The following is a 115,343-nucleotide window of genomic DNA, read 5'->3' on the forward strand; positions in this document are numbered from 1 at the left end:
CTAAAACGCCACTCCACATCAAAAGGCTTCTCTTTAAAGACACCGAACATATCTTGACAGTAATCAGTTAAATTAAATGAATCGGGGAGCTTATAACTAAGTTCTAAAATATTAATCTGTTCTATATTATGCAAAATAAAATGATGGATCTGTTGTCCATAATAGTTATCGCTGTGTCTTGCTAAAAGGTAATGATTTCGTTCACTATATAAAATTCCGTAAGGCTCTAAAGTGTTATGGCTATATTTTCCACTATTTTTGTTGTAGTACTTTATTTTTATTTGTTTTTTATTAAGCAAAGCGTTTCGTAATGCATTGAGTATTTCTGCATCTAAATGAAACTGAGGACCAGGACGAAAGGCTAATCCTTCAATTTTCAATAACGCTTCTGTTTCATCTTCAAGGTTTCTTTTACGTTTTTGAGATTGTAATAAATTCTTAATTTTCGTTTCTAAACTAACCAGTGATTTAGCTTGCTCGTGTAAATTATGTTGTTCTAAAAAATTCACACTAGCCTGCAAGGCTGAAAGCTCTTGCGGGGAAAAAGTAAAAAGCGCATTCATCTGTTGAGATGAAATCCGCCATCGCTTGCAGCGCCCATTTGTTGAATACTCTTCCATATTTGGAAAATAATCACGCAATCCAGCACACATACGTTGTGCTGTTCGTAGTGAAACGTTATAACGCCGTTGGATCTCATCTAACGATAATCCTTCAGCACTATTTTGCAATTCGAAAGCAAGATCAAATAAATCCCATGATTTTTCGTACATTTTTATTTCCCTACACATTTATTAAATATGACAAAATCTGTCGTTATTTTATATTAAGATAAACAATAATAATAACAAAGTAGATATTTATGATGATAATCAATCAAAAAGACTTAGCTATAATTAATCAAGCAAAAAAAGTCATGAAAAAATATATACAAGTAGGGAAAAAGATATCCACAATAGATCATGTTAAGGATTATTTTATATTTCATTTAGGATTATACGATTACGAGGCTTTTTGTGTTTTGTATTTAGATAGTCAAAATAGAATTATTGCATTAGAGGAGCTATTTCGTGGCACTATTAATGAGTCAAGCGTTTACCCTCGAGAAATTATAAAGCAGGTATTATATCACCAAGCAACGGCCATCATTTTGGTTCACAATCATCCAAGTGGCGATAAAGAGCCTAGTTTATTGGATATCTCAGTAACCGCTAAAATTAAAAATGCATTAGCGTTTATCGATGTTATCGTATTAGATCATTTGATTGTTGCTAAAGATAACGTTATTTCACTAAAGGAAAATACAAAATATAACTTGATGAATCTGTTTAATTGATATTTAGCTGACTATCTGACGATTAAAACATCAAAAAATCCATTAATGGAATTTATTTGTTTTTTTAATCCTAAAAAGGTATTTAATTATTATTTTAATCTCAGACAATGATAATCATGATTTTTTATATTAGATATTTCCAGCATGGTAAAACTTGCAGCGTCAAATACAGATAAAATAGTCGGTAAACGAATACAACTGCGTCGTAAAGAAATGGATTTGACCGTTGCTCAACTTTCCGAAAAAATTAACTTATCTCCACAACAATTAGCGCGTTATGAAAGAGGTGAAAATAAAATCAACTTCGATCATTTTGTTAAAATTGCAGAACACCTAAAAACACCAATAAGTTGGTTTTTTATTGATTTTGATACCTATCTTAATGGTTCGGTATTAAATAATAAAATAGGTGAACAGCAACAAAGTTATGAAACGAAATATACCGACAAACAACATAATGATCTTGATGTCCGCTTATTGCAACACTGGCGACAATTATCAATCGAACAAAAACGAGCATTTATACTATTTTTAGATACCTTAAAATAAACCTAAATAATATAATGAAACAAAAAAACTAGCGCCTAATTATTCAATAGGCTATAGTCTTGGTGCTTTTATAGTAAGTTTTCATTTGTTGTATGAGTAAGCAATCATAAAAAAGATAAATAAAACATAATCGTAATCGGCAGGCGAAACGTAATGTGCTATAATTTTAAGCACATTAGCACAAGCAAACTTATGTCTTAAATCATTCCAAACACTTAATCAACAAAGGTCAAAACGTCCGAAACCACCGCACTTAATTTATTCTATTCACCAAAGCAAAAAAGGCCTGATTTTCCGCCCAAAAATCGGTCAGGAAAGGTATTGATTTTATTGAAGTTTTTTCTATCTGTTTTTTAACAAAAACCGCCTTATAAAAACACAATAACCCATCCCAAAAACGATGATTATGTTATTTGTCCTATTCCGGCGTCAGAATGTGCCGACAACAGAGCGAGGTCAGCACGCCAAACAGGGATGTTTGCGTCGGGAACGCATCACAAACGGTGCGTTAAGACCGAGCGCCGGCATCGGACAAATTTGTCTGGAACAAATTTGAACATCTGAGCACAGCGAAGATGGCCTCGTAGAGGCGAGTATCAGGATGATACGAGTAGTGCCGCAGGCCACATTCTGCAGCCAAAGCGTGGGTTGTCAGGGAATTCGCTTTAATTCCCTGACTCGGACGTGGTCACTGTAACTATTTTGTTAGCTAAAGGTCAAAACGTCCGAAACCACCGCACTCCATTTATTCTATTCACCAAAACAAAAAAGGCCTGATTTTCTGCCAAAATCGGTCAGAAAAGGTATTGATTTTATTAAAGTTTTTTCTGGCTGTTTTTTTAACAAAAACTGCCTTACAAAAACACAATATCACTCCCCTTGATTTGTCAAAAACAATTGAAGCGATGGATTTTGTGTTTCATTATGAAAACCATAACCCAGTTCGGTCAAATGTTCATCAAATTCACTATTACTATTTTCACTAATTTCAAACGCGGCAAGCACTCGACCATAATCGGTGCCATGGCTACGATAATGGAACATTGAAATATTCCAATTAGTGCCTAATGTTTGTAAAAATTTAAGCAAAGCGCCTTGTGATTCTGGGAATTCAAAGCTGTACACTTGCTCTTGTAGTGGTTTGCATGGTTTGCCGCCAATCATGTAGCGTACATGCAGTTTTGCCATTTCGTCTTCGGTTAGATCGACAACTGGGTAACCTGCAGCAGTAAGCTCTTGCATGATGTCATCTTTTTCGTTGCTTTGTGCTATTTTGATACCGACAAAGATGTAAGCAGACTTTTCGTCATGATAGCGGTAATTAAATTCAGTCACTGAGCGCCCACCAAGAAGTTGGCAGAATTTTAAGAAGCTACCTTTCTTTTCTGGGATTGTGACGGCTAAGAGTGCTTCGCGTTTTTCGCCAAGTTCGCAACGTTCTGATACATAGCGTAAGTTGTGGAAATTTAAGTTCGCTCCCGATAATATGTGAGCAAGGTTTTCGCCACTGATGTTGTGCTGTTCTACGTATTTTTTTAGCCCTGCTAGTGCAACAGCGCCAGATGGTTCGGCGATTGCACGGACGTCGTCAAACAGGTCTTTTACTGCGGCGCAAATTTCGTCGCTATCGACGGTAATAATATCATCAATATATTGTTGGCAAAGTCTGAATGTTTCATCACCAATTCTTTTGACAGCCACGCCTTCGGCAAAGAGTCCGACACGCTCTAAATCAACAGGATGACCTGCATCTAATGCGGCTTTTAAGCAAGCGGAGTCTTTAGGTTCGACTGCAATAACTTTAATTGATGGCATGATTTGTTTAATTAATACTGCAACACCCGCAGCAAGGCCACCCCCGCCCACGGGTACAAAAATACGATCAAGTTTGGCGTTTTGTTGTAATAATTCCATGGCAATACTACCTTGCCCAGCAATTACCAGTGGGTGATCAAACGGTGGAATAAAGATGCGTTTTTGCTCTTTTGCAAGTTCCATGGCTTTGGCTTTGGCTTCGTCAAAATTGGCGCCATAAAGGAGTACTTCGCCACCAAAGCTTTTGACTGCTTCAACTTTGATATCGGCAGTTGTTAGTGGCATGACGATTAAAGAACTGATGCCTAATTTTGTAGCCGAAAAAGCTACTCCTTGCGCATGGTTGCCAGCCGATGCGGCAATAACGCCACATTTGCGTTCTTCTTCACTTAAGCTGGCTATCATGGCTTGTGCACCACGGATTTTGAAACTGTGGACGAGTTGACGGTCTTCGCGCTTGACAAAAATTTGGTTGTTTAATCGTGTTGAAATTTTTTCCATTTTTTCAAGCGGGGTGACTTCGGCCACGTCGTATACGGCGCTACAGAGTGTTGCTTTTAAGTAATCAGCACCAGTAAGCTTGTTATTTTGTTGTTTCACGTTAACCACCTAGTTTGCTTTTATCACGAACGGCACCTTTATCTGCACTTGTTGCTAAACTTGCGTAAGCTTTTAGTGCATAAGAGACATAGCGATCGCGATTATGAGGGGTAAAAGCTTTGTCGCCACGGGCAAGTTCGGCTACTCGGCGGCGTTCAAGTTCGTCTTCTGGGACTTTTAATGATAATTTGCGATTTGGAATGTCAATATCAATAATATCTCCATCACGTACAAGACCAATTACACCACCATTTGCAGCTTCTGGTGAGATATGGCCAATAGATAAGCCTGAAGAGCCACCCGAAAATCTGCCATCGGTAATCAGTGCGCAGGCTTTGCCAAGCCCCATTGATTTTAGGTAGCTTGTTGGGTAGAGCATTTCTTGCATACCAGGGCCGCCTTTTGGACCTTCGTAAATAATGACAACTACATCGCCAGCTACCACTTTGCCTCCTAAGATGGCATCAACAGCATCTTCTTGGCTTTCAAATACTTTGGCAGGTCCTTGGAAAATTAAATTTTCAGCAGCAACGCCTGCGGTTTTAACTATTGCGCCATCTTGTGCAATATTGCCATAGAGCGTTGCAAGCCCGCCGTCTTGACTATAGGCGTGAGCTTTATCGCGAATACAACCATTTACACGGTCATCGTCAAGTGAATCCCAATAGCAATCTTGCGAGAACGCCTTGGTTGTGCGAATGCCAGCAGGCCCACTGCGATACATTTTTTTGACCGCTTCGTTGCTGGTTTGGGTGATATCGTATTGGGCAAAAGTTTCTTGCAACGATAAGCCTAGTACGTTGTGAACGTTACGGTTGAGTAGGCTAGCTTTGTCTAATTCAGACATGATTGAGACAACCCCACCTGCTCGGTGTACATCTTCCATATGGTATTGGGCTGTACTTGGTGCCACTTTGCATAGGTGTGGAACTTTGCGTGATAGTCTGTCGATATCTGACATGGTGAAGTCGATTTCGCCTTCTTGGGCTGTTGCTAGCAGATGTAAAACAGTGTTGGTCGATCCCCCCATGGCGATATCTAATGACATGGCGTTTTCATAAGCGGCTTTGGTTGCGATAGCGCGCGGTAGGTAAGATTCGTCATCATGCTCGTAATAGCGTTTGGTAATTTCAACAATACGTTTTGCCGCTTGTAAAAAGAGTTGTTCACGTTGTTTGTGGGTAGCAACTAATGAGCCATTGCCCGGTAGTGAAAGCCCTAATGCCTCCGTTAAGCAGTTCATGGAATTGGCGGTAAACATGCCTGAGCAAGATCCACAAGTTGGGCAAGCTGATTCTTCAATTGCTTTGCTATCTTCGTCACTAACATTGGGGTTAGCACTTTGGATCATGGCATCGACCAGATCTAATTTAATAATTTGATCGGAAAGTTTGGTTTTACCTGCTTCCATTGGGCCACCAGATACAAATATGGTTGGGATATTTAAACGAAGCGAAGCCATTAACATGCCGGGGGTGATTTTGTCGCAGTTTGAGATGCAGATCATGGCGTCAGCACAATGCGCATTAACCATATATTCAACAGAATCAGCAATAAGTTCACGCGATGGTAATGAGTACAGCATACCACCATGCCCCATGGCGATGCCGTCATCAACGGCGATGGTGTTAAATTCTTTGGCAATACCACCTGATGCTTCAATTTGTTTGGCGACAAGTTGACCAATGTCTTTTAGATGGACATGCCCAGGTACGAATTGGGTAAATGAGTTGACCACCGCAATGATGGGTTTACCAAAGTCTTCATTTTTGACGCCAGTTGCACGCCATAATGCACGAGCTCCAGCCATATTTCGACCTTCGACTGACGTTGCTGAACGATATTTAGGCATTTCTTGCTCCCAAGTTTTTATTATGTAAACGATTTAGTTTTGTCTCGAAAATAAATCGGTATAGTTAATTCGATGTTTAAAACAAATCCCCACTAAGCTAGTTAGTGGGAGTGATTTTTTTATTTAACTGGATCTAACCAACCATATTTATCTTCGGTTTTACCATTAAATAAGCCAAAGAATGTTTGTTGGATTTGTTTGGTGATTGGACCACAGCGACCAATGCCAATTTGAATACGGTCAACACTACGTACTGGTGTGATTTCGGCCGCAGTACCTGTCATAAAGACTTCGTCAGCTAAATAAAGTGATTCACGAGATAGTGTTTGTTCGCGTACTTCAATGCCAATGTCGCGCGCTAGCGTTAATACTGCATCACGTGTGATGCCCGGTAGCGCAGAAGATGAAAGAACTGGCGTGTATAAGATACCGTCTTTAATGATAAATAGGTTTTCGCCAGCACCTTCAGATAGGTGACCATGTACATCTAACGCAATACCTTCTTGGAAACCATTGGCTCGTGCTTCAGAACCAATTAATAATGATGATAAATAGTTACCACCTGCTTTAGCCGCTGCAGGAATGGTGTTGGATGCAACACGGTGCCATGATGAGACCATTGCATCAATACCTTGGTCTAAGGCCTCTTCGCCTAGATAAGCACCCCATGGGAATGCGGCAATCATGACATCGGTTTGATAACCAGCAGGAGGATTTACTCCCATGCCAACATCACCAACAAAAACTAATGGACGGATATAAGCACTTTTTAAATTATTTTTTTTGATAGTTTGGCGAGTCGCTTCCATGATCTCTTCAAGCGAATAAGGTACAGGAAAACGATAAATCTTGGCTGAGTTTAATAATCGTTGAGCATGTTCTTTGTGGCGAAAAATAGCCGGCCCTTTGTGTGTGTCATAACAACGGACACCTTCAAATACCGATGTGCCATAATGTAAGGCGTGTGACATGACGTGTACTTTGGCATCTGCCCATGGAACCATTTCGCCATTAAACCAAATATAATCCGATTTTGCTGTAGAACCCATTTTGTTTTCCTCTTAATTTTTATTTGATAAGCATCTATTTTGCTTTAAGTATTTTTTAACTTGTTATTAAATAATAAGTTGTTTTTAATTTTTTATTATTCAATCGCAATGACATCTTCTAATTTTGCGACTTGATTTTGTAATGTCGAAAGCGTTCTTTCGGTGGTTAATTTTAGTGTCATTATCAATGTGTTGTTTTCGATTGTTTGCATTTGCATTGATTTGATATTCCCACCACGATGACGGATTACGCGTAATATTCGTTCTAGCGTTCCTAAATTATCATGCGCTTTTATAGTCAATTGATATTGCGTTTGTTCATTCATTATTTACTCCTTACCACTTTTATCTAACATGTTTTCATTGGCAGCGCCGGGCGGTACTAGTGGCCATACGTTTTCTAATTCATCTATGCAGACATGTAACAGGTAAGGGCCCGTTGAGTTAAATAGGTTATCAAGCGCCGTGTCAATTTGTGACTTTTTGCTGATGCTTTGCCCCGGTATGTCAAACGCTTTGGCTAACATTAAAAAATCAGGGTTATCAGATAGATTTGTTTCGCTGTATCTTTCGTTAAAAAATAGCTCTTGCCATTGGCGAACCATGCCTAGTCGTTGGTTATCAATTAATACTATTTTTATTGGGAGTTGTTTGCGTTTGATGGTGGTTAATTCTTGAACGTTCATCATAAAAGAACCATCGCCCGATATGCAAATAACGCAGTCATTTGGTCTTGCCATTTGCGCACCAACAGCGGCAGGTAAACCGAATCCCATTGTGCCAAGCCCACTTGATGTAATAAAGTTTTGTGGGTGAGTAAAGCGCATATGCTGGGCTGTCCACATTTGGTGCTGTCCAACATCAGTTGTGATAATGGTGTCGGTCGATTTACGTTCCGATAGTTTTTTTAATAATGCTGGCGCATAGATAGCCTCGCCCGGGTGATCGTAACGGGTTGGATGCAATGCTTTTAATTCATTAATTCTTTGGTGCCATGCGTTTATTGATACGGTTTGGTTTAGAAGCGGTAAGACTTGCTTTATGTCTCCTTGCAATCCTAAATGGGTTTGGCGTAATTTGTTGATTTCGGCTTGGTCGATATCAATGTGTAATACTTTTGCATGTCGTGCAAATTCGTTAAGGTTGCCTGTTACTCTGTCATCAAAGCGTACCCCTAGGGCGATTAATAAATCGCATTCTTGTACCGCTAAATTAGCCGCTTTGGCACCATGCATACCAATTAATCCTAAATAGTAGGGGTTATTAAGGTCAGCCACACCAAGCCCTTTTAGTGTTGATACACTTGGGATGTGAGTTAATGCCATGAAGTCTCTCAGTTCAGCTATTGCACCAGAAAGCCCAACACCACCACCAATGTAAAGTATTGGTTTTTGGGCTTGGGTGATCATTTGTTTGGCTTGGTTTATATAATCAGGCAGGATTGGATATAATTGGGTGTTATCTTGAGTTATTTTTGATAAGGATGGCGATAAATAATGTTGGTAGTCTAAATTCGCAAGCTGTATATCTTTGGGTACATCAATCAATATTGGTCCCGGCCTGCCAGCACTGGCTAAGTTAAATGCCTGCTCTAAGGTGTTGGGTAAGTCTTTGGCATCGTCAATTAAGTAGCTGTGTTTGGTGCAGGCTAGTGATAATCCTAATACGTCCACTTCTTGAAAGGCGTCAGTGCCAATAAGTTTAGTGGGTACTTGGCCTGTTATAGCAACAATTGGTACTGAATCAATTAAGGCATCGGCAAGACCTGTAATGATGTTAGTTGCACCAGGGCCAGATGTGGCAATACAAACGCCGGTTTTTCCGGTTGAGCGGGCATAGCCAATTGCCGCCATAGCCGCACCTTGTTCATGTCGGCATAGTACATGCTCGATGCCGCTATCATAAAGCGCATCGTATAGAGGCATAATTTGTCCGCCGGGATATCCAAAAACGGTGGTAATGCCTTTTTCCTTTAAGGTTTTTACTATCCACTGTGTTCCTAACATTGATACCTCACTTGTTCCTTTTTGCCCATTAATTGTTCATAAAAAAACCCCCGCTTTTTGGGAGCGGGGGTTTTTGAGTTATGTATGAACATATTTTTAATTCAAAAACGCCCCCGCGTTGGAATAATGACCACGCTGACAATAATGTTGATGAGGACGATTTTGAGTGAAAACTTCATAATGTTATTATATGGTTAAATTTTCTGTTATTTTTAAAAATTATTGTTAACAAAATACTCGTTTTAAAAAAAAGTGCAACAGTTTTTTGTCGTTTTTATTATACGGTATAAATAACATATAGAAAAATTTAAAGAAAACATTTGTTTTAGTATAAAAGTTCAAGTTTTGAGGGTTGTTTTGGTGTTTTTACTGATTTAGTATATAAATAGTAAGCATAAGTAATATTCAGAAATATTAAATATCTAAAACGTTAAAAAGAGATATCAGTATGAAAATATTGCAACTAAGTGTTTTTGTTTTTTTTAATCTATTTTTAGTAAGTTGCGATAATGTTAAGAATCCTTCGCAAAATGTGTCTACTACGGACTCGCAAAATAGCGATCTTAATGATGCTCAGAATTCAGTGATTGAACCAATAAAAAAAACGTTACCAATTGATATTGATGAGCTTACTACATTAGTGGATATATCAAGAGATCATGATACGATTAATTATACCTATAGTGTTAAAAACACACCTGAACAAGCGCTATTATTGCCAAGTACTATTGATACTATTCGTAAAAAACTACTCAAAGCGTATTGCAATAATAGTGATGAAATGAAAGAGCTAAAAAAAGATTTTCCTGATGGTGTTAACTATCACTACGATATTAATAATCAAGAAATTATAATAATTGAATTAAAATCAACAGATTGCAATAGTAATTAGCCATTTTTGACATTTACGATCACTAGCTTAGTTAATTTTAATTTGCTACACTAAATCAGGTGAAAAATTATGTAATATACATGGCTTTGATACGACTAATTTCACTGATCTCACCAAGCCCAATCAAAGTCTCCCTTAATGAATTTTAGTCTTGATTTTTAATTTATTTAAAAATTTGGAGGATGTTACTAAGTAACTGAGTTCAGTTCTAAAAACAAGAGTCCCAACCTTAAGTCATATAATTTATTAAATTTATTAATTATTTTTAATATTGATATAAGTACACATAGGAATTTGTGAGTATTAATCGATTTTATTTAAATCATATGGAAGTAGCATGAAAATATAGATTAAATTAGGAGCAAATTATGCGTAAACAAATCTATAACCCACTTACAAAATATCATCATGACAAGTTTCCAAAACAAAAACAAGTTGCACCTGCTTTACAGTGTGAAATGAATCCAATTCCTGATTGTGGTGAAAAGAGTTATCAAGGTCACGGTCGCTTAGAAGGGCGTAAAATGCTAGTTACTGGCGGTGATTCTGGGATTGGGCGTGCAGCGGCGATTGCTTATGCTAAAGAAGGTGCCGATGTGGCAATCAATTATCTTCCTTTTGAGCAAAAAGATGCTGAAGAGGTTGCTAAAATTATTGAAGCCGCGGGGCGTAAAGCCGTTTTAATTCCCGGTGATTTAAGTGATGAGGCTTTTTGTAAAAAATTAGTTGATGAAGCACACCATAAATTAGGCGGATTAGATAATTTGACATTGGTTGCAGGTAAGCAAACTGCAGTTGAAGATATTATGAAGCTTACCACCGAGCAAATTAAAAAAACTTTTGAAGTGAATGTGTTTTCACTTTTCTGGGTCACTAAAGCGGCTTTAGGGTATTTAAAACCGGGTTCAACCATCATTACAACATCCTCTGTTCAGGCTTATCAACCTAGTGGTAATTTATTAGATTATGCTGCAACTAAAACAGCTATTATCGCGTTTACTCGTGGCTTAGCTAAGCAATTAGCGCCAAAGGGCATTCGTGTAAATAGTGTGGCACCAGGTCCAGTTTGGACACCACTACAAATCTGTGGAGGTCAGCCAAGTGATGTTATCCCTGAATTTGGTAAACAAACTCCACTACAAAGAGCTGGACAACCGGTTGAGCTTGCTGGTGTTTATGTGCACTTAGCGTCAGAAGAATCAAGCTATACAACTGGCGAAACCTATGGTGTTACAGGTGGTATGCATATTAACTAATTAATATCTGTTAGCGCAAAATGGCTTGTCTAAGTCATTTCGCTGACAGTGCTAGATTTGATTAATTTATTTTAAATAAACGGACTATGATAACTTGATTCATTGTAGTCACATATAAAATAGAAAACAAAAAGGATAATAAAATGAAACTTTTTAAAGTGATCTCTTTAGCTGTAGTGGGACTTTTTTTAGTTAATTGTGATAATTCAAAATCAACAGCTAATGATATGAAACAAAAAGCGCAACAAACAGGTTCAGAAATTAGCGATAAGGCCAATCAAAAGGGATCAGATGTTAGCGAAAAAGCCAAACAAATGGCTTCGGATCTTAGCGATCAAGCTAAGCAAACAAGCGCTGCCGTTAGTGATAAAGCCAAAGATTTGTATGAGCAAACAAAATCGGAAAGCGAAGAAATTATGAATAAGCTAAAAGATGGCAATTATAGTGTAGCTCAAGATTTGGTGGTTAAAGCAATTAAAACAAAACTACCTGTAGTTGTTGATCAAAACACGACTTTAGTTGATGTGTCAAAAGGTAATAATGTTATTGATTATAAATATACAGTAAAAGATATAACTAAAGATGCGTTACAAACCGAAAGCAATCAAAAAAGTGTACGCACTAATTTGCTTGGGCTTTATTGTAGTAATAATGCCAATATGAATACACAACGGTTAGTATTCCCTGAAGGCGCTAGTCATAGTTACTATATTAATAGCGAAAAAGTCTTGACGTTAGATGTAAAACCAAGTGATTGTGGTGCTAACCAATAATGGTTGATTAATGACAAGAATGTTTAATTTATTTGGTAGTAAAAGGGCTCTATTTGAGCCCTTTTTTATTGGCATGAGTTACATTATGGTTGGGCTTTCTTCTAGTATGTCTGACCAGTTGGTTATTAAATTTGCTAGGATTTTGATGCCTTGTTCTATTTTTTCCTCTGGTACTGTGACAAAAGCAAGTCGCATACAATTAGTTCGAATAGCATTGGCAAAAAAAGTTTCACTGGGTACAAAAGCGACTTTATGTTGAATGGCTTCGCTGAGTAGTTCAGTTGCATTAATATTTTTGGGTAATTCAATCCAAATAAACATGCCACCTTCAGGTTTGTTCCAAGTAACTGTGGTAGGCATGTATTTTTGTAATGCCTTTAGCATTGCTTGGCAACGGTGACCATATAATTTACGGATAGTAGGGATATGGTTATCAAGAAAACCATCTTTTATCACATGGTAAGCAATACGTTGAGTTAGGCTTGGTGTATGTAGATCTGCTGCTTGTTTTAGTTGTACTAATTTGTTGATTAATTTTTCATTGGCTACGATATATCCAAGGCGTAGTCCAGGCGCTAAAATTTTTGAGAAAGATCCCAAATAGATGGTGTTTTCTGGTGCTAGTTTATATAAGCTTGGTAAGCGGTGACCTTGATAATCTAACTCCCCATAAGGATCATCTTCGACCAATGTGAGGTTGTTACGAATTGCCTTTTCTGCTAATTGTTGTCGTCGCTCTAATGATAAACGACGTCCTGTAGGGTTTTGAAAGTTAGGGATAATATACATAAAATTGGCATCGGACGCAGTTTTGTCGTTAAGTTTTTCTGGAATAATGCCTTTTTCATCGCTTTCTAGAGAAATATACTCGGGTTCATATTGAGTAAAAGATTGTAATCCACCTAAATAGGTTGGGGTTTCAACTAGGACTTTACTTCCTTTGTCTATCAATGCTTTACCAATAAGATCTAAAGCTTGTTGAGAACCTGTTACAATTAAAACTTGATTGGGTTTAATGTTGGTGTGATCGCGACGAGATAAATATTCAGCTAACCAGATGCGTAAGGGGGCATAACCTTCGGTTGGACCATATTGCAAAGAGCCACTCATTTCATCCGCAGTAATAATGTGGTTAAAGGCATTTTTTATTTCTTGGATCGGAAAGGTATTTGGCGAAGGTAGGCCTCCAGCAAATGAAATTACATCAGGTTGTTCGGTAATTTTTAAAATCTCACGAATAGCGGAGCTTTTTAATGCTATAGCTCGGTTAGATAGTTTCCACAACATAAATACACACCTTAATTTTTGTTGATAGTTAGTTTTATTAGTTCGTCACTATATCTTGACCAATAATGCTTTTGTTTAAAATGATTTGAATATCGACAATATAATATGGCGTATTTAATTTGTCATTAAAACAAATTAAACAATTTAAGAGTGTTTGAGGTAATTAAAGTGACTCGCATAAAAAAAACAGGGCAATTGCCCTGTTTGTGTGTCATTTTATTCGAGTTCTTTGCCTTTTGTTTCAGGTATTAAAAAGACAAATGCAGCAGCCGATAATAAATAAGCGGCAGACAGTAAAGCTAATGCGTAGCTAATTGAGTAAACGGTGGCTAAATAAGCAATTAGTACTTGTGATACACCGGCAATGCCTCGACCGACATTGAAAATAATATTTTCAGCACTTGAACGGGCATCTGTTGGGTAATGTTCAGCAAGTAGCGCGCCATATCCACCCATCATGCCATTGACAAAGAAGCCAATTACTGATCCAAAGATAATTAATATAAACATGTCGGTTTGATGAAAATAGAACCAAATTGAAACGGCGGATATGAATAAAAAGAAGATATAAGAAGGGCGACGACCAAACTTATCACATAACCAACCAAAAATTAGAATTCCTAATGACATACCTATAGTGGTTGAAATAGTCCAAAACATAGTATTTTTAAATGGCAATTTGAGCTCAGTTGCAATCATATTTGGCATCCAAACCATAAGTCCATAAAAACCGAAGTTTTGTACTGCACAAGCGATGGTTAATCCTATTGTGGTTGCTATGGTTCTTGGGTTTTTAAATAATTTGCCAACGGCTATTTTGTTTTTGTTTTGGTCTTTTAGATTTTGCCAGATTTCTGGTTCTTTTAGACCTTTACGTGTCCAAGCGACAAATAGCGCAGGTAGCACACCCATGGCAAAAGCCCAGCGCCAACCATGAATTTCACCAATAAAATTGACGGTTAATGCGGCTAAAATGATACCGACTTGAAAGCCTAATGCAACGATAGATGTTGCTCTTGAGCGTTTATTTTTAGGCCAGCTTTCAGAAACTAAAGTCATGCCAATCCCAAATTCACCACCTAGGCCAAGTCCGCTTAAAAAGCGAAATATTAAAAAGCACTCGTAATTAGGTGAAATTGCACATAATCCAGTAAAAAGAGAGAATATCAAAATAGTCCATGAAAAGACCCTTACTCGACCATATTTATCGGCAAGTACACCAAATAAAATGCCACCTAATACGGCGCCAAGTAAGGTTACTGAGGTTAAAGTGCCTAAATCTGTTTTTGTTAAGTTGAAGCTGACTGAAATTAGACTAAAACAAACACCTAAAATCATCATATCCATGCCATCTAGTGCGTAACCAACAGTAGATGCAAATAGGGTTCTTTTTTGATATGGAGTTGTGCATTTGCTTTCACTTTCTGCTTGCAGGACTGCGTTTGCTTCGGTTTTCATGTATACCTCTAGTTTTTAAAATTAGATAGTTACTTAAAATTTCCATTTTATGATGTTTAATTTTTGATTAAACGGCAGGTAAATTAAAGCGGGCCAAGTATATCCTTAAAAGTTAAAAAAAGCCAAGCTTAAAGCTCTAAATAGTCGTTTTATCTGCCGATTTTATTATCGGCAGAGATGTTATGTTATTCTTCGGCAAAGTACCAATAGCCTTTGTTTACAAAATCGTGCATGACTTGCAGTGTGTTTTTATCTTGTAACTGCTCGTAATAGAGTGTTTCAGTTTTACAAAGAAGATCAATGACGGGCATTGGTAGATTAATTTGTTCGCCATGGATGTAGCCACAATCGCCCACCTTAAGGATTCGAATACTTGGTACTCGGTTTAGTTCTGCTCCATTTTTTAGTAGCGATTCAAATTCGTTATAATCGTATGGTGGTTCAACTGGTACAATATTTAAATCGTGCATTGGTAGTGTAATGTGTTTACCGAACCAATCGTTAAATAACTCTGGTTTTTTGATTAAATCGATGATTTGATCTTGTAGTTTTGTTAGTTCATAAGGCTGAACTTGGTATGGATCTTTAGGTCGTTTTAAATCTGGATCTTGATAATAAATACCATTTGGCAGATTATCAATGACATAATCGGCAAAGCTACTTAATAGCTCTTGTGAGGTTCGTGTCATAAAACCAACAGAATAACTTAGTGATTCACCAATGGATGTGCCATTATGCGGACAACCTAGTGGAATGTATAAGATGTCGCCAGCGGTGATTTCTTCATCAATGATGGGTTGATATTGTTCAACATGTAATAATGCTTTATGTGCATTAAATTGTTTATAATGTTGGTTGCGATCGCCAACTTGCCAACGCCTGCTACCCATTCCTTGAATAATAAATACATCATAATTATCGATATGGGGACCAACGCCAGCACCTTGTGTTGCGTAAGAAATCATTAGATCATCAAATTGCCATTGTGGCATGCATTTAAAAGGCTCAAGTAGGGTGGCTGCTTGCTCGTGCCAGTGATCAACAGCTTGTACTAGCAAACTCCAATGATCTTCGCCTAAGTTATCATATTGAGTAAATGGTCCAAATCTAGCATCCCAAACCCCATCTTTATTAGAAACAATACGGCTATCGATTTCTTCTTCCATCGCTAGGCCAGCGAGTTCGTCTGGTGTAATAGGATCAATAAAATGCGCAAATGCTTTGCGTAGGATTACCGGTTTTTTTTGCCAATAGTTTGTTAAAAAATCATCCCAATCAATGGCTAATTTATAATTCATTTAATTTTCCTTGAAGATTGAATAATTGACAAAAGTTAGATGTGGTCTTTTGCGCTATCTCTTCTAAAGAGACACCTTTTAAAGCAGATAAATATTGCGCAACTTCACGAACATAAGCGGGTTGGTTTTCTTTGCCTCGGTATGGAACGGGGGCAAGATAAGGTGAGTCGGTTTCGATCAAGATACGATCAAGCGGTACATATTTGGCAACTTCGCGTAGAGCTTCGGCATTTTTAAAGGTGATAATCCCTGAAAATGAGATATAAAAACCGATATCTAATAGTTGTTTTGCTGTTTCGATATCTTCTGTGAAGCAGTGCAACACGCCAGAATGAACATGCTCATTTTTTAAGATTGTTAAGGTATCTTCTTTGGCATTACGTGTATGGACAATGACGGGCTTACTTAGTTTTCGACCTAATCGAATATGCTCTTTAAAATTCTCTTGTTGTTGCTCTAAATTGTCTTGTTGGTAATAATAGTCAAGACCTGTTTCACCTAGTGCTACGACGTTATCTTCTTGGGCTAACTTTTGAAAACGCTCGGCATCGTATATTTCGTCATCAAGATTAAGTGGGTGAATTCCACACGAAAAAGAGCATTGGTTTTGATAAGGTGTAAGCTTATGTTTCATAGATTCATAGCCCGACAGTGTTGTTGCCACGCTTAGGCAATGTTTAACGTCGTTGTTGGTAGCTTCTTGTAATACATCTTTGATAGATTTAGTACTAAGGTCTAAACTATCTAAATGACAGTGAGAGTCAATTAAAAACATAAAAATCTCTTTTTTTATTTATCTGAATGTTGTTCAAAATCACGAACAGGTTTTATTGTCGACCACGAACGGCAAGCAGGGCATAACCAGTAGATTGAGTTAACTGTGAATCCACATTTTTGACATCGGTAATTGGGCACAGTTTTTATCTGTTCGCCAACCATGTTTCTTAAAAGTAAAAGGCTTTCTTTGGCTTTACCTTGTTCTGCATCAGCAACATGATAGTTCATTAGTCGATAAAATCCTTTTAAGTTAGGATGTTTAAGTAATTCACGATACATGAAGTATTGTGCAGAATCTAAACCTTTTTGTTTTTCAATAAGATCAGCAAGCATCAACTCGGCAACATTACCGGTATCTTGATCGACACATAATTGTAAAAATTGCTGAAATGAATGTTGGTTATTTAGTTTTAAATAACACTCTTTTAATAAAGGTAGTGCTTCGCCAACAAAAGCTTTGTCTTGTTGCAATATTTGTTGAAAAGATTGGATAGCTTGCTCTGTTTTATCTTGTACCATAAGAACTCGACCCAACATGAGCGAAGTGCGAGCACATTTAGCATCAGCCATTGCTGATTTTTGTAATAAGCTATTTGCCTTATCAAGATCATCATTAGCAATAGCTTGTGATGCTAGTTCACAATAAAATTGTGCGATATCGGTTTTGTATTTTTCATTGCCAAGTTTGACTAGTCTAGTTGCCATATTGATGGCATTTATCCATTCACTGGTTGATTGGTATATGATGATAAGTTGCTGTAATGCTTGTTGTTGAAAGTCTTCTTCATCAATGAGTTGCAAAAACATCTCTTCGGCACGATCGTAAAGACCTGCAACCATATAATCACGCCCCAGTTGTTGAATAGCTAATAATCGTTGTTCAAATGTTAAAGACGAGCTTTCTAAAAGTGCTTGGTGAATGTGTATCGCTCTATCAAGTTCCCCCCGAGAGCGAAATAGGTTTCCTAATGTTAAATGTGCTTCAAGTGTGCCATCATCTTCTTTTAACAGGTCTAAGAAAAGATCGACAGCTTTGTCTTTTTGGTTAGACAATAGAAAATTTAAACCATCTACATATTCACGAGATAGTCGGTTAGATTCGTTTAGATGTTTTTGTTTTGCATTTCTGTCGCCCATATACCAGCCGTATGCGGCGGCAATGGGAAGTAGCAGAAATAACAGTTCAAACATAGTAATCTAATTCTTAATTGGTTTTAGTTAAGTTTGTTTGTTGATGATTAGTTACGCCTTCATCATATTTTTTTTGTAATTTATTTAGTTTACGTTTTGTTGATGAATGTTGGAATTTAGATTTTAAAAAGAATACGCCTGTTAATACCCAACCAACAATAAAACCGGAACCAAATAAAATGGCTAACAATACCGATAAGCGGATTTCAGTTTTAGCTATTAAATAATTAAAAGTTACTATTTGATCATTAGCTGAACCTATTGCTATCGAGATAGCAAAGATGATAATTATCAATAAAATTGATATAACAAATTTCATAATGTTGACCTTTCTTTTTAGTTAAGCAGTTATCAATGATATTCAAAAATTATTTGTCTACTATATGCCATTTTCTAGCATAAAAATAGCTGATTAATGAAATTATCCAAGCAATTAATATGCTTGTTATTAGATCAATCGGGCTGTGCATTCCTAGGTATAGCCGGCTAATTTCAATTAATATCGACCAAATAATGGTAATTGATACTATCACATAATGCTGTTTAAATTTAAGTAATGTTAAAGCCAAAAATGCCCAAGTCACAGCAAATAAAGTATGTCCAGAAGGAAAAGCAAATCCAGTTTCATTTTGCCAGTGGTTAGATAACCAACTTGGAATTGTGGATGAATTTTTAAATAACTGCTCAATAAGTTCCTTTCTTTCTGATTCTGATTTCGAATAAAATTGTTGGTTACTAATATTAAATTCTTTTGCCATCCAAAGTACATAAGGTCTTGATTCGGCAGTCTGCGATTTTAAAAAACTTTTAATTGTCTGCCCACTTAATATTGCGCTAACAAGAAGTAACCATAATAATATAATTCTTTTTTTCGTTTTACTGGGTAATAATAGACAAAATACTAAGAATAAAATTGTTGATGTAATTATTGCCCAAGGAAAACTTGCTGTTTCAGTTACTACGAATAAATATTTAGATGTATCATTTAATGATGCTGGTTGCCAATGCCAATTTATAGCTATAATAACTAAAGGCACAACTAAGAAAATAGCCAATATGGCTATTGTTTTTTTTATTACTAACCCCATTTATAAACTCAATTAAGTACAAATTGCTTAATATTTTAGCATATAAGATAGATTTATTTTTATAAAATCTTAGCTATGTTTTATTTAAAACGGAGACAATAATGCAATTAAAACGTGTTGCACAAGCGAAACTACCAACCCCATGGGGATGTTTCACTATTGTAGGATTTGAAGAAATTGCAACAAAAAAGGATCATGTAGCATTGATTTTTGGCGATATTTCTGGCGATATACCCATTCTTACAAGAATTCATTCTGAATGTTTAACCGGTGATGCGCTTTTTAGTTTACGCTGTGATTGTGGCTTTCAGTTAGAAGCGGCCTTAAAACAAATAGCAAAAGAAGGTAAGGGAATTTTAATTTATCATCGTCAAGAAGGGCGTAATATTGGTTTATTGAATAAAATTAGAGCTTATGCATTGCAAGATCAAGGTTTAGATACGGTTGAAGCTAATGAACAATTAGGTTTTGCGGCGGATGAGCGCGATTTTACTTTATGTGCAGACATACTGACTTTACTAGGAGTATCACAAATTCGTTTATTAACCAATAACCCAGAAAAAATAAGAGTGCTTGAGCAGTCTGGCATTAAAATTACGCAACGAGAACCATTGGAAGTTGGCGAAAATCCAGATAATGAACACTACTTAGAAACCAAAGCCAATAAAATGGGGCATTTACTTCATTTGCATCACAGTCATTGCAATCATTGATAATTTAAGTAAATAATAACCTAAAATCTCAAAATATATTTTATATTTTGAGATTTTTAAGCGTCTTAATATCTAAAAAATGTTTTTAACTTATTTTGCCATTAATTGGGTCATGTTAAAATCAGTCCTTATCACATCGTAGCACGCCACCATTAGCAATCTGATCTTTTGATATTTCATGCATGATGATTTGAACTGCTTCGGGTTTGCAGTTAAGCGTTTCGACAATGGCATTTGTTACACGTTTTGCCATTTCTCTTTTTTGTTCTATAGTGCGACCTTCTAAAAAATCGATGACAACGTTTGGCATAGATATCTCCTAGTGATTAAGTTTAGCAAGCTGTTCATCCGTTAACGCGATTTCATCGTTATGGCATATGCAAATACCACATTTTATAATTTTTTCGGCGATGGTTTTGGCTTCATCTAATGAATGCATTTTATAAGTGCCACATTGATATTCATTTAATTCTGGGATCTGATTTTGCGATTTAACATTTAATACATCATGCATTGATTTTAACCATGCATCAACTATTAATGTTTCGTCTGGCTTGCCAATTAAGCTCATATAAAAGCCTGTACGACATCCCATCGGTGAAATATCTATTATTTCAACTTTATCACTGTTAAGATGGTCGCGCATAAAGCCTGCAAATAAATGTTCTAATGTATGAATCCCTTTTTCAGGTAGATTATCTTTGTTTGGAATAGTAAATCGTAGATCAAATACAGTAATATTATCACCTTTTGGGGTTGCCATTGTTTTTGCAATTCGTACAAAAGGGGCTTTCATCTTGGTGTGATCAACTTTAAAACTATCTAGTAAAGGCATAACTTCCTCCTTGTTTTTTGATACTTTTTTTAATCAATCGATTAACGAGTACCAGTGGGGTTTATTTTTACTGAGCAAGTAAATTTAGCATTTCTTGTTCATCAATAACTTTGATGCCCAGTTCTTGGGCTTTATTTAGTTTCGAACCGGCGGCCTCTCCAGCAATGACTAGATCGGTATTTTTCGATACACTGCCCGTTACTTTGGCGCCAAATTGTTTTAATTTCTTTTTGGCTTCGTCTCGAGTTAAAACTGATAATGTTCCAGTTAATACTATAGTTTTACCAAAAAACGGCGAGTCAGTATTAAGTGGTTGCATTTGCGGATTAACATCTTGCCAGTGAATACCAATTTCATTACTGGTTAATTGTTCAATGACATTGCGATTATGCGGTTCTTGAAAAAAGTCTATAATGCTTTCTGCAATGACAACGCCAATATCGTTTACCATTTGTAGCTGTTCAAGTGATGTGTTTTCAATTGCTGATAAATTGCCAAGTTGGTTAACTAGGTTTTCGGCAGTCACTTCGCCTACATTTGGTATACCGAGTGCAAATATAAATCGGCTTAATGTGGTATTTTTAGATTGCTCTAATGCATTTAATAAATTATTGGCAGATTTTTCACCGATTTTATCTAAACTACATAGCATTGGTAGATTTAGTTTATACAAATCAGCAGGCGTTTTGACATAGTCTTTATCAACGAGTTGCTCAATGACCTTGTCACCCATTCCTTCTACATTCATTGCTTTTCGTGACACAAAATGTTTTAAAGCTTCTTTACGTTGCGCTGGGCAAATTAGACCTCCGGCACAACGTGATATAGCTTGGCCTTCGTCTCTAACTATTAGTGATCCACAAATAGGGCAGTAAGTTGGGAATATGATCTCTTTTGTGTCTTTAGGTCTCTTATCTAATATAACGGCTACAATTTTAGGAATTACATCACCAGCTCGGCGTATTGTTACATAGTCGCCTTCGCGAACACCTAAACGAGCGATTTCATCAATATTATGTAGTGTTGCGTTACTCACAATAACACCAGCGACTGAAACTGGTTCAAGTCTTGCAACTGGTGTAATTGCACCTGTTCGTCCGACTTGAAAGTCTACTTTGTTTAATTGTGTAATTTGTTCTTGAGCAGGGAACTTAAATGCAGTAGCCCATCTTGGTGCCCGAGCAACAAAACCAAGTTCGTTTTGTTGTTCAATGCTATTAACTTTGATGACCACGCCATCAATATCAAAACCTAGCGACATGCGTTGTTCGCCAATTTTATTAAAGTAGGCTAAAGCAGCTTGTGCACCTAGCTGTTTTTGCACTTTATCGCTAACAGGTAAGCCCCAAGCTTTGAATTGCATTAAACGGTCGTAATGGGTATTAGCCAATGTAGCGCCTTCGACAATACCAACCCCATAGCAAAAGAATGTTAATGGTCGTTTAGCTGTAATTTTTGGATCTAACTGTCTTAATGATCCAGCCGCTGCATTACGTGGGTTGGCAAAGATTTTTTCGTTATGCTTTTGGGCGTCGGCATTAAGTTTTTCGAAGCCTTTATGCGTTATAAATACTTCACCGCGGACTTCTAGCCGAGTTGGAATGTTGTCTCCCCTTAGAGTGAGCGGAATTGTTTTGATGGTTCTTACATTTGCTGTTATATCTTCTCCTGTTGTTCCATCACCTCGGGTTGCAGCCTGTATAAAGTGTCCATTTTCGTAAAGTAGGCTAACAGCAAGTCCATCAAGTTTGAGCTCACAACAATATTCAACTTTCTCAGTATCACTTAAATGAAGACGATCTTTAATTCGTTTGTTAAATGCAATAAAACTAGCTTCATCAAAAACATTATCAAGTGATAACATAGGTATTTTATGTTTGATTGATGCAAATTGTGCTAATGGGACTCCACCAACTCGCTGGGTGGGGGAGTCGGGTGTAATAAGATCTGGGTATTGTTGCTCTAATGTTTGAAGTTGTTTTATTAATTTATCATATTCAGCATCGGGAATTTCTGGCGTATCGAGTACATAATAGCAGTATTCATGATGCCTAATTAGGTTCCGTAGTGAAATCAATTGTTTTGCTATATCTTTAATCGATTCAGATAAATTTGTTGAGTTTTCGGCTTTATTAGATAGTGACATAATAATAGGCTCTTAAATTAAAACGTAGGGTTTGGGGAAATCATTACAATTGCATTAATTTAACTGTGAATAATGCATAGCCAAATTAAGTCATTTAAATAAATACGTTTAATATTTATTTGTAGTCACCAACCTAGATTGGTGACGTTTTGTTAAAGATTTGCTGAAAATATTGTGGCTAAATTTCGTTACAGGCCTTTTTTATTCGATCTTTATAGCTGTCAATCTTTTGTGGCGTTAGCATGTGATGTTCATCATCTAATACCACACCGTTTACATCATCTGCTATGCGTTGCGCTGTCTGTAACATTAATTTAAAGTTTTGTTGGTTGTTGCCTTCTGTCGGTGCAACCATGAAAATAGATACTCCAGGGGTGGTAAACTCATGCATTGTTTCAGGATCCAAATAGCCTGGTGTGACCATATTGGCTAAACTAAATAATATTGGACCATTACCAGCAGGATCTACATGGCGGTGGAAAATTCGCATATCGCCAAACTGAAAACCTGATTGCATAATACTAGCGAGTAATACATCACCTTGTAGTAATTTTCCGTTAAGACCAGTGACATTTAACACGATAATTTCGGTTTTGGATTGTTCTTCGTTAATGTTTAATGTTTTTTGTTTATTGTCATTAGTATTAACTTGTTTTTCTTTTGTAATTTGCGCTGGCTCAAGTTCCTTTTCGTCTTCAAAAAGATCACGATTAATGTTAATAACAGGTTCTTGCACTTTGTCTGCATGAGACTCTTGTTGATCGTCGTTATCAACAAATAAATCTTTTTGTTCAGGTTTATTATCTTGTTTTTCTATCGCTTCATCTATAACTACATTACTTTCAACAGTCTCATTATTTTTTGTTGTTTTAGGTTTGAGTAAAATGACATCATCATCTTCAATTTCAGTCATAGATAAGTTTTGATGTTTTTGAGTTTTTTGTCCAAATTCTCCTTTTTTATTTGAACTAAAAAGCGAAGAACGTTCTTTTCTATTGATCCAAAATCCGTGGATAAGCAATGCAATAATGACCAAGGATGCAACAACAATTAGAACAATACGTAAATTATCCATAATAACCATCTCTGTATTAAATTAAATATAGACTCAAATTATTTAATCATATTTTAAAAAAAAATGATTACGGAGCACTGCAATGTAAATTTTTACTTTAATCTTAGCAATTTTCATTAAAGCAACCGTATCTTATATTCGTAGTATAACATTTTCTTTAAGATACTTTATAGCACAAAAAATTAGTTAGTCTATATTACTTTATTTATAGCAATAATCATAATTATCAATATATTTTTTTAATATGATGACTCACTTAGTTATTTTTTAGAACTCTGTGCTATTAAGAGATAAAGCTACTTACAATCTATACATATTTTTTGTAAAATTACCGATCACTTTTGAATAAGAATTATTATTAAAAAATAAAATAATTATTAAGTTTACTGAGGTCATTTTTATATGAGATTTAACAAGCTATTATTAGCCTTGCCAGTGGCGTGCGTCGGTCTGCTTTTATTAACAAGTTGTGATAATGGTAAATCACAAAACGGTAATAATCAATTACCGAAAGTAACTGTGTTTAAGGTTGAACCGTTAAACTATACTCTAAAAATTAGTTTGCCGGGTAGGGTTGTTGCATCTCAAATTGCTGAAATTAGACCTCAAGTCGGCGGTATTGTTTTAAAGCGTGAGTTTGACGAAAGTTCAAATGTTAAGGCAGGACAGTCACTTTATCAAATCGATCCAGCTATTTATCAAGCTAATTATGATAGTGCTGTTGCTAGTGTTGCTAGTGCCAAAGCAAATGCGAATATTGCACAGCTTACACTAAAACGTTATGCTGGGTTACTAAATACCAAATCAATCAGTCAACAAGATTACGATAAAGCAGCAGCCGATGCTAAACAGGCAGAAGCCGCTGTATTAGTTGCACAAGCTGCTGAGCATACAGCTAAAGTTAATTTAGAGTATACGAAAGTGTATTCACCAATTGATGGATATATAGGTAAATCAAGCGTAACTGAAGGTGCATTAGTCGCAGCTGGTCAGTCAACACCGCTTGCATTAGTTCAACAGCTAGATCCGATTTATGTCGATATGACAGAAGCGGCTACTCGTTATAATAAGTATCTTCAAGATGAAAATGTTATTTATGAGCCAGCAAAAGGAAATAATGTAGAATTATTTTTTAACGATGGTTCAAAATATGCTCTATCAGGTAATATTAAATTTTCAGATATGACTGTAAACGAAACTACAGGTACAGTGACATTACGCTCTCAATTTGCCAACAATGAAAACAAAATTTTACCAGGTATGTTTGTTAAACCGCAAGTGACATTAGGTTATATTAAAAATGCTATACTTGTTCCACAACAAGGTATTACCAGTAATAAACAAGGTCAGTACACTGCAAAAATTTTGAAATCCGACAATACAATTGAATATCGACAAGATATTCAAGTTTATACTGGTATCGGTGGTTATTGGGTTGTGACAAAAGGTATTGATGTTGGTGAACAAGTCATCGTGACAGGCTTACTTAATTTGACGGGTGTTGAAATGGGGAAAACCATGAAAGGTGAAATGGTTGGCGATCCGACAACGCTTACTCAAGGACAGTTAGATAGTATCATCCAAAAAAGCATGAAATAAAACAGGGGTAGATTGAATTATGGCTAAGTTTTTTATTGATAGACCTGTTTTTGCATGGGTGATTGCTATCATGATGATGCTAGGCGGTGCTTTATGTATAAAGCTGTTAGCCGTTGAACAGTATCCTGATATTGCACCACCAGCCGTGACAGTGAGTGCAACCTATCCTGGTGCTGATGCGCAGACTATCGAAAACACTGTTACTCAGTTGATTGAGCAGAATTTAACTGGGTTAGATAATCTCATTTATATGAAATCAACCAGTAGTGCACAAGGTGTTGTTCAAACAACGTTAACCTTTGCGCCTGGGACTAATCCCGATTTTGCTCAGGTGCAAGTGTTAAATAAAGTTGAAAGTATTAAATCCCGTCTGCCTGAAAGTGTGCAAAAAAATGGAGTATCAGTAGCTAAAAACAATACTAACTTTTTAAAAGTTGTTGGTTTTTACTCAACGAACCCAGAAAAAACACAGTCAGATATTGCTGACTTTGTTTATTCTACTGTGCAAGATCAAATTAGAAGAGTGCAAGGTGTTGGTGATACACAGTTATTTGGTTCTGAATATGCAATGCGTATCTGGCTTGATCCAAATAAATTGACTTATTACAATTTATCCATTGAGGAAATTATAACTGCTATCCAAGCGCAAAATGCGCAAGTAACGGCAGGACAATTAGGCGCCTTACCATCAACCGAAGGGCAAGAACTTAATGCAACAATTACCGCGCAATCGCGTTTAAAAACGCCTGAACAATTCCAAAATATTCTTGTTCGAGTTAATACTAATGGTTCTAATATCTTATTAAAAGATATAGCTACAGTTGAAATTGGTGCATCTGATTACAACTTTATTTCTCGTTATAACGGTAATGCATCAGCTGGTCTTGGGATATATTTGGCAACAGGTGCTAACCAATTAGATACATCTGATAAGGTTGATAAAAAATTAGAAGAGTTATCTAAAATCTTCCCTGAAGATATCAAATATGCTTTTCCATATGATACAACTCCATTTGTTAAATTATCAATTAGTAATGTAATTCACACGTTAATTGAAGCAATTGTTTTGGTTGTTATTGTAATGTATGTGTTTTTACAAAACCTACGTTCTACACTTATTCCGACTATTACTGTACCTGTAGTATTGTTAGGTACATTTGCGATTCTTTATATTTGTGGATTTACTATTAATACCTTATCTATGTTTGCGATGGTACTCGCTATTGGATTGTTGGTGGATGATGCCATTGTTGTTATCGAAAACGTTGAGCGGATTATGCATGATGAAGGGTTATCACCTTATGATGCAACTGTTAAGTCGATGGAGCAAATCACTTCAGCATTAATAGGTATTGCGGTTGTATTATCTGCTGTATTTGTGCCGATGGCATTTTATGGTGGGGCAGCAGGTGGAATATATCGTCAGTTCTCGATTACCATCGTAACAGCGATGGGATTATCAGTATTGATGGCTATTATATTGACACCAGCACTTTGTGTGCAGATTTTGAAAGCACCATCTAAAAGTAAAATTAGAAAAACTTCATTGGGAGAAAAATTAGAATCAGTACCACCGTTTACTTGGTGCTCAAAAGGAACTCAGTTTTTCTTTAAATGGTTTAATAATTTTTATGACAAAAGTTTACGCTCTTATGAAAAAGGAGTTATTAAGGTTATTCGTAATCCAATAATTGCTTTTGGTTGCTATGCTTTGATATTTGTTGGATTATTATTTGGATTTAACCGTTTACCTACAGGTTTTTTACCAGACGAAGATCAGGGGGTTCTTTTTGTTATAGTTGAATTACCTCCAGGTTCGACATTAGAACAAACGATGTCAGTATTAAATAAGGCATCTGATTTTTATACCCAAAAAAAGGCAGATTCTGTTGATGAAATTTTTACTGTTGCAGGTTTTAGCCCGGTGGGACGTGGGCAAAATATGGGGATGGGTTTTGTTCGATTAAAAAATTGGGAACAACGTAAACGAACTGATCAAAAAATTGATGCTTTGGTTAAAAGTGGTAGAGAACTTACTTCTAGTACAACTGAAGGACGGGTAATTGTTGCCAATTTACCTGCCGTACCTGCATTAGGTATGGCCAATGGCTTTTCATATGTACTGAAAGATACTGCTGGTTATGGGCATGATGCGTTGGTCGGTGCATTTTTCCAAATGTTGGGGCAAGCTTCTGCTCATCCAGAACTACAACAAGTGAGACCAGGGAGTATGCTTGACATTCCACAGTACAAAATTAATGTTGATTTTGAAGCTGCACAAGCATTGGGTGTTTCGGTCAATTCAGTCAATACGGTATTGTCGACAGCGTTAGGTTCTGCTTATATTGATGACTTTGTTTACAATAATCGAGTTAAAAAAGTGTACCTACAATCTGATGCTCCATATCGTATGTTACCTGACGATTTTGGTTATTGGCATGTTAAAAATAGAAACGGTGAAATGGTACCATATGATGCATTTGCTACAACGACAAAAACTTATGGTTCACCATCACTCGTTCGTTATGACGGTGTATCAGCAATGGAAATAAGTGGTTCGCCAGCTCCTGGAATGAGTTCTGGACAAGCAATGGCTGTAATGGAAGATCTATCAAAAAATTTGCCTAAGGGTTTTACCTTTGATTGGACTTCTATTTCTTATCAAGAACGCCAAACAGGCTCACAAACTACAACGCTTTACTTTATTTCAATTATCGTTGTGTTTTTATCATTAGCGGCATTATACGAAAGTTGGACAGTTCCTATTTCGATTTTATTTATTATTCCACTTGGTATTTTAGGCACAGTTTATGCAACTATGTTTAGAGGTCTTGATAATGATATTTACTTTATCGTAGGGCTATTAACGACAATGGGTCTATCTGCAAAAAATGCTATCTTAATTGTTGAATTTGCTAAAGATGCTATCGAAAAAGAAGGAAAATCATTAATTGATGCAACGCTTGAAGCTTGTCGCTTGCGTCTACGTCCAATATTAATGACATCATTTGCCTTTATTCTTGGTGTATATCCGTTAGCCTCTAGTAGTGGTGCTGGGTCTGCTGGTCAAAATGCAGTAGGTACAGGTGTAATTGGTGGCATGTTAGCCGCAACATTTTTAACCATATTTTATGTTCCACTGTTCTTTTTGTTTGTAACAAAACTATTTACTAAACATAGAAATAAAGTCGTATTATTAACTAACCGTTCGAAAGTGAAGTCTGAATAGTTGGTTTTATATGCATGAGTTAGATTGTATGGCTTGTGCTGAAAATTAAGATATTAAGAAACAAAATGCGCCAATTTAATGGCGCATTTTTATTTATAGATATTTGTTAAAAATTAATATTAAGTTTTTACTTACGAGACTTTATTAGTTGTTGGCTAGTGTGAGCGTGGGTAATTGCTATAGCTAATGCGTCAGCAGCATCAGCTTGAGGGCTAGCTGGTAATTTTAATAGTAATTTGACCATATGTTGCACTTGAGTTTTATCGGCAGCGCCAGTTCCCACGACAGATTGCTTAACTAAGCGAGCGGCATATTCAAACACAGGTAGATTATTATTTACTGCTGCGACGATGGCTGCGCCTCTTGCCTGACCTAACTTTAATGCAGAGTCGGCATTACGTGCCATAAAAACTTGCTCGATTGCAAACATATCAGGTTGAAATTGTAAAATAATTTCACTGACACCAGCATATACACGTTTTAATCGGGTCGGTAAATCATCAATAGCAGTTCGAATACAGCCACTGCCAAGGTAAGTGAGTTGACGTCCCGTTTGTTGGATTACGCCGTAACCAGTCAAACGAGAGCCAGGATCGATGCCAAGAATAATGGCCATTAGAGTGTTGCTGCCACCTCGTCTGAAACTTCACCATTATGATAAACTTCTTGAACATCATCACAATCTTCAAGCATATCAATTAAACGTAATAGCTTTGGTGCAGATTCAATATCAAGATCCACTTTTGTTGATGGAATCATAGATACTTCAGCCGCTTCGGCAACTAAACCTGCTGCATCAAGTGCATCTTTAACTTCACCAAAAGTTTCAGGCGTAGTAAATACATCAATAGCACCATCATCATAAGTCACAACATCATCGGCACCTGCTTCAAGTGCTGCATCCATGACATTATCTTCATCTGTGCCAACAGGGTATGAAATCACCCCTTTTTTAGTGAATAAATATGAAACTGAACCATCAGTACCTAAGTTACCACCTGATTTAGTAAAGGCGTGTCTCACTTCTGATACAGTACGGTTTCGGTTATCACTTAAACATTCAACCATGACAGCTGTACCTGCGGGACCATAGCCTTCATAAATAATTGTTTCCATATTGCTATCATCTTCACCGCCAACGCCACGTGCAACGGCTCGATTCATGGTATCACGAGTCATATTATTCGATAATGCTTTATCCATTGCAGCACGTAGTCGTGGATTTGACGCTGGATCGCCACCACCAAGTTTTGCTGCAGTTACCAACTCACGAATAATTTTGGTAAAGATTTTTCCGCGTTTTGCATCTTGTGCTGCTTTGCGGTGTTTGGTATTGGCCCATTTACTATGACCTGCCATAAAATTCTCCAGATAATAATTTAAAAATCACCATATTTTAGCAAATATTTACCTAAAATTCATCATCAATATACTGATAAGTTTTTACGTTCTGTAAAATTATTATTTAATAACAATGAGTCTATTTTTAATTATATTTAGGAGTTACTCGCGTTGTTTACAGTAATTAGATAAGCTACTGTATTAAATATAAATAAAAAAATTAATATAATCAGCCAAATAGTTAGCATTCAACAGATAAAACGTCTTATGAGTTTTTATAAGGTTATTTTAACTATGAGATGAAAACAACTCGGATTTCTCTACATATTATAAATTTTCAAAAGTGTATGCTTAGCTGAATCATTTCACATTGATCAAGATCACAAGTTTAATTTTTATATATTGCAACCATGACCTATCCGGTAGATGATAAGTATCGAAACGTTTCGATATTGGTTATTATTCAACTATCCAAGGATTATGTTATGTATAAAGGTCAATTGTTTAATTCTGAAATTATTCAGGTCCTATCCAAAATGGGGCATACAGATCAAATTGCGATAGGTGACGCTGGCCTACCCATTGCAAGCGATACTCCACGAATCGATTTAGCAGTGACTTACGGTGTACCATCATTTATTCAAGTTTTCCAAACAGTGTCAAAAGATATGCAGATTGAAAAAGTGATATTAGCTGAAGAAATTATTAAACGAAATTGTGAAATGCATAAGCTAATACTAGAACAAATTAAGAAACTTGAACAGGTCCAAAATAGCAGTATAGAAACTATTTATGTCAGTCATGAAAAACTAAAACTTCAAACTCGTCACTGTAAAGCTGTTATTAGAACTGGTGAATGTTCACCATTTGCTAATGTAATTTTACAGTCTGGTGTTATTTTTTAAACCTCAGTTATAAAGCTAAATAATGAGTGATTTATGAACGATAATCTTTTACAGCTTATAAATATTCACAAATCCTTTCCAGGTGTAAAAGCACTTGCCGGAGTTAATTTAACTGTACGCGCAGGCCAAGTTATGGCTTTGATTGGTGAAAATGGTGCAGGTAAATCAACTTTGATGAAAGTTTTAACTGGGATTTACCAAAAAGATGAGGGAGATATTATTTATTTAGGTAATAAAGTGAACTTTCATGGACCTAAATCTTCACAAGAAGCTGGGATAGGTATAGTTCATCAGGAATTAAATTTAATTCCACAACTCAGTATTGCTGAAAATATATTTTTAGGGCGTGAATTTACCAATAAATTCGGTTGTATAGATTGGAGAAAAACATACGCTCAAGCCGATAAGTTACTCGCCGAACTTCATCTAAATTATGACAGTCGTCGTTTAGTTAGTGACTTATCTATTGGTGAGCAGCAAATGGTTGAAATAGCTAAAGTTCTTAGTTTTAATTCTAAAGTAATTATTATGGATGAACCTACTGATGCGCTTACAGATACTGAAACAGTTTCTCTTTTTGAAGTAATAAAAAAACTTAAAAAACAAAATTGTGGTGTGGTTTATATATCGCATCGATTAAAAGAAATTTTCGAAATTTGTGATGAAGTAACTGTATTACGTGATGGGCAATTTGTTGGCGAAAAAAAGATTGATCAATTAAATGAAGATACGTTAATTGAAATGATGGTTGGTCGAAAGCTTCAAGAACAATATCCAAGAATTAATGTACCTCGAGGTAACATTGCATTAGAAGTTAAAAATTTAAATGGTGTAGGGGTGAATGATATTAGTTTTAGTCTTCATGAAGGTGAAATACTTGGTATTTCAGGTTTAATGGGGGCAGGGCGAACGGAATTAATGAAAATGATTTATGGTGCTAACCCTGCTAAGTCAGGTGAAATCATTGTAAATAATAAATCAGTTAAAATCAGTTCACCGCGTGACGGTTTAACAAATGGTATTGTTTATATTTCTGAAGATCGTAAAAAAGATGGACTAATTTTAGGCATGTCAGTGAAAGATAATATGTCACTTAATGCTCTAAATTATTTTGCCAGCAAATTTAAGAAATTACGTTTAACTGAAGAACAAGAAGTAGTTAAAGACTTTGTAGGATTATTTAATATTAAAACACCGTCAATTAATCAAACAATTGGATTCTTATCTGGTGGTAATCAACAAAAAGTTGCTATTGCCAAAGGTTTAATGACTCGCCCAAGCATATTAATTCTAGATGAACCGACACGAGGGGTAGACGTTGGAGCTAAAAAAGAGATTTATCAACTTATTAATCAATTTAAAGAGCAAGGTTTAAGTGTCATTTTAGTTTCATCAGATATGCCAGAAATACTGGGTATGAGTGATCGTATTTTAGTTATCCACGAGGGAAGAGTGACAGGACACTTTTTAAGTTGTGAGGCAACACAAGAAAAAATTATGGCAGCAGCCGTTGGAAAAACACAGGAGAGCGCTGATGTTGCAAAATAAAACATTTAAGAACATATTAATTGAACAAAAGTCCTTAATCACTTTACTGGTTTTAATTGCTATTGTTTCTTGTTTAAGTGATAACTTTTTTACGTTAAATAATTTTTTCAATATATTACAGCAAACTTCAATTAATGCGGTTATTGCTGTTGGGATGACTCTAGTCATTTTAACTTCTGGAATTGATCTAAGTGTAGGATCAATATTTGCTTTAACAGGTGCAATTACTGCTTCTATGATTGGTGCAGATATTTCCCCTTTTGTTGCTATTTTTGTCTCTTTAACTTTAGGTTGGTTATTGGGTGCTTTTTCGGGGCTTATTATAGCTAAAGGGAAACTTCAAGCTTTTATTGCCACCTTAGTTATGATGCTTATTCTACGGGGTGTAACACAGGTTTACACTAAAGGTAGTCCTATTTCTACCGGTAGTAATGATAATTCTGAATTATTTGAATGGGTTGCATTTGGTCGAGTGCTAGGCATTCCTGTGCCAATATTAATTATGACTCTTGTTTTTATCTTTGCATGGTACTTATTAAAATATACTCGCTTGGGTCGCTATATCTATGCACTTGGTGGAAATGAGGCTGCAACTCGTCTTTCAGGAATTAATGTTGATCGGGTAAAAATTATTGTTTATGCCATTAGTGGCTTACTTTGTGCTCTTGCGAGTACTATTGAAGTGGCACGATTATCTTCAGCACAACCTACAGCGGGTACAGGTTATGAAATGGATGCAATAGCTGCTGTTGTTCTTGGTGGTACTAGTATGTCTGGGGGACGAGGAAAGATTATAGGAACATTGGTAGGTGCTTTAATTTTAGGCTTTTTAAATAATGGATTAAATATGTTGGGTGTGGATGCTTATTACCAAATGATTGTAAAAGGTGTTGTTATCTTATTAGCAGTTTTAGTCGATAAAAAGACCAATAAATAGTTGCCTTATAAGAGGTGTCTTATTCTAGGAGAAAGTTATGAAATTCAGAAAAATTTTTACAGCCATTGTTGCCATTACATTAAATTTTTCTTTTGCCTCTCAAGCGTTAGCAAAAGAAAACATAGCTTTAGTTGTTTCAACCCTTAATAATCCTTTTTTTGTTAATTTAAAAGAAGGTGCAGTAAATAAAGCTAAGGAGCTTGGTTATGAATTAGTGATATTAGATTCACAAAATAATCCCGCTAAGGAACTTGCAAATGTTGAAGATACTATTGTCAAAGGGACTAAAGTAATTCTTATTAATCCTACTGATTCAGAGGCTGTTGGTAATGCAGTACTTGCTGCAAATAAAGCGGGCATTCCTGTTATAACACTTGATCGTGCTTCCGTTAAGGGAGAGGTTATTAGCCATATTGCATCGGATAATGTTGCAGGAGGTAAAATGGCTGGTGATTTTATTTTTCAAAAATTAGGTGCTAGTGCAAAAGTGATTCAATTACAAGGTATAGTTGGTACTTCCGCTTCTCGTGAACGTGGTGAGGGCTTTACCAACTCAATGAAAGATAACCAATTTACTATTTTAACAGCACAACCAGCTGATTTTGATCGTGCCAAAGGTATGAATGTTATGCAAAATTTATTAACTGCTTATCCTTTAGTGCAAGCGGTATTTGCAGAGAATGATGAAATGGCATTAGGGGCTGTACGTGCAATTCAAACTGCTGGACGAAATGATATTTTAGTGGTTGGCTTTGATGGTACTGAGGATGGTATTAAATCTGTTGAACGTGGAAAAATGGCAGCAACGGTAGCTCAACAACCAGAAAAAATAGGCTCAATAGGTATTGAAATTGCAGATAAAGTTATAAAAGGTGAAAAAGTTGATACAAAAATCCCTGTAGAATTAAAACTTATCACTAAATAAACCCCTTTAGGACGCATTCTAGCGTCCTATTGCTATGTGATTATGGAGTAGTTATATGAATTTAAATAAATTAATTGTTATTGGTAGCGTAAATATTGATCATATCTTAAATGTAAATGAATTTCCTAAACCAGGCGAAACATTAAAAGGTTCAAACTATAAAATTTCATATGGAGGTAAAGGTGCTAATCAAGCTGTTGCTGCTGGGCGTTTAGGTGCTAACGTTCAATTTATTGCCGCAGTGGGAGATGATGATTTGGGTAAGAAATTTAAGCAACAATTAGAAAGCGATCATATAGATACCCATACTGTTGCTGTAGTTGAAAGCAAAAATACCGGTGTTGCATTGATTCTAGTCAATAAACAAGGAGAGAATCAAATTGCTATCCATGAAGGAGCAAATTCAGCCGTTACACCTGAATATGTAGGTCAATTTGAAGATGATATAATAAAAGCAAATGCGGTATTAATGCAACTTGAAACACCATTACAAACTATAGAGCATGTAGCAAAATTAGCTAAACAAAATAATACCAAAGTAATTTTAAATCCAGCACCTGCACAAAGTTTATCAGATGATTTACTTAAACACATTGATATCATTACACCAAATGAGACAGAAGCTGAGTATTTAACAGGTATAAAAATTGTTACAGAACAAGATGCACAAAAAGCATCAGCATTTTTACATAATAAGGGTATTAACACCGTTATTATTACACTTGGTAGTAAAGGCGCTTGGGTAAGTTATTGTGGTAAGGGTGAAATCGTGTCAGGATTTCGTGTTAGAGCTGTTGATACTATTGGTGCCGGTGATACCTTTAATGGTATGTTAGTAACTGCCTTATTAGAGGGAAAAGTACTCAATCAAGCTGTTAGATATGCTCATGCCGCTGCGGCACTATCGGTGACTAAAGCGGGAGCACAGACATCAGTGCCAACGCGTAATGAGGTGGAAGATTTCATTAAATTACAAGGTTTATAAAAGAGCAATAAAAACTTGGTTACAATAAAAGATGTCGCAAAATCTGCGAATGTATCAACTTCAACTGTTTCTCATGTTATCAATAATGATCGTTATGTTAGCCCTGCTATACGTGAAAAAGTTGAGTTGGTCATCAAACAGCTGAATTATACCCCTTCAGCTATTGCTCGCAGTTTAAAAAGCAATAAAACTTATACCATTGGTATGTTGGTGACAGCAAGCAATAATCCTTTTTTCTCAGAAGTAGTGCAAGGTGTTGAGCGTAGCTGTTATGAGCTTGGTTATAATTTGATTTTATGTAGTACCGAAGGTGATCATCAGCGCATGCTTGATAATATTGAACATTTACTGCAAAAGCGTGTTGATGGTTTACTGGCTATGTGCACTGAAACTTATTCAATTCCAAAGCAGATATTTGCTCGATATCCCAAGCTTCCTATAGTGATGATGGATTGGAAACCATTCGATGGTATGTGTGATATTATTCAAGATAACTCTTTTTTTGGTGCCATGATTGCTACACAATATCTGATTAAGCAAAACTACAAACAGATAGCTTGCATCACTGGTCCTTTAAATAATACTCAAGCTCAATCTCGCCTACAAGGATATCGCCAGGCTATGCAAGATGCTAATTTAGAAATTTTAAGAAAGTATGAAGCGCAAGGTGACTTTCAATTTGCATCAGGAATTGTTGCTATGCAAAATTTATTAGAACTATCTATTCCCCCCCAGGCTGTGTTTTGTTCTAATGATGCTATGGCTATTGGTGCTTATCAAGCACTTTATCAAAATGGTCTTGAAGCAGGAAAAGATATTGCAATTATTGGTTATGATGATATTGAAATTGCACAATATATGACGCCACCTTTAACTACCATCCATCAACCAAAAGAAGAATTAGGGCAATTGGCTGTTGAAACATTATTAAATCGATTTCATAACCCTACAGATTCACTCCATACATTAACTTTAACACCTACATTAATTAAACGTTTGTCTGCTTAGTAAACATTATAAAAGTAGATCATTGAATGAATTTTGTAATTGTTTTCTAAAATAGAAAAAAAGCACCTTATATTAAGGTGCCTTTTTATATTATGAATATGTTAAATAATAGATGATTAACTCATTCCGTATTGTTTTAATTTTTTGCGAAGTGTACCGCGGTTGATACCAAGCATATTTGCTGCTCGAGTTTGATTGCCACGTGTATATTGCATAACCATATCAAGGAATGGATGTTCAACTTCAGCTAACACTAATTCATAAAGATCTGTAGGATCTTCACCATTTAATTGAGATAAATAGTTTTTTAAAGCTTGCTTTACGGAATCTCGTAATGGCTTTTGTGTTATTTGGTCCTGAGAATTTACAGTTGTAAATTTAAGTGCTGCAGCTGTAACGCGTTGTTCTGACATAGTATTCTTAACTCTTTGGGTTGTTTCTAATTTGACTAAAAAATGCTTTTAGAGTGTTTACTTGCTCACTTGTATTGCTAAGTACACTAAATAAGCGCCTGAATTGATCGCTGTCAGCATAATTCTTGGTATACCAATTTACATGCTTTCTGGCAATCCTTAATCCTTTGTATTCTCCATAAAATTGATAAAGTTCATCAAGATGTGACAATACAACTTGTTCTACTTCATCAATACTTTTATTTTTCTGTAACTGTCCATGTGCTAAATAGAATGCAATTTCTTCAAATATCCAAGGTCGCCCCTGTGCCGCTCGGCCGATCATTATAGCATCAGCTTGCGTATATTGAAAAACATCTTTTGCCTGTTCAGGTGTACAAATATCCCCATTGGCAATTACAGGAATTGTAACTTTTTCTTTAACTGCCTTAATAGAATCATATTCTGCCACACCATTGAATAAGCAAGCACGTGTTCTTCCATGAATAGTAATTGCCTTTATGCCACAGTCCTGTGCAATTTGTGCGATTTCTATGCAATTTCTATGATCTTTATTCCATCCAGTCCGCGTTTTTAATGTTACCGGAACATCAACTGCACCGACAACTTTCTGCAAAATTTTTTTAATAAGTTCTGGATACTGCATTAAAGCAGATCCTGCCAATTTTTTATTGACCTTTTTAGCTGGGCACCCCATATTGATATCAATCAATTGGGCGCCATGTTTAACGTTAAATTCTGCAGCTCTAGCCATTTCGTCGGGATCAGAACCAACAATTTGTACTGCACGAACACCAATATCCTCGCTTGCAATCATCCGCAGAGCTGATTTATCGGTATGCCAAACATCCGAATTTGCTAAAAACATTTCTGAAACTGTCATACCAGCACCAAACTGATAGCACAAATTACGAAATGGTTTATCGCTGATTCCAGCCATTGGTGCAGCAATTAAATTATTTTTTAATTTAATCTCACCAATGCTAAGCAAATTAAGGCCGGCTATATTACGCATTTTTTCTCTAACTTAAAAGGGGGTAACGTTATTTTTTTAATTTTTTTTACCAGTGATGCGGCACCACTCTTCCTGTTCAACAACAGGATCTAATGTAAAATGAGGTTGATAAGCCATGCAAACACTCGGTGATTGAGTCGCTAAAATACCCGATAAGCCTAGCTTACCTTGTGGTTTTATTAATTTACTTATATGTGGTTCAAGCTCTTTTAACGGACCGGCTAAAATATTGGCAACGAGGATATCTGCTTGTAAATTATCAGGGATATCTTTTGATAAATAAAGTTCTAACCTTTCGCTGACATCATTACGCTGCGCATTGTCACGGCTAGCTTGAATAGCTTGAGGATCGATATCGATACCAATTACTCGCTTTGCACCTAATTTAAGTGCTGCAATTGCTAAAATACCAGACCCACAACCGTAATCAATTACTAATTTATCTTTCAGATCTAAGCTATCCAACCAAGTTAAGCATAATGCCGTTGTGGGATGAGTGCCCGTACCAAAAGCTAAACCAGGATCTAACATAACATTAACTGCGTTTGTATCGGGTACATCACGCCAACTTGGACAAATCCAAAGTCGCTTACCAAATTGCATAGGATGAAAGTTATCCATCCATTCACGTTCCCAGTCTTTATCTTCTAGTTGTTCAATCTTATAAGAATATTGAGCAAGATTTAGTATAGATTTTAATTCATTGATATCTGTTTGAGCATCATATAGGCCAATAACATCGGTATTACCCCAAAGTTTAGTTTCACCGGGTAATGGTTCAAATACAGGAGTATCATAAGTATCTTGAAATGTGACAGATACTGCGCCTGATTCTTCTAATTGCTCGCTAATTTGTTCGGCAATATCACTAGTTGTATTAATTTTGAGTTGAATCCAAGGCATAATTTTTCCTTTTATTGCCAAACATATTGGCTATAATAAAAACAATAAATCCAATAGTTAAAGATGGTATTATTGGGTGGAGAGATAATAGTTTAATATCATAACTTGCTAATAATGTATAACTCACAGCGCCAGTTAACATTGAGCAAAGCGCCCCTGTAGCGTTAGCGTTTTTCCAATATAACCCAAGCACTAACGGCCATAGAAAAACAGCTTCAAGCCCTCCAAAAGCAAGTAAATTTAACCAAATAATCATGTCAGGAGGAGTCCATGCAGCTAAAATAAGCAATCCACCAAAAATATAAGTGATAGTGATTGATATATGAGTGAGAAATTTATCGCTAAAATTAACATGAGGTTTGATGTTTAAAAATAGATCTTTAATAAGAACTGATGATACTTGTAATAACTGAGCATTAATAGTGGACATGATCGCAGCAAGAGGTGCCGCCAAAAAGATACCTGCTGCAAAAGGAGGTAATACATTTATGATCAATGTCGGCACTATTTGATCTGGAATTGTTAAATCACTAATAATAGCTCGGCCTAAAGCGCCAGATAAATGCATGGTTAGCATAATCACAGAAACAACAATAGTACCAATAATAATTCCTTGATGCACGGCTTTGCTATCTTTATAGGCCATACAACGCACTGCTGTATGAGGTAAACCAACCACACCAAAACAAACCAATATCCAAAATGATGCCATAAACGGCAAGTCCATGAAATTATTGGGCCCTTGTGGTGTTAAAAGTGCAGGATCAATTTCCATTAATCGATCAACTATTGTCGTAATTCCACCGCCTGCATAGATAATCGCACCAAGTAATAATATTGCGCCAATAATCATTACTAAACCTTGAAATGCATCATTCAAAATGCTGGCTCTAAAACCGCCAAATGCGGTATAAACAACAGTACCAATACCAAATATTAATAGCCCAGTATGATAAGGAATACCTACTGATGATTGTAGTAATCGAGCCCCGCCGACAAATTGTACTGTCATAGCACCAATAAATGCAACGACAAGAGCAATACTTGCAAACCAAACAATGGTCCTACTTTTATAGTGTGCATAAAGCATATCACTTAGTGTTATTGCATTATATTTTCGCGCTAAAATGGCGAATTTTTTACCTAAAATACCAAGTGAAAGTAATACGGTTGGAACCTGAATCATTGATAAAAGTACCCAACCAAGACCATATTTATATGCTGCTCCAGGACCGCCAATAAATGAACTTGCACTAATATATGTTGCAGCAAGTGTCATCGCAAGTAGAAAGCCACCCATTGTGCGATTACCAATAAAATAGTCAGTAAATTGATTAACTTTTTTTCGTTTTACATAAGCATAAATTGATAACGCGAAAACAAAAATAAGATAGATGACAAGTGGTAAAATAATATCAAAATGCATTGTTTAATCACTTAGTTTGTTCTAATAACATATTTTTAAATTGAAATTTTACAATTACCCAACACAGTAATATAAAACCCAAAGGTACCATGATACATGACAGTTCAAACCATAATGGCAATCCTAAAAATCCTATTTTATCACTAACGCAGTAAGCACAAACGATCCATCCTAGAAGATAAATAAAAGTTAACAATAACGAAAGTTTGGCTTCTTTATTTGCTTGCAGATATCGAGCATCCATATTGGTTTATTGATGAATTGAGGGTGGCTTAGATTAAAAGAAAGTACTTAACTTAGCAAGAGTATTGCGATTTATGCAATATTGTATTTTAAATATATCAATTTTAGCAATATTAAAATTACTATATAGTGGTTGATGTCGATTATAAATAACTCAACGCTTGGAGAGAATAATGTCAAACTATTTTAATACCCTAAATTTACGTGAAAAATTAGAACAACTAGGTCAATGCCGTTTTATGGCTCGTGATGAATTTGCATCTGAAGCTGATTTTTTAAAAGGTAAAAAGATTGTCATAGTAGGTTGTGGTGCACAAGGACTTAATCAAGGTCTTAATATGCGAGACTCGGGTTTAGATATATCTTATGCTTTACGTAAAGAAGCCATTGCTGAAAAACGAGCATCTTGGAAAAAAGCAACTGAAAATGGTTTTAAAGTAGGAAGTTATGAAGAATTGATTCCAACTGCTGATCTTGTTATTAATTTAACTCCAGATAAGCAACATTCTGCTGTTGTGCAAGCAATCCAACCACTAATGAAACAAGGCGCAGCACTTGGCTATTCACATGGTTTTAATATTGTTGAAGTAGGCGAAAAGATCCGTTCTGATATTACCGTTGTTATGGTAGCACCTAAATGCCCAGGAACTGAAGTGCGTGAAGAGTATAAACGTGGCTTTGGTGTACCGACCCTGATCGCCGTTCATCCAGAAAACGATCCGAAAGGTGAAGGTTTAGCTATTGCTAAAGCATGGGCAGCAGCAACAGGTGGACATCGTGCAGGTGTTTTACAATCTTCATTTGTTGCTGAAGTTAAATCAGATTTAATGGGTGAACAAACAATTCTTTGTGGTATGTTGCAAACTGGATCTTTACTTTGTTTTGATAAACTGGTTGCTGATGGTGTTGATCCTGCTTATGCGTGCAAATTACTCCAATTTGGTTGGGAAACAATCACTGAAGCGTTAAAACAAGGCGGAATTACCTTAATGATGGACCGATTATCAAATCCAGCTAAATTAAGAGCTAATGCTTTAGCAAAAGAATTGAAAGTGATCATGACTGATCTTTATCGCAAACATATGGATGATATTATATCTGGTGAATTTTCATCGACCATGATGAAAGATTGGGCAAATGATGATGTTAACCTACTTAAATGGCGTAAAGAAACCGGCGAAACCGCATTTGAAAAAGCAGCTGAATATCAAGGAAAAATTGATGAACAAGCTTACTTTGACCAAGGTGTCGTTATGGTTGCGATGGTTAAAGCTGGTGTTGAACTTGCATTCGAAACTATGCTTGAGTCAGGCATTTTACCAGAATCAGCTTATTATGAATCGTTACATGAATTACCACTCATTGCTAATACTATTGCGCGTAAACGTCTATATGAAATGAATGTGGTAATTTCTGATACAGCTGAATATGGTAACTATCTATTTGCTAATGCCGCTGTACCGTTATTAAAAGAAAAATTTATGCCAATGTTACAACCGGGTGATCTTGGTAAAGCAATTCCTGAAGGTAGCGTCGATAATGCTCAATTACGCGATGTAAACGAAGAAATTCGTAATCATCCAATAGAAGCAATAGGTCGTAAACTACGTAGTTATATGACTGATATGAAGCGTATTAATGTTGCAAGCTAAACCATAATTTATGACTAAATGAAAGGGTGCTGAAAAGCACCTTTTTTTTATGTGTAGAGTTTTCCATAAAAAATTGATCCAAAAGGATCGAAATGGATCTTAATTAGATCTAACTTATATTTTTTGGATCCTTTTATTTGTTATTTAAAATTTTTAAAAATTATATAATTAAATAATTTTTATTTTAAATTTTTATTTATTTTTTATCTAAGTTATGTTATCTTTTTGGCTAAATTTAGTTCAATTAGCGAGGATGATACATCAATGAAAATGGCTTTTCGGCCGACTGATTGTTGGCGTTGGTATTTTGACAGCGAATACGATAGCCTAATGCTTGAAGTTTCATCTGAAATGTTATTCCGTTCTTGTTATCCAAGTAAAATGCTAATTCCTGATGTTTTTGGTGAATTTTCATTTTCTGTTAGCGATGCAACATCTTATTATCAATTTCATGATAGTTGCCAGTCGCTTAATTTGAATGATGCACAAAAAATTGAATTATCCATTAATGCTATTGTTGCGGCTAATTTTTTAAAACCTCAAATGCCTAAAAGCTGGTACTTCTCTCAACAGCCAATGTTATACGTTCCAAAAGTCGCCGATGTTGTCGAGGTGAGTTTGCAAGAAGGTGGACAAAAGGTTTGTTTGATGATTGTCGAGGCGGGTGAAAATGCTTCGCTTTGTATTATTGCGCAGCCTTCTTTTGTTGCTATGAACAAGACGTTCAGTTTTTCTGAAGCTATTAAAGTCATGAATGACAGATTAAAGCCTATGTCGCAATCTTTATCTGAGCAGATGGGATTGGTAGAACATTGTGAATTAGAAGCTATTTCTTAATAGTAAAAATCAAAATAAGTAGAATAATGGACATATCAGTTTCATCCTTTTTTAGGTGATTCGATAGTAATATCTCCTTTAGGAATGCAGCTACAGGCTAAAATTCGATTATTACGTTTTATAGCTGACTGAGTTAATGCACTTATTTCTCCCTTTTTTAAAACAACTGAGCAACGCCCACAAATACCCGAACGACAGGAATAAGGTAATGCTATTTTATGTTGTTCTAACTGCTCTAAAATGGTTTGCTTATTATTACCTTTAATAGTTTTATCTTCAAAAGTAATTGTGCAAAGTTGTGTTTCAGTTTTTATTTCTGGTGGAAAGGTTTTTATATAGTTTTTGGCTACTTGCCTTTCCAATATCTCTATTTTATCGTGAATCGAAATGGTGCCATGATTTCGGGCAATCATATTCATACCGAAATCAATTTGACCTTGTTCATCAGCTCTAAAATATCGTAATGTATTAAGCGGTTCATTATTGGCTAATGGTTTTGCTGAATTGACATCAATTGTTGTTAGTACACAGCGAGTACAAGGTTTAACGATATCAAAAATCACCTCGCCAATTTTGATTGTCTTCCAACCATCTTCAGCAAAAGGGAGTGCTCCTTGAATAATAATATTACCTCGAAATTGCCTAATATCGAGTTGTTCAGGGCATTGATGTTGTAAATAATTAAATGAAGCCTTGTTTAATAACAAATAAGGATAACCATCAGCAAAACTAACCGGTACTTCTGGGTAGCGTTTTGTTCGACGAGTTAATTGTTGGCCAACCCATCGTAATTGCACGTCTTTGTGTAGAATTTTGCTGAAAAATTGATTTACTCGTATGGGAGCAATTTGCGAGGTGAAATGATTTCCCCAAATTTCGGTCGGCTCATTACTTAATGAAAATTCATCAAGATTGAATTTTATCATTTTTGTTGAAGATAGCGAAACGTATACTTCATTTTTTACTATAGATGTTTTGAATTTCAAAAGTTCAGGGTACTGCCTTGCAGTAATGAATGAACCATCGGGTTCACTAAGCATCAAAATACGATCGTGTGCAAAGCCCCCATCGCCAGTATTTGCCGTTGTTAGCGGTATGCCTTGCATCGATTTGATTGGATAGATATAGATCTGATCAATGGAAATCATAATAAATTAAATTAATTATCAATATGTTAGTATGATTATATACTTAATGCTTAATAATTTATATAGTTAAACCTCTAACTTTGTGTAGCTGATCTCTACAATATAATAAAACGTTTTTCCATTTGGGGTGATAACGGTTATTTCATCATCAACTTTATGTCCTATTAATGCTCTTGCTACAGGGCTGTTGATGGATATCCAATTTTTTTTAGGATTAAACTCATCAGCCCCCACAATGCGATAAACGTGTAGATTTCCATTTTTATCTTCTAACTTTATCCATGCACCAAAAAATACTTTACCCTCTTGTCTTGGATCTGGATCGATAATAGTCAATGATTCTAATCGTTTGGCAAGAAAACGAACTCGTCTATCGATTTCTCTGAGTCTTCGTTTACCATAGATATATTCGGCATTTTCACTGCGATCTCCAAGCGCTGCAGCATCTGATACCGCCTGGGTAACTTTAGGCCTTTCTTCTTTCCATAAATATTTTAGCTCACGATCGAGTGCTAAATAGCCCTCTCTTGTTATATAATTAGCTTTTTGCATGTTGAAGATAAATTCCGTTAATTGACAAAATATTCAGAGATACCATGGTAAATAATCAAATTAGTCATATTATAGCTGGTGAACTTATAGTAAAACCAGAACAAGTTTTAGCTGCGATTCAATTATTAGACGAAGGTAGCACTGTTCCATTTATTGCGCGATATCGAAAAGAAGTTACTGGTGGGCTTGATGATACCCAATTACGTAATTTAGATAGCCGATTGAATTATCTGCGTGAGCTTGAAGATCGTAAACAAACAATTTTAAAGTCGATAGAAGATCAAGGTAAATTAACGCCAGAATTAAGTGAACGTATTGTATCAACGTTGAGTAAAACCGAACTTGAAGATCTTTATTTGCCATATAAACCTAAGCGCCGTACTCGAGGTCAAATTGCGATTGAAGCTGGGCTTGAACCGCTTGCTGATGACTTGTGGCAAAATCCTTTATTAAATCCAGAAATCGAAGCAGAAAAATATCTCAATATAGATAAAGGTATCACTGATACAAAATCAGCATTAGATGGTGCGCGTTATATTTTAATGGAAAAATTTGCTGAAGATGCGACATTACTGGCAAAAGTACGTCATTATCTTTGGAATAACGCTCATTTAGTTTCACAAGTGGTGAGTGGCAAAGAAGACGAGGGGGCAAAATTCCGAGATTATTTTTCGCAAAGCGAACTTATTTCTAAAGTTCCATCTCATCGTGCATTAGCTATGTTCCGAGGGAGAAATGAAGGCTATTTACAGCTCTCATTAAATGCCGATCCACAATTTGAAGAGCCACCAAAGGAAAGCTATTGTGAACAAATTATTACTGAATATTTAGGTGTCCATTTTAATGATCAGCCTGCGGATAAATGGCGTAAAGCCGTTATTAATTGGACATGGCGCATTAAAATTTTAATGCACATGGAAACCGAATTAATGACAACATTACGAGAACGCGCCGAAGAAGAAGCGATTAATGTATTTGCTGCCAACTTGCATGATATGTTAATGGCAGCTCCGGCAGGTATGAAAGTGACTATGGGTATGGATCCAGGATTACGTACTGGGGTCAAAATAGCGGTTGTTGATGCAACTGGTAAATTAGTTGCGACTGAAACAATTTATCCACATACTGGGCAAGCCGATAAAGCGGCTATGATGGTGGCAGCGCTTTGTATCAAGTACCAAGTTGAATTAGTTGCTATTGGCAATGGTACGGCTTCGCGCGAAACTGAGCGTTTTTATCTTGATGTTCAAAAAAAATACCCAGAGGTCAAAGCGCAAAAAGTGATTGTTAGCGAAGCTGGAGCGTCAGTGTATTCAGCATCCGAACTTGCGGCGCAAGAGTTTCCTGATCTTGATGTATCGATTCGAGGTGCGGTATCTATTGCTAGGCGTTTACAAGACCCATTGGCAGAGCTTGTTAAAATCGATCCTAAATCAATTGGTGTGGGTCAATATCAGCATGATGTAAGCCAAACTCAGTTAGCTAAAAAACTTGATGCAGTTGTTGAAGATGGTGTAAATGCCGTTGGTGTTAATTTGAATACCGCCTCAATGATGCTACTTGCACGTATTGCTGGACTTAATAAAGTGATTGCCCAAAATATCATTGATTGGCGTAATGAAAATGGACAATTTACCGACCGTAAGCAGTTATTAAAAGTATCACGCTTAGGTCCTAAAGCATTTGAGCAGTGTGCTGGTTTTTTACGGATTATGGATGGTAAAAATCCACTTGATGCATCAGCGGTTCATCCAGAGGCTTATCCTGTCGTAGAGCGAATTTTAGAAAAAAATCATAAATCATTAAAAGAGATTTTAGGTGATACAAATTACTTAAAATCGCTTAACGCAGTTGATTATGTTGATGACCATTTTGGCGTTCCAACTGTAACTGATATTATTAAAGAGCTCGATAAACCTGGACGTGATCCAAGGCCTGAATTTAAAACCGCTCAATTTGCTGATGATATCGAAACGATGGAAGATCTAAAAGTTGGCATGATTATGGAAGGTTCGGTAACCAATGTAACCAACTTTGGTGCTTTTGTGGATATTGGGGTGCACCAAGATGGTTTAGTGCATATTTCGGCACTCTCAGATAAGTTTGTTGACGATCCAAGAACAGTGGTAAAAGCTGGTGATATTGTTAAAGTGAAAGTGATTGAAGTTGATATTCCACGCAAACGTATCGCTTTATCAATGCGGTTAAATGATCCTGCTATTTCGAAAGTTGACAATCGTCAATCTATTAATAAAGGGAGCGTCAATAATACCCAAAAAACGCACACATCGTCGAGTGTCAATAATGCGATGGGTAATGCATTTGCTGCCGCGTTTAAAAAAAATAAATAAACAACATGTTAAAAATTAAGGGACGATTGTCCCTATTTTTTTATTAAAGTCCTTCCGATATATAGCTATTTTAATATTGAATATTATCAATATGAATTTTAGTTCTTTAGCAAAAATCATCAATAATAATCTGTCCAAATATTGATCTAGAACAGATAAGAAAAATGAGCAAACTTATCACCTTACCTAAATCATGTTACAATCAAAAATGGATTATTTCTTAAAAGATTTATCAGAAATAAAAGTAATAGGAAAAGGACTATCAAAAACAATGAAAAAATATTTTAATGTTGTTCCACTGACATTATTGGTTATACTGTCAGGATGTGATAAAAGTAAAGTAAAATTAACGGAAGAAATTAAAGCAACACTGGAAGATCAAGACAAACCAATTTGTTTCTATCTAGGCAAAGTAACATTCCCTTACCTTAAAAAAGATCTCAGTTATCCAGCAAACGAACGATCGGAAGTATGGATAAATAACGAATTAAATCGGCGATTAGAAGTTTTTACAAGCTTAGGTTTATTAGACCGTTCATTAGATGCTAACAACCAAACCACAACCTATCAATTAGCTAAATTAAACAGCGACACAAAATTTAAAAAAGGTAGTTTTTGTTTTGGACAAGTGACTTTAGATAAACTATTTTTTTTAGGTATGAGCAATAATGTAAATTCATTTGCAACAGTCACTTATAATATTGAACAAATTCCTTCTTGGGTTAATAATGATATCTTTAAACAATATTTTTATGCTGGAGAGTTAGACGAAAATAAAAAAGATGCACATTTTGCCTATAGTTACCCTAAACTCATCGATGGGAAATTTCCAAATCAAATATCGTCTGATATTAAGTTAGCTAAATTGGTCAATGGTGAGTTTATCTTTGATAACGATGATTCAGTAAGACAGTCATTTTTTTATAGTGAGGATGAGAACAAATGGGATCAGGAACATTTTACTTATGCATATTACGATAAAGAAAAAGTAGCAAAAATAAGAAAATATTTTTTTTCATATAATCGCATCATTAATGATTGGGGTATAGAATCAGATCCCGTATTATTTGCAAAAGCAAATCCTTCAGAAAATTTAGCTCGCTCAACTAACCAAGTTGTAATGTATTACTTTTTTGATCATGCCCTTACCCAAAATCGTATTAAGTCTGCAACAGGCAATATAAAAAACAAGTTATTGGGTCAATATCAACATTTGCTAGATAATGGCGGCAGCTCTGTTTTTGAAATGAATTTTGATGATAGTGGGTTAGTTACTTCTTTTGTTGAGACAACTAAAAGTTATAATTATGTACTGAAGCGTAGTATTGTCGCTTCTGACGATTTAGAAACAGAACGAACTAGCTGGAAATTTTATGATTATTTTACCATGTCTTTGCCTAGCATAAATCAAAACTATACGAATCCGTTTGCAACCGATAATTATAATAAAACCGATTTATTTGATATTTTCCAAACAGACTATAGAACAAAATTTGTTCAAAAAATGGGGGAGTTAGATAAACTTCGCTCAGTTTCTGTCGGCTACGATGATGAAGATAAGATACTATTTTTTGATAAGAATATGACATTTCAATATAATAATAAAAATCAGTTGATTTCTAGAGTGATCGGTAATGAAACATATACTATGGAGTATAATAAACAAGGTCAGCTAATCAAATTAAAAAAATATGTTGATAACAACAAGAAAGCAACTCTTGAGTGTCAATTTTCTAAACATAATGGAAAAGGTGATTGGATAGTTAAAGAGTGTGATGACCACATGATAACTACACGAACTATTGAATATTATTAATAAATTTCATGATATTTTGATAAGTTACTAAATAAAAATCATTCAATATTAAGCACTACAAAAAAACTGTAGTGCCAACAATAGGGTATAAACCTTGAACACGGCACTACAGCTATGTTAGCTTAGTTACGATTACCGAATAATATGGTGATTATTCTCGAACAATGTATTGCTAATAAACATTTACGCTCAGGCATCCTTAAATAATTTAGTTGTGTATAAATTGTGTTGGTTCATAATCAGATGCATTAATTGGCGAATGTTCCTCAAAATATTGTTTTACAACATCAGCATCTCGATAACCAGTATCCACATAAGTTGGTGAAGTATTGGTTATTGGATAACCATCACCGCCTGCAGCTAAAAAATCTAGTGTAGCAATACGATATGATTTTTGTAAATCAATGGGTTCATTTTTAATTTTTACATCTTTAATATTATCGCCAGATCGTGTTAGAGTGATATTTTTCAGGTGTGGATATCCCCCCGAACCTTGTTTTTTATTGAGTGCTATTTTTAGGTAATCGATTAATTCGCTACCAGTCAATTCAAAATAAACAACACTATTACCAAAAGGCTCAACTTTTAGGATGTCGCGATAAGTAATATTGCCTTCAATTAATGAATCACGAATCATACCACCAGACATAATACCAATGTCAGCCTTGGTTTTTTCGATAAAAGCGCTGAGTAATAATTGTCCCATATTACTTTGTTGATATCTTACAACACTGCGATCACCTTCAAGGCGACCGATTAATTCACCACTTTTAACCAGTAATTGTTGTTTACCTTGTTCTTGATAAGGTTTTAAATTTTCGAGTAATGTTTTATCTTGTAAGATCTCTTTAGTGTAATATTCAAGGCGTTTGGTCCCGTCACCATTATCTACTTCTTTTTTTAGATTGATTGGAATTAACTGGTAATTTTGTAAAGTTATTTTACCATTTAAAAAGACAAAATCAGCACGCCCAACATATTTACCCCATTCATGGGCTTGTACAATCCATGTGCCATTTTGTTTATCGGGTGCGCATGGGGTACCAGGTACATATTCGGTAATGCGTTTATTCGGGCTAGCCATACAAACGGGATTTTGCGAATGACCGCCGACAATCATATCTAATTCGCCACTTTGCAAGCCTCTGGCTAATTCAACATCACCCGGTGCCATCGAGCCATGTTCTCCATTTTCGTAATGTCCCATATGTGTAACAGCAATAATCATATCTGGACTTTCTGTCTTTTTTATTTGGGCAATAACTTTTTGTGCTTCAGGTAATGTTTTTCGAAATTCAACGCCATCAGTATTTTTGGGAGAGGCTAAAAAAATTGTATCATCTGTGGTTAATCCAAATACCGCTACTTTAATGCCATTTAAATCAAACATTTTATAAGCATCAAAAACACGATTATCAGTACCTTTAAAGTAAGTATTGGCAGATAAAAATGGAAAATGGGCCCATTTTTGTTGCTCACGAATAACGGCTAAAGGGTGATCAAATTCATGATTACCCACCGCCATTGCATCATATCCAACTTCATTCATACCCAAAAAATCTGGTTTAGCTTGAAGTACATCTGATTCAGGAACACCAGTATTGATATCACCACCAGATAGAAGCAACACCTTTCCACCTTTCGTGGCTACTTCCTTTCTTATTTCATCAACAACTGTTTTTTGTGCAGCAAGACCATATTCACCGATATCATTTTGCCAAAAACGACCATGGTGGTCGTTAGTATGTAAAATAGTAAATTGATAAGGCTTGTTTTTCTCCCAACTTGGTGTTGTTGATTGTATTGTTGAAGCAGCCGCTATAGCGTTAACTGAAAATAGCCCCAAAACAACAAGCAGTGATATTTTTTTATTCAAATTTGAGTTATACATGGTGCCTCCTAAATCCTTATTGCCAATGATTACTCAGTAATCACTTTATAAATCAATTGTGGTTCATTGGCACAATCACTAATAATAATATTGTCATACAATTTTTGCTTAATCGCATCAAGCTTATCTGTACTAGCATGAATGGTTAACAATGCTTCGCCTTCGGCAACTTGATCGCCCACTTTTTTATGTAACACGATTCCAACCGCTGGATCAATAATGTCCTCTTTGGTTGCGCGTCCAGCGCCTAGTTGCATTGCCGCAATACCAATTTGATCTGCAATAATTTTTGATACATAACCTGATTTAAGAGCCGGTAGGGCAATTTGGTAAGGTGCACTAGCTAGTTTTTCAGGATGATCAACAATAGAACTATCACCACCTTGTGCTTCAATTAAAGTTTTGAACTTCTCGATAGCTTTGCCATTTTTAATGACTTCTTGAAGTTTTGCTCTAGCTTCTTCCAAGGTTTTGGCTTTATTGGCAAGCACAACCATTTGGCTACCTAATGTTAAAACTAATTCAGTTAAATCAGCGGGGCCATGGCCTTGTAAAGTATCAATGGCTTCTTTTATTTCAAGCGCATTACCAATTGCAAAACCAAGTGGTTGTGACATATCTGAAATGATAGCCATAGTTCTACGACCAATTTGGTTACCGATATTCACCATTTCATGGGCTAATTTTTCGGAATCGGCCATCTCTTTCATTAGTGCGCCATCGCCAGTTTTGACATCCAGAACAATGGCATCAGCGCCAGCGGCTAATTTTTTGCTCATAATTGAGCTTGCAATAAGCGGAATAGAATTAACTGTCCCTGTTACATCCCGTAACGAGTATAGCTTTTTATCTGCTGGTGTTAGATTGCCAGATTGGCCAATCACGGCAAGGCCTTTATGATTAACTTGATTAATAAAATCTTGTTTACTTAATTCAATTTTAAATCCTGGAATAGACTCAAATTTATCGGTGGTACCACCGGTGTGCCCAAGTCCACGTCCCGACATTTTAGCCACAGGTACATCTAAGGCTGCAACTAAAGGGGCAAGCACTAATGTTGTTGTATCGCCCACCCCACCTGTTGAATGCTTGTCCACTTTAATGCCTTTAATTGAAGAAAGATCTACTGTATCGCCTGAATGCATCATTGCGCTGGTTAAATCTGCACACTCTTTTGATGTCATACCTTGATAGTAAATTGCCATTAATAAAGCACTAACTTGATAATCGGGAATTTTGCCGTTAGTGTAGTTTGTAATAAAAAATTGTATTTCCTCGGTTGATAGTGCTTTTCCGTCGCGTTTTTTTTCAATAATATCAACAAATCTCATAACGATACTCTCTTATATTGATAATAGGGTGAATCTTTAATTGTTAAATCACCCTAAGTGTAATAGCTTAGTTAGGAAAATGATTAAGAACAAATTAGTCCAAATCACTTGGTGAAAAAGACCAAGGTAATAATTCTCCAACAGTGGTTTCCTGAATTTTACCGTTCATATTGGTCAAAATAACCGGCATATTTTTAGCACAAAACTCGTTAATAACTTGACGACAAGCACCACAAGGTGAAATTGGTCCATCGGTATCACCAATTACCACCAATTTTTTGAACTTACGTTTACCTTCTGATACTGCTTTAAAAATCGCTGTGCGTTCTGCGCAGTTAGTTAAGCCGTAAGAGGCATTTTCAACATTGCAACCTAAAATTGCTTCATCATCTTCAGTAATGAGCACTGCGCCAACTTGAAATTTAGAATAAGGCACATAAGCTTTAGAACGTGCTGTTTTAGCAAGCTCAATTAGTTTTTCTATTTTCATATTTATAAATCCTTTAGGGCATAATAATACTAATTAATTTTGGAGCTGAGTGTTAACCAATGATTGTAAATCAAGTCGATAAACCCCAAAACCTGAGTCATCTTTTTCGATAAAGTGAATAGGGTATATTGAATGCTTTTGAATATAATCTTTAGCTTCATCAGTTGGTGATGATTCAAAACGAATATCCAAATTGGTATCGCTAATAATTGGGGCAATTCGCCAATTATTGTCGACGCTAACCTCCACAGCGCCGTATTTTTGGGTGGTGTTGGTGATATAAGCTGAAAGAATCACTCTTAAATCATCAGGTGAATTAAATTTGACGTTTTTTTCACCTGTTCCCGGAAATATACCGCTATAAGCACGATAATTATTGGTGGCAATTAAAAATGTTTGGTTAGGATCAATCCGTTTTTGTCGATAAGTCAGACTATTAATTCTTTCTGATGAAGGGTTAATTAACTGACAATTTGCATCATAACGCGGTGGTTTAGTGACATCTATTTGATAATTCACACCATCAATGGTATCGAAATTATAAGTTCTAAATTTGTCCCAATTAATCAAATATTGTGGTTGAGATGAATGGGGATCGATTTGGTTATAGACACCCGCTGAGCATTCCAACCACTCTTTAACGTCTTTACCTGTCAATTTTATGGCGGACAAAATATTCGGATAAAGGTAGATATCTGCTGCATTTCTAAATGACAAATTACCTTTTTTAACATCAACAAAAGCGCTAGGATCGTTTTTCCTGCCACCTGCTTTAAATGGTGCAATGGCCGATAAAACAGGTAATCCATCAAGGTCAGGGTCACCTTGAATAAATTGCTTAACGTAATCGATCTGCGCATCGCTAATAATTTGTAACGCTGAGCTATCTTCAACCAAGGCCAAATAACTAGTAATATCAGTTGAAACCTTACCAATTGGTTTGCCAACAAATTCACGCGTACCTTGGTGATCTTTGGCTAGAATATCGATAATTTTAGGGTCTGCTTCAACTAGTGCTTTTTTATTTTTGACATCATAAATCGGTCTAGCTTCAGATTTGCCTGATGTCACTTGCCAATTAGATTTATCGCCATCAAGTACTAAATCCACCACGCCCAAATGGCTACCCCAATGTCCAGGCATAACAGCTGGTACATGATTAATGTTACCTGTTTTGATATCGGTATTTGGTAATGATTTAAACTCCTCGCTTGGGAACACGCCATGGGCATGGCCAAACATAATTGCATCAATACCTTTAACTTGACTTAAATAATAAACCGAATTTTCGGCCAAAGCTTTATAAGGTTCAGAAGAAACACCCGAATGGGGAATGGCAATAATGATATTAGCGCCTTGCTTTTTCATTTCTGGAACCAAGTGCTTGGCTGTTTCGGTAATATCTTTAACCACAACTTTACCATCAAGATTAAGTTTGTCCCATTGCATAATTTGTGGTGGCACAAAGCCAATATAGCCAATTTTAATTGTTTGTTTATTGCCGCTTCTATCAACGACGGGGGTATCGACAATAAGATATTGTTTGAAGAACGGCTTATTGGTTTTAGCATCATAGACATTTGCATTAACATAAGGGAATTTAGCACCAGCAAGGCTTTTTTGTAAAAATTCCAACCCAAAATTAAATTCATGATTACCAATATTACCAACAACATAATCAAGCGTATTGAGCGCCTTATAAACGGGGTGAATATCGCCATCGTTAAGGCCTTTATGCACTGCATAATCAGCCATTGGACTACCTTGAATTAAATCGCCATTATCGACCAGCACACTATTTTTTACTTCACGTCTTGCTTGGTGAATCAAATTAGCAGTTTTGGCTAATCCAAAAGCATCGATGGATTGATCTTTAAAATAATCATAATTCATCATATTGCCGTGCAAGTCGGTTGTTTCAATAATCCTTAAATCAACTGTTGCAGCACATGCCGCGCCAGAAATAAATAGGGCTAAAAAGGTGAGGGATAACTTAGTTTTTTTCATGCAAATCTCCTATTATTCTGACAACTAATTTAGTTAATTGGTATGGCTACCAACAATTTTTGATATTCTAAAAAACGTTCAATAATTGCTGGGTGATATTTTTGGTCATTGATGCATGTTTCTAATAATTGCTTATCATCAGATGTAAAATATGCTAGAACTTTGCCAATTAATTGATTTTTAACTGCGTTTTCAACAAATGCCGCCTGAACACCACAGAGCGTGATATCAAGCAATTCTAATCGTGAAAATGAGAAAATCGATTGGGCAATGTGATACTCTTTTTCGATATCAGTGCCAAAAATCCCTGCATCATCGGTATTTAGCGTAATGCGAACGCCTTGGTCATAAAGTTGCCTAATGGGGTGCTTATAAATATCGCCATGCAGCTCATTAACTAAAATTCGATTGCTTGTTAAGGCAATTTCAAGGGTGACTTTTTTATCGATCAGTTCACGAATAAGCACTTTGTCTTCAATGGCGCGAATACCGTGCCCAATTCTATTTGCACCATGTTTAAGCGCTTGAATAATACTCTCGGCTGAGTCTATTTCGCCTGCGTGATACGATTTTTTTAAATTAAGTTGAGAGGCTAATTCATGGGCGGCTTTAAAATCATCAAAATGGCCTGCTTTTTCATTACCTGCGATATTGAAACCGGTAATCAACGGATGAGGGTTATTTTGAATAAATTGCAGAGTATCATAAACCACATTCGCACCAAGATGTCTAACACCAATTACATGGTATCGCACAGTAATATCATATTGCTGACTAACGTCAATAATAGCCTTATCCATCTGCTTTAGTGTTTGGTGAAATCTATCTTGATTCCAAACAACTTGCCCGTCGTGGGATGGTGTTGCACAGATATGAAAAGGGGAGATAAACAGCTCGCAATAAATTAACCCTTGTTTAGCATTTCTAAAAAGAAAATCATAAGTAATATCGTAATAATCTTCAGGATTTTTTAGAAAACTAGAAACGATATCATACGTTTTAATAAACTCTTCAAACTTAGATTCGTCGTACGAATATCTACCATTTTTATACTCATTAGCATCATATTGGCCAGGTGGATAACATAAAGTTGCAGGGAACGGAATATTGTTTTTTTGGGCTAACTGGCGAGCCATCATTGGGGTAATACTCCCTTCAATATGCTCATGTAATATGACTTTGGGTATTATTTGATTTTTCATTAAAAATTTAATCTATTTAAATAAGCTAAATGGGCTCTGGTAATAATGATATAAAAACACTTATCAAAAAGCTCAAAATAGCATACTAACATTGTGAATTATAAACTCAGTTAGTGTACCTTGATAAGATAGCTTTCAGCCATCTATTTTGCATTACTGATTGATTTTTTGTGTGGTAAATCATATTTTTAAAGCTGACTGATTGATAATTAAAAAGGCAACAACCTATATTGTTGCCATTATATTGGTAGTGCTAAATTTAACCTACCACACAATAAATGATTAATTAATAGCTTGAGCTGTTTCTTTGTTTGAATGTTCGTTTTTAAAAATCAACATAAACACAATAGCTAAAACTAAAGCATAACCTGAAAAAACAAGCCAAACAGCATGCCAATTTACGGTTTTTCCTGAAGTATAATAATCGACCACAAAACCACTAGCCATTGTTCCCAAATAAGCACCGATTCCATTAGTCATCATCATAAATAGCCCTTGTGCACTATTACGGATATCTGGCGAGACCGTTTTTTCAACATACATCGAGCCTGAAATGTTATAGAAGTCAAAGGCACAACCATAAACAATCATTGATAGAAGTAATAATACAAAACCGAAAGGAGAAGGATCGCCGTAAGCAAATAGTCCAAAGCGAGCAACCCAAGCAAATATACTAATTAACATAACATATTTAATACCAAGGCGCTTCATAAAAAACGGTACAAATAAAATAAATATCACTTCTGAAATTTGTGAAATAGAAAGTAATACAGCAGGGTATTGAATTGCTAAGCTATCTTTGAATTCTGGAATATCATCAAAACTATGCAAAAATGAATTACCGAAGGTATTGGTAATTTGTAAAATACCGCCTAAAAAAGCTGCAAATAGAAAAAAGATAACCATTTTAGGTTGTTTGAATAATACAAACGCATCTAACCCCAATGAGCTAATAAGTGATCTTTTTTTATCTGAGTTTTGTGATGTCGAAATAAATGGAAGTGTTAATGAATACAAACTTAGTAAAAGAGAACCCGCAGCGGCGATATAAAGTTGTGTATTGCTAGCTTCTAATTTCAAAAAGCTAACTATCCACATTGCAACGATGAAACCGATAGTACCATATATCCTAATTCCCGGAAACTGAGTGATAACATCAAGTCCTTGAGAGTTCAAACATGAATAAGAAATTGAATTTGAAATAGCGATGGTAGGCATAAAGGCTAAACAGTGAATTAACATGACAATTGTCATCATTAACGGTGATGTAACAGATGCAGCAATAATTAGTGTTATAGCACCAATTAGATGACAAAGAACATAAAGGCGATTGGCTGGTATCCATCTATCGGCAACAATACCGAGTAAACTTGGCATAATTAGTGAAGCAATTGCCATCGAACCATATACAGAAGCTACCTCAATACCAATAAAATTTAATTGATGCTCAAGATAATAATTTAAGGTGATTAACCAGCTTCCCCATATAAAAAATTGCAGAAAAAATATTATTTTAAGTTGTAACTTGGTGTTCATTTTGTTTCCTTATTAAACAAGATTTTTATAACCTACTACACATAAATATGAATAATGCATTTGAAAACTGTTATCGCTATCAATATTGATTAGCTAAAAAAAATGGCAGTTATTCTGCCATTTTTAGTTTCAGTTTTGATTTAATAATACCGACTCTAGTGCAACGGTGATCATTTCTTTAAAGCCTAACTGTCTTTGCTCTGCCGACATTGCTTCGCCTTTTCGAATATGATCCGAAACCGTGCAAATGGCCAGTGCTTTAGCGCCATATTCGGCAGCAACCCCATAAATCCCAGCAGCTTCCATTTCAACACCTAAAATATTATATTTTTCCATTACGTCAAACATATCAGGCTCAACGCTATAAAAAAGATCGGCAGAAAAAATATTACCCACTTTCACATTTACACCTAACTTTTTAGCTGCATTAACGGCATTACAGGTCAAATCAAAATCAGCGATAGCGGCAAAATCATGATTTTTAAAACGTAAGCGGTTAACTTTTGAATCGGTACATGCGCCCATTCCAACAATAACATCACCCACATTAACATTAGGGCTAATTGCACCACATGAACCAATACGAATAATGTTTTCAACACCATAAAATTTAATCAGTTCGGTTGCATAAATAGAGCAAGATGGAATACCCATACCATGCCCCATAACTGAAATCTTTTGGCCTTTATAATAACCTGTAAAACCTAACATCGATCTTACATTAGTTACTTCTTGGGCATTTTCTAAAAACGTTTCTGCAATAAATTTTGCTCGTAGTGGATCGCCAGGCATTAAAACGGTTTTTGCAAACGCATTATCAATGGCATTAATATGCGGGGTAGACATTAACTTCTCCTGATATTTATTACTAAGTCGGTATGACTCAAATTTAAATTACTTCTTTTTTATAAACGATTTACCGTAATCCATTGGCGATAAATCAAAATAATCGGCAACACTTTGTCCAATATCGGCAAATGTTTCACGATGACCTAAAGATCCTACTGGCACACTGTCGCCATAAACAATGACAGGAATATGTTCACGAGTATGATCGGTACCAGCCCAAGTTGGATCGCAGCCGTGATCGGCACTGATAATAAGCAGATCGCCGGGCTCAATGAGTGCTAACATTTCAGGAAGACGACGATCAAAATATTCTAACGCAGCAGCATAACCCGAAACATCACGACGGTGACCGTAAGAAGAGTCAAAATCGACAAAATTGGTAAAGACAATGGTATTATCTTTAGCTTGTTTGATTTCTTCCAGTGATGCATCAAACAGGGCTTCAAGACCGGTTGCTTTTACTTTCTTGGTGATCCCAACGTGGGCATAAATATCGGCAATTTTACCAATTGACACCACTGTACCGTGTTTTTCGTCAACAAGCTTTTTAATCATAGTTGGTGCTGGTGGTTCAACAGCAAGATCGTGACGGTTACCTGTACGTACAAATTCGCCCGGTTTTTTACCTACAAATGGCCTTGCAATAACACGGCCAATATTGTAATTACCCTTATTTAGTTCATCGCGAGCAATTTCGCAAACTTCATACAGTCTATCTAAACCAAAAGTCTCTTCATGACAGGCAATTTGGAATACTGAATCGGCAGAAGTATAAAAAATTGGCTTATTAGAAGCCATATGCTCTTCACCCAATTCATCAAGAATAACGGTGCCAGATGAATGACAATTGCCAAGGTATCCGGGAAGTTTAGCGCGAGAAACGATTTTATCTAAAAGATCTTGAGGAAAGCTGTTAGTGGTATTGGTAAAATAGCCCCAATCAAATAGCACGGGCACGCCGGCGATTTCCCAATGTCCTGACGGCGTATCTTTACCGGAAGAAATTTCGCTCGCATAGCCGTAAGAGCCAATAATTTCGCCTTCAGTTTGCATACCTTTTGGGTAATAGCCAGTTGATTCGTACGCCGCTTCGATTAAACCTAATTTACCTAAATTTGGCAATTTTAATGGCCCAGTGCGCCCTTGTTCCGCTTTACCTAAAGCACAAGCTTCAGCAATATGGCCTAAAGTGTTAGCTCCTTCATCGCCATATTTTTTGGCATCTTCAGCACCGCCGATCCCAAACGAATCTAGGATCATAATAAATACTCTTTTCATAATATCCTCTAACTGATAAACAACACTTAAGTCAAGCACAATAGATATAATCAATCACAGCTAATTAAATACCGACGACTATTTTTGGGCTAACAATAATTCATAAAACTATTACTCGTATAGTTGCCATATATAATAGCAAAAAACAAAAAAGATTTAAGCATTGCTTTAATCGAATAGTTGAATATTTGTATAAATAATGTTGTTAATTTGATCTGGCTCATGCTTTTTATAAAAAAATAACATTGTTTTAGTAAAATACACACAACAGCAAATTTATAAAAAAATTCAAATGCATTCATGACCAAATAAATCATCAAATAACATCAACCCTGTGATAATATAGAAAGCAAGTACAATAGAGCCCAAATCATAACAACAACAGATAAAATCGAATTACACTTGGGTGTCTACTTTCACAAAATAAAGGTAGTGATTATTAATGAAACAAAAAATTCCTAACACATTTGGTCTAACTGTTTTTGCTCAAAAAGTTATTACTGTCACAACAGTCGAACAATTACAACAAATTTGGCAAGATAACTCGCCGCATTTACCGATTATGATTATAGGTGAAGGCAGTAACACTCTTTTTACCTGTGATTTTGATGGTATTGTAATTGTTAACCGCATCAAAGGCATCACAATAACCGAAACCGACCAAGCGTGGTATTTAAAAGTTGGCGCAGGAGAAATTTGGCACGATATTGTATTGCAAACGATAGAACAAAATATATCAGGGCTTGAAAACCTCGCATTAATTCCGGGGTGTGTTGGTTCGGCACCTATTCAAAATATTGGTGCTTACGGAGTTGAATTTCAAAAAGTAGCTGATTATGTGGAACTGCTTGAGCTTGCCACAGGTAACATCATCACAGTCACCGATGGTCAATACGGATACCGTGAAAGCATCTTCAAAAAAGCATATTTGCAAGGTTATGCGGTTATCAATGTTGGTATTAAATTAGCCAAACAGTGGCAACCAGTATTAACTTACGGTGAATTACGAAACTTTGATCCAAAAAGTGTCACCCCCAAAATAGTCTTTGATAAAGTGTGCGAAATTCGCCGCAGTAAATTGCCCGATCCCAAAGTGCTTGGCAATGGGGGAAGCTTTTTTAAAAATCCTGTGATCGACAAAATTGAGGCAGACAAATTACTTGAAATTTACCCAAACATGCCAATATATCCACAAGTTAACGGACAAATAAAATTAGCCGCAGGTTGGCTTATCGATCAGTGTGGTCTAAAAGGCTATCAAATAGGCGGAGCTGCTGTGCATCAACAACAAGCGCTCGTATTAGTCAACAAAAATCAAGCAACAGCACAAGATGTGGTTGAATTAGCTCGTTATATAAAAAAATGTGTATTACAAAAATTCTTGGTGAGTTTATCGCCAGAAATCCGATTTATCGGCAACAAGGGCGAAATTGAAGCAGACAGTTATTTGTAATTAACTCAAAATTATTATTGTTTGCCAAAGCATAACCCATAAATTATATGCGATAACATTATGAAACATTCGTATTCATTTCCTATTTTATTGATAAGTTTACTTTTTGTGACTATCTCGTTGTCAGCACTCAACACACAAGTACCATTGTGGTTAGTGCGTAATGAGTTTTCGCTGGGGCAAATTGGTCTTGTGGGATCAAGTTATTTTACTGGCAACTTGATTGGCACCATTTTTGCCAATTGGTTTATTAGTAGATTTAATGCTCGTCACACTTATACCTACAGTTGTATTATTTTTGCCATAGCAACTATTGGCTTAAGTTTTTCAATAAATTTTTATAGCTGGATAATGTGGCGCTTTTTTATTGGCATTGCTTGCGCTGTTACGTGGGTGGTGATTGAAAGTTGCATATTACTCACTGGTCCAGTGCATACACGTGGAAGGATGCTTGCAGTTTATTTAACCACTTATTATTTAGGCACGGTTCTGGGGCAAGCTTTGTTACAGTATTTTCCACAAGATGTACTGTATTTTGGATTGGTTATTATGTTACTAATGGGGCTTGCGATTTTATTTATTTTGCGCACACATTATAAACTACCAAAAAGGAAAAAAAGCAGCTTTAACATTATGCCAATGATATTGAATAAACCCTCGCGGCTTGGGTTAACCGGTTGCATTATTGCAGGTATGTTAATTGGATCGTTATATTCACTCTTACCGGCTTATTATTCACACTTAGGATATAGCGACATTCAAGTTGCTAATTGGATGATTCTACTGATTTTATCCGGTGTCATAGCACAAATGCCAGCCAATTGGTGTGCAGATAAATTTGGACGGCAGATTGTATTGCTAATTGAATCTTTGTTCATGTTAGTTGCATGTATCATGCTGATATTTAATTGGTTTAATGCATTAGCGATTATCTTATTAGGCGCAACGATTTACACCATTTATCCTATATCCATGGCTTGGGCTTGTTCGTGTGTTAAAAAGCAAGATATCGTCGCCATGAATCAAGCCATGCTATTGACCAATACGTTAGGCAGTTTGATTGCCCCGGCGGTGATTGCCTTTATTATGGACAAAATGAATAATACCTATTTATTTGTCAGCTTTGCTATAATCTCGTTATACTTCATTGTGTTATTAATTAAAAAAAGAGGAACGGATGCGCAGCCACAAAAATCCACTTAAATTAATAGAAATACTCGCAGATGGCAAATACCATTCAGGTGAAGAATTAGCAACAATATTTGGCATAACACGCGCAGGCATCAATAAATACATCAAACAACTGCGTGAGTGGGGAGTTGACTTAACTTCAGTGCAAGGCAAAGGCTATTGCTTGGCATCGCCACTTAATTTGCTCAACAAAAACAAGATTGATCAGCATTACCAATCCGACAGCCACTGTGAAATATTACCGATTATTGATTCAACCAACCAATATCTACTTGATCGAATCGGTCAATTAACATCGGGTGATTGCTGTGTTGCCGAATTTCAATCAAAAGCACGAGGCCGAAGAGGGCGAAAATGGTTTTCCCCTTTTGGAAGCAATTTATACTTCTCAATGTATTGGAAGTTAGAACAAGGCGTGGCCGCAGCAATGGGGTTAAGTTTGGTGGTAGGGATAGTACTTGCCGACACTTTACGCACATTATCAGGTCAAAATATCAAAGTTAAATGGCCAAATGATCTTTATCTTAATGACCAAAAGTTAGCAGGTATTTTAGTTGAGCTCGCTGGCAAAACTGGCGACTGTGCCCATGTAGTGATTGGTGTTGGCGTCAATCTAACCATGACAAATCCTGATACTAACATAGTTAACCAAAAATGGGCTAATTTAGGTAATGTTGATCGTAACTTACTTGTTGCACAAGTGGCCAAAGTCTTAAAAAGTAAATTAATCGAATTTGAAAAACATGGTTTAGCGCCATTTATTCATGATTGGAATAGACTTGATAACTTTGCCAATCGACCAGTAAAACTATTAATTGGTGATAATATCATTCGCGGCATTGCAAAAGGTATTAATGAGCAAGGTGCTTTATTGTTAGAACAAAACGGTAAAATTAATGCCCATATTGGTGGCGAAATATCATTAAGAATTGATGAATAATAAACCCAAAATGATTTAACAAAACTATTCCGCTTATAAAAAGCGGAATAGATTAAGCAAACATATTCTTAACTTTTATTTTTAAATTTCAAAACCCGAAGAGCATTAGCGGTCACAATAGCCGTCGTGCCAGAATCAGCCAACACCGCCAGCCACAGTCCAGTAAAACCAAACAAACTGGTAATCAAAAATACCAGCTTAATGCCTAATGCAATGGTAATATTTTGTTTAATATTACGACGAGCAAAGCGAGTTAAACGAATTAATTTAGGCAAACTGAGTAAGCTATTTTTAGTCAATGCGGCATCGGCAGCTTCTAGCGCAACATCTGTGCCACTTCCCATGGCAATACTCACAGTTGCGGCCTTCATGGCTGGCGAATCATTAATACCGTCACCCACCATAGCAATTGACGTTGTGTTGCGGATTTTTTCAATGGCAATCAACTTATCGGCAGGCAACAGTTCAGCGCGGTAATCCATACCTAACTGATCGGCAATAGCTTTGGCCGCTCGTGCATTATCACCAGTTAACATCAAAGATTTAATACCAAGTTGATTAAGTTCATTTATTGCAGTAATTGCATCTGATCGCAACACATCTTGCAGAGCAATAATACCCATCAATTGTTGATTTGTTACCGCAACTACCACGGTTTTACCAGCACTTTCAAGCTCTGCAATGATTTTAGCGTGTTCATCATTTAAAGGCGTTGAAACGGTCGCAACTTTGCTTGGCGAAACAATATACAAAATCTGATTATCAATCTCGCCTTGAATACCAATTCCCGCGATTGCTTTACGATTACCTGCCTCATTGATATTTAATTGATTCTGCAATGCATAATCAACAATAGCTTTACCTATAGGATGATGCGAACCACTTTCAATTGCCGCAACTAGCGCCAATAATTGTTCTTTTGAAATATCTTGAGCAATCACATCAGTTACTTGCGGTTTACCTTCAGTTAAGGTACCAGTCTTATCAAACGCAACCCGTTTAACCGAACCAATATGCTCTAACGCCGCACCACCTTTAATTAGCACGCCTTGCTTTGCAGCATTCGATAAGGCCGATGTTATCACCGCAGGTGTTGAAATCACCAGCGCACAAGGACAACCAATCAATAACAAGGTCAAGCCACGATAAAACCAAGTATACCAATCAGCACTGAGCAACAAAGGCGGCACAACAATCACTAATAGTGCAAAAAAAGCAATTGTAGGCGTATAGTAACGGCTAAATTTATCAATAAAACGTTCAATAGGCGCTTTACGCTCCTCGGCATCTTCAATCATCTGTAAAATACGATCAACTGCATTTTGCCCGACTTCTGATACCACTTTGAGTTGAATTGTATTATCAATCACCAGCGAACCGGCCATAATTTTGTCGCCTGAAAGATAATTAACTGGAATGGATTCACCGGTTAATGCGCTTTCATCAATATTGGCTTGCTCGCTCATTAAAATCACATCAGCAGGCAACCGTCCTCCAGATGAAATTTCAATAATATCATCGGGTTTCAAGCTATGACTGGCAACGGTTTTTCGTACACCGTCAATGATTATCACCGTCTCTTCTGGCATAAGCTGAGCGAGCGAGGAGATGCCTTTTTTGGCTTTACTTGTTGCAACACCTTCTAACATCTCACCAATCATAAATAAAAATATAACTATAGTGGCTTCTTCGGCAGCTCCAATAAATAAAGCCCCAATAGCTGACACGCTCATTAACGACTCGATCGCAAATGGTGTACCACTACGCGTTAAAATCACCGCTTCTTTCAAAATAGGCATTAACCCAACAATTGCCGTCACCATAAAGGCATATTCGCCAACGGTTTTATTACATAACAACAGGATATAGCTCACCACAATTAAAGCGCCTAATACTCCTAAAGGAATTAATGCTTTTTTATCAAAACTATGGGAATGGTCATGATGATGCGAATGTTCTGGGGAAGGTTCAAAAATGGGTTTATAGCCTAACTCGATAACTTTATCTTCAATTAATTTAATCGTTTGTTCATTCTTTTGCGGAACTAAAACGACTAATTTTTCGGTAGAAAAGATAATTTTAGTCTGGCAAATATCGGGTAATGTCTTTAAGCTATTTTCAATTTGCTGCGCACAGTGCGCACAATCCATGCCTTCTATTTTCCATGTCAGTTTAGTCTGCTTACTTTGCCTGTTGGGGTCATCAGGAGTATCGTCAAACTCATTTTTGGGGTTAGTCATATGGGAATCGCCACCAGAACAATGCGTTGAATCTTGATGACAATGTAACTCATGAGATAAATGTGCATGATTATGCGCCAGATTTTGACAATTATCATGACAACATTCATGAAGATGATGTTCGTGGTACATAGATTTGTTATTATATAACATAACGTTACCTCGCTTAGGGGGATGATTTTGATTGTACGCTAAAAAAGAAAAAAATAAATTAATTTATTTTTATGGGATTTTTTAAATTAAAATTAATGCGTTAAAAACGTTAGCAACGTGATGACATCTAACAAATCAGTGATAAATAGAGCACTTTAATAACAGCCATTTAATTACCAAAAAATCGGTCAGGAAATGTATTGATTTTATTAAAGTTTTTGTTTATTGGTTTTTAGCCAACACCCTCCCCCCAAAGCACACACACATAAGCTGACTCATCCTTTAACAAAACTTTACAAATTTTTAACAAAAAAGGTAGCGCGTTATTACTCAGGCGGTTATAATTTAAGCGCTTTCAAAGCAAGGGATTGCTCATTAGTCGAGCAGTCAGTTATAAAAAATCGAAATAAAACAAAAAATTACTTGACAGGATGATCGAAATGCATTACCATTTATGGCATCTGGCATCTGGCATCTGGCCTGCCAAACCTACGCCCTAAAACTTTTTAATTTTCACCGTAGTCGAAATCAGACTCAATTCTTATTTTCATCAGCGAGGTCATTTCGCGTAGCGAAATCGGAGACGTTATCGGCAGGGTTATCGCCGAGGTCAAGGCGTTTACCTCTTCTATTTAAATTTTCAGGTTTACCAAGCTTATCAAGCTTATCAGGTTTACTCAGTTTACTTAGATTATTTAGATTCCTTAAATCGGCGTTGTTCTTCGTGGTATTGTTGTTGTCGTATTCACAGAGTTCTGTGGCATTAACGGCTTATACATCAAGGTATATCGAGGGTAGTGCGCCGTATTTAGCGTTCAACTATGGTCTAATAAAGGCAACAGATACAGACAGTTTGTTGTCTATAAGGTTGGAGGATGGTCGGGTAATCAGGCCATCTAGTAATACATCAAGCGTATCAAATCCAATAAGCTTACCTCGTGCAGGTAGTAGATTGGGAGATATAGGAATGATATTCCCACCATTAACAGCTAGTTCAGTGAGTTTAAGTGATTTAGCCACAAGGTTTGGTTATTGGCGAGATGATGATGGAGATGAGCCGGCAGCAAATGGTATATCAGGGAGTATATCGGCATCCTTTACAGATAAGGATGGCAATACTGTTAGTCGTAACGGTACATTAAGTAAATGTAAGGCTCCTTATAGGGTAAGATTAAGTAGTACAGGGGGATATTTACAGACCCAGTACGGTGTTCCTAGTAGAACTAGTTTTAGTGGAGCTACGGTGGATTATTATATTAATCCGTATGACAGTGGTTCTGGTGTTTGTTACTTTGTGCGTTACGCAAGGCCGAATCTCTCCTATGGCACAAATAATTACGCCGGCCCAGCTAACATATGGCATCCTAAAAAGGGTTTTTTTACTCAGTCTAACGATTCTTCATCTTACGACCGAAACTTTCCAACTACAGGTTTAGATGGATTGTATTTTGATTTGCTCATAGAAGGTATTGATGGAAGTCAGTTAAGTTGGACAGTTAACACAGTTGGTAGTATAAGGGCAGAGGTGAGTTGGAGATTGCCAAACCAAGGCACAAACGAAGATAGATGGATTAATAAATCTAGTTATGTAACACGGGTAACGTTGCATGGTCCAGAGGCAAGAAGCCAGTGGAGCAATTCTAATCCAAGTCGAATTACCGTCCCTTCTTTGCCACAGACGTTTGAGTTAGTCGGTAGGGATAGTCGTGGTAATGAGGTGAGGTATGGATTTGTCTTAAAGCAGTGGTTCGTCCATCGTAAAGTATATGCTAGTCAGCCTGACCAAATATCTTGGTGTAGTAGTTTGGGTTATCGTTTGCCAGAGGTAAGCGATTTAACCAATTCAAACTATTACAAGCGTAATATAGGTGCTAGGCTTTTCATGGAGTGGGGCGACATGCGCCACTACACTGATGTGCGTTTCGCCGACAGCAACTACTGGACAGGCGAGGTGTCAGGTAGCTATGGGCTCCTTGTCCACTCGTACGACGGCGGTTACCTCTACTCCGGCAGTTTAAACGGCGCTTATGCTGTTTGTACCGCACCTTAGTTTTTAGCGTTTATTCCTTAATCCTTGGGCCGCGGGGGCGGTTATGGTGCCTGAGAGGACAATCTAACAAAGAATAACGCCCCCACGCAAGTTGGGGCATTTCCTTAGGGTTGCGCTGTTGCGGCGAAGCCACAATCGCGCCGCCCAACCGCCGGCGACGCTGAAAGTGTCGATGGCAATCCTAGTGGATAATGCTGTGGCGGTTTAAATTTGTGGCCTATTTATAGTACGGCAAGGTTTCGGACGTTTTGACCTTTGGTGAATAAAATAGCCACAGTGACCACGTCCGAGTCAGGGAATTAAAGCGAATTCCCTGACAACCCACGCTTTGGCTACAGAATGTGGCCTACGGCACTACTCGTATCATCCTGATACTCGCCTCTTCGAGGCCACCTTCGCTATGCTCAGGTGTTCAAATTTGTTCCAGACAAATTTGTCCGACGCCGTCGCTCGGTCTTAACGCACCGGCTATTATCCGTTCCAGACGGAGAATAGCCTCGCCAAACATCCCTGTTTGGCGTGCTAACCTCGCTCTGTTGTCGGCACATTCTGACGCCGGAATAGGACAGACAACATAATCTTAGGTGTTTTTGGTGAATTGTTTTTGTTAAAAAACAATGTAATTGCATCCAAAAAGTGGTCAGGAAAGGTATTGATTTTATTGAAGTTTTTATTTTGCTGTTTTTAAGATAAATCAATCACTTACACAACCTAAGCAAAGCGCCGGCAACTAACAAATCAACAAAACCAAGAATAGCGCCCCAATAACAGCAAGTTAACCGCTCCAAACCCTTTTTTTAACGATAATTTAAAATTAAATAAAATCAATAAATTATAAAACACCTCAAAAAAAGGGTTTTCAAAGATGAAATTGTTGTTTATCTTTATACAGCAAGATTTATCAAATCTTAAGCTCTACCTTAACGCCGTATAGGCGGTTTAGAAATTGTGCTGTCGTATTGTCCAAATTAGAAAAATCCTTAACGCCGTATAGGCGTTTAATTCAAATAAAATCAACATTATAATTATAAAAACACAACAATCTTCCCAAAAACGATGGTTATGTTATTTGTCTTATTCCGGCGTCAGAATGTGCCGACAACAGAGCGAGGTTAGCACGCCAAACAGGGATGTTTGGCGAGTTTGTGGTGCGCCGGGAGCGCGTCCACAAACGGTGCGTTAAGACCGAGCGCCGGCGTCGGACAAATTTGTCTGGAACAAATTTGAACATCTGAGCACAGCGAAGATGGCCTCGTAGAGGCGAGTATCAGGATGATACGAGTAGTGCCGCAGGCCACATTCTGCAGCCAAAGCGTGGGTTGTCAGGGAATTCGCTTTAATTCCCTGACTCGGACGTGGTCACGATAGCTATTTTGTTCCCCAAGGTCAAAACGTCCGAAACCACCACACCCAATCTATCCTATTCACCAAAACAAAAAAGTCCTGATTTTTCGCCCAAAAATTGGTCAGGAAAGGTATTGATTTTATTAAAGTTTTTCTGGCCGTTTTTTATAAAAAACAATTCATTATTTTATTCTTCTCATTCCGACAGAACAACCAAAGCGCAAATCATCAGGGAATCGTCAATTCCCTGACTTAAACACACTCTCTATTGCTATTTTGAACACCAAAACCACAAACATCCACCCCCCCACACTTAATGCATGTTTAAGTATATTTCTTAAATTATTCAATATATGATATAGCAAAATAACCAATATAAAACAGAACAATGAGTAACGAAATCGAATTAAAGTTTGAAATCAATACCAGCGATATTGCTAGTTTTAAATCTTTTTTAGATCAATGGTCAGATTGTGACGAAGCCGAGTTTTCGGCAATATCATCAACAAAACGAAGTTTTACAAAGCTAAATTTAACCAATACTTATTATGATACCAACGATCATTATTTACGTAATCATGGTTGTGGACTTCGCGTAAGAGGGAGTGATGATGGTTTAGTGAAACGTTTTGAAATCACATTAAAACGTGACAAAAAATCGATTGCGGGGTTGCATGAGCGTGCAGAATTTAATGTTGATTTACCTGATTCTGTCCCCGATTTAACCGTATTACCTTGCCATGCATTACCAAATGGCTGTGATGTTGCTTTGCTACAACGGGATTTACAACCTCTCTTTACCACCGATTTTGAACGGCAAGCGTGGTTAATTTCGTTTGCCAATAGCGAAATTGAAGTTGCGTTAGATCAAGGGCAAATTAGCTCAAATAATCAGTCTATCCCCATTAAAGAAGTTGAACTGGAAATCAAACAAGGTAATAAACAAGATTTACTCAATTTTGCTATTGAGCTAACTCGATTTAATTTGCATCTATTTTCACAAAGTAAAGCTTCTAGAGGTTATCGATTTCTGAACAATCTGGCACCTAAAAAATGCGTTTATGCGCTTTCAAGCCAATGTGATTTATCTGAGTTGCTCGAGTTTTGGCAACAAAACGAGGAATATGCGTTAGAAGTGGATGATTTAGCATACTACCTGCAAACCTTAAATCAGGTAAATGATCAGTTAACCAATAAACCACTATCTCACGAACCGGAATTTGCCCAATGGCAAACGGCATTATTATCTGTTAATTCACTAAAAGCGTTTGCTTTTAGTGAGATAAATACCAAATTAAAATTGATGCTGATAGCCAGTATGCATTATTTGTAGGAATAACTATATCAGTAGCAAAAGTCATTTATAATATAACTTTGTTGCGCTGATGCTATTTTGAGTACTAATTTCTAAGAGAGCTTGCCTATGTCAGAATTTAACTCGTCGTTTTCTTCTTTGTTTGAACAACAAAAGCAAAAAGTTACCACTCAACTTCAACAATGCAATCTAGCTCAAGTGCAAGCTCACCTTGATGTTTTGGTGCAGAGTGATTTTTTGGTTGATGCTTTTAACCGATTCCCTAACTGGTTTGCTGACATAGTACAAAATCCACCGCAAGCAGATGAAAGGCTATTTTATCAATCTTGGTTAGATGCGCAATTGGCAGATGTGACCGATGAAGCTATTTTTATGAAAAAACTGCGGTTATTTCGACATTTTATGCTGGTGCGCCTTGCGTGGTCACAATTGGCTAGAATAAGCAATGATGAGCAGATTTTATTGCAATTGACCGAATTGGCCGAAGTGCTCATTGTCACCGCGCGTAATTGGTTGTACGAACTTAGTTGCAAAGAGTGGGGAACACCTTGCAATGCTCAAGGCCAAGCGCAACCTTTATTGATTTTAGGTATGGGGAAATTAGGTGGCGGAGAGCTGAACTTTTCGTCCGATATTGACTTGATTTTTACTTATCCCGAGCATGGGCAAACCCAAGGCGGTCGGCGGGAGCTTGATAATGCTGTCTTTTTTACTCGATTAGGTCAACGCTTAATTAAATCGCTCGATCAGATCACTGAAGATGGCTTTGTCTATCGTGTTGATATGCGCTTGCGTCCGCTTGGCGATGGTGGGCCTTTGGTGCTTAGCTTTTCTGCCATGGAGGATTATTATCAAGAGCAAGGGCGAGATTGGGAACGTTATGCCATGGTTAAAGCTAAAGTACTTGGTGATCAGAGCGCCCCTTATGTATGCGAACTGTATCAAATGCTGAAGCCTTTTGTTTATCGGCGCTATATTGACTTTAGTGTTTTACAATCATTGCGTAATATGAAAAGTATGATTGAACGTGAAGTGCGTCGCCGTGGTTTAAAAAGTAATATCAAGCTTGGCGCAGGTGGCATTCGTGAAATAGAGTTTATTGTACAGGTGTTTCAACTTATTCGCGGTGGGCGAGTGGTTAGGTTACAAACTCGTTCGCTATTAAATGCCCTTCATGTGATTGAACAAGAAGGACTACTTGAATCGAACGAAGTATCATTGTTACGAGAAAATTATCTATTTTTGCGCCGTTGTGAAAATCTTCTACAAGCCATTGCCGACGAACAGACTCAAACATTACCAGACGATGCACTTGATCAAATTCGCTTAGCCACCAGTATGGGGTTTGGCAATTGGCATGATTTTGAAAAAGATTTATCTGGACGGATGGAATATAATCGCCAAATTTTTAATGAACTTATTGGCGAAAACGAATCAGAATCTACCTCAACCACCAAGCCTTATAACGATCAATTTGACGATCTTTGGGTGCCTGATCTTCAAATAAGCGATGTTAGTGCAATATTACCTACCTATTCAGAAACAGAAGTTGCGCAGATCTACCAAATGTTAGTGCAATTTCGTGATGATATAGGTAAACGTACCATTGGCGTACGGGGGCGTGAAATCCTCGATCAGTTGATGCCACGTTTGTTAGAATCCGTCTGTAGCGAAAAGCAAGCAACAATGGTGCTAGCAAGGATTTTGCCATTGCTAGTGAATATTGTAAGTCGTACCACTTATTTAGAGCTGTTACTTGAATATTCAACCGCTTTAAAGCAATTAATTCGCCTATGTAGCGCATCACCAATGATTAGCGATCAACTTGCTCATTACCCTATATTGTTAGATGAGCTTATTGATATCAATTCGCTGTACCAAACCGTTGCACCTAATGAGTATAAAAGTCAGCTTTATCAGTATTTATTACGTATTCAGTTGGATGATGAGGAGCAACAGCTTGAAGCATTACGTCAATTTAAGCAGATGCAATTACTGCATATCGCCGCCGCCGATGTTGAGAATGTGTTAACCACCATGAAAGTTAGCGATCACCTAACTTATGTGGCTGAATCCTTATTAGATTTTGTGGTACAAATGGCTTGGAATCAAATGGTTGCTCGTTATGGAAGACCAGAATATTTGGCTGATAATGATAAAGGACTAGTTGTGGTTGCCTATGGTAAATTAGGTGGCTGGGAATTGGGTTATGGTTCGGACCTTGATTTAGTCTTTTTACATAATTGCCCAGCTAATAGCGTGACCAATGGTGATAAGCAGATCGACAGTCGTCAATTTTATTTACGCCTTGTGCAACGTATCATCCATCTATTTAATGTGCGTACTAGCTTTGGTATTTTATATGAAGTTGATGTTAGACTTCGTCCTCAAGGCGATGCCGGGCTTCTTGCTTGTAGTTTAGATTCGTTTGAAGATTACCAAATGAATGAAGCTTGGACATGGGAGCATCAAGCCTTAGTACGTGCTCGAGCTGTATATGGTGAAGGTGAATTAATCAAACGCTTTAACCAAATTCGGCATAATGTACTTTGTAAAAAGCGTGATGAAGTTGTATTAAAAAAAGAAGTGCGTGAAATGCGTGAAAAAATGAGAGTACATTTAGGTAGCACTCAAAACAATTTATTTAACTTAAAAATTGATGAGGGCGGTATTGGTGATATTGAATTTTTATCGCAATATCTGGTGCTTAATTATGCTTATCAATATCCTAAGATGACAACATGGAGCGATAATGTTCGTATTTTAGAACTCGCGGCAAATTACCAAATTATGGATAACGAAGAAGCCCAGCAGTTAACTAAAGCTTATATTGATATGCGTAACGAAATCCATCAATTAGCACTGCAAGTTTTACCGAGTACGGTTGAGAGCTCGTGTTTTAAACAAGAAAGGCATATTGTTAACCAGAGCTGGAAAAAGTGGCTAGCCTGATATTTGGTGTTAGCAGCTTAATTTGGCAAAAAATCTTGTTTTAATTTTCGGAGTTTAAAACTAAATGACAACGATCAAAGATATAGCTAAACAGGCAGGTGTATCACATGGTACGGTTTCAAATGTACTTAATGGTCGTGGAAATGTTAGTGTTAAAAAAATTAAACTAGTGGAAGATGCAGCTAAAAAGTTAGGGTATCACCTTAATTTACAAGCAAAAATACTAAAAGAAGGTGCGGCAAAGACGATTTCGGTTGTTTTGCCTAATATCTCATCTCAACAATATGCTAATCTTTATGATGGATTATTTCATGATTTAAATCAGCTTGGTTATGAACTAACGTTATACCTAACTTATGATTCCAGAGAGCTAGAACAAAAACTTATTGAACAGATAGCTGTTAAGCGCGATTATGCAGTGATAGCCGTTAGTTCTTTAGACAATGCCGATAGTTATTACCAAAAAATAAAAATAGCTAAAGAAAAAATTATTTTTGTTTATCGCCAACCTGAATCGGCTGTGCAATTTATTACGTTGGATTATGAGAAGGCTGGCGCTGATATTGCTAGTGAGATAATGAAACATGATTATAAACGTATTGGTTTACTGAGTAATTCTGAACACCATACTCATGCACAATCTTTTAAAAAAGGTCTGCAAAAGGCCTTTAATGTACAACATTATCCTATTGAATTAAAAAGTATTGAATCAATTCCGTCAAATACTACTTATAATTTGTCTTTCAGTTTTTTTACAAAAGAATCTGAACCTTTTGATGCACTTATTACCATGGATATTGAGCGTGCTCGTTATTTACGGAACGCTAGTTATTTTGGTAGCTTGCAACTTTGTCCGCCTATTTATACGCTTACTGATGATAGTTTTTTTTATGAAAACAATTTTTATCAATATCATATGAATTATGGTATGTTAAGTCAGCAAATCATTAGCTTAATCAAAGGAGAGCCAGTTTATAAATTAGATAATAAAGGCTTTTTTTTATTGTCTGATCAGATTGCTAATACCAAATTTAATAGCAATGAGCAAATCAATGTATTAATTATACCTAGTCCATCAACGGAGGCTTTAAAAAAGTTACTTCCACATTTTGAAAAAATGAGCGGAATAAAAGTTAATTTAATTATCGAACCGTTTGATAAAATTTATCATATCCTTAATGAGCTTGAACAATATAAACAATTTGATATTATTCGTATTGATATGGCAGGATTACCTTGGTTTGCCCCAAAGGTATTTAAACCATTATCTGATTTAAATCTTAACTTAACTAATTTATTCAGTCGCTATTTACCTGAAATTGTTAAACGATATAGTTATGTGAATAATACGGCTTATGCACTGCCTTTTGATCCCAGCGTACAGATGTTATTTTATCGTAAAGATCTGTTTGAAGATCCCTTAATTAAACGATCCTATTTTGAAAAATATCGTCAACATTTAGGTGTACCCGTTGATTTTAAACAATTTAATCAAATTGCTAGCTTTTTTAACCAAGCACAAAATCCTGAATCACCAATAGAATTTGGTAGTTGCATAACCTTAGGTAATGACGAAATTATTGCATCTGAATTTCTAGTACGTTATTACGCTCAGGGAGGTGAGCTATTTAGCAACCAACAATTAGGTTTGGATTGTCCAATAGCTATTGAAACATTGACGCAATTACAGTCTTTTATGCAGATTGCAAACAAAGTAGATACGGCATGGTGGCAAGAGTCAGTTAATCAATTTGAGCAAGGTCGATTGGCTATGATAATGGTCTATGTTAACTTATTCAGTTATATCAACCATCGAAATATTTTGCCATTAGTGGGGTATGCTCAAGTGCCTGGTAATAGCCCATTATTTGGTGGTGGCTCATTAGGTATTTCAAAATATAGTAAAAAAACAGTTTCGGCGACACTATTTTTTGATTGGATTTATTCTAAAGAAATCAGTGAGCAAATTGCATTATTAGGCGGTACAACCGCACAAAATAGTATTCTTCAAAACCAACGTATTATAAAAGGTTATCCTTGGTTGAAATTAGCACAATTACAGTATGCCAATGGAAAACGAGAAAACTATATAGGTAATCAAGCTATTAATTTAAGGCATATTGAACATATTATTGGTCGTTATTTATCAAAGTGGATTAAAGGACAATATAGTTCAGAGCAGGTTATTTTAAAAATTAACTCTCATATAAAAAAAGAATACTGCTAATAACGTTAATATTATTAGCAGTATGGTGTTTGTTATATCAATATTTACTTTATTTATTGTGTTTTAATTATGAAATGGTTTTAGAGGTCGTAATAATATCTTTATCTCTAAAGAAAAACCAAAAACCAACAGCAACGACAGCGGCTACAGCAGCCGGATAGATCCAAAACTCTTGCCATTGTGGACCTGCATTTGGTAAGGTTTTTGCTGTAACTACTCGGTTATTGATAAATCCGCATACTGATGCCGCCATAAATAGACCAAATCCATTGGATATAATAAGACGTAAACCTTGAGCTTGAGCTTTAATTTCAGGACCTGCTTTTTTATCGACATAAATATCTCCTGCGGTAAAAAAGAAGTCCCAGCAAGCTCCTTGTAACAATAAAGCACCAATAACATAAAAGAGCGTACTACTATCAGTAGTCGCAGCGAGAGATAACATTAAACTACGAATTACCCAGCAAATGGCACCGAACAAAATAATCTTTTTAAAACCAAAGTGTCCCAATAAGAACGATAAAAGGAACATAAATAAAACTTCGGTAGCGATAGCAATTTGCATCATTGATGCTGGTTCAAGACCAAGTACTGGTAAATATACCGGCAAGTAAGCACTATAAGCAGTTTTTGTTATCATCAATATAAAGGTTGATAACATAAAGATGGTGAAATATTTATCTTTAAATAATGATAATGCATCTAAACACAGTGCATCGCGGATTGAAAATTTCTTATTTTTGCTTGTTGGTGGCGTGTTTGGTAGGGTAAAGCAATAAACACCGTATACGATCGAAGCTACCGCTGCAAGTAAAAATGAGTTAATTGATTTTGAAAAACCAGTATAGCCAAGAATAAAACCGACAACCATAAAACCAATGGTGCCAAACACACGAATGATCGGGAACCAACGTACACCATCAATATGCCTAAAACTGACACTATTGGCTAACGCCGTAGTTGGGTAAAAGAGTAATCCAACAATAAAGATCATAATTAAAAAGCCAACAGTATTGCTACTTTCAACAAAAGTAGGAATTAAAAATAGTACACCTGCATTAATAATGTGTAGTATCCCCATCATCTTCTGTGAGGCAATAAATCGATCTGCAATCATACCAATAAATAGTGGTGAAATAATGGTTGCAATTCCTAATACAGAATAAGTTGAACCAACGATCTCTTTTAACTCATAAGCGGCAAGTACCGCACCAATAACCATATTCCATGCACCTTGCACAAAATATTGTAAAAACATCATTATCAGTAAACGAGGTATTTTGAACATAGTAAGTTCCCTATTAAATTATTTTTATTAAGCCGTCGTAAGCAACTTCAATATTGTAAGGTTTAAAAATCTCAACTAATTCATCGTGCATAAAGCCACTGCTGTGAGAGTGATGAGAAGTGATGAGTTGCGTACTACTATGAAAAATGCCTTCATCAAGCATTCGTTTTTGTGCCGATATTACTGATTCAATACTCATATGATTATTAGTACGATCATTTTGTTTATATCCATAAGTACACTCAAAAATCGCTAAATCGATTTTTTTACCACTATTTTTTAGCCATTGCCAAGTTAGTTCAGGGAAATATCCCGAATCATGACCGTGAAGTATGGTTTTGCCGTCTTTTTCAATTAAATAGATATAGCAAAATTCCCATTTAGCATGATTAGCCAGTAGTGGTGTAACTGTATATCCGGCCGATGTTATAACAGATTGATATGGCACTAATAAGTTGAACACAAAACGTTCATGGCTATATCCTAGTAATACATCTAAGCAACCATTGATTGCAATATCATTACCGTACACATAAAGTGGATGAGTGATATTAAATCCATAGTCCACCATACGGCTAAACAAATCCCCTACATTGAAGTGATCAGGGTGAGTATGAGTGAACAGCAGATCTTTTATTTTGGTGACATCAATATTTTCACGCATCACTTGATAGCTAAATTCTGGAGCAAAATCAATTTGCATTATGTCATCAATGACAACAGAACTACGCGTGCGTATGTTTTTTCCTTTTATAATGCGTGATTTTTCGCATATTTGGCATTTACAAAAAGGATTGGGAATACCTTCAGATGCAGCCGTTCCCAAAAATTGTAGTTTCACATTGTTCTCCTATAAGTTTAGTTTGCCATTATCGAGTTTTGTTTTATCTATTTATTAAAATTGGAACGTTTCAATTTTATTTTACGATACATAATTCTACAATAAAAAAACGTGATTTTTTACTAATGCGTGAGCAAGATCATAAATTTTAGGGAGGAGGGAATATTATCGGTGAATTAAAAAAATTCACCGATAACTTTTGAGACTGGGTTGATTTTGAAAGTTATTTAGCGGAACAATAAACTTTATTGATTGGATTAGCTATTTTGCTTCTTTCCATAAAATCATATCTTGTTCTTCAAGCTCGGAAGCATCAAAGCCAACGGTTGGCGTCATATCTTCGCGGTCAAAAGCGATATCGCCACCATTAACGGCAAGATCACCTTTTTTAATCCCTTTGAAATCAAATAAATTGGTATCACACAGATGGGATAGGGTGATGTTTTGTGTTGCTCGGAACATGGTTTCAATGCGTCCGGGGAACTTTTTATCCCATTCATTGAGCATTTCTTTAATTACTTGTCTTTGTAAGTTGGGTTGTGAACCACAAAGATTACAAGGAATAATCGGAAATTGTTTAATTTCAGCATATTTGGCGATGTCTTTTTCTTTGCAATAAGCTAGTGGTCGGATAATGATATGTTCGCCTGAGTCATTCATTAGCTTCGGTGGCATTGCTTTGAGTTTACCGCCATAGAACATATTCAAAAACAGTGTTTCTAAAATATCATCACGATGATGTCCAAGGGCAATTTTTGTTGCACCAAGCTCGGTGGCTGTGCGGTACAATATTCCACGGCGTAAGCGAGAACAAAGCGAACAGGTTGTTTTACCTTCAGGTATTTTTTCTTTAACAATACCGTAAGTGTTTTCTTGAACAATTTTATACTCAATGCCTAATGATTGCAGGTACTGTGGCAATACATGTTCAGGAAACCCCGGTTGTTTTTGATCTAAATTAACGGCTATTAAATCGAAGTTTATTGGTGCACTGATTTTCAGGTTAATAAGAATATCAAGCAAAGTATAACTATCTTTACCGCCTGATAAGCAGACCATAATACGATCACCTGCTTCGATCATATTAAAGTCAGCAATTGCCTCGCCAGTTAAGCGACGCAATCGTTTGTGTAGTTTATTTTGATTATATATATTCATTACAGTTTTATTGGTTACTCGGCACGACTCATATAACGACGTTCAGCAATATGGATTTTAACTTTTTCGTGGTTATCAATATATTCAGGAACTTGAATAACAAGTCCGGTTGATAAGGTCGCTGGTTTAGTTCGCGCACTGGCTGAAGCACCTTTAATACTTGGCGATGTTTCAACAATTTCTAGATCAACTGTTTGTGGTAATTCCAAAGCAAGCACTTCGCCATCCGCCATTAGCACCTGAATACCATTCATGCCACCTTCTGGAATAAACAGTAATTCATCTTCAATTTGCTCTTTTTTGAAGATATACGGGGTGTAATCTTCGTTATCCATAAACACATATTCATCGCCATCAATATACGAAAAACTAACAGGACGGCGTGATAGTTCAATCGTTTCGAGGATATCATCACCTTTAAAACGCTCTTCAACTTTTCCGCCATTTTTGACATCGGTAAAACGCATTTTATAAAGTGTACTTGCGCCACGAGCACTTGGACTTTGAACATCAATATCTTTAACTAGTAATAATTTACCATTATAAGTGACGGCATCGCCACGTTTTATTTCATTTGCTTTAGCCATAGTATTTATTCTTCACAATTAATAAAAGAGTTAAAAATTAGCTCGCTATTTTACCGCTAACTTGCTATTGTCACCATCAAAATTTATTCAAGCGCCTTAAATTAAAGAAAAACTATGGCAGATTTATTCAAATGCAGGCAAAACTGTGGTGCTTGTTGTATTGCACCATCGATTTCATCAATTATTCCCGGTATGCCTAAAGGGAAGCCGGCTGGTGTTGCTTGTATTCATTTAGATGATAATTATCAATGCAAATTATTTTTGCACCCATCAAGACCTGCAGTTTGTGGTCGATTGAAGCCCTGCTTCGAGATGTGTGGTAATAATCGAATACAAGCGTTAAATTATTTAACTCAATTAGAACAGCTAACTAAAGATTAAGTATTGCTTAAATTTAACAAAACAGTTCGATTATTAGAATTATTTATCTCGCACAGTATTTTTTTTGATAAACTCCCCCGCACTTCATTATTCAACGATAGATATCAATACTTTTTAAGTTTGATTGGTCGTTACATGTAGTTTTATAAGCATATTAATTTAGTGATTACTTTTATTATCAAACTTAATCTCTTTAGACAGAAGAAAATCATTATGAAAAACAAATTAAAACGAGATTTAAAAGCCCGCCATTTAGCCATGATAGCTATTGGTGGCTCGATCGGAACTGGGCTATTTGTTGCATCAGGGGCAACCGTTGCTCAGGCAGGTCCTGGAGGTGCATTGCTTTCGTATGCCATTATAGGTGTGATGGTATATTTTTTAATGACCAGCCTTGGTGAGCTAGCAGCTTATTTGCCTGTTTCAGGTACTTTTGCAACTTATGGTTCACGTTATGTCGATGAAGCCTTTGGTTTTGCCATTGGTTGGAACTATTGGTACAACTGGGCAATTACGGTTGCTGTAGACTTAGTTGCAGCTCAATTAGTTATCTCTTATTGGTTTGATGCAGGACCTTATAGTTGGTTATGGAGCTTATTATTTTTAAGCATCATCTTTTGCTTAAACTATATTTCAGTTAAAGGTTTTGGTGAAGCAGAATTTTGGTTTTCATTAATTAAAGTTGTTACGGTAATTGTTTTTATTATCGTTGGCTTATTAATGATTATTGGAATTTTTCAGGGGGCAGGAGGTGCAGGTTGGCAAAATTGGACAATTAAAGAAGCTCCTTTTGCTGGTGGATTTTCAGCAATGATTGGTGTGGCGATGGTGGTTGGATTTTCATTCCAAGGCACGGAACTTATTGGTATTGCCGCTGGTGAATCAAAAGATCCAGAAAAAAACATACCTAAAGCTATGCGCCAAGTGTTTTGGCGAATACTACTGTTTTATATCCTTGCGATTTTTGTTATCAGCATGATTATTCCTTATACCGATCCTAACTTGTTGCGTAATAACGAAACCGACATTAGCGTAAGCCCGTTTACCCTAGTATTCAAGAATGCGGGATTATTATCTGCGGCGGCATTTATGAATGCAGTGATTTTAACATCGGTATTATCAGCCGGTAACTCAGGGCTCTATGCTTCAACGCGTATGCTTTATGCTCTTGCCAAAGAAGGTAAAGCGCCTAAAATCTTTGCAAAATTATCATCGTCAGGTGTGCCTCGTGCTGCGTTGTTAGCAACAACATTTGTGGCCATGCTTTGTTTCTTAACCTCAATGTACAAAGATCAAGCTGTTTATTTATGGTTACTTAATATGTCAGGTATGACAGGCTTTATTGCTTGGCTAGGTATTGCAATTAGCCATTATCGTTTTAGAAAGGGTTACTTTATTCAAGGTAATGATGTTGATCAATTACCATATAAATCAAGCTGTTTCCCATTTGGTCCCATTTTCGCTTTTGTCTTATGCTTAATTATTACGCTTGGTCAAAATTACGAAGCTTTCTTGCAAGATACCATTGATTGGAATGGTGTTATCGCGACCTATATTGGTATCCCATTATTTTTAATGATTTACTTTGGCTACAAGATAGTTAAAAAGACAAAATGGGTTAAATATGAACAGATGGATTTTTCTAGAGAAGATTAATTCGCTAGTTTAGTTCCGATTCTTCACTTTTCCGTCGACAAATGTCGACGGATTTTTTTATTAAAAAAGAGAGAAATAAACTGTTATAGTTTTAAATAGTTTATTTTGATAACGATATTAGCGACTACGGAAGATGATACGTGCTTTAGACAGATCATAAGGGGTCATTTCAACAGTAACTTTGTCGCCAGTTAAAATACGAATATAGTTTTTTCGCATCTTACCAGAAATATGTGCAGTAACGACATGACCATTTTCAAGTTCAACACGAAACATCGTGTTTGGAAGTGTATCAAGTATAGTACCTTGCATTTCAATGTTATCTTCTTTTGCCATTGGGGCCTCTTAATAATAAATACAAATTAAATATACTCAACTGGTTTATCATGCTGCCATACTTAAGGCAGTAGTAAAACAAGAATCTGATGCTTTAATGCCATCTTATTCGTGTTTTATTTTATGATTTAGTAAAGTTAAGTATAAACACAAAAAAACTGAATTCAAAATATATAAACACAGCGGCGAAATAATGCCGAAAAAACTGCCAGATGTAAAGCCCTTTATATTATTTCTTTGCGTTATAAAGCCCTTGCTGTTGAATATAATGCCACACTTTGGGCGGCAATAGATTTTCACAGCAGGCTTGATTGTTGATATTTTGCCTGATTTCAGTCGCTGAAATATCTTCAAGTGGGGTGTGCGCAAAAAAGATATGCCCTTGCGGTAAATCATGTAAATCTTGAACGTTTTGGGTTTGATGTTCATCAATCCATTGTTTTAGTTCAATATTATCAGTATGCTCAGCATAACCGGGCCTACGGCAAATTAGCAAGTGGCAGTAATTAAGTAATGTTTTCCATTTATGCCACGTTGGTAAACTCAATAATGAATCTTGACCCATGATAAATGCTAATCCTTCACTATCCCCATTTTCTTGTCGCCATGCTCGAAGCGTTTCGATGGTGTATGAAGGGCGGGTTGATGCTTTAGGTAAAAGCTCTCTTACATCTAATGCAAATAACGGCAAATCTTCAATAGCTAATTTTATCATCGCTAAACGTTGCTCAGTACTTGCTTCAGGTTGTGGTTTATGGGGGGGAATATGATTGGGCAATAAATTAATTTGCTTTAACCCCACTTCGCTAGCTAATGAAATAGCAGGGCGAAGGTGTCCATAATGGATCGGATCAAAAGTTCCCCCTAATAACGCAGTTAACATTTATCTAATCCCATAAACTGCATTGATAAACTAAACATGGCATCCCATATCCGTGCTTGATTATCATGTTTTAAGCTGATTTCGATTTCGGTCAGTTTTGCTAGTATGCTAAACAGACTTTTTAGATCGAAACGGTTTAGATAATTGGTATAAATGGTTCTTTTGTTTTGCCAGACTTTGTACTCATCAAAGACTTGCTTTAGTGATTTTTGTTGTGAACCTTTTTTTAAATTAATCAGCAATATCAACTCACGTTGAATAATCCGCAATAAAAATAACGGTTCAAACTCATTCATCTTCAACTGTTGTAAAATATGAATAGCCCGTTTAGTTTTATTAGCAATCATTGCATCAGTCCAATGAAAGGGAGTAAATATAGCCGAATCGTTAATATTGCTTTCAACTTCATCATAAGAAATGTTTTGATCAGGATATAGCAACTTTAACTGTGCAATAATCTGTGTTAGTGCCAACAAATTACCTTCATAATAATAACAAAGCAGTTCTATTGCTTTAGGCTCAATGGTCATTTGTTGCTGTTGCAAATGATTTTTAATCCATTGCGGTAAATGTAACGTGTCAGGTGTAACACAGTTAACAACCACAAGCTTATCTGATAGTGCCTTATACCAAGCGGCATTTTCTTGCGATTTTGTGATTTTATTAAGGCTAATTACCAGTGCAATATCGGTCGTTAAAACTTCGCTTAACGTATTGAGCTTGGCGGTGATACTAGCATTTAATGCACCCTCACCAAAATCAAGAAAAATCAAGGTTTGGCTAGAGAAAAGATTCATCGCTTGACAGCTATCTAAAATCGCGGTCCAGTCGGTTTGATTATCGATCACAAACGTTAGTTGCTCATCAAATCCAGCATGAATAAAGGATTTTCGTAACTCTGTTTGGACATAATGTTGTAAATAAGGATCACTACCTACAATCAAATAATAGGGTGATCCTAATTTATGGCTAATTTGATCGGCATTAATTTTTATCATGACAACGTTAATTTACCGCATCAATCGATTTTAATTTACGGATGACTTGCTTAGCGGCTTGCTTGAACATCTCATCTTCGATCAAATCTTGCTCGACTGTTTTTGCCAATGCTTCTGATGGATTATCAAAAAACGTTCTAAATACACGAACATTGATTGGATATATCTGTTGACCTGCAATAACTACTTGTGCTTCAACAGTTAACACTAATTGATATTCGGCTGCTTTACCATCTTGATAAATTGAAATGGTATTGCGGCTTAGATTTTCACTTAGCATTCTTAATGATGGCACCGAGTTTGTAGCATTATTAGCGGTTAATGTCACTTTATTGTCGAGCAATAATTCTTTAATATTACGAGACAATCGCCCATAAGGGTCATAGCTGGTATAAGACATTGTCTTAAACCTTGTTGGGACTTCTGTCTCATGCTGTAAGTGAAATCCACATCCTGTTAAGGATATCGCTAATAACATAAATAATGCTAAATACTTTTTCATATCTATAACCGCCTAAATTTAGTTATCAAACCATCTTAACCCACAACAAGATTTAATAATTTACCCGGCACGTAAATTACTTTACGGATAGTAACGTCGCTCAAGTATTTTTGAATATTAGGTTCTTGTTTAGCTTGCGACACAACAAAATCTTGATCGGCATCAGCTGGCACTGTAAATTTACCGCGGACTTTACCGTTGATTTGCACAACAATAAGTTTTTCGTCCTCAATCATTGCTGATTGGTCAGCAACAGGCCAAGTTGTGTTATCAATCGATTCGCTATGACCTAAAGCTTGCCACATAACAAAACAAGCGTGTGGCATCATAGGGTAAAGCAAACGAATAATCGCATTTAATGCTTCACTCATGAGAGCACGATCTTGCTCGGTTTCTTGTGGTGCTTTTTGTAAGCGGTTCATAAACTCCATCACAGCGGCAATAGCGGTGTTAAACGTTTGGCGGCGTCCAATATCATCACTCACTTTCGCAATGGTTTTATGTAGCTCACGGCGTAATGATTTTTGTTCACTATCTAAGGTTGTAATATCAAGTTTAGCAGTTTGACCTTTTTGGGCATGTTCATAAACTAAACGCCATACACGTTTAATAAATCGGTTAGCACCTTCAACACCAGACTCTTGCCATTCCAATGTCATATCCGCTGGCGAAGCAAACATCATAAACAATCGAACAGTATCAGCACCATATTTTTCAACCATTTCTTGCGGGTCGATACCATTATTTTTGGATTTTGACATCTTTGTCATACCAGCATGGACTAGCTCATTGCCATGCTTGTCAACGGCTTTAGCAATGCGACCTTTTTCATCACGTTCAATAGTGACTTCGGTTGGTGAAACCCAAATGCGTTCATTGGTTGGGCTGGTGTAATAAAATGCATCGGCTAATACCATGCCTTGGCATAATAGACGTTTTGCCGGCTCATCGGACGAAACTAAACCAAAATCACGCATTAATTTATGGAAAAATCTAAAATAAAGCAAATGCATAATAGCATGTTCAATACCACCGACATATTGATCGACAGGCAACCAATAATTAGCTGCTTTTTCGTCTAACATCCCTTTGTCATAGTGTGGACAAGTATAACGGGCATAATACCAAGATGATTCCATAAAGGTGTCAAACGTATCGGTTTCACGTAGAGCAGGCTGACCGTTCACCGTGGTTTTTGCCCAGTTAGGATCGGCCTTAATTGGACTAGTTATACCGTTCATTTCGACGTCTTCTGGCAAAATAACCGGTAACTGATCTTCTGGTGTTGGAATCGTTGTACCGTCTTCAAGCGTCACCATTGGGATAGGCGCCCCCCAATAACGTTGGCGGGAAACTCCCCAATCACGCAAACGATAATTGACTTTACGTTGACCAATACCTAACGCAATTAATTTATCGGCAACAGCATTAAACGCTTGATCAAAATCCAGACCATCAAACTCGCCAGAATTAAATAATTTGCCATGCTCAGTATATGCTTTTTCAGACAAGTCTGGCGCGTTGCCGTCTTGAGTTAATATAACAGGATTAATTGGTAAATTATATTTTGAGGCAAATTCATAATCGCGCTCATCGTGCCCCGGTACGGCCATGACGGCACCAGTGCCATATTCAATTAATACAAAGTTAGCAATCCAAACAGGGACTTTTTTTCCTGTTAATGGGTGGATAGCATAAAAGCCCGTTGCAATACCTTTCTTTTCCATGGTTGCCATATCGGCTTCGGCTGTTTTGGTATTTTTACATTCAGCAACAAATTCAGCAATTTTAGGATCGTTTTTTGCTGCTAATTGTGCAAGAGGATGCTCTGCGGCAACTGAGACAAAGCTCACCCCCATTAAAGTATCAGGGCGCGTTGTATAAACGCGTAATTTATCGGCATAATTTTCAACAGAAAAATCAAACTCAACCCCTTCAGAACGACCAATCCAGTTACGTTGCATAGTTTTAACTTGCTCTGGCCAGCTCTCTAAGGTATCTAAATCATTAAGTAGCTCTTCGGCATATTCGGTGATTTTAATAAACCATTGTGGGATCTCTTTACGTTCAACGGGTGTACTACAACGCCAACAGCAACCTTCAACCACTTGCTCATTAGCAAGTACGGTTTGGTCATTTGGACACCAGTTAACTGCGGATGTTTTTTTATAAACTAGACCTTTTTCGTATAACTTGGTAAAAAACCATTGTTCCCATTTATAATATTCTGGACGGCAAGTTGTTACTTCGCGATCCCAATCATAACCGAATCCTAAAAGCTGCAATTGCTTTTTCATATAGGCAATATTTTCGTATGTCCATTTTGCAGGTGCAGTATTATTTTTAACAGCAGCCCCTTCAGCAGGTAAGCCAAACGCATCCCAACCAATTGGTTGTAGTACATTTTTACCATTTAAACGTTGGTAACGTGAAATGGTATCGCCAATGGTGTAGTTGCGAACATGACCAAGATGCAAACGCCCAGACGGGTAAGGTAGCATCGATAAGCAGTAATATTTTTCTTTTGATGGATCTTCGGTAACGTGAAAGGTTTTATTTTCTTGCCAATGTTTTTGCACAGTGGCTTCGATTTCATCTGGGCGGTATTGTTCTTGCATGACGAGTTAATGTCCTATCTATTATTGCTAATAAAAATATGTTGCTAATTGTATTGGTTATTGACACGTTTTACAAACGATATGTGAATCAAGAGTTAGTTTAAAATATGGCTATAGAGTATGAGATAATAACTTTTGTATTCCACATATTGTTTTCTCTAATATAGACAACAATGGAATTAATATTTTGTAAAGCTTCAGCTAACAATGTTCCATTTTAATTTGCTAATTAATTGCCATTTAATCAAACTTAAATAGCAATTATATTATGCAGAATTATTAATGGGTGGAAGTCAAATCTAAAACAGCCTAACCGCCATTAAAAACGCTAGTGAAGCGTGATAAAAATGAACGTTGCTCTTCTTTTGGCATGTTTTCAAGGTTAGCTTGAATTAGTTGATCGACTTTTTGTGTTTCATTGACTAACCCTAATTCATTATAAGCATTACGCATTAACAGCAACGCTTCTTTTGTTGAATCGGTATCTGGGAACGTCGATAGCATGTCAGTCACACGGTTAATTACTGCTACATAAGCGCCACGTTTAGTATAAAATTGAGCTACTTTTAGCTGATAGCGCGCTAATCGGTTTTTCAAAAATACAAGACGTTTTTGTGCATCGGCAGCGTACTGGCTACTAGGGAAGCTAGACACTAAATAGGTAAAATCCTTAAACGCAGCTGCCGCGTAATCAGCATCGCGATCTGAACGATCAACATTAAACCAACCTTGGATCATATTGTCATCTTGCGCCATATTTGAAAGGCCACGCATATAAATAACCCAGTCAATATTTTGATGTGTCGGATTCAACTTTAAAAATCGGTCAATTGAGGCAATCGCCAATGGCAAATCGGCAGACTTATAATAAGCATAAATCAAATCAAGTTGCACTTGTTGTGAATAAGGGCCAAATGGATAATTTTTATCCATGGACTCTAATACTTTAATACTGGATTTTATATTCCCATTTTCAAGCTCTGATTTAGCTTTATTGTAAAGCTCAATTTCGGGTACATTTTCAACATCTGGCTTAGAAGAAGTACAACCAATTAGCATGCCAGTTAAAGCGATAGCTAACAAAGAGTGTAAGCGCAATTTCATTCAGTTTTCAATCCAAATATAATTAAACATAAAAGGCGATGATTGGTATATAATACTCTAAAATAAAACAGCTTAAAATAGATAAATTACACATGCATGAGTTAAAATTATCAACCGAAATTGAACAACACCAATTAGGGATGCGCTTAGATCAAGCTTTGTCAGAGCTTTTCCCTGATTATTCACGATCAAGAATAAAAGATTGGATCGTCAATAATAAAGTCACTGTTAATAACAATATAGTTAATAAACCCAAAGAAAGGGTTTTAGGTGGTGAAAAAATCGCAATTAATGCCGAAATCGAAGAAGAAACCTATCACCAACCTGAAGATATAAAACTTGATATTGTTTATGAAGATGACGACATATTAGTTATCAACAAACCGCGTGATTTAGTCGTACACCCCGGTGCAGGTAATCCGGATGGTACGGTATTAAATGCTTTATTACATTATCATCCTAACATCGCGCGTGTACCGCGTGCTGGTATTGTTCATCGACTGGACAAAGATACCACAGGCCTTATGGTTGTTGCTAAAACCATTAATGCCCAAACTCATTTAGTTGATGCACTTCAACACCGCGAAATCACCCGTGAATATGAGGCAGTTGCTATGGGCATTATTACAGCAGGGGGCACAGTAGATCAACCCATCACCCGCCACCCAACCAAACGTACCCATATGGCAGTATTCCCGACCGGCAAACCTGCGGTTACACACTACCGAGTGATGGAAAAGTACCGCTTACATACCCGATTACGCTTACGCTTAGAAACAGGTCGTACTCACCAAATTCGTGTACATATGGCACATATTGCCCATCCATTAATTGGCGATCCACTTTATGGTGGGCGCCCAAGGCCGCCCAAAGGCGCAAGTGAATCGTTTATTCAAACCTTGCGTGACTTTGACCGCCAAGCATTACATGCCACCATGTTACGCCTGTATCATCCCATTACAGGAGAACTCATGCAATGGAATGCACCAATACCGCAAGACATGCAAACGTTAATTCAAGCTTTGCAAGAAGACACTGAACAGCACAAAGATGAACTAGACTGGTAACCAACATGATAAAATCGATTTACCCATATTGGACAGCACCCAAAAACGTCCATGCCCTCACCACAACACGAACAGGCGGTGTTAGTATGGCACCATTTGCGAGCTTAAATATGGGGAGTCGAACAGGCGATAATTTAGAGCACATAGCGCAAAACCGCCAGCGCCTAATACAAACCGAACAGATACCCAGCGAACCTTATTGGCTAACTCAAACCCACAGCACCATAGCGCTGGATATATCGCAAATTGCTTTACAAACAGCAACAGGCAACATTCCTAACCAAACGATAGAAGCCGACGCATCTTATACTCATCAACCCAAACAAGTGAGCGTAGTACTTACTGCCGATTGTATGCCAGTCTTGTTTTGTACAACTAATGGTGACGAAGTTGCGGCAGCACATGCCGGCTGGCGAGGATTATGTAACGGAATACTGGAAGAAACAGTCAAAAAATTTGTCTCGCCACCGTCAAACATCATCGCATGGCTTGGGCCAGCGATCAGTGCCAAAAAATTCGAAGTTGGTATTGATGTCAAGGAACAATTTGAAAAAGTCGACCGCAATGCAAAAATTGCCTTTAAATTAATCAACCCTGCTGAACAAAAATACCTAGCCGACCTTTACTTAATTGCTAAACAACGCTTACAAGCAATGGGAGTAACTAAGATTTTTGGAGGGGATTTTTGTACTTATACTGAACAAGATAAGTTTTTTTCATACCGTCGGGAAAATCAAACAGGGCGGATGGCGTCAATGATTTGGTTTGAGTAAGTTTTTTTATTTTAAAATAAAAAAAATAATAAAATCAAATATTTTTCTAACTGTTTTTTATTTGTAGATTGATTGTCAGTTATTTGTAGTGGTTTCGGACGTTTGCTGTTTGGTGATCAAAATAGTCATGAAGATTACGTTCAATTTAGGAAGTTTTTTTGCTAAAAATCAGTCAGAAAAGGTATTGATTTTATTGAAGTTTTTATTTTCATCTTTTCAAAAAAATCAATCGTTTATACGCAGTTGGGAAGGTTGCGACATCTAACAAATCAACAAGACTACGAATAGGGAACCATAATGAAAACCATTTAACCAACTAAAAAATGTCTAAAAAGATATCGAATTTAATCATATTTTTGTTTTGGTGTTTAAAAAAAAACGCAAACATACACTCTTGGTCACTTTCGTTGTTTACAATCCTCACGCTAACCTCTAAACTACTCGACGTTCTCAACGGGGTGCCCAGTAGGGCTGAGAATGTTAGATTGGCTAACATAACCCGTCGAACCTGAACTGGATCATGCCAGCGGAGGGATTTGAGTTTATTGTATCTGCTCAAACCTTTTGTCTTTTATTTGCTATTTTGGAGGCAAAATGTTTTTTAAGAATGTTTTATTACCTTTAGGCTTGTTTGCACTTTTTGTGGTCAACAATGCCAATGCTACTAGCGAAAAACCTACTTTGATTGTTTATAGTTATAATTCGTTTATTTCAGAATGGGGACCAGGTCAGGCGATTGAAAAGGGCTTTGAAGCGCAGTGCGACTGCCAACTTGAAATTGTTGCATTAGGCGATGGGGTGGCGGTTTTAAATCGAATTCGTCTTGAGGGTGATAGAACCAATGCCGATGTGATCTTAGGGTTAGACAATAACCTTTTAGATCAAGCCAAACAGGCAGGTATTGTTATTCCTCATCAAATCAGTAAGCCAAATAATTTAAATACCGACTGGTGGGATAGTAATTTTATGCCTTATGATTTTGGTTATTTTGCCTTTATTTATGATCAGCAAAAGATTAGTAACCCGCCACGCACTATGCATGAATTAGTTGATAATAAAGCCAATTGGAAGATTATTTATCAAGATCCAAGAACGAGTACACCTGGCTTAGGTTTATTATTTTGGATAAAGAATATATATGGTGATGATGCGGCATCTGCATGGCAAAAAATAGCTAACAATACTGTGACTGTGACCAAAGGTTGGAGCGAAGCTTACGGTCTATTTTTAAAAGGTGAAGCTGATTTTGTGCTTAGTTATAGCACTTCACCTGTGGCTCATATTATGAATAATAATGATCATCGTTATGCTGCGGCTATTTTTGACGAAGGTCATTATCGTCAAGTTGAAGTTGCTGGCATCACTAAGTACAGTCAGCAACCGGAGCTTGCACGTTCATTTTTGAGATATTTATTAACCCCTGAGGTACAGCGCCAATTTGCTGAAAAAAATTTCATGTATCCGATTATTAATATTCCATTACCTGACGCTTTTCAGCAAATTAAGCCAGTTGATAAAGCGCTTGAGTTTGATGCCAAGCAAGTTGAACAGAATCAAAAAGCGTGGGTACGTGAATGGAAATCCACCATTAGTAAGTAGTTTTATTTAGTCTAATGTTGAAATTAAGAACATTACTTCCTGGTTTTAGCGCTGCAAGCTTCATCTTAATTGTATTAGGCACAGCGCTATGTGCACTTTGCTTGGTCGCTATTAAGTCTAATAATTTAACTGTCTATTTTGATAGTTATTTAATGCATTTGATTTGGATAACAGTATTTCAAGCAACGCTATCGACATTATTATCTATTTTATCTGCAATAGTCATGGCGAAAGCTTTATCAATGGTCAATTTTTGGGGTAAACGGTTATTGTTACGCATAATGCCAATTACCTTCATTTTACCTACCCTTGTTGTGGTAACGGGGCTGCTGTCTGTTTACGGAAAACATGGCTTATTGGCAGGGGTGTTCAATTGTTTGGGATTACCATTTATTACATCCATTTACGGTTTAAAAGGTATATTACTTGCGCATGTGTTTCTTAATTTTCCGTATGCTTGTTGTTTATTTTACCAAACATTAAATAACGTGCCTGTCGCACACAAACAGTTAGCAACGCAGTTAAATTTTTCGAGTTTTACTTATTTTAAATTGGTTGAATGGCCGCTACTACGTCGGCAATTGTTCCCGATGGCATCGCTTATTTTTATGCTTTGTTTTTCGAGTTTTGCCATAGTATTAACGCTTGGTGGTGGACCAAAATATTCCACAATTGAAGTGGCTATTTATCAATCTATTCGTGAGTTTGATTTGATACAAGCTGTATTTTTAGCCTGTTTGCAGTTAGTTTGTTGTGTTAGTTTTATGCGGTTGATGCAAAAAACAAATTATAACAAAAGACTTAGTGTGAACTACGTTAGGCAAAATTATTGCGTGCCAGTTTCGTTTCACTTAGTGTTGTTGAGTATGTTGATTATTGTTATTGGTGGGCTATTTATTGTGCTGCCCATCATCACCATAATTATTGAAGGGATTTATTTTTTTAAGTGGTCATTTTTAACGGCAGCTTTCCAACACGCTGTTATGTTTTCGGTATTAATTGCTTTGGGATCGGCAATGATTGCTATGCTACTTGCTTTATTATTACTTTATACCAACAGTCGCCTATTGATTAACCAGCACACGCAGTGGAGCAATCGATTAATGTTAGTGGGATCGCTGATTTTAATTATTCCAAGCATGGCACTGGCATCGGGTCTGTTTTTATTGTTATTTCCCTACGCGTATAGTTCTGTATTTGTGTGTGGCTTAATTATGTTGTGTAATGGCTTAATGGCATTACCTTTTGTATTAAAAAATCTTGCCGCACCAATGTATGATGTGACCGCACGCTACTGGCAATTAACTCAATCACTCAATATTGATGGTTTGTTGCATTTTTATTTGATCGAATACAAAGCGCTAAAAAAATTAATCATTCAGAGCTTTGCTTTTTCAGCCATATTATCATTAGGTGATTTTGGTATTATTGCGTTATTTGGTGGGCAGTCAGTCATTACGTTACCCTACTATTTATATGAGCAAATATCGCATTATTATTATCAAGAAAGTACCGTAACGGCTGCATTATTGTTAATATTATCTTTTAGTTTGTTGGTTGTGATAGATTATGATCGAACTGAATCACATTAATTATCAATATGATAATTTTAAAGTACATTTTGATATTGCTATAGTAGCAAAAGAACGCGTCGTTATTGTTGGGCCTAGCGGTGCAGGTAAAAGTACTTTATTAAATTTAATTGCTGGATTTATTCATCCAAAATCGGGCGATATCATTCTTAATAAACAATACGCAAATAACTTACTTCCTGGTAAACGCCCTGTATCAATGTTGTTTCAAGATAACAATTTATTTAGTCACTTAACCGTTGAACAAAATATTGCTTTAGGACTTAAGCCATCATTAAAGTTAACGGTAGCTGAGCAACAGACTATTTGTGACATTTTAATTCAAGTAGGACTGGATGGATTTGGCAAACGATATCCAGAACAGTTATCAGGTGGGCAACGCCAGCGAGTGGCACTTGCGCGTTGTTTAATTCAGCATCGGCCTATTTTATTATTGGATGAGCCTTTTTCAGCGCTTGATCAAGCTTTACGTTATGAAATGCTAGCGCTAGTTAATCAAATTTGTGATAAGTTTAATTTAACATTAATGATGATATCGCATTACCTTGATGATTCGCTCAGTTACTTTTCGCGTTGTTTGGTTGTGGATAATGGGCAGATTGTTTTTAATGGTTTGCCAAAACAGCTAAAACAACCTGAAAATAGTCACATTGCCAAAATGTTGGGGTTTAATTTTCAATAAATAGTCGTTGTTAAGGGCTAAATAAAGGTCTTTAGCTGTCTATTTATCTATTATTCATCTAAATTAATTCACGATTATTCTTTGTTGATAACTTATTATTTAAATAAAAATTTTTATGTCTTAAGGTTTTATTAATCTATTTTGCGTAGATTATTTTTAATAATTAATAACAAACTTATTTAATATCTATGCAAAACACCAAAGCAAATCGTTCTTTTAGTCGATCAGCACTTATCTTTAATATTCTATTTTTTACTTATTTTTCTAGTGCGTTGCAATTGTATATTTTCTTTTCTGGTCATTCTAATGTTATTGGATTGCGTGATTCTATTATTTATAGTTTGATTTGGCTTATTCCTGTTTTAATTTTTCCTAACTATACGCGGAGGATTGCGACTGTTTTTGGAATGATTGTGGGCAGTTTGTCTTTGATTTCTGTTGGATATTTTATTATTTATCGACAGGAATTTTCGCAAAGTGTCTTTTTTATTATGGCGGAATCAAACTTTGCTGAGTCTAGTGAGTTTATTCAGCAGTATTTGAGTATTAAATTAGTTGTGATTCTGATTATTTATAGCTTGGTAGGGATTTATCTGTGGACTAAAGTAAAACCAGTTTATGTTAAAAGCTGTACAAAATGGATTGCATCACTGTTAATTGTGATTTATGCCATTATGCCATTGTTTATTAGTGTCACAATAAAAAAATCATCCATCAGGAAAGCGGGATCGCACCTGCTATCACGTATGGAAACAACCGTACCATGGCAATTGCTTAATGGTTATTTAGCTTATCGTTCACAATTATCAAATATGGAAGATATTTTAAACCATTTGCAAACATTACCACCGTTAGAAAATTTAAAAGATGCCAACGGTAATACCCCAAGAACGTTAGTGCTAGTAATAGGTGAATCAACAACACGCAATAGAATGGGAATTTATGGCTATGGACGGGATACTACACCACAAATTGAGCAGTTCAAAAAAGATAATCCGAATTTTGTGGTATTTAATGATGTGATTTCATCAAGACCTTATACCATTGAAATTTTACAACAAGCATTAACTTTTGCTGATGAACAGCACCCAGATTTATATTTAAAAACGCCATCTTTAATCCATTTAATGAAACAAGCAGGTTATAAAACGTTTTGGATCACCAATCAGCAAACAATGACTCGCCGTAATACGATGTTAACGATGTTTTCTCAGCAAACGGATGAACAATTTTATATGAATAACGATCGTAATCAAAGTGCAAGGCGATATGATGAGTCCGTTTTTGAACCATTTAAAAAAGTGTTGAATGATCCAAGTGAGAAGAAATTCATTGTTATTCATTTGCTAGGCACGCATATGAAATACGCGTTCCGTTACCCAAAAGATAGTGTGTATGATCGTTTTAAAGATAAAACAGGTATTACATTTAATATCGATGACGATAAAGTCGATGTGTATAATACTTATGATAATGCCATAAGTTATAACGATTATATTACGACAACGCTTTTTAATATCTTTAAAGATAGCCAAGAAAATGGTTTTATGTTGTATTTTTCAGATCATGGCGAAGATGTTTATCAAACCCCACCACACAATATCTTAGGGCGAAACGAAAAAGCACCAACTCGCACCATGTATACTGTGCCATTTATGCTGTGGCAATCACCAACATGGGTGGCAACGCATCCGAATCATTATCAACATTATGTGGATCGCAAATTTAGTACGCAAGATTTGATTCACACGTGGTCTGATTTAGCGGGATTAAGCTATAACTTATACGTTCCTGAAAAAAGTATTGTTAATCCTAGTTTTCATCAATCAACGCGCTGGATTGGCGATCCTTATGATAAAAATGGTTTAATTGATTTTGATAAATTGGCTAAGTAACCGTAAAGGCTATTTACACAACAGTTTTAGTTATGATATTGTATATTTATACAGTATATTTTTAAGTGTTGTGAAGCCGTTTTATGCGAAAAATTATTCATGTCGATATGGATTGTTTTTATGCCGCCGTTGAAATGAGAGATAACCCCCGTTATCGCAATTTGCCCATTGCGGTTGGAGGTGATCCCCGTAAACGTGGTGTGGTTGCCACTGCCAATTATTTAGCTCGTCAATATGGTATACATAGTGCTATGTCAATGGCACAAGCTATAAAATTGTGTCCTAATCTTAAAATAATACCGGGTAGGCATGCTGTTTATAAAGACGTATCAAAACAGATCCATCAAATTTTTAGGCGGTATACTGAATCTATTGAGGCATTATCACTTGATGAGGCTTACCTTGATGTGACCGATTGCAAGCTTTGTTACGGTTCGGCTACCTTAATTGCTCAAGATATTCGCCAAGCTATTTTTAAGGAACTTGAATTAACGGCGTCGGCTGGTGTTGCTCCACTTAAATTTCTTGCCAAAATTGCTTCAGATATGAATAAGCCTAACGGCCAGTATGTGATAACACCTGATGAGGTCGATGGTTTTATTGCGCAGCTTCCTTTAAAAAAAATCCCTGGTGTAGGTAAAGTCACTGAAAAGAAACTGGCACAATTAGGGCTATTTACGTGTAAAGATGTTGTTAATTACGACGTAACAAAATTATTCAATCAATTTGGTAAATTTGGACGCATATTGTATGAGCGATGCCAAGGTATCGATGATCGTGAAGTTTATAATGACAGGCAACGTAAATCCGTTGGGGTAGAGCGCACATTAACTGATGACATCCATAGTTGGGATGAGTGTTTATTGCAGTTTGACCCATTATTTGAAGAGATAGAAAAACGATTAAGTAAAGTGCGTGCTGATTTGTCGATTGCTCGGCAGGGTGTCAAATTTAAGTTTGACGATTTTCAGCTGACAACACAAGAGCATGTATGGTCTAAATTAGATAAAGCCGATTTGATTGAACAAGCGCATAAAGTTTGGTTAGAACGGCGTAATGGTCGTGGTGTTCGGTTAATTGGTTTTCATGTAACGTTAATTGATCCGCAAGTTGAAAAACAGTTAATTTTTCCGTTTTAGGTCTTTTTCGTCATAAAATGAGGATGCGGACAAAACTTGAACGCATCCTCTTAATAAAATTTCTGTTAACTGATAATTATGATTTTAAACTTGCACCGTTAGTGCTAATCACTTGTTTATACCATTCAAATGAATCTTTTTTATAACGCTTCATGCTACCGTTACCGGCATTGTCACGGTCAACATAAATCACGCCATAACGTTTTTTCATTTCGCCAGTAGTGAATGATACGACATCAATAATCCCCCAAGCGGTATAGCCAATCACATCAACGCCATCATAATCCATGGCAGTTTGCATGGCTTTAATGTGTGCACCTAGATATTCAATACGAGGTTTGTCGTGCACTTGATTGCCGTTTTCAAGTTCATCAATTGCTCCAAAACCATTTTCTACAATAAATAGTGGTAATTGATAACGATCATACAAACGATTGAGTGTATAACGTAAACCTTCAGGGTCAATTGGCCAGCCCCAATCACTGCTTTTAATATAAGGATTTTCAACCGCATTAGGTAGTGCACCGTTAACGATGTTATCGCGATTGTCATTTTTGGCATCCGCTTTCACAACGGTAGACATATAATAGCTAAAGCCAATGTAATCAACCGTACCTTTTTTCAAATAAACTAAATCTTCATCGGTGATATCTAGCTTATAGCCTTCACGCTCAAACTCTTTTAAAGCATAAGCAGGATAATAGCCACGAACGTGAACATCAGGGAAGAAGAAGCGTTGATGCATAGCAATTTCTGATGCCATCATATCTTCAGGATTACAAGAATATGGATAAATTGGCACATGTGACACCATACAACCAATTTGAAAATCAGGATTGATTTTTTTACCAGCAATCACTGCCTTAGCACTGGCTAATAGTTCATAGTGAGCAACTTGGTACAGGACTTCTTGCGGATTTTCGCCCGGTTTAACTTGTACGCCCGAGTTAGTCCAAAAGAAGATAGGGTTACTGGTATCCATTTGATTATTGATTTCGTTAAATGTCATCCAGTATTTGACTTTATTTTTATAACGCTCAAAACATGCAGTGGCAAAACGTTCAAAAAATTCAACTGTTTTACGGTTTCTAAAACCACCATACTGGCGCGCAATGTGTAGTGGCATTTCAAAATGCGATAAGGTGATAACAGGTTCAATGCCGTGCGCAATTAATTCATCAAAAACGTTATCATAAAAGCGAAGTCCTTCTTCGTTTGGTTCAAGCTCATCACCTTTTGGAAAAATTCGAGTCCAGGCGATCGAGGTACGTAAACATTTAAGACCTAATTCGGCAAATAGTTTGATATCGTCTTTATAGTGATGATAAAAATCAATTGCAGTATGATTTGGATAAAATTTACCTGCTTCGATATCTTGGGTGATTTGTCTTGCAACGCCATGCGCACCTGCAGTCATAACATCAACCACGCTTGGTCCTTTACCGCCTTCGTTCCAGCCACCTTCAAATTGATGAGCGGCTAAAGCACCGCCCCATAAAAATGGTTTTTTAGTCATTTTTGATTCCTTGTTATTGCTTAATTTTAAATATGATATCATCAACGGTTACTTCTGTTTTATCAGTTAATGAAATGAATTGGTATTGATCGGTATTAACAATAATAATTGGAGTGATTAACGGGTAACCCGCTTGCTTAATTGCCTCAGGATTGAAGCTGATTAGTAAATCACCTTTTTTCACTTTTTGGTGTAATTCAACGTGATATGCAAACTCATTATTGGTTAAATTAACCGTATCAATCCCCACGTGAATTAGTAACTCAACGCCGTTATCTAATGTTAACCCAATGGCATGTTTAGAATTTTCAAATACCGCAGTTACCTTGGCATCAAAAGGCGCATAAACGTGATTATCTGTAGGTTCAATTGCAATCCCTTCGCCCATCAGTTTTTGTGAAAAAGCAGGATCGGGCACTTCACTTAATGGTAAAGCATGACCTGTCATTGGACTGGTAATATCAACTTCATCAAGAAGAATTTTAGGATTATCGTCTTGGTTATTGATAGTTTTTGGGTTGTTAAAATTATCTTGTATCGTTTCGCCAGTGCCAAAAATTTGGATTAAAATTACAGGGCCAATTAATGCAATTGCTGAACCAATTGCCACACCAAAAAATGAACTCATATTATCGGGTTTAATGGCGTTGACAATGGTTAATGGTCCTGGTAGTGCTGCATAAGTATAGTAATAAGGTGTAAAGAACCCAGCAACAATGCCACCCAAAGATGCGCAGATACATCCATAAATAAATGGCTTTTTAAAGCGTAAGTTTACACCATAAATAGCAGGTTCAGTGATACCAAATAAACCTGTGATAAATGCAGATAATGAAATACCTTTCATTTCTTGTGTTTTAGTTTTTATATAAAAACCTAGTGCAGCCCCCACTTGACCAATTACGGCAATAGTTTGGAATGCTTGGAAAGAATCTTGCCCATATTGATTGATATTTTCGGTGATGACAGGTGTTATTCCCCAATGTACACCAAAAATAACCAATACTTGCCATACAGCACCAATCAACCCACCCGCAATGAAAGGCGCAAGATTAACTATCCAATTATAACCATTGGCAATATAGTGAGCTGCGTTTGCAGTTATTGGTCCTATAGCAATAAGTGTTGATGGCACCATAATCACTAAACAGATTAAAGGCATTAAAAGAGGTTTGATAATACTATGTAATCGTGGTTCCAAAAATCGCTCTAAATACGACAGTAACCACACCAAAAAAAGTGGCGGTAGTACGGTTGAGTTATAAGGCGTTTCTGATAATGCAATACCAAATAAATCGATTTCTGTCCCTGCTTTGATTAATTCTGCCAATTTTGTCCAAGTGGGTGAAAGTAATGCGGCACAACAAGCCACCGCAATGTAAATATTACAACGAAAATGTTGTGAAGCGGTAATAGCAATAAAAATTGGGAGAAAGAAAAAAGGTGCCCAAGAAATAAAGTCAAAAATTTTATAAGTACTAGTTGATTCAAATTCAGGAAAGGCTAATTTAATTAAAATTAAGATCCCTTGTAAAATCCCCGAAGCGGCTAAAACGTAAACAAACGGCGCAAAAACAGCTGACATCGTCGCAATAACACGATTTAAAATATTTGCTTTATTGTCATTCGTTACTTTTTTATCAGTATTAATCAGTTGAGTAAAGGCGTTATAAACTTTATCAACATGTGTACCAATAACCACTTGGATTTGACCACCTTTTTCAACAACGGTAATCACGCCCGGCAATTTAGCGATGTTCTCTTTTGCGTGATCTGGTGTATGTTGGGTAACAAGGCGAAGACGCGTTGCACAGCGAGAAACGGTCACAATATTATTTTCACCGCCTAGCTCATTTAAAATATCGACAGCTAGTTTGTTATAATCTCTAATTTTTGAAGACATCCATAATACTCCTAAAAGCAATTTAGTAAGGTTATTTTATCGACAATTTCAAAATTGTTAATTACCAATTATATTGTTTGTGATCTTGATCGACTTTTACATCATTTAATTTAAAAGTTAAAATAACTTGTATAAAATAATGTTTAAATTTTTCATTAAATAAAAGATATAAAAATGATTAAATATCAGGATGTTGCAAAAAAAATCAAACAGACGATTTATCAGCAGCAATTAGCTAAGGGCACCCAACTTGCCAATATTGAAGGGTTGATTAATCAGTATCAGGTGAGTCGTAGCACTATTATCAAAGCACTTAATTGTCTAGAACGACAAGGCGTTATTTATCAGGTGCAAGGCAGTGGCATTTTTGTTCGTGAACGCAAAAAAAGAGGCTACCTCAATTTTTTACAAAGTCATGGTTTTACCGTTGATTTAGAAGATGTTTATGGTTCATCGACAGTATTTAATGTCGATATTATCAAGCCCTGTTCAAAGGTTAAAGAAAATCTACAATGTGATGACGATGAAGAAGTTTATTTTGTTAAGCGACTACGTTACGTTGAAGGCAAATTATATGGCTTAGAGCAGTCATACTATCGCAAAAAACTCATCTGTTATTTAAATAAAGAGATCGTTGAAAATTCAATTTTTAATTATATTCAAGAAAATTATAATATTAATATTGGTTTTTCTGATAAATATATGCAAGTAATAAAGCTTGATGCTGAAATGGCGCAATATTTAGGACTGCAAGCCGGTGAGCCAGCACTTTGTGTTGAAGAAATATTTTATACTTCATCAGGTGAACCTTTTGATTTTTCAAAAATCATTTATCATTATGAAAATGCAAGATTTTGCATACAAAATCACTCAAAGTAAGTTTCAGTGATGAGTTATTAGGAAGATGAATAAGAAATCGATCATTCATCTTCCTTTAATTGTTAGCGAATTTAACTGTTAACAATTAAATTCTACCACCAACCCCCTTAAACTTTTCAACCAATGCGGCGATTTTTTCAAAGACTCGGCTCTTTTTAATTAAATATTGAGGATTAAGTGGACTCATTTTAGGTAGAATCTCGTTCAGCTCTGTGCCATTTTCAGTTGCATACTCTCGCTTTAACGACGAGGCAATATAGCGTTTTGTGGCTGCTTCGTTTAAATTTTCTTCTTCAATTAAGGTATTTAGTTCTACCTGTAACTCTTGCTGTGCATATAAGAAAAACGCATCAATAATCGAAGCTTTATCTGGAATAGCGTCAAGATCGGTTTGTTTTATAAATTCGACAACTAGCTCCTCTTTAGCGCGATTTTCTAAACTTGATCGAATTAATCGCTGAGCATCTTCGACAATGTCTTGTTTGGTTTTTTCTTGCTTATTTTGTTCATAAATTAACTCAAGAATATAATCCAGATTGATCTCTTGCGATTTTAATAGATCAATTTCGAAAACTACATCATCCCAGTCAACCCTTTGTTGATCTTGTTGATTGGCTTCTTTTTCTCGGCGTAGCCAATCACGAATATCATTATAAGTTGAACGATAATTTTGAATTGCGCGATCAGTCGGTAGCTTAACTGCTTGCATTTTTTGCAGATCTTCATCAGTCACATAATGCTTGTTTTTAAACGCTAAAACCGCTTGCTCATCAGTCATATCTAATTGTTGGAAATCTTTTAATGCAACAAATTCATCATAATTTTGTAATATATTATCAGCACGTAGGTACTCACCAAATAATTTAACAAATGCTTTTTTATCTTTGTCAGTAATAATTTCGTCAGGACGTGGGAATTTGTCTTGCAATTCAGCAACAATAGCTAAATAGCCATGGTGCAATTCGCCTGAGTTTTTATCAGTAAATCCTTCCATGTATTCCTTAAAGCTTTTTTCTAACACCACTTCACGAGTATTGCTTTTACAAAATGTTTTTATCGCATCAATGGTAGCTTGTTCTAAATCACGGAACGCCACAATATTGCCAAAGATTTTAGTGGCATTATAGATACGATTGGTACGAGAAAAGGCTTGAATTAAGCCATGATATCGCAGGTTTTTATCGACAAATAAAGTATTGAGCGTTGGCGCATCAAAGCCAGTTAAGAACATGCCAACGACAATTAATAGATCGACTTCTTGATTTTTGACTTTTAAAGACAGATCGCGATAATAGTTTTGAAATTGATCGCAACTGACATCAAAGTTAGTTTTAAATATTTTATTATAATCTGCTATCGCAGCAGCTAAAAACTCTTTAGCACTTTGATTTAAGGCATCTATTTCAAAACTTTCATCGGCAAAATTACCTTGTGCATCTTGTTCTTCATTGGCAGAATAAGAAAATATCGTGGCTATTTTTAATGGCTGATTGGCATTTTTTTGTAATTTTTTGAATGATTCATAATAGAGTTTAGCCGCATCGACACTACTTACTGCAAACATGGCATTAAACCCTTTACTTTTGCCCATTAAGCGGTGGGTTTTTTGTTTAAAATTATTCAGAATATATTGTGTGATTTGCTCAATACGATTTGGGTGGAGTAGTGCTTTTTTATTTTCAGCAGCGCTAAGTTTATCGAGATCTTGTTCTTGCTCTATCGATTTAAAATTAGGACGCACATCATTATAGTCAACTTTAAATTTTAGTACCTTTTCGTCACGAATGGCATCGGTTAATACATAAGCGTGCAGTTCACGGCCAAAAACATCTGCCGTGGTTTGCGTCCCTATTGCGTTAGTATGCATAATCGGCGTGCCAGTAAAACCAAATTGGTAATACTTTTTAAATTTACGCTTTAAATTTTTTTGCGCTTCGCCAAACTGAGAGCGGTGCGCTTCGTCAAAAATAAATACCACATGTTTATCATAGATAGCTAAACTATCGTCGCTTTTCATTAAATTATTAAGCTTTTGAATCGTTGTGACAATAATTTTATTATCGGTTTTCTCAATATTGCGTTTAAGCCCTGCGGTACTATTTGAGCCATTGACACTATCTTTTGAAAATTTTTGATACTCTTTCATGGTTTGATAATCCAGATCTTTACGATCCACCACAAAAAAGACTTTATCAATAAATTCTAATTCGGTTGCAAGGCGTGCCGTTTTAAAACTGGTTAATGTTTTGCCTGATCCTGTTGTGTGCCAAATAAAACCGCCACTTTGTAAGCTACTCCACTTTTTGGCATGATAAGCGCTAGTGATTTGCCACAATATACGCTCGGTGGCGGCAATTTGGTAAGGGCGCATAATTAACAATGTGTCATTCACATCAAGCACCGAATAAGTCAGTAACACATTTAACAGCGTGCGACTGGCAAAAAAGGTGGTAGTAAAGTCTTTTAGATCTTTTATCGGTTCATTTTTAACATTTGCCCAATTCATTGTAAAATCAAAGCTGTTTTTATCGCGCTTAGTGGTGTTAGCAAAATAGCGCGTGTCAGTGCCATTTGAGATAACAAACAGTTGTAAATATTTAAACAGTGAATTGTCTTGATTAAAACTCTCTTTACTGTAGCGATGCACTTGATTAAAGGCTTCCCTAATGGCAATACCTCGCTTTTTTAATTCAACTTGAACAAGTGGCAAGCCATTCACCAAAATAGTCACATCATAACGATTTGCATAATTGCCAGTTTGCTGAAATTGACGGATAACTTGTAATTTATTATTGGTGACATCTTTTTTATCTAACAGCTTGATATTTTGGATATGACCATCATCAAAAACAAAATCATAAATATGATCGTGGTGGATTTTGCGACTTTTATCGATCATCGATTCATTGGGTTTATCTAAATACTCTAATACAAAACGTCGCCATTCATCATCGGTAAATTGCATTTTGTTTAGTGTTTGCAACTGCTCGCGAATATTGGCTAATAACTTTTCATGCGTATTTAAATTCGGTAAATATTCATAGCCTTGTCGAGTTAAATCATGAATAAATTCGTTTTCTAAATCCGTTTCAGTCTGATAAACAGCTGCTGTCTCTTCAAGTTTGTTGTAGTTATCTAAAATAATATAGCTATTGGTTTCGGCAATTGGTTTTGTATAAGTCGTCATATTCTATTCCAGCTATTTAAAATTATAATTTTTAAGTAAATGATTAAGTAAAAATGCAACAGTTTGCTTTTCAGGTTCAGAAGGTTCGGAAACCATTTCATTAGATAAGGTTGAATGGCTGGTAAAATTGATAATCCGTGTTAAGTAAAGTTTTTTATCGCCAGGCAATAAGTCTGACCATTGCGGATAGCCTAAAAAACTGGCGGTTTTTTCATATAAGTTACGTAATAGGGTAAAATGATATTTTTCAATTTTATTTTCCTTAACCGCTTCTTGCAGCAACTGTTTTAAATAAAGATGATAGAAAAAACTACGGTTTGAATCGCCTTTTTTCTCTTCTAATGAAAATTTACCGTTCTCAAATCTTCTTAAAATATAACCATTTTTTAAATTTAATTCATTATAAAGCACATTATAAAACAGCGGGTTATGGGTCGTAATAATAAATTTAATGTCAGTTCTACTGGGTTCGAATTCACTGGATTCGATTAATTGGGCAATATCTACCGCCAATTGAATAAGATGATTCTCGTCCAATGAACTAACGGGGTCATCAATAAAAATATAGCGTAAATGGTCAAATTCATTAGTCGAGCGTTCGCTTTTGTCAGTAATATTGCGCTCTGCGATAACTAAGTTAATCAGTGTAAAAAAAACACTCCAAATTAAATTGTTTTCTTCGCCTTTGGAGATTTTAATATTATCAATACGCTGATCATTATCCCCTGCTAGCGAAAAAGTAATAGCAGAAAAATCCTCGTTGAAATGTGGCAGTAATCTTTGGTGAGTATAGGATTGAAAGTAACGAACAATATTTTGGTCTTGTCCTTGGTCTTTTAAAATCCAGTCAGTAAATGAGTTAGGTTGAATAATTAATTGATGTTCACCCTCTTGGTGTTTATCATTATTCCAAGCAAATAAATCCTCAGTAAAGGCGTTATAGTACAGGATATTGTGCCTTGTTAAGGCTGCATTATTCTCTTTATCATCTTTATGCTGTGATATAATTAAATTCTTAAAGGTTTGAGATAAACGTGTTTTACCAGTGCCGTTAAAGGCATAGATTAATTGGACTTTTCTATTGTTTTTATCCAGCTTTTCAGCAATATTCCTTAATGTGGCATTCATTTTTTTATAACTCTATCTTATTATTCTTGCACTTTCGGAAAGTCTAATAATAAATTCCGATAATATTCATATTGTTTTTGGCGTAAGGCAATCTCACGCGGTAAACCCTCGGTGATTGAGTTGGTGAGGGCATCTAATTTGTCTAAGATTTGGACAATGCGGACTTGTTCCTTGAATGGGGGAATGGGAACTTTTTTATTAGCAAAATTACTAATCCATTGACGTTTATGGTCGTTATTAGCTTTTATATCAGAGAGTGTATTTAGCCAATAGTAAACATACTTTAGTAAATACTTGGATTTATCAGAAGAAGTAATCATTTTCATAGCAGATGACTTTGCTTTGAAGTTAAAATCAACCCATTTATTTGCAGTTGTAAAATCATCAAAAATAATGACTGGTGTTTCTGAAGCTTTATAAATTCCATCAATTTCATCAGTAAATCCAAGAATAAATGTTTTTCCAGCTGTAAGGACTGGTGTTTTAAATTCATCACTATAACTTGTTGATTTCACCAAGTACTTGGTTGGTTGTTCATAGTTTACAACATCTCCTAAAGTTTTCCACTGAACTTCATCCTCTTTAAAGGTCAACAATTTATCTAGATAATAGTTGTATTGTTTTTTTCGTGTAGCAAGCTCTGCTGTGAGCTCTGCTGTGAGCTCTGCTGTGAGGGCTGTGAATTTGTCTAAAATACGAACTATTTCAGTTTGAACGTGTAGAGGGGGAATGGGGATTAAATATTGCTTTAACTTGTTTATCCCGATTATACCGAGTCCTCCATTTTTATTAGCATTATTTGCACACCACTTTCCAAAATCATAAAAACAGTAAAAAAGAAATTTAATACTAACTCTATTTAAATAAGATTCTTTTAATGAAAAACTAGTTATTTGTTGATTTGTTAAATATGGTACTAGAATCAATGCGTGTTCACCTAAAGTAGCTGTTGTAGACATTAATAGTGAATTAGCAGGAATAAGTTTTCCTTTTACTGCTGATGCTGATATATGTTGTATAGAATCAGTGAGAATTCTCCCATTTTCGCGAATATCTTCCATTCTAAACCAAGGAATATTACCGTCTTCCCAATATTCTTCTTTCGCTTTACTTGGAGTATAGCCATTTTTTAAAGTAAAAATATCCGCAACAGTTTTCCATTCCACAGCAGAATTCTTAAGTAGTTTTTTCATAATGCTAGAATTCATCCCTCAATCTCCGCCACAATTGCATCGATTTGGCAACGTAAGCTATCAATTTTAGCTACTGTATCTTTTATTTCGGCATTAAGCTGGGTGATATCAATCACTTCACGGGTATCTTTGGCTTCAACATACGAACTGACGGATAGATTATAGTCATTTTGCGCAATGGTTTGATTATCGACCGATTTAGCAAAATATTCGATATCTTTTTTGCTATCAAATACTTGCATAATTTCTTGAATATGTTCATCAGTGAGCACATTATTATTGGTCTCTTTTTTAAACTGTTTGCTAGCATCAATAAATTGCGTCTTTTTGACAGTTTTATTTTTGGCAAGCACCAAAATATTAACCGCAATCGTTGTTCCATAAAATAAGTTGGGTGCGAGCGAGATTACAGTTTCGACAAAATCATTATCGACCAAATATTTGCGAATTTTTTGTTCCGCACCACCACGATAAAATATCCCCGGAAAGGTAACAATCGCAGCTCGTCCACTCTCGGACAGATAACTTAGTGCGTGCATAATAAAGGCAAAATCGGCTTTCGATTTTGGTGCTAGCACGCCAGCAGGTGCGTATCGGTCATCATTAATTAAGGTTGGATCATCACTACCAATCCACTTAATTGAATAGGGTGGATTAGAAACGATTGCATCAAATGGTTTTTCGTCGCCAAACTTTGGATTAAGTAACGTGTCGCCTAAAGCAATTTCGAATTTATCATAGTTGATATTGTGTAAAAACATATTCATTCGAGCAAGGTTATAGGTGGTATGATTAATTTCTTGACCGAAGAATCCATCCTCAATGATATGTTCGTCAAACTGTTTTTTCGCTTGTAACAATAAAGAACCCGAACCTGCCGCTGGGTCATAGATTTTATTGACCTTTGTTTGCTTGTGTAAGGCTAATTGTGAGATCAATTTCGACACATTTGGTGGCGTAAAAAATTCACCACCAGATTTACCGGCATTCGAGGCATAATTAGAGATCAAAAACTCATAAGCATCGCCAAATAGATCGATTTGATTGTCGGCAAAATCACCAAAATCGAGTTCGGCAACACCATTAAGTACCGCCGCTAACCGTTTGTTTTTATCGGCAACAGTATTACCTAATCGGTTACTGGTGGTATCAAAATCGGCAAATAATCCTTTAATATCGCTTTCTGACGGGTAACCATTAGCTGAGCTTTCAATCGCATTAAAAATATTGGCCAAATCAGTATTTAAACTTGAATTGGTGTTGGCTTGAGCTACAATTTTACAAAATAATTGGCTAGGATAAATAAAATAGCCTTTGGTTTTTATTGCGTCTTTTTTAATTTCATCGGTAATGACATCATCGGATAATGTGCTGTAATCGATACCTTCTTCACCACCTTCAATATAATTAGCAAAATTTTCACTAATAAATCGGTAAAATAATGAACCTAAAACATATTGCTTAAAATCCCAACCATCGACAGCACCGCGAACCTCGTCGGCAATTTTCCATATTTGGCGTTGTAGTTGATCGCGTTGTTGCGTTCCGGACATTGATTGGGTGTTATTAGAAGTCATATTTTCAAAATTCCTAAATAAAAAATAGGTATTGCCTAATAAAAAAGTAATCGATTTTTACTTCCTTATTAGTCATTTTATCGCTAACTGTTATAGGTGCTATATCATAGCTGATTTGTTGTTAATTTTCTATCTGCGAGCTTTTATTTGCTTTATTAAGGATGATAAATCCAACCCTAATTATTTTCTCATTTTTCATATATCAGAAAAATTGAACTGGTCGCGCTTCTTCATTCTATTGTTGCTTGAAAGTTGTTGATGAACATCATTCAATATCTTTTTTGAGTTTTAGGTTTGGGTAGTACTAAGTCATGACACAGTCAAAAACTAAAAAACAGAACCCTTTTTTTTGCCATATTTTAAAAATAAATAAAATCAAATAATTAAAAACTCACCTCAAAAAAGGGTTTTTAAAACCTAAATAGCTATTTGCCTTTTTACATACAATATTGATAGTATATTAACTTCTAGTTCAATGCCGTGTAGGCAGTTTAGAAAGAACGAAGAGAGGAACCAAGTGAGGATTTGCGGTTCACTGCCGTGTAGGCAGTTTTAATTAATCACCAAACGGTATAGAATCCTGAATATTTTTTACAAAAATATAGCTTAAAACGTAACAGTTGTGTAACTACTTCATAATAAGCATACAAGTTAGTAAAATTACGCCGCTTGTTTTTGTGTTGTATATGCAATGGGTGACATGTTTGTTGATACTTCATTAGGTTTTTTGGTGTTTCAGTGGTTGGATAGCAACTGGTCATATACGTTTAGCCAAATCAATAATGACGGTTATTTTTTCTAGGGTATTATCGCCATAGCACTTGTTGATGATACGGCGATAATTTTGTTTTATGTATATTCATTACAGTCGTTTTTTTAACTACTGTAACCGAAGCAAGTAATTTCTACCATTAAATTAATAAGGTATTTTTAATATCTTCGATCGTTTTTGTGCCAGCTAATTGCATGGTGATAGACAGTTCTTTGTTAAGATGATCAAAGACGGATTTTACTCCCTCAGCTCCACCTAAATTCAGACCATAAAGAATAGGGCGTCCAATAGCAACAAGATCAGCGCCACTTGCCAATGCTTTAAATACATGTTCGCCACGTCGTACACCGCTGTCAAAAATGATTGGAACACGTTTGGCAACAGTAGCTGCAATACTAGGCAATACCTCAAATGATGCTGGAGCGCCATCTAATTGTCGCCCACCATGATTTGATATCCAAATCGCATCAGCTCCGGCAGATATTGCAATTGATGCATCTTCCGGTGATTGAATTCCTTTTACAATAACAGGTAAATTTGCCATGGCTTTAATTTTTTGAATATCAGAAGGAACGATACCTTGTTTTGCTGCGGCATAAATTTCGCTAATGCCTTTACCTGAACCATCGCCATTGCCGTTTGATTGACTGTAAGCACTGAGATTTTTCATAGGGAGTGGAAATTGAAATTTATTAACGATATCCTCTTCGCGATAACCACCTAACGTTGAATCAACTGTTAGAATGATTGCTTTTGCGCCTGCTTTAACGGCTTTATCGATAATAAAACGTTTAAAATCATCATCTTTACTCATATAGAGTTGAAAAAAATACGGTACATTAGGCGCGGCATTGGCGGCATCTTCAATAGATGTATTGGCATAAGTACTAATACAGAAAATAGATCCCGCAGCAGCGACGCCTTTAGCAGTGTCCTTTTCGCCTTGTTCATGAGCCAATCCTTGCGCAGCTGACGGTGCTTGAATAATGGGTGTTTTTAAGGGGATATCCCACAATTTTGTTGATAAATCTGCGTGATCAATACCTTGTAATACACGAGGAATAATTTTTTTGCGATTAAACGATAAGGTATTTTCTCGCATTGTCCATTCGTCTTCGGCACCACCACGGATATAACCAAACGCCCCAGCTTCCATTCTTGCTTTAACTAATGCTTCTAAGGAAGCAATATTAACGATCTCTATAGCGTGTTCTTCATTACTTGTATGGTATGACATGATTCGCTCCTAATTATGAGAGTTAATACAACAGTATGGTTATATCACAGCTATTTTTTATTTAAAATTAAATAAAAATCATTTTTGACAAAATAGCATTTTTTTATATTCATCTTTGTAGGCGCTTGGTTAAGTACAGATCATAGCCTGAAATATAAAGAAAATAGCAATGCAGTTATTTGGATTTTTTAATTTGCTGTAAAGGGATTCAATAAAAAGCTTATTTTTTGCTAAACAAAAAAATAAACCTCGATATTATTCGAGGTTTTTTAATAATTATATATTAGCCATTGTATATTCAAATACTAATAGCTTATTTTATCCCATATTCAGCCCGATAAGCCTCAACTTGTACTACTTGATCTTTTCGAGCTGGATCTTGGTAAAGGTATTGGATCAAATCATCAAGCGTAATAATTGAAATAACATCACAATGATAGGTTTGTTTAATTTCTTGAATTGCAGATAGTTCACCACGACCTTTTTCTTGACGGTCTAGGCAGATGAGTACACCAGCGAGTTTTGATTGATTATCTTCTAATATTCTCATCGATTCACGAATTGCGGTACCGGCCGTAATAACATCATCAACCAGCATAACGCGTTGCTGATAGATCGAACTACCCACTAGATTACCACCTTCACCATGGTCTTTGGCTTCCTTGCGATTAAAGCAATAAGGCACATCAATATTATGCTGTTCAGAGAGTGCAACAACGGTTGATGAAACAATAGGAATACCTTTATAAGCTGGACCAAAAATAACATCGTATTCTAAGTTGGCATCCATGAGTGCTGCAGCATAAAAACGACCTAATAAAGCCAGATCTTTACCGGTATTAAACAATCCTGCATTAAAAAAGTAGGGGCTTTTGCGTCCTGATTTTAAGGTAAATTCACCAAATTTTAATGCTTGTCTATTTAAAGCAAATTCAATAAATTCACTTTTATATGATTTCATCGATTTTCTCCAATTAATCTTTTAAGGACTGTTTTTGTGCATCAATAATTGTTGCAATGCCATTTTTTGCTAATTCTAACAGTTTTAATAATTCGTCATGACTAAATGGTTCGCCTTCGGCAGTGCCTTGCACTTCAATCATACGACCATCATCTGTCATAACAACATTCATATCGGTTTCTGCGTTTGAATCTTCTATATATTCCAAATCACAAATCGCTTCGCCCTCAACGATACCAACAGATACTGCGGCCACTAATGATTTAATTGGGTTTTGTTTGATTTTTCCATTGGCTAGCATTTGGTTGATAGCATCATTTAAAGCAACACAAGCGCCAGTAATTGATGCGGTTCGAGTACCACCATCGGCTTGAATGACATCACAATCTAACGTGATGGTGTATTCGCCTAATAATTTAAGGTCAATCATGGCACGTAGTGAACGGGCAATAAGGCGTTGAATTTCCATAGTGCGACCAGTTTGTTTGCCTTTAGCTGCTTCGCGCTGGGTACGTGAATTGGTTGCACGCGGTAACATGCCATATTCAGCGGTTACCCACCCTTGGCCTTGTCCTTTTAAAAAGCGAGGAACCCCTTCGTCAACAGTGGCATTACAAAGTACTTTGGTTTCACCAAATTCGACTAATACAGAACCTTCTGCATGCTTAGTATAATGACGGGTTATTTTGATTGGGCGGACTTGTTCCGCAGATCGACCAGACGGGCGCATGCAATTCTCCAGCAGTTTTAATTAAAAATTATCGTTTTGAGTTAATCATTTAGGAGGACATCAACAAGATTTAAGCGATGTTTAGCCTAAGCTAAGAGCGCATTATACAGAATTTATGATACAATGCCCAGCAAGTTTTTTACAATTTTAGGATGTTATTATGATTTCAAGCATGACTGCTTATGCAAGAAAAGAGGCCAACCAACCATGGGGAACGGCTTCTTGGGAATTACGCTCAGTCAACCAACGTTACTTAGAAACGTATATTCGTTTGCCCGAGCAATTTCGTTCACTTGAACCTATCGTTCGCGAAAAATTACGTAATCGCCTAACTCGTGGTAAAATCGAATGTAATTTGCGTTTTGAATTAGATCCTTCAGCACAACATCAAGAACTTTCATTAAATAAAGAACTGGCTAAACAAATAATTAATGCCGCAAGTTGGATTAAAACTGAGCAGGATACAGCTCAAATTAACCCTATTGATGTATTACGTTGGCCGGGTGTTATGTCGGCAAAAGAGCAAAATTTAGATACTATCTCACAAGAAATTTTAGCTCTACTTGACACCGCAATTGATGAGTTTATTGCGGTACGTGAGCGCGAAGGTAAAGCGCTTTGTGATCTTATTATCAAACGATTAGAAGCGATTACCGTAGAAGTTGACAAAATCCGCCAATGGATGCCACAAATTCTTGAATGGCAAAAAGAAAGGCTAAAAAGTAAATTAGAAGAAGCCAATATTGAACTTGACAATTCCCGTCTAGAACAAGAAATTGTTATGGTTGCACAGCGCATTGATGTTGCCGAAGAGCTTGATCGATTAATGACTCATGTAAAAGAAACTTATTCAATCTTGAAAAAGAACGAAGCAGTAGGGCGCAGGCTTGATTTTATGATGCAAGAATTTAATCGAGAGTCTAACACTATTGCGTCTAAATCAATTAATGCTGATGTTACAGCTAGTGCGATTGAACTCAAAGTGCTTATTGAACAAATCAGAGAGCAAGTACAAAACATTGAGTGATCATTTATTCAATGAATAGAATACTTGGCATTTTAGCCGTCATATTGGCATCTGTTTTGTGGGGGACAACGGGCACAGCAGCTACATTTGCTCCCTCGCTTTCTCCTTTACTTATTGGCTCGTTAGCAATGGGCATTGGTGGCATTTTACAATGCACATTGGCGATACCCAAAATAATCAAAGAGCGTCATTTGTTAACCAAACATTTTGGTTTTCTTATTGTTGGTGCCATTGCGGTAATGATTTATCCTTTAGCTTTTTATAGCTCGATGCGGTTGTCTGGTGTGACAATAGGAACGGTGGTCTCTATTGGCTCTGCGCCGATTCTTTCAGCCATTATTGAATATATTAGCCGTGATTTTCGGCTAACTAAACAATGGTTAATAGGAGCTAGCTGTGGTATTTTGGGAATAATTTTACTTGCCTTTTCAGAAAATAACTCCACTACAAATCAATATGATCATATCACTATTGGCATTTTGCTAGGCCTAATCGCTGGATTTACTTATGCTCTGTATTCATGGTCTGCACGGCAATTAATGTTAAAAGGTATCGCAACAAAAGCGGCCATGGGCGCGACTTTTGGTTGTGGTGGCATCTTACTTATACCTGTTATGCTACTTACAGGATCTGCATTGTTTGACTCATTAACCAATATGACTGTTTGCATTTATATGGCATTGATTCCCATGTTTCTTGGGTATTTATGTTATGGCTATGGTTTATCTAAAATATCAGCCAGTTCAGCTATTACTATTAGCTTGTTAGAGCCGGTTATTGCGGCCATATTAGCGATGTTAATTATTGGCGAACAAATGTCATTAGTTGGGTGGTTTGGGGTTATATTGATTTTTATGTGTCTTATTTTTGTGACCTTATCAAGTATTACAAACTCATCGCCTTAGACATAATAAGGCTACAATACGAGATACTGAGTGGAATTAATAGGTTTTATTTTGATTTTACTAAAAATAGTTCAGTAATTTTAGTTTATAATAATTTAGAATATATATTTTAACTTCATTAAGTTTTGCTAATAAGGAATATAACGTGAAAAAATTAGTTGCATTATTTTTATTGTTCATATGTTTCTCAAGCCCATCTTATGCTCAAGATTTTCGAGATTTGAGTTTTGACGAATTATACAAAAAAGCGGCAGAAGAAAATAATCCAGAAGCACAATTTTATCTTGGCGTTAGGTACCTTTATGGTATTTCTGTCACAAAAGATGCGCAAAAAGCAATAGAATGGTACGAAAAAGCTGCGGCACAAGGTATTGTATATGCTATGACTAATATCGCTAGCTTATATTATAAAGGTGAAGAAGTTGAACAAGATTACACCAAAGCTTTTGAATGGTTTCAAAAAGCAGCAGAAAAAGACGACGAAGCTCAATTTAATTTAGGGTATATGTACGAAAAAGGCCAAGGTGTTGAACAAAATATAACGAAAGCTTTGGAATGGTATCAAAAAGCGAGCGAAAATGGCAATGTAAATGCTCAATATTCTTTAGGTGATATGTATTTTGATGGTAAAGTTGTTGAACAAGATTATAGTTTAGCTAAAATTTGGTTGGAAAAAGCGGCCGAGCAAAATGATCCTTACGCACAATGGAATCTTGGCGTGATATATTTTAATGGCTATGATGTTAAAAAAGATACCAAAAAAGCGAAAGAATTGTTTAAAAAAGCTTGTGAAAATGGAATTAAGCATGAATTTTGTGAACAAAAATAAAAACAACTTCAGTAAATAAAATTGGGCCAAATTAAAAAGGGCGTTAAGCCCTGATTAACTTAAACGGCAGTATTAATTACAACAATGTCTTTTCTTGAGTGATTTAAAATACCAATAAAGTATCAAGCAAGCTGTAAACGTTGATAACAAATCTGCCGTTGGTGCTGCTGCCCAAACGCCATCAAGCCCAAAGAATAATGGCAAAATATAGAGTGTTGGCAATAAAATAAGGATCTGTCTAGAAAGGCTGAGTAAAATCGATACTTTTGCCATACCAATGCATTGGAAAAAGCTTGTGGTCACCATTTGGAAACCAATAAAAGCAAAAGAAAGTGTGGTATAGCGTAGTGCAATGGCTGATATTGAGATTAAATCCTCGTCAGCACTAAATGCACGGACTAAAATATCCGGAATAAAAAATCCAAGAATAAAGCCAATACTGGTAATTACAGTTGCTACTTTAACGGCATAGAAAAAAGTGGTTTTGACACGCGAATAGTTTTTTGCTCCGTAATTATAACCAATAATGGGTTGCATACCTTGATTAATCCCAATAACAATCATAATTACTAATGTGATCAATCGGTTGGCATTAGAATAGCCTGCAATAGCATCATCACTTGACACGTTAGACAGTGGTGCATAATGTACTAATTGCCAGTTGATAAAAACCACCACTATAGAAGCTGCAACCTGCATGGCAAATGGAGACATACCGATTGATATAATCGATTTAATATAGGTCAAGTTAAGGGTGAAATTGCGCCGATATAGCTTAATATTACTGTTTTTGCCAATAAAGTGTTGCATAACAAATAAGAAGCTAATAAACATGGATAACGTGGTTGCAAAAGCTGCTCCACGCATGCCCCAGCCTAAACCAATAATAAAAATCGGTGCCAAAATAATATTGGCAATTACACTAATAAACATGGTAACCATTGCTTTAAATGGATAACCACTGGCGCGCATCATATTGTTATAATTAAACGTTAACGTAATAAAAATACTACCCGGTAAATAAACCTCTAAAAATTCTCGAGCATATACATGATTAGTCGCACTAGAGCCGACAAAATGTAAAACGGGATCGACAAAATAGAGCAATAACGAAAGCGTAAT

Annotated in this window: 92 protein-coding genes, 1 pseudogene and 1 riboswitch (2 of these 94 running past the window's edge); of the genes and pseudogenes, 38 read left to right on the forward strand and 55 right to left on the reverse strand. The window is 36.2% G+C overall.

Going from position 1 to position 115,343, the window contains the following annotated elements:
• Positions 1-773: the 5' portion of a helix-turn-helix transcriptional regulator gene (locus GYX25_RS01040; RefSeq protein ID WP_167349297.1), read on the reverse strand. 196 nt of this gene lie to the left of the window's left edge; 773 of the gene's 969 nt are visible here — the first part of the coding sequence; it begins with the start codon at positions 771-773; its stop codon lies off the left edge, out of view.
• Positions 774-862: 89 nt separating this feature from the next.
• On the opposite strand from GYX25_RS01040, the gene radC reads away from it, so the two are divergent.
• Both radC and GYX25_RS01050 read left to right on the forward strand, forming a co-directional pair.
• Positions 863-1,336, forward strand: coding sequence for a RadC family protein (radC, locus tag GYX25_RS01045; protein ID WP_174786480.1), 474 nt, complete (start codon positions 863-865; stop codon positions 1,334-1,336).
• A gap of 144 nt (positions 1,337-1,480) precedes the next feature.
• The gene (locus GYX25_RS01050) at positions 1,481-1,885 is read left to right on the forward strand and encodes a helix-turn-helix domain-containing protein (RefSeq protein ID WP_091347358.1); all 405 of its coding nucleotides are present in this window, start codon (positions 1,481-1,483) and stop codon (positions 1,883-1,885) included.
• An 870-nt stretch (positions 1,886-2,755) separates the two neighbouring features.
• On the opposite strand, the gene ilvA is transcribed toward GYX25_RS01050, so the two are convergent.
• The 5 genes from ilvA to ilvG all read right to left on the reverse strand — a co-directional run bounded on the left by ilvA (position 2,756) and on the right by ilvG (position 9,207).
• Positions 2,756-4,300, reverse strand: coding sequence for a threonine ammonia-lyase, biosynthetic (gene ilvA / locus GYX25_RS01055; protein WP_342211578.1), 1,545 nt, complete (start codon positions 4,298-4,300; stop codon positions 2,756-2,758).
• 1 nt (position 4,301) lies between these two features.
• Complete coding sequence (ilvD, locus tag GYX25_RS01060) at positions 4,302-6,152, reverse strand: dihydroxy-acid dehydratase (protein WP_174786482.1); 1,851 nt, start codon at positions 6,150-6,152, stop codon at positions 4,302-4,304.
• Positions 6,153-6,271: 119 nt separating this feature from the next.
• Positions 6,272-7,201 carry a branched-chain amino acid transaminase gene (locus tag GYX25_RS01065; protein ID WP_091347353.1) on the reverse strand — a complete coding sequence of 310 codons (930 nt, stop codon included), beginning with the start codon at positions 7,199-7,201 and terminating at the stop codon, positions 6,272-6,274.
• Positions 7,202-7,296: 95 nt separating this feature from the next.
• Positions 7,297-7,527 carry an acetolactate synthase 2 small subunit gene (gene ilvM / locus GYX25_RS01070; protein ID WP_091347351.1) on the reverse strand — a complete coding sequence of 77 codons (231 nt, stop codon included), beginning with the start codon at positions 7,525-7,527 and terminating at the stop codon, positions 7,297-7,299.
• Between the two features lie 3 nt (positions 7,528-7,530).
• Positions 7,531-9,207, reverse strand: coding sequence for an acetolactate synthase 2 catalytic subunit (gene ilvG, locus GYX25_RS01075; RefSeq protein ID WP_174786483.1), 1,677 nt, complete (start codon positions 9,205-9,207; stop codon positions 7,531-7,533).
• Between the two features lie 448 nt (positions 9,208-9,655).
• Between ilvG and GYX25_RS01080 the strand changes: the two genes are divergently transcribed.
• The 3 genes from GYX25_RS01080 to GYX25_RS01090 all read left to right on the forward strand — a co-directional run bounded on the left by GYX25_RS01080 (position 9,656) and on the right by GYX25_RS01090 (position 12,128).
• A complete protein-coding gene (locus GYX25_RS01080) occupies positions 9,656-10,099 on the forward strand; it encodes a hypothetical protein (protein ID WP_091347347.1) in 444 nt (147 codons plus the stop codon).
• Between the two features lie 368 nt (positions 10,100-10,467).
• Positions 10,468-11,355 carry an SDR family oxidoreductase gene (locus tag GYX25_RS01085; RefSeq protein WP_174786484.1) on the forward strand — a complete coding sequence of 296 codons (888 nt, stop codon included), beginning with the start codon at positions 10,468-10,470 and terminating at the stop codon, positions 11,353-11,355.
• 143 nt (positions 11,356-11,498) lie between these two features.
• Positions 11,499-12,128, forward strand: coding sequence for a YtxH domain-containing protein (locus GYX25_RS01090; protein WP_174786485.1), 630 nt, complete (start codon positions 11,499-11,501; stop codon positions 12,126-12,128).
• A 78-nt stretch (positions 12,129-12,206) separates the two neighbouring features.
• Here the strand turns inward: GYX25_RS01090 and GYX25_RS01095 are convergent, their stop codons facing one another.
• The 7 genes from GYX25_RS01095 to GYX25_RS01125 form a co-directional block, all read right to left on the reverse strand.
• Positions 12,207-13,415 carry an aminotransferase-like domain-containing protein gene (locus tag GYX25_RS01095; RefSeq protein WP_174786486.1) on the reverse strand — a complete coding sequence of 403 codons (1,209 nt, stop codon included), beginning with the start codon at positions 13,413-13,415 and terminating at the stop codon, positions 12,207-12,209.
• Positions 13,416-13,631: 216 nt separating this feature from the next.
• Positions 13,632-14,873, reverse strand: a complete 1,242-nt coding sequence (locus tag GYX25_RS01100; protein WP_091347339.1) for an MFS transporter — start codon at positions 14,871-14,873, stop codon at positions 13,632-13,634.
• A 185-nt stretch (positions 14,874-15,058) separates the two neighbouring features.
• A complete protein-coding gene (locus GYX25_RS01105) occupies positions 15,059-16,171 on the reverse strand; it encodes a ribosomal protein uL16 3-hydroxylase (RefSeq protein WP_174786487.1) in 1,113 nt (370 codons plus the stop codon).
• Complete coding sequence (locus GYX25_RS01110) at positions 16,161-16,946, reverse strand: YchF/TatD family DNA exonuclease (RefSeq protein WP_091347335.1); 786 nt, start codon at positions 16,944-16,946, stop codon at positions 16,161-16,163. Before GYX25_RS01110 ends, GYX25_RS01105 begins: the two co-directional genes overlap by 11 nt.
• Positions 16,947-16,960: 14 nt before the next feature.
• On the reverse strand, positions 16,961-18,139 hold the full coding sequence (lapB, locus tag GYX25_RS01115; RefSeq protein WP_091347332.1) for a lipopolysaccharide assembly protein LapB: 1,179 nt from the start codon (positions 18,137-18,139) through the stop codon (positions 16,961-16,963).
• A gap of 13 nt (positions 18,140-18,152) precedes the next feature.
• Positions 18,153-18,458, reverse strand: a complete 306-nt coding sequence (locus GYX25_RS01120) for a LapA family protein (RefSeq protein ID WP_180214315.1) — start codon at positions 18,456-18,458, stop codon at positions 18,153-18,155.
• A gap of 49 nt (positions 18,459-18,507) precedes the next feature.
• A complete protein-coding gene (locus tag GYX25_RS01125) occupies positions 18,508-19,227 on the reverse strand; it encodes a phosphatase PAP2 family protein (RefSeq protein ID WP_091347329.1) in 720 nt (239 codons plus the stop codon).
• A gap of 101 nt (positions 19,228-19,328) precedes the next feature.
• Between GYX25_RS01125 and ribA the strand changes: the two genes are divergently transcribed.
• Complete coding sequence (gene ribA / locus GYX25_RS01130; RefSeq protein WP_091347327.1) at positions 19,329-19,940, forward strand: GTP cyclohydrolase II; 612 nt, start codon at positions 19,329-19,331, stop codon at positions 19,938-19,940.
• Positions 19,941-20,061: 121 nt separating this feature from the next.
• Here the strand turns inward: ribA and GYX25_RS01135 are convergent, their stop codons facing one another.
• The 4 genes from GYX25_RS01135 to zipA all read right to left on the reverse strand — a co-directional run bounded on the left by GYX25_RS01135 (position 20,062) and on the right by zipA (position 23,999).
• Positions 20,062-20,250, reverse strand: a complete 189-nt coding sequence (locus tag GYX25_RS01135; RefSeq protein ID WP_091347325.1) for a 2-hydroxymuconate tautomerase — start codon at positions 20,248-20,250, stop codon at positions 20,062-20,064.
• Between the two features lie 9 nt (positions 20,251-20,259).
• Complete coding sequence (gene luxS, locus GYX25_RS01140) at positions 20,260-20,775, reverse strand: S-ribosylhomocysteine lyase (RefSeq protein WP_091347324.1); 516 nt, start codon at positions 20,773-20,775, stop codon at positions 20,260-20,262.
• Positions 20,776-20,842: 67 nt separating this feature from the next.
• Entirely contained in the window at positions 20,843-22,873 is a 2,031-nt protein-coding gene (ligA, locus tag GYX25_RS01145; RefSeq protein WP_091347742.1) for an NAD-dependent DNA ligase LigA, read from the reverse strand.
• A gap of 226 nt (positions 22,874-23,099) precedes the next feature.
• Positions 23,100-23,999, reverse strand: coding sequence for a cell division protein ZipA (gene zipA / locus GYX25_RS01150; RefSeq protein WP_425337783.1), 900 nt, complete (start codon positions 23,997-23,999; stop codon positions 23,100-23,102).
• A gap of 399 nt (positions 24,000-24,398) precedes the next feature.
• Here zipA and GYX25_RS01155 point away from each other — a divergent pair, with 399 nt between their 5' ends.
• Positions 24,399-25,595, forward strand: coding sequence for an efflux RND transporter periplasmic adaptor subunit (locus GYX25_RS01155; protein WP_091347321.1), 1,197 nt, complete (start codon positions 24,399-24,401; stop codon positions 25,593-25,595).
• Positions 25,596-25,614: 19 nt separating this feature from the next.
• Positions 25,615-28,824, forward strand: a complete 3,210-nt coding sequence (locus GYX25_RS01160) for an efflux RND transporter permease subunit (RefSeq protein WP_174786488.1) — start codon at positions 25,615-25,617, stop codon at positions 28,822-28,824.
• A gap of 127 nt (positions 28,825-28,951) precedes the next feature.
• On the opposite strand, the gene ruvC is transcribed toward GYX25_RS01160, so the two are convergent.
• The gene (gene ruvC, locus GYX25_RS01165; RefSeq protein ID WP_091347317.1) at positions 28,952-29,440 is read right to left on the reverse strand and encodes a crossover junction endodeoxyribonuclease RuvC; all 489 of its coding nucleotides are present in this window, start codon (positions 29,438-29,440) and stop codon (positions 28,952-28,954) included.
• A complete protein-coding gene (locus tag GYX25_RS01170; protein ID WP_091347315.1) occupies positions 29,440-30,183 on the reverse strand; it encodes a YebC/PmpR family DNA-binding transcriptional regulator in 744 nt (247 codons plus the stop codon). Before GYX25_RS01170 ends, ruvC begins: the two co-directional genes overlap by 1 nt.
• Positions 30,184-30,650: 467 nt before the next feature.
• Between GYX25_RS01170 and rbsD the strand changes: the two genes are divergently transcribed.
• The 6 genes from rbsD to rbsR are packed head-to-tail and all read left to right on the forward strand — an operon-like array spanning position 30,651 to position 36,473.
• Complete coding sequence (gene rbsD / locus GYX25_RS01175) at positions 30,651-31,070, forward strand: D-ribose pyranase (protein WP_091347313.1); 420 nt, start codon at positions 30,651-30,653, stop codon at positions 31,068-31,070.
• A 33-nt stretch (positions 31,071-31,103) separates the two neighbouring features.
• Positions 31,104-32,618: a ribose ABC transporter ATP-binding protein RbsA gene (gene rbsA / locus GYX25_RS01180; protein WP_174786489.1), complete on the forward strand. Its 1,515-nt coding sequence runs from the start codon at positions 31,104-31,106 to the stop codon at positions 32,616-32,618.
• Positions 32,605-33,555 (forward strand): ribose ABC transporter permease, encoded by a 951-nt coding sequence (rbsC, locus tag GYX25_RS01185; protein ID WP_091347309.1) that lies wholly within the window; start codon positions 32,605-32,607, stop codon positions 33,553-33,555. Before rbsA ends, rbsC begins: the two co-directional genes overlap by 14 nt.
• 37 nt (positions 33,556-33,592) lie before the next feature.
• Complete coding sequence (gene rbsB / locus GYX25_RS01190; RefSeq protein WP_091347307.1) at positions 33,593-34,480, forward strand: ribose ABC transporter substrate-binding protein RbsB; 888 nt, start codon at positions 33,593-33,595, stop codon at positions 34,478-34,480.
• 55 nt (positions 34,481-34,535) lie between these two features.
• Complete coding sequence (gene rbsK / locus GYX25_RS01195) at positions 34,536-35,465, forward strand: ribokinase (RefSeq protein ID WP_174786490.1); 930 nt, start codon at positions 34,536-34,538, stop codon at positions 35,463-35,465.
• A gap of 15 nt (positions 35,466-35,480) precedes the next feature.
• A complete protein-coding gene (gene rbsR / locus GYX25_RS01200) occupies positions 35,481-36,473 on the forward strand; it encodes a ribose operon transcriptional repressor RbsR (RefSeq protein ID WP_091347303.1) in 993 nt (330 codons plus the stop codon).
• Positions 36,474-36,589: 116 nt separating this feature from the next.
• On the opposite strand, the gene fis is transcribed toward rbsR, so the two are convergent.
• From fis to GYX25_RS11340, 5 genes are read right to left on the reverse strand one after another with little or no spacing between them, the layout of a single operon-like run.
• On the reverse strand, positions 36,590-36,886 hold the full coding sequence (gene fis, locus GYX25_RS01205) for a DNA-binding transcriptional regulator Fis (RefSeq protein WP_034883623.1): 297 nt from the start codon (positions 36,884-36,886) through the stop codon (positions 36,590-36,592).
• A gap of 7 nt (positions 36,887-36,893) precedes the next feature.
• Positions 36,894-37,901: a tRNA dihydrouridine synthase DusB gene (dusB, locus tag GYX25_RS01210; RefSeq protein WP_160402579.1), complete on the reverse strand. Its 1,008-nt coding sequence runs from the start codon at positions 37,899-37,901 to the stop codon at positions 36,894-36,896.
• Between the two features lie 36 nt (positions 37,902-37,937).
• Entirely contained in the window at positions 37,938-38,804 is an 867-nt protein-coding gene (prmA, locus tag GYX25_RS01215) for a 50S ribosomal protein L11 methyltransferase (protein ID WP_160402580.1), read from the reverse strand.
• Positions 38,779-40,230, reverse strand: a complete 1,452-nt coding sequence (gene panF / locus GYX25_RS01220) for a sodium/pantothenate symporter (RefSeq protein ID WP_174786491.1) — start codon at positions 40,228-40,230, stop codon at positions 38,779-38,781. Before panF ends, prmA begins: the two co-directional genes overlap by 26 nt.
• A 7-nt stretch (positions 40,231-40,237) precedes the next feature.
• Complete coding sequence (locus tag GYX25_RS11340; RefSeq protein ID WP_091347295.1) at positions 40,238-40,474, reverse strand: YhdT family protein; 237 nt, start codon at positions 40,472-40,474, stop codon at positions 40,238-40,240.
• Positions 40,475-40,646: 172 nt separating this feature from the next.
• On the opposite strand from GYX25_RS11340, the gene ilvC reads away from it, so the two are divergent.
• Together ilvC and GYX25_RS01235 are read left to right on the forward strand one after the other, a co-directional pair.
• A complete protein-coding gene (ilvC, locus tag GYX25_RS01230) occupies positions 40,647-42,125 on the forward strand; it encodes a ketol-acid reductoisomerase (protein WP_091347294.1) in 1,479 nt (492 codons plus the stop codon).
• 264 nt (positions 42,126-42,389) lie between these two features.
• Entirely contained in the window at positions 42,390-42,962 is a 573-nt protein-coding gene (locus GYX25_RS01235; RefSeq protein WP_202983792.1) for a cell division protein ZapC, read from the forward strand.
• A gap of 41 nt (positions 42,963-43,003) precedes the next feature.
• Here GYX25_RS01235 and GYX25_RS01240 read toward each other — a convergent pair whose 3' ends face one another.
• Positions 43,004-44,110 (reverse strand): YcbX family protein, encoded by a 1,107-nt coding sequence (locus GYX25_RS01240; RefSeq protein WP_174786492.1) that lies wholly within the window; start codon positions 44,108-44,110, stop codon positions 43,004-43,006.
• A gap of 66 nt (positions 44,111-44,176) precedes the next feature.
• Positions 44,177-44,662, reverse strand: a complete 486-nt coding sequence (gene greB / locus GYX25_RS01245; protein WP_174786493.1) for a transcription elongation factor GreB — start codon at positions 44,660-44,662, stop codon at positions 44,177-44,179.
• Positions 44,663-44,706: 44 nt separating this feature from the next.
• Here greB and GYX25_RS01250 point away from each other — a divergent pair.
• Together GYX25_RS01250 and GYX25_RS01255 are read left to right on the forward strand one after the other, a co-directional pair.
• Positions 44,707-46,873: pseudogene (locus tag GYX25_RS01250) on the forward strand (Tex family protein); the annotation flags it as partial.
• A 333-nt stretch (positions 46,874-47,206) separates the two neighbouring features.
• The gene (locus tag GYX25_RS01255; RefSeq protein WP_174786495.1) at positions 47,207-48,829 is read left to right on the forward strand and encodes a hypothetical protein; all 1,623 of its coding nucleotides are present in this window, start codon (positions 47,207-47,209) and stop codon (positions 48,827-48,829) included.
• A 208-nt stretch (positions 48,830-49,037) separates the two neighbouring features.
• On the opposite strand, the gene ushA is transcribed toward GYX25_RS01255, so the two are convergent.
• The 8 genes from ushA to GYX25_RS01295 form a co-directional block, all read right to left on the reverse strand.
• Positions 49,038-50,720: a bifunctional UDP-sugar hydrolase/5'-nucleotidase UshA gene (gene ushA / locus GYX25_RS01260; RefSeq protein ID WP_174786496.1), complete on the reverse strand. Its 1,683-nt coding sequence runs from the start codon at positions 50,718-50,720 to the stop codon at positions 49,038-49,040.
• 29 nt (positions 50,721-50,749) lie between these two features.
• Positions 50,750-52,051, reverse strand: a complete 1,302-nt coding sequence (locus GYX25_RS01265) for a pyrimidine-nucleoside phosphorylase (protein WP_174786497.1) — start codon at positions 52,049-52,051, stop codon at positions 50,750-50,752.
• A 94-nt stretch (positions 52,052-52,145) separates the two neighbouring features.
• Positions 52,146-52,541: a cytidine deaminase gene (locus tag GYX25_RS01270; RefSeq protein WP_174786498.1), complete on the reverse strand. Its 396-nt coding sequence runs from the start codon at positions 52,539-52,541 to the stop codon at positions 52,146-52,148.
• A gap of 33 nt (positions 52,542-52,574) precedes the next feature.
• On the reverse strand, positions 52,575-54,548 hold the full coding sequence (locus GYX25_RS01275; RefSeq protein WP_174786499.1) for a bifunctional 2',3'-cyclic-nucleotide 2'-phosphodiesterase/3'-nucleotidase: 1,974 nt from the start codon (positions 54,546-54,548) through the stop codon (positions 52,575-52,577).
• 29 nt (positions 54,549-54,577) lie between these two features.
• Positions 54,578-55,750, reverse strand: coding sequence for an adenosine deaminase (gene add, locus GYX25_RS01280; RefSeq protein ID WP_174786500.1), 1,173 nt, complete (start codon positions 55,748-55,750; stop codon positions 54,578-54,580).
• Positions 55,751-56,032: 282 nt separating this feature from the next.
• The gene (locus tag GYX25_RS01285; RefSeq protein WP_091347274.1) at positions 56,033-57,286 is read right to left on the reverse strand and encodes a nucleoside permease; all 1,254 of its coding nucleotides are present in this window, start codon (positions 57,284-57,286) and stop codon (positions 56,033-56,035) included.
• Positions 57,287-57,415: 129 nt separating this feature from the next.
• Complete coding sequence (gene deoD / locus GYX25_RS01290) at positions 57,416-58,132, reverse strand: purine-nucleoside phosphorylase (protein WP_091347273.1); 717 nt, start codon at positions 58,130-58,132, stop codon at positions 57,416-57,418.
• A gap of 48 nt (positions 58,133-58,180) precedes the next feature.
• Entirely contained in the window at positions 58,181-59,413 is a 1,233-nt protein-coding gene (locus GYX25_RS01295; protein WP_174786501.1) for a phosphopentomutase, read from the reverse strand.
• Positions 59,414-59,855: 442 nt separating this feature from the next.
• Between GYX25_RS01295 and murB the strand changes: the two genes are divergently transcribed.
• The 3 genes from murB to birA are packed head-to-tail and all read left to right on the forward strand — an operon-like array spanning position 59,856 to position 62,997.
• The gene (gene murB / locus GYX25_RS01300) at positions 59,856-60,866 is read left to right on the forward strand and encodes a UDP-N-acetylmuramate dehydrogenase (RefSeq protein WP_091347267.1); all 1,011 of its coding nucleotides are present in this window, start codon (positions 59,856-59,858) and stop codon (positions 60,864-60,866) included.
• 60 nt (positions 60,867-60,926) lie between these two features.
• On the forward strand, positions 60,927-62,069 hold the full coding sequence (locus tag GYX25_RS01305) for an MFS transporter (protein WP_091347265.1): 1,143 nt from the start codon (positions 60,927-60,929) through the stop codon (positions 62,067-62,069).
• Positions 62,044-62,997, forward strand: a complete 954-nt coding sequence (gene birA / locus GYX25_RS01310) for a bifunctional biotin--[acetyl-CoA-carboxylase] ligase/biotin operon repressor BirA (RefSeq protein ID WP_091347263.1) — start codon at positions 62,044-62,046, stop codon at positions 62,995-62,997. Before GYX25_RS01305 ends, birA begins: the two co-directional genes overlap by 26 nt.
• A 68-nt stretch (positions 62,998-63,065) precedes the next feature.
• On the opposite strand, the gene GYX25_RS01315 is transcribed toward birA, so the two are convergent.
• Entirely contained in the window at positions 63,066-65,390 is a 2,325-nt protein-coding gene (locus GYX25_RS01315) for a zinc/cadmium/mercury/lead-transporting ATPase (RefSeq protein WP_202983793.1), read from the reverse strand.
• A gap of 454 nt (positions 65,391-65,844) precedes the next feature.
• On the opposite strand from GYX25_RS01315, the gene GYX25_RS01320 reads away from it, so the two are divergent.
• The 4 genes from GYX25_RS01320 to GYX25_RS01335 all read left to right on the forward strand — a co-directional run bounded on the left by GYX25_RS01320 (position 65,845) and on the right by GYX25_RS01335 (position 75,278).
• Positions 65,845-67,440, forward strand: a complete 1,596-nt coding sequence (locus tag GYX25_RS01320) for a hypothetical protein (protein ID WP_174786502.1) — start codon at positions 65,845-65,847, stop codon at positions 67,438-67,440.
• Between the two features lie 1,732 nt (positions 67,441-69,172).
• Complete coding sequence (locus GYX25_RS01325; protein ID WP_174786503.1) at positions 69,173-70,117, forward strand: CYTH domain-containing protein; 945 nt, start codon at positions 69,173-69,175, stop codon at positions 70,115-70,117.
• 90 nt (positions 70,118-70,207) lie between these two features.
• Positions 70,208-73,051 (forward strand): bifunctional [glutamate--ammonia ligase]-adenylyl-L-tyrosine phosphorylase/[glutamate--ammonia-ligase] adenylyltransferase, encoded by a 2,844-nt coding sequence (gene glnE / locus GYX25_RS01330; protein WP_091349403.1) that lies wholly within the window; start codon positions 70,208-70,210, stop codon positions 73,049-73,051.
• Positions 73,052-73,115: 64 nt separating this feature from the next.
• Positions 73,116-75,278, forward strand: a complete 2,163-nt coding sequence (locus GYX25_RS01335; RefSeq protein ID WP_174786504.1) for an extracellular solute-binding protein — start codon at positions 73,116-73,118, stop codon at positions 75,276-75,278.
• A gap of 67 nt (positions 75,279-75,345) precedes the next feature.
• On the opposite strand, the gene GYX25_RS01340 is transcribed toward GYX25_RS01335, so the two are convergent.
• From GYX25_RS01340 to yeiP, 4 genes are all read right to left on the reverse strand, one after another.
• Positions 75,346-76,566: an MFS transporter gene (locus GYX25_RS01340; protein WP_091349408.1), complete on the reverse strand. Its 1,221-nt coding sequence runs from the start codon at positions 76,564-76,566 to the stop codon at positions 75,346-75,348.
• A gap of 13 nt (positions 76,567-76,579) precedes the next feature.
• Positions 76,580-77,407: an MBL fold metallo-hydrolase gene (locus tag GYX25_RS01345; protein WP_174786505.1), complete on the reverse strand. Its 828-nt coding sequence runs from the start codon at positions 77,405-77,407 to the stop codon at positions 76,580-76,582.
• A gap of 261 nt (positions 77,408-77,668) precedes the next feature.
• Positions 77,669-78,565: a tRNA 2-thiocytidine(32) synthetase TtcA gene (ttcA, locus tag GYX25_RS01350; RefSeq protein ID WP_091349412.1), complete on the reverse strand. Its 897-nt coding sequence runs from the start codon at positions 78,563-78,565 to the stop codon at positions 77,669-77,671.
• 14 nt (positions 78,566-78,579) lie between these two features.
• Entirely contained in the window at positions 78,580-79,152 is a 573-nt protein-coding gene (yeiP, locus tag GYX25_RS01355) for an elongation factor P-like protein YeiP (protein WP_085246635.1), read from the reverse strand.
• A 114-nt stretch (positions 79,153-79,266) separates the two neighbouring features.
• Here yeiP and GYX25_RS01360 point away from each other — a divergent pair, with 114 nt between their 5' ends.
• Together GYX25_RS01360 and GYX25_RS01365 are read left to right on the forward strand one after the other, a co-directional pair.
• The gene (locus tag GYX25_RS01360; protein ID WP_091349415.1) at positions 79,267-79,533 is read left to right on the forward strand and encodes a YkgJ family cysteine cluster protein; all 267 of its coding nucleotides are present in this window, start codon (positions 79,267-79,269) and stop codon (positions 79,531-79,533) included.
• A 207-nt stretch (positions 79,534-79,740) separates the two neighbouring features.
• Complete coding sequence (locus GYX25_RS01365) at positions 79,741-81,189, forward strand: amino acid permease (RefSeq protein WP_280642563.1); 1,449 nt, start codon at positions 79,741-79,743, stop codon at positions 81,187-81,189.
• Between the two features lie 117 nt (positions 81,190-81,306).
• Here the strand turns inward: GYX25_RS01365 and infA are convergent, their stop codons facing one another.
• The 6 genes from infA to bamD form a co-directional block, all read right to left on the reverse strand.
• On the reverse strand, positions 81,307-81,525 hold the full coding sequence (infA, locus tag GYX25_RS01370; RefSeq protein WP_025315083.1) for a translation initiation factor IF-1: 219 nt from the start codon (positions 81,523-81,525) through the stop codon (positions 81,307-81,309).
• Between the two features lie 229 nt (positions 81,526-81,754).
• Complete coding sequence (gene nadD / locus GYX25_RS01375; protein ID WP_091349419.1) at positions 81,755-82,408, reverse strand: nicotinate-nucleotide adenylyltransferase; 654 nt, start codon at positions 82,406-82,408, stop codon at positions 81,755-81,757.
• Positions 82,402-83,406 carry a DNA polymerase III subunit delta gene (holA, locus tag GYX25_RS01380; protein ID WP_174786506.1) on the reverse strand — a complete coding sequence of 335 codons (1,005 nt, stop codon included), beginning with the start codon at positions 83,404-83,406 and terminating at the stop codon, positions 82,402-82,404. The genes nadD and holA overlap by 7 nt, the downstream gene beginning before the upstream one ends.
• A 7-nt stretch (positions 83,407-83,413) precedes the next feature.
• Entirely contained in the window at positions 83,414-83,908 is a 495-nt protein-coding gene (gene lptE / locus GYX25_RS01385) for an LPS assembly lipoprotein LptE (protein WP_091349423.1), read from the reverse strand.
• Positions 83,909-83,943: 35 nt separating this feature from the next.
• Positions 83,944-86,526, reverse strand: a complete 2,583-nt coding sequence (leuS, locus tag GYX25_RS01390; RefSeq protein WP_174786507.1) for a leucine--tRNA ligase — start codon at positions 86,524-86,526, stop codon at positions 83,944-83,946.
• 309 nt (positions 86,527-86,835) lie between these two features.
• Entirely contained in the window at positions 86,836-87,630 is a 795-nt protein-coding gene (bamD, locus tag GYX25_RS01395; RefSeq protein ID WP_091349427.1) for an outer membrane protein assembly factor BamD, read from the reverse strand.
• 92 nt (positions 87,631-87,722) lie between these two features.
• Between bamD and rluD the strand changes: the two genes are divergently transcribed.
• The 7 genes from rluD to dinB all read left to right on the forward strand — a co-directional run bounded on the left by rluD (position 87,723) and on the right by dinB (position 96,377).
• Positions 87,723-88,697, forward strand: coding sequence for a 23S rRNA pseudouridine(1911/1915/1917) synthase RluD (rluD, locus tag GYX25_RS01400; RefSeq protein WP_091349429.1), 975 nt, complete (start codon positions 87,723-87,725; stop codon positions 88,695-88,697).
• Between the two features lie 8 nt (positions 88,698-88,705).
• Positions 88,706-89,470, forward strand: a complete 765-nt coding sequence (pgeF, locus tag GYX25_RS01405) for a peptidoglycan editing factor PgeF (protein ID WP_091349541.1) — start codon at positions 88,706-88,708, stop codon at positions 89,468-89,470.
• 444 nt (positions 89,471-89,914) lie between these two features.
• Positions 89,915-90,023: riboswitch (TPP riboswitch) on the forward strand.
• 41 nt (positions 90,024-90,064) lie between these two features.
• Positions 90,065-91,069 (forward strand): thiamine ABC transporter substrate binding subunit, encoded by a 1,005-nt coding sequence (thiB, locus tag GYX25_RS01410; RefSeq protein ID WP_174786508.1) that lies wholly within the window; start codon positions 90,065-90,067, stop codon positions 91,067-91,069.
• A gap of 14 nt (positions 91,070-91,083) precedes the next feature.
• On the forward strand, positions 91,084-92,661 hold the full coding sequence (gene thiP / locus GYX25_RS01415) for a thiamine/thiamine pyrophosphate ABC transporter permease (protein WP_091349435.1): 1,578 nt from the start codon (positions 91,084-91,086) through the stop codon (positions 92,659-92,661).
• Positions 92,639-93,343: a thiamine ABC transporter ATP-binding protein ThiQ gene (thiQ, locus tag GYX25_RS01420; RefSeq protein WP_091349437.1), complete on the forward strand. Its 705-nt coding sequence runs from the start codon at positions 92,639-92,641 to the stop codon at positions 93,341-93,343. The genes thiP and thiQ overlap by 23 nt, the downstream gene beginning before the upstream one ends.
• 188 nt (positions 93,344-93,531) lie before the next feature.
• A complete protein-coding gene (cptA, locus tag GYX25_RS01425) occupies positions 93,532-95,238 on the forward strand; it encodes a phosphoethanolamine transferase CptA (RefSeq protein WP_174786509.1) in 1,707 nt (568 codons plus the stop codon).
• A gap of 83 nt (positions 95,239-95,321) precedes the next feature.
• Positions 95,322-96,377: a DNA polymerase IV gene (gene dinB / locus GYX25_RS01430; protein ID WP_174786510.1), complete on the forward strand. Its 1,056-nt coding sequence runs from the start codon at positions 95,322-95,324 to the stop codon at positions 96,375-96,377.
• Between the two features lie 76 nt (positions 96,378-96,453).
• Here dinB and GYX25_RS01435 read toward each other — a convergent pair whose 3' ends face one another.
• Complete coding sequence (locus tag GYX25_RS01435) at positions 96,454-97,893, reverse strand: 6-phospho-beta-glucosidase (protein ID WP_091349544.1); 1,440 nt, start codon at positions 97,891-97,893, stop codon at positions 96,454-96,456.
• A 13-nt stretch (positions 97,894-97,906) separates the two neighbouring features.
• Positions 97,907-99,796 carry a glucose PTS transporter subunit IIA gene (locus tag GYX25_RS01440; protein WP_174786511.1) on the reverse strand — a complete coding sequence of 630 codons (1,890 nt, stop codon included), beginning with the start codon at positions 99,794-99,796 and terminating at the stop codon, positions 97,907-97,909.
• 174 nt (positions 99,797-99,970) lie between these two features.
• Here GYX25_RS01440 and GYX25_RS01445 point away from each other — a divergent pair, with 174 nt between their 5' ends.
• Positions 99,971-100,675 carry a GntR family transcriptional regulator gene (locus GYX25_RS01445; RefSeq protein WP_091349445.1) on the forward strand — a complete coding sequence of 235 codons (705 nt, stop codon included), beginning with the start codon at positions 99,971-99,973 and terminating at the stop codon, positions 100,673-100,675.
• Between the two features lie 85 nt (positions 100,676-100,760).
• Here GYX25_RS01445 and GYX25_RS01450 read toward each other — a convergent pair whose 3' ends face one another.
• The 7 genes from GYX25_RS01450 to rph form a co-directional block, all read right to left on the reverse strand.
• A complete protein-coding gene (locus GYX25_RS01450; protein WP_174786512.1) occupies positions 100,761-103,862 on the reverse strand; it encodes a type I restriction endonuclease subunit R in 3,102 nt (1,033 codons plus the stop codon).
• Between the two features lie 12 nt (positions 103,863-103,874).
• A complete protein-coding gene (locus GYX25_RS01455; protein ID WP_174786513.1) occupies positions 103,875-104,990 on the reverse strand; it encodes an AAA family ATPase in 1,116 nt (371 codons plus the stop codon).
• A 20-nt stretch (positions 104,991-105,010) separates the two neighbouring features.
• Positions 105,011-106,183 carry a restriction endonuclease subunit S gene (locus GYX25_RS01460; RefSeq protein ID WP_202983794.1) on the reverse strand — a complete coding sequence of 391 codons (1,173 nt, stop codon included), beginning with the start codon at positions 106,181-106,183 and terminating at the stop codon, positions 105,011-105,013.
• Positions 106,184-106,194: 11 nt separating this feature from the next.
• Positions 106,195-107,736 (reverse strand): type I restriction-modification system subunit M, encoded by a 1,542-nt coding sequence (locus GYX25_RS01465; protein ID WP_174787019.1) that lies wholly within the window; start codon positions 107,734-107,736, stop codon positions 106,195-106,197.
• Between the two features lie 935 nt (positions 107,737-108,671).
• Positions 108,672-109,769: a lactate oxidase gene (locus GYX25_RS01470; RefSeq protein WP_174786515.1), complete on the reverse strand. Its 1,098-nt coding sequence runs from the start codon at positions 109,767-109,769 to the stop codon at positions 108,672-108,674.
• 313 nt (positions 109,770-110,082) lie between these two features.
• Entirely contained in the window at positions 110,083-110,730 is a 648-nt protein-coding gene (gene pyrE / locus GYX25_RS01475) for an orotate phosphoribosyltransferase (protein ID WP_174786516.1), read from the reverse strand.
• Between the two features lie 13 nt (positions 110,731-110,743).
• A complete protein-coding gene (gene rph, locus GYX25_RS01480; RefSeq protein WP_174786517.1) occupies positions 110,744-111,460 on the reverse strand; it encodes a ribonuclease PH in 717 nt (238 codons plus the stop codon).
• A gap of 160 nt (positions 111,461-111,620) precedes the next feature.
• Between rph and GYX25_RS01485 the strand changes: the two genes are divergently transcribed.
• The 3 genes from GYX25_RS01485 to GYX25_RS01495 all read left to right on the forward strand — a co-directional run bounded on the left by GYX25_RS01485 (position 111,621) and on the right by GYX25_RS01495 (position 114,221).
• The gene (locus GYX25_RS01485) at positions 111,621-112,487 is read left to right on the forward strand and encodes a YicC/YloC family endoribonuclease (protein ID WP_174786518.1); all 867 of its coding nucleotides are present in this window, start codon (positions 111,621-111,623) and stop codon (positions 112,485-112,487) included.
• Positions 112,488-112,498: 11 nt separating this feature from the next.
• Positions 112,499-113,392, forward strand: coding sequence for a DMT family transporter (locus tag GYX25_RS01490; protein ID WP_174786519.1), 894 nt, complete (start codon positions 112,499-112,501; stop codon positions 113,390-113,392).
• A gap of 145 nt (positions 113,393-113,537) precedes the next feature.
• Positions 113,538-114,221 carry a tetratricopeptide repeat protein gene (locus GYX25_RS01495; protein ID WP_174786520.1) on the forward strand — a complete coding sequence of 228 codons (684 nt, stop codon included), beginning with the start codon at positions 113,538-113,540 and terminating at the stop codon, positions 114,219-114,221.
• 72 nt (positions 114,222-114,293) lie between these two features.
• Here the strand turns inward: GYX25_RS01495 and GYX25_RS01500 are convergent, their stop codons facing one another.
• Positions 114,294-115,343, reverse strand: partial view of an MATE family efflux transporter gene (locus GYX25_RS01500; RefSeq protein ID WP_174786521.1) — the 3' portion only. Its footprint extends 330 nt past the window's final position; only the last 1,050 of its 1,380 coding nucleotides appear in the window; the start codon falls outside the window, past its right edge; its stop codon occupies positions 114,294-114,296.

Origin of the sequence: Gilliamella sp. ESL0254 (genome assembly GCF_013344985.1) — a bacterium.
GTDB lineage: Bacteria > Pseudomonadota > Gammaproteobacteria > Enterobacterales > Orbaceae > Gilliamella > Gilliamella bombicola.

Bases quoted from the DNA above. Each gene is read 5' to 3' on its own strand.
- birA (WP_091347263.1), top strand. From the start codon at position 62,044: ATGCGCAGCCACAAAAATCCACTTAAATTAATAGAAATACTCGCAGAT.
- murB (WP_091347267.1), top strand. From the start codon at position 59,856: ATGAAACAAAAAATTCCTAACACATTTGGTCTAACTGTTTTTGCTCAA.
- bamD (WP_091349427.1), bottom strand. From the start codon at position 87,630: ATGAAATTGCGCTTACACTCTTTGTTAGCTATCGCTTTAACTGGCATG.
- GYX25_RS01485 (WP_174786518.1), top strand. From the start codon at position 111,621: ATGATTTCAAGCATGACTGCTTATGCAAGAAAAGAGGCCAACCAACCA.
- ilvM (WP_091347351.1), bottom strand. From the start codon at position 7,527: ATGAATGAACAAACGCAATATCAATTGACTATAAAAGCGCATGATAAT.
- glnE (WP_091349403.1), top strand. From the start codon at position 70,208: ATGTCAGAATTTAACTCGTCGTTTTCTTCTTTGTTTGAACAACAAAAG.
- GYX25_RS01160 (WP_174786488.1), top strand. From the start codon at position 25,615: ATGGCTAAGTTTTTTATTGATAGACCTGTTTTTGCATGGGTGATTGCT.
- GYX25_RS01120 (WP_180214315.1), bottom strand. From the start codon at position 18,458: ATGAAATTTGTTATATCAATTTTATTGATAATTATCATCTTTGCTATC.
- GYX25_RS01095 (WP_174786486.1), bottom strand. From the start codon at position 13,415: ATGTTGTGGAAACTATCTAACCGAGCTATAGCATTAAAAAGCTCCGCT.
- rbsC (WP_091347309.1), top strand. From the start codon at position 32,605: ATGTTGCAAAATAAAACATTTAAGAACATATTAATTGAACAAAAGTCC.
- GYX25_RS01440 (WP_174786511.1), bottom strand. From the start codon at position 99,796: ATGTCTTCAAAAATTAGAGATTATAACAAACTAGCTGTCGATATTTTA.
- GYX25_RS01085 (WP_174786484.1), top strand. From the start codon at position 10,468: ATGCGTAAACAAATCTATAACCCACTTACAAAATATCATCATGACAAG.
- fis (WP_034883623.1), bottom strand. From the start codon at position 36,886: ATGTCAGAACAACGCGTTACAGCTGCAGCACTTAAATTTACAACTGTA.
- nadD (WP_091349419.1), bottom strand. From the start codon at position 82,408: ATGTTAACTGCGTTATTAGGGGGAACTTTTGATCCGATCCATTATGGA.
- GYX25_RS01080 (WP_091347347.1), top strand. From the start codon at position 9,656: ATGAAAATATTGCAACTAAGTGTTTTTGTTTTTTTTAATCTATTTTTA.
- thiB (WP_174786508.1), top strand. From the start codon at position 90,065: ATGTTTTTTAAGAATGTTTTATTACCTTTAGGCTTGTTTGCACTTTTT.
- GYX25_RS01110 (WP_091347335.1), bottom strand. From the start codon at position 16,946: ATGTTTTTAATTGACTCTCACTGTCATTTAGATAGTTTAGACCTTAGT.
- dinB (WP_174786510.1), top strand. From the start codon at position 95,322: ATGCGAAAAATTATTCATGTCGATATGGATTGTTTTTATGCCGCCGTT.
- rbsA (WP_174786489.1), top strand. From the start codon at position 31,104: ATGAACGATAATCTTTTACAGCTTATAAATATTCACAAATCCTTTCCA.
- GYX25_RS01255 (WP_174786495.1), top strand. From the start codon at position 47,207: ATGTTACAATCAAAAATGGATTATTTCTTAAAAGATTTATCAGAAATA.
- GYX25_RS01305 (WP_091347265.1), top strand. From the start codon at position 60,927: ATGAAACATTCGTATTCATTTCCTATTTTATTGATAAGTTTACTTTTT.
- ttcA (WP_091349412.1), bottom strand. From the start codon at position 78,565: ATGAATATATATAATCAAAATAAACTACACAAACGATTGCGTCGCTTA.
- GYX25_RS01170 (WP_091347315.1), bottom strand. From the start codon at position 30,183: ATGGCAGGTCATAGTAAATGGGCCAATACCAAACACCGCAAAGCAGCA.
- GYX25_RS01445 (WP_091349445.1), top strand. From the start codon at position 99,971: ATGATTAAATATCAGGATGTTGCAAAAAAAATCAAACAGACGATTTAT.
- pyrE (WP_174786516.1), bottom strand. From the start codon at position 110,730: ATGAAATCATATAAAAGTGAATTTATTGAATTTGCTTTAAATAGACAA.
- GYX25_RS01100 (WP_091347339.1), bottom strand. From the start codon at position 14,873: ATGAAAACCGAAGCAAACGCAGTCCTGCAAGCAGAAAGTGAAAGCAAA.
- GYX25_RS11340 (WP_091347295.1), bottom strand. From the start codon at position 40,474: ATGGATGCTCGATATCTGCAAGCAAATAAAGAAGCCAAACTTTCGTTA.
- prmA (WP_160402580.1), bottom strand. From the start codon at position 38,804: ATGCCTTGGATTCAACTCAAAATTAATACAACTAGTGATATTGCCGAA.
- GYX25_RS01295 (WP_174786501.1), bottom strand. From the start codon at position 59,413: ATGAAAAGAGTATTTATTATGATCCTAGATTCGTTTGGGATCGGCGGT.
- GYX25_RS01335 (WP_174786504.1), top strand. From the start codon at position 73,116: ATGACAACGATCAAAGATATAGCTAAACAGGCAGGTGTATCACATGGT.
- thiP (WP_091349435.1), top strand. From the start codon at position 91,084: ATGTTGAAATTAAGAACATTACTTCCTGGTTTTAGCGCTGCAAGCTTC.
- holA (WP_174786506.1), bottom strand. From the start codon at position 83,406: ATGATAAAAATTAATGCCGATCAAATTAGCCATAAATTAGGATCACCC.
- GYX25_RS01470 (WP_174786515.1), bottom strand. From the start codon at position 109,769: ATGTCATACCATACAAGTAATGAAGAACACGCTATAGAGATCGTTAAT.
- leuS (WP_174786507.1), bottom strand. From the start codon at position 86,526: ATGCAAGAACAATACCGCCCAGATGAAATCGAAGCCACTGTGCAAAAA.
- ilvD (WP_174786482.1), bottom strand. From the start codon at position 6,152: ATGCCTAAATATCGTTCAGCAACGTCAGTCGAAGGTCGAAATATGGCT.
- rbsB (WP_091347307.1), top strand. From the start codon at position 33,593: ATGAAATTCAGAAAAATTTTTACAGCCATTGTTGCCATTACATTAAAT.
- GYX25_RS01125 (WP_091347329.1), bottom strand. From the start codon at position 19,227: ATGGGGTTAGTAATAAAAAAAACAATAGCCATATTGGCTATTTTCTTA.
- GYX25_RS01435 (WP_091349544.1), bottom strand. From the start codon at position 97,893: ATGACTAAAAAACCATTTTTATGGGGCGGTGCTTTAGCCGCTCATCAA.
- GYX25_RS01050 (WP_091347358.1), top strand. From the start codon at position 1,481: ATGGTAAAACTTGCAGCGTCAAATACAGATAAAATAGTCGGTAAACGA.
- lptE (WP_091349423.1), bottom strand. From the start codon at position 83,908: ATGAAAAAGTATTTAGCATTATTTATGTTATTAGCGATATCCTTAACA.
- cptA (WP_174786509.1), top strand. From the start codon at position 93,532: ATGCAAAACACCAAAGCAAATCGTTCTTTTAGTCGATCAGCACTTATC.
- GYX25_RS01465 (WP_174787019.1), bottom strand. From the start codon at position 107,736: ATGTCCGGAACGCAACAACGCGATCAACTACAACGCCAAATATGGAAA.
- radC (WP_174786480.1), top strand. From the start codon at position 863: ATGATGATAATCAATCAAAAAGACTTAGCTATAATTAATCAAGCAAAA.
- panF (WP_174786491.1), bottom strand. From the start codon at position 40,230: ATGCATTTTGATATTATTTTACCACTTGTCATCTATCTTATTTTTGTT.
- GYX25_RS01155 (WP_091347321.1), top strand. From the start codon at position 24,399: ATGAGATTTAACAAGCTATTATTAGCCTTGCCAGTGGCGTGCGTCGGT.
- GYX25_RS01265 (WP_174786497.1), bottom strand. From the start codon at position 52,051: ATGAGATTTGTTGATATTATTGAAAAAAAACGCGACGGAAAAGCACTA.
- infA (WP_025315083.1), bottom strand. From the start codon at position 81,525: ATGGCAAAAGAAGATAACATTGAAATGCAAGGTACTATACTTGATACA.
- GYX25_RS01455 (WP_174786513.1), bottom strand. From the start codon at position 104,990: ATGAATGCCACATTAAGGAATATTGCTGAAAAGCTGGATAAAAACAAT.
- add (WP_174786500.1), bottom strand. From the start codon at position 55,750: ATGAAAAATCAAATAATACCCAAAGTCATATTACATGAGCATATTGAA.
- GYX25_RS01270 (WP_174786498.1), bottom strand. From the start codon at position 52,541: ATGAAAATAGAAAAACTAATTGAGCTTGCTAAAACAGCACGTTCTAAA.
- lapB (WP_091347332.1), bottom strand. From the start codon at position 18,139: ATGTTTGAACTGTTATTTCTGCTACTTCCCATTGCCGCCGCATACGGC.
- rph (WP_174786517.1), bottom strand. From the start codon at position 111,460: ATGCGCCCGTCTGGTCGATCTGCGGAACAAGTCCGCCCAATCAAAATA.
- GYX25_RS01460 (WP_202983794.1), bottom strand. From the start codon at position 106,183: ATGAAAAAACTACTTAAGAATTCTGCTGTGGAATGGAAAACTGTTGCG.
- GYX25_RS01065 (WP_091347353.1), bottom strand. From the start codon at position 7,201: ATGGGTTCTACAGCAAAATCGGATTATATTTGGTTTAATGGCGAAATG.
- thiQ (WP_091349437.1), top strand. From the start codon at position 92,639: ATGATCGAACTGAATCACATTAATTATCAATATGATAATTTTAAAGTA.
- greB (WP_174786493.1), bottom strand. From the start codon at position 44,662: ATGCAAAAAGCTAATTATATAACAAGAGAGGGCTATTTAGCACTCGAT.
- deoD (WP_091347273.1), bottom strand. From the start codon at position 58,132: ATGTCTACCCCGCATATTAATGCCATTGATAATGCGTTTGCAAAAACC.
- GYX25_RS01090 (WP_174786485.1), top strand. From the start codon at position 11,499: ATGAAACTTTTTAAAGTGATCTCTTTAGCTGTAGTGGGACTTTTTTTA.
- ribA (WP_091347327.1), top strand. From the start codon at position 19,329: ATGCAATTAAAACGTGTTGCACAAGCGAAACTACCAACCCCATGGGGA.
- GYX25_RS01340 (WP_091349408.1), bottom strand. From the start codon at position 76,566: ATGTTCAAAATACCTCGTTTACTGATAATGATGTTTTTACAATATTTT.
- GYX25_RS01320 (WP_174786502.1), top strand. From the start codon at position 65,845: ATGGCATCTGGCATCTGGCATCTGGCCTGCCAAACCTACGCCCTAAAA.
- yeiP (WP_085246635.1), bottom strand. From the start codon at position 79,152: ATGGCTAAAGCAAATGAAATAAAACGTGGCGATGCCGTCACTTATAAT.
- rluD (WP_091349429.1), top strand. From the start codon at position 87,723: ATGCATGAGTTAAAATTATCAACCGAAATTGAACAACACCAATTAGGG.
- GYX25_RS01360 (WP_091349415.1), top strand. From the start codon at position 79,267: ATGGCAGATTTATTCAAATGCAGGCAAAACTGTGGTGCTTGTTGTATT.
- rbsK (WP_174786490.1), top strand. From the start codon at position 34,536: ATGAATTTAAATAAATTAATTGTTATTGGTAGCGTAAATATTGATCAT.
- GYX25_RS01490 (WP_174786519.1), top strand. From the start codon at position 112,499: ATGAATAGAATACTTGGCATTTTAGCCGTCATATTGGCATCTGTTTTG.
- luxS (WP_091347324.1), bottom strand. From the start codon at position 20,775: ATGCCTTTACTAGATAGTTTTAAAGTTGATCACACCAAGATGAAAGCC.
- GYX25_RS01450 (WP_174786512.1), bottom strand. From the start codon at position 103,862: ATGACGACTTATACAAAACCAATTGCCGAAACCAATAGCTATATTATT.
- GYX25_RS01315 (WP_202983793.1), bottom strand. From the start codon at position 65,390: ATGTTATATAATAACAAATCTATGTACCACGAACATCATCTTCATGAA.
- rbsD (WP_091347313.1), top strand. From the start codon at position 30,651: ATGTATAAAGGTCAATTGTTTAATTCTGAAATTATTCAGGTCCTATCC.
- GYX25_RS01135 (WP_091347325.1), bottom strand. From the start codon at position 20,250: ATGCCAAACGTTGTCATCGATTTTTTAGAAGGTCGCACTATAGAACAA.
- GYX25_RS01105 (WP_174786487.1), bottom strand. From the start codon at position 16,171: ATGAATTATAAATTAGCCATTGATTGGGATGATTTTTTAACAAACTAT.
- ilvG (WP_174786483.1), bottom strand. From the start codon at position 9,207: ATGTTAGGAACACAGTGGATAGTAAAAACCTTAAAGGAAAAAGGCATT.
- GYX25_RS01235 (WP_202983792.1), top strand. From the start codon at position 42,390: ATGAAAATGGCTTTTCGGCCGACTGATTGTTGGCGTTGGTATTTTGAC.
- dusB (WP_160402579.1), bottom strand. From the start codon at position 37,901: ATGCGTAATATAGCCGGCCTTAATTTGCTTAGCATTGGTGAGATTAAA.
- GYX25_RS01285 (WP_091347274.1), bottom strand. From the start codon at position 57,286: ATGAACACCAAGTTACAACTTAAAATAATATTTTTTCTGCAATTTTTT.
- ushA (WP_174786496.1), bottom strand. From the start codon at position 50,720: ATGTATAACTCAAATTTGAATAAAAAAATATCACTGCTTGTTGTTTTG.
- GYX25_RS01275 (WP_174786499.1), bottom strand. From the start codon at position 54,548: ATGAAAAAAACTAAGTTATCCCTCACCTTTTTAGCCCTATTTATTTCT.
- GYX25_RS01240 (WP_174786492.1), bottom strand. From the start codon at position 44,110: ATGATTTCCATTGATCAGATCTATATCTATCCAATCAAATCGATGCAA.
- ilvC (WP_091347294.1), top strand. From the start codon at position 40,647: ATGTCAAACTATTTTAATACCCTAAATTTACGTGAAAAATTAGAACAA.
- ruvC (WP_091347317.1), bottom strand. From the start codon at position 29,440: ATGGCCATTATTCTTGGCATCGATCCTGGCTCTCGTTTGACTGGTTAC.
- GYX25_RS01325 (WP_174786503.1), top strand. From the start codon at position 69,173: ATGAGTAACGAAATCGAATTAAAGTTTGAAATCAATACCAGCGATATT.